The sequence below is a fragment of the Pseudonocardia alni genome (genome assembly GCF_002813375.1).
GTDB lineage: Bacteria > Actinomycetota > Actinomycetes > Mycobacteriales > Pseudonocardiaceae > Pseudonocardia > Pseudonocardia alni.
Genome location: NZ_PHUJ01000003.1, coordinates 3821867 through 3936543, shown reverse-complemented (window position 1 = coordinate 3936543; position 114677 = coordinate 3821867). Strand labels below are relative to the sequence as shown.

At 73.9% G+C, this 114677-nt stretch carries 107 protein-coding genes and 3 tRNA genes (2 of these 110 running past the window's edge); 56 read left to right on the top strand and 54 right to left on the bottom strand.

Going from position 1 to position 114677, the window contains the following annotated elements:
• The 5 genes from ATL51_RS19490 to ATL51_RS19470 all read left to right on the top strand — a co-directional run.
• Positions 1 to 233, top strand: partial view of an ArsR/SmtB family transcription factor gene (locus ATL51_RS19490; protein WP_100879479.1) — the 3' portion only. It extends 94 nt beyond the left edge of the window; 233 of the gene's 327 nt are visible here — the last part of the coding sequence; the start codon falls outside the window, past its left edge; the stop codon is at positions 231 to 233.
• Complete coding sequence (locus ATL51_RS19485; RefSeq protein ID WP_100879478.1) at positions 230 to 733, top strand: SRPBCC family protein; 504 nt, start codon at positions 230 to 232, stop codon at positions 731 to 733. The genes ATL51_RS19490 and ATL51_RS19485 overlap by 4 nt, the downstream gene beginning before the upstream one ends.
• 42 nt (positions 734 to 775) lie before the next feature.
• Complete coding sequence (locus tag ATL51_RS19480) at positions 776 to 1723, top strand: DMT family transporter (protein WP_301549096.1); 948 nt, start codon at positions 776 to 778, stop codon at positions 1721 to 1723.
• Between the two features lie 237 nt (positions 1724 to 1960).
• Positions 1961 to 2203 (top strand): hypothetical protein, encoded by a 243-nt coding sequence (locus ATL51_RS19475; protein WP_100879476.1) that lies wholly within the window; start codon positions 1961 to 1963, stop codon positions 2201 to 2203.
• 99 nt (positions 2204 to 2302) lie between these two features.
• A complete protein-coding gene (locus tag ATL51_RS19470) occupies positions 2303 to 2986 on the top strand; it encodes a TetR/AcrR family transcriptional regulator (protein WP_301549095.1) in 684 nt (227 codons plus the stop codon).
• Between the two features lie 37 nt (positions 2987 to 3023).
• Here ATL51_RS19470 and ATL51_RS19465 read toward each other — a convergent pair whose 3' ends face one another.
• From ATL51_RS19465 to ATL51_RS19450, 4 genes are all read right to left on the bottom strand, one after another.
• On the bottom strand, positions 3024 to 3740 hold the full coding sequence (locus ATL51_RS19465; RefSeq protein ID WP_100879474.1) for a hypothetical protein: 717 nt from the start codon (positions 3738 to 3740) through the stop codon (positions 3024 to 3026).
• Positions 3737 to 4597, bottom strand: a complete 861-nt coding sequence (locus ATL51_RS19460; protein WP_157818444.1) for an ATP-binding cassette domain-containing protein — start codon at positions 4595 to 4597, stop codon at positions 3737 to 3739. The genes ATL51_RS19465 and ATL51_RS19460 overlap by 4 nt, the downstream gene beginning before the upstream one ends.
• A 166-nt stretch (positions 4598 to 4763) precedes the next feature.
• Entirely contained in the window at positions 4764 to 5396 is a 633-nt protein-coding gene (locus tag ATL51_RS19455) for a DedA family protein (RefSeq protein WP_253068314.1), read from the bottom strand.
• A 52-nt stretch (positions 5397 to 5448) separates the two neighbouring features.
• Positions 5449 to 5742 (bottom strand): Dabb family protein, encoded by a 294-nt coding sequence (locus tag ATL51_RS19450; protein WP_100879472.1) that lies wholly within the window; start codon positions 5740 to 5742, stop codon positions 5449 to 5451.
• A 62-nt stretch (positions 5743 to 5804) separates the two neighbouring features.
• Here ATL51_RS19450 and ATL51_RS19445 point away from each other — a divergent pair, with 62 nt between their 5' ends.
• On the top strand, positions 5805 to 6164 hold the full coding sequence (locus ATL51_RS19445) for a DUF1330 domain-containing protein (RefSeq protein ID WP_100879471.1): 360 nt from the start codon (positions 5805 to 5807) through the stop codon (positions 6162 to 6164).
• A gap of 64 nt (positions 6165 to 6228) precedes the next feature.
• On the opposite strand, the gene ATL51_RS19440 is transcribed toward ATL51_RS19445, so the two are convergent.
• The gene (locus ATL51_RS19440) at positions 6229 to 8406 is read right to left on the bottom strand and encodes a 3-hydroxyacyl-CoA dehydrogenase NAD-binding domain-containing protein (protein ID WP_073577844.1); all 2178 of its coding nucleotides are present in this window, start codon (positions 8404 to 8406) and stop codon (positions 6229 to 6231) included.
• A gap of 23 nt (positions 8407 to 8429) precedes the next feature.
• The gene (locus ATL51_RS19435) at positions 8430 to 9650 is read right to left on the bottom strand and encodes an acetyl-CoA C-acetyltransferase (RefSeq protein ID WP_208623035.1); all 1221 of its coding nucleotides are present in this window, start codon (positions 9648 to 9650) and stop codon (positions 8430 to 8432) included.
• Positions 9651 to 9829: 179 nt separating this feature from the next.
• Here ATL51_RS19435 and ATL51_RS19430 point away from each other — a divergent pair, with 179 nt between their 5' ends.
• Positions 9830 to 10618: a MerR family transcriptional regulator gene (locus ATL51_RS19430; RefSeq protein WP_237454223.1), complete on the top strand. Its 789-nt coding sequence runs from the start codon at positions 9830 to 9832 to the stop codon at positions 10616 to 10618.
• 30 nt (positions 10619 to 10648) lie between these two features.
• On the top strand, positions 10649 to 11086 hold the full coding sequence (locus tag ATL51_RS19425; protein ID WP_073577845.1) for an acyl-CoA thioesterase: 438 nt from the start codon (positions 10649 to 10651) through the stop codon (positions 11084 to 11086).
• A 39-nt stretch (positions 11087 to 11125) separates the two neighbouring features.
• Here ATL51_RS19425 and ATL51_RS19420 read toward each other — a convergent pair whose 3' ends face one another.
• Entirely contained in the window at positions 11126 to 12301 is a 1176-nt protein-coding gene (locus tag ATL51_RS19420; protein ID WP_100879470.1) for a fumarylacetoacetate hydrolase family protein, read from the bottom strand.
• A gap of 149 nt (positions 12302 to 12450) precedes the next feature.
• Between ATL51_RS19420 and ATL51_RS19415 the strand changes: the two genes are divergently transcribed.
• From ATL51_RS19415 to ATL51_RS19400, 4 genes are all read left to right on the top strand, one after another.
• Positions 12451 to 13017, top strand: a complete 567-nt coding sequence (locus ATL51_RS19415; protein ID WP_073577847.1) for a hypothetical protein — start codon at positions 12451 to 12453, stop codon at positions 13015 to 13017.
• 161 nt (positions 13018 to 13178) lie between these two features.
• Positions 13179 to 14267: an S-(hydroxymethyl)mycothiol dehydrogenase gene (locus ATL51_RS19410; protein WP_100879469.1), complete on the top strand. Its 1089-nt coding sequence runs from the start codon at positions 13179 to 13181 to the stop codon at positions 14265 to 14267.
• Positions 14267 to 14893, top strand: a complete 627-nt coding sequence (locus tag ATL51_RS19405; protein ID WP_208623034.1) for an MBL fold metallo-hydrolase — start codon at positions 14267 to 14269, stop codon at positions 14891 to 14893. Before ATL51_RS19410 ends, ATL51_RS19405 begins: the two co-directional genes overlap by 1 nt.
• Before the next feature lie 175 nt (positions 14894 to 15068).
• Positions 15069 to 16214, top strand: coding sequence for an MFS transporter (locus ATL51_RS19400; RefSeq protein WP_100879467.1), 1146 nt, complete (start codon positions 15069 to 15071; stop codon positions 16212 to 16214).
• Between the two features lie 102 nt (positions 16215 to 16316).
• On the opposite strand, the gene ATL51_RS19395 is transcribed toward ATL51_RS19400, so the two are convergent.
• The 7 genes from ATL51_RS19395 to ATL51_RS19365 form a co-directional block, all read right to left on the bottom strand.
• Positions 16317 to 17330: an ABC transporter substrate-binding protein gene (locus ATL51_RS19395; protein ID WP_100879466.1), complete on the bottom strand. Its 1014-nt coding sequence runs from the start codon at positions 17328 to 17330 to the stop codon at positions 16317 to 16319.
• 64 nt (positions 17331 to 17394) lie between these two features.
• Positions 17395 to 18543 carry an amidohydrolase family protein gene (locus tag ATL51_RS19390; protein WP_167410023.1) on the bottom strand — a complete coding sequence of 383 codons (1149 nt, stop codon included), beginning with the start codon at positions 18541 to 18543 and terminating at the stop codon, positions 17395 to 17397.
• A gap of 93 nt (positions 18544 to 18636) precedes the next feature.
• Positions 18637 to 20325, bottom strand: coding sequence for a chaperonin GroEL (gene groL, locus ATL51_RS19385; protein WP_100879464.1), 1689 nt, complete (start codon positions 20323 to 20325; stop codon positions 18637 to 18639).
• Positions 20326 to 20505: 180 nt separating this feature from the next.
• The gene (gene mimD / locus ATL51_RS19380) at positions 20506 to 20862 is read right to left on the bottom strand and encodes a propane 2-monooxygenase effector subunit MimD (protein WP_350589363.1); all 357 of its coding nucleotides are present in this window, start codon (positions 20860 to 20862) and stop codon (positions 20506 to 20508) included.
• Positions 20859 to 22067, bottom strand: coding sequence for a ferritin family protein (locus ATL51_RS19375; protein ID WP_073577854.1), 1209 nt, complete (start codon positions 22065 to 22067; stop codon positions 20859 to 20861). Before ATL51_RS19375 ends, mimD begins: the two co-directional genes overlap by 4 nt.
• On the bottom strand, positions 22064 to 23119 hold the full coding sequence (locus ATL51_RS19370) for an FAD-binding oxidoreductase (RefSeq protein WP_073577855.1): 1056 nt from the start codon (positions 23117 to 23119) through the stop codon (positions 22064 to 22066). Before ATL51_RS19370 ends, ATL51_RS19375 begins: the two co-directional genes overlap by 4 nt.
• A 206-nt stretch (positions 23120 to 23325) precedes the next feature.
• Complete coding sequence (locus tag ATL51_RS19365; RefSeq protein WP_167410085.1) at positions 23326 to 24963, bottom strand: ferritin family protein; 1638 nt, start codon at positions 24961 to 24963, stop codon at positions 23326 to 23328.
• 344 nt (positions 24964 to 25307) lie between these two features.
• On the opposite strand from ATL51_RS19365, the gene ATL51_RS19360 reads away from it, so the two are divergent.
• From ATL51_RS19360 to ATL51_RS19345, 4 genes are read left to right on the top strand one after another with little or no spacing between them, the layout of a single operon-like run.
• Positions 25308 to 27227, top strand: a complete 1920-nt coding sequence (locus tag ATL51_RS19360; RefSeq protein WP_301549094.1) for a sigma-54-dependent Fis family transcriptional regulator — start codon at positions 25308 to 25310, stop codon at positions 27225 to 27227.
• Positions 27228 to 27237: 10 nt separating this feature from the next.
• Positions 27238 to 27486 carry a hypothetical protein gene (locus tag ATL51_RS19355; RefSeq protein ID WP_100879462.1) on the top strand — a complete coding sequence of 83 codons (249 nt, stop codon included), beginning with the start codon at positions 27238 to 27240 and terminating at the stop codon, positions 27484 to 27486.
• A 48-nt stretch (positions 27487 to 27534) separates the two neighbouring features.
• On the top strand, positions 27535 to 27762 hold the full coding sequence (locus ATL51_RS19350; RefSeq protein ID WP_100879461.1) for a hypothetical protein: 228 nt from the start codon (positions 27535 to 27537) through the stop codon (positions 27760 to 27762).
• A gap of 30 nt (positions 27763 to 27792) precedes the next feature.
• Positions 27793 to 28893: a gamma-glutamylcyclotransferase family protein gene (locus ATL51_RS19345; protein WP_100879460.1), complete on the top strand. Its 1101-nt coding sequence runs from the start codon at positions 27793 to 27795 to the stop codon at positions 28891 to 28893.
• Between the two features lie 52 nt (positions 28894 to 28945).
• On the opposite strand, the gene ATL51_RS19340 is transcribed toward ATL51_RS19345, so the two are convergent.
• The gene (locus tag ATL51_RS19340; RefSeq protein ID WP_301549093.1) at positions 28946 to 30271 is read right to left on the bottom strand and encodes an MFS transporter; all 1326 of its coding nucleotides are present in this window, start codon (positions 30269 to 30271) and stop codon (positions 28946 to 28948) included.
• Positions 30272 to 30498: 227 nt separating this feature from the next.
• On the opposite strand from ATL51_RS19340, the gene ATL51_RS19335 reads away from it, so the two are divergent.
• Both ATL51_RS19335 and ATL51_RS19330 read left to right on the top strand, forming a co-directional pair.
• A complete protein-coding gene (locus ATL51_RS19335) occupies positions 30499 to 31410 on the top strand; it encodes an ABC transporter ATP-binding protein (RefSeq protein WP_100880813.1) in 912 nt (303 codons plus the stop codon).
• On the top strand, positions 31407 to 32579 hold the full coding sequence (locus ATL51_RS19330) for an ABC transporter permease (protein ID WP_100879458.1): 1173 nt from the start codon (positions 31407 to 31409) through the stop codon (positions 32577 to 32579). Before ATL51_RS19335 ends, ATL51_RS19330 begins: the two co-directional genes overlap by 4 nt.
• Here the strand turns inward: ATL51_RS19330 and ATL51_RS19325 are convergent.
• The 4 genes from ATL51_RS19325 to pdxH form a co-directional block, all read right to left on the bottom strand.
• The gene (locus ATL51_RS19325) at positions 32560 to 33951 is read right to left on the bottom strand and encodes a cryptochrome/photolyase family protein (RefSeq protein ID WP_100879457.1); all 1392 of its coding nucleotides are present in this window, start codon (positions 33949 to 33951) and stop codon (positions 32560 to 32562) included. The genes ATL51_RS19330 and ATL51_RS19325 overlap by 20 nt on opposite strands.
• 221 nt (positions 33952 to 34172) lie before the next feature.
• Positions 34173 to 35483, bottom strand: coding sequence for a citrate synthase (locus tag ATL51_RS19320; protein ID WP_100879456.1), 1311 nt, complete (start codon positions 35481 to 35483; stop codon positions 34173 to 34175).
• Between the two features lie 89 nt (positions 35484 to 35572).
• Complete coding sequence (locus tag ATL51_RS19315; protein WP_301549092.1) at positions 35573 to 36967, bottom strand: MFS transporter; 1395 nt, start codon at positions 36965 to 36967, stop codon at positions 35573 to 35575.
• A gap of 50 nt (positions 36968 to 37017) precedes the next feature.
• Positions 37018 to 37671, bottom strand: coding sequence for a pyridoxamine 5'-phosphate oxidase (pdxH, locus tag ATL51_RS19310; RefSeq protein ID WP_073577864.1), 654 nt, complete (start codon positions 37669 to 37671; stop codon positions 37018 to 37020).
• Between the two features lie 200 nt (positions 37672 to 37871).
• Here pdxH and ATL51_RS19305 point away from each other — a divergent pair, with 200 nt between their 5' ends.
• Positions 37872 to 39011: a citrate synthase 2 gene (locus ATL51_RS19305; RefSeq protein WP_100879455.1), complete on the top strand. Its 1140-nt coding sequence runs from the start codon at positions 37872 to 37874 to the stop codon at positions 39009 to 39011.
• A 46-nt stretch (positions 39012 to 39057) separates the two neighbouring features.
• Here ATL51_RS19305 and ATL51_RS19300 read toward each other — a convergent pair whose 3' ends face one another.
• A complete protein-coding gene (locus tag ATL51_RS19300; protein ID WP_167410021.1) occupies positions 39058 to 40365 on the bottom strand; it encodes an MFS transporter in 1308 nt (435 codons plus the stop codon).
• A gap of 70 nt (positions 40366 to 40435) precedes the next feature.
• Between ATL51_RS19300 and ATL51_RS19295 the strand changes: the two genes are divergently transcribed.
• The 3 genes from ATL51_RS19295 (at position 40436) to sepH (ending at position 45473) form a co-directional block, all read left to right on the top strand.
• Positions 40436 to 41395 carry a GlxA family transcriptional regulator gene (locus tag ATL51_RS19295; protein WP_100879453.1) on the top strand — a complete coding sequence of 320 codons (960 nt, stop codon included), beginning with the start codon at positions 40436 to 40438 and terminating at the stop codon, positions 41393 to 41395.
• A gap of 63 nt (positions 41396 to 41458) precedes the next feature.
• Entirely contained in the window at positions 41459 to 42592 is a 1134-nt protein-coding gene (gene serC / locus ATL51_RS19290; protein ID WP_100879452.1) for a phosphoserine transaminase, read from the top strand.
• A gap of 1027 nt (positions 42593 to 43619) precedes the next feature.
• Positions 43620 to 45473 carry a septation protein SepH gene (gene sepH / locus ATL51_RS29100; RefSeq protein ID WP_208623033.1) on the top strand — a complete coding sequence of 618 codons (1854 nt, stop codon included), beginning with the start codon at positions 43620 to 43622 and terminating at the stop codon, positions 45471 to 45473.
• 87 nt (positions 45474 to 45560) lie between these two features.
• Here sepH and ATL51_RS19275 read toward each other — a convergent pair whose 3' ends face one another.
• On the bottom strand, positions 45561 to 46370 hold the full coding sequence (locus tag ATL51_RS19275; RefSeq protein ID WP_073577870.1) for a TrmH family RNA methyltransferase: 810 nt from the start codon (positions 46368 to 46370) through the stop codon (positions 45561 to 45563).
• Positions 46371 to 46538: 168 nt separating this feature from the next.
• Here ATL51_RS19275 and ATL51_RS19270 point away from each other — a divergent pair, with 168 nt between their 5' ends.
• The 7 genes from ATL51_RS19270 (at position 46539) to ATL51_RS19240 (ending at position 54322) form a co-directional block, all read left to right on the top strand.
• Positions 46539 to 48026, top strand: coding sequence for a glutamate--cysteine ligase family protein (locus tag ATL51_RS19270; RefSeq protein ID WP_073577871.1), 1488 nt, complete (start codon positions 46539 to 46541; stop codon positions 48024 to 48026).
• Positions 48027 to 48170: 144 nt separating this feature from the next.
• Positions 48171 to 49334 carry a hypothetical protein gene (locus ATL51_RS19265; protein ID WP_100879449.1) on the top strand — a complete coding sequence of 388 codons (1164 nt, stop codon included), beginning with the start codon at positions 48171 to 48173 and terminating at the stop codon, positions 49332 to 49334.
• Positions 49331 to 49846, top strand: coding sequence for a hypothetical protein (locus ATL51_RS19260; protein ID WP_100879448.1), 516 nt, complete (start codon positions 49331 to 49333; stop codon positions 49844 to 49846). Before ATL51_RS19265 ends, ATL51_RS19260 begins: the two co-directional genes overlap by 4 nt.
• A gap of 3 nt (positions 49847 to 49849) precedes the next feature.
• Positions 49850 to 50989, top strand: a complete 1140-nt coding sequence (locus tag ATL51_RS19255; protein ID WP_100879447.1) for a lysozyme family protein — start codon at positions 49850 to 49852, stop codon at positions 50987 to 50989.
• A gap of 4 nt (positions 50990 to 50993) precedes the next feature.
• The gene (locus ATL51_RS19250) at positions 50994 to 51560 is read left to right on the top strand and encodes a hypothetical protein (protein ID WP_100879446.1); all 567 of its coding nucleotides are present in this window, start codon (positions 50994 to 50996) and stop codon (positions 51558 to 51560) included.
• Positions 51561 to 51584: 24 nt separating this feature from the next.
• Positions 51585 to 53222 carry a glycoside hydrolase family 16 protein gene (locus ATL51_RS19245; protein ID WP_100879445.1) on the top strand — a complete coding sequence of 546 codons (1638 nt, stop codon included), beginning with the start codon at positions 51585 to 51587 and terminating at the stop codon, positions 53220 to 53222.
• A 185-nt stretch (positions 53223 to 53407) separates the two neighbouring features.
• Positions 53408 to 54322 (top strand): glycoside hydrolase family 16 protein, encoded by a 915-nt coding sequence (locus ATL51_RS19240; protein ID WP_100879444.1) that lies wholly within the window; start codon positions 53408 to 53410, stop codon positions 54320 to 54322.
• 160 nt (positions 54323 to 54482) lie between these two features.
• Here ATL51_RS19240 and ATL51_RS19235 read toward each other — a convergent pair whose 3' ends face one another.
• The gene (locus tag ATL51_RS19235) at positions 54483 to 55916 is read right to left on the bottom strand and encodes an NCS2 family permease (RefSeq protein ID WP_100879443.1); all 1434 of its coding nucleotides are present in this window, start codon (positions 55914 to 55916) and stop codon (positions 54483 to 54485) included.
• Positions 55917 to 55981: 65 nt separating this feature from the next.
• Between ATL51_RS19235 and ATL51_RS19230 the strand changes: the two genes are divergently transcribed.
• A complete protein-coding gene (locus ATL51_RS19230; RefSeq protein WP_100879442.1) occupies positions 55982 to 56290 on the top strand; it encodes a DUF2530 domain-containing protein in 309 nt (102 codons plus the stop codon).
• A gap of 17 nt (positions 56291 to 56307) precedes the next feature.
• Complete coding sequence (locus tag ATL51_RS19225) at positions 56308 to 57045, top strand: SDR family NAD(P)-dependent oxidoreductase (RefSeq protein ID WP_100879441.1); 738 nt, start codon at positions 56308 to 56310, stop codon at positions 57043 to 57045.
• Here the strand turns inward: ATL51_RS19225 and ATL51_RS19220 are convergent.
• The 3 genes from ATL51_RS19220 to ATL51_RS19210 all read right to left on the bottom strand — a co-directional run bounded on the left by ATL51_RS19220 (position 57042) and on the right by ATL51_RS19210 (position 59558).
• Positions 57042 to 57221 (bottom strand): hypothetical protein, encoded by a 180-nt coding sequence (locus ATL51_RS19220; RefSeq protein WP_100879440.1) that lies wholly within the window; start codon positions 57219 to 57221, stop codon positions 57042 to 57044. The two genes, ATL51_RS19225 and ATL51_RS19220, sit on opposite strands and share 4 nt — an antisense overlap.
• Positions 57222 to 57237: 16 nt before the next feature.
• Positions 57238 to 58410: a L,D-transpeptidase gene (locus ATL51_RS19215; RefSeq protein ID WP_100879439.1), complete on the bottom strand. Its 1173-nt coding sequence runs from the start codon at positions 58408 to 58410 to the stop codon at positions 57238 to 57240.
• Between the two features lie 131 nt (positions 58411 to 58541).
• Positions 58542 to 59558 carry a UDP-N-acetylmuramate dehydrogenase gene (locus tag ATL51_RS19210; protein WP_392567405.1) on the bottom strand — a complete coding sequence of 339 codons (1017 nt, stop codon included), beginning with the start codon at positions 59556 to 59558 and terminating at the stop codon, positions 58542 to 58544.
• A 56-nt stretch (positions 59559 to 59614) separates the two neighbouring features.
• Here ATL51_RS19210 and ATL51_RS19205 point away from each other — a divergent pair, with 56 nt between their 5' ends.
• From ATL51_RS19205 to ATL51_RS19195, 3 genes are all read left to right on the top strand, one after another.
• Positions 59615 to 60112, top strand: coding sequence for a DUF2505 domain-containing protein (locus tag ATL51_RS19205; protein ID WP_073577882.1), 498 nt, complete (start codon positions 59615 to 59617; stop codon positions 60110 to 60112).
• On the top strand, positions 60112 to 60984 hold the full coding sequence (gene purU, locus ATL51_RS19200; RefSeq protein ID WP_073577883.1) for a formyltetrahydrofolate deformylase: 873 nt from the start codon (positions 60112 to 60114) through the stop codon (positions 60982 to 60984). Before ATL51_RS19205 ends, purU begins: the two co-directional genes overlap by 1 nt.
• 195 nt (positions 60985 to 61179) lie before the next feature.
• The gene (locus ATL51_RS19195) at positions 61180 to 61965 is read left to right on the top strand and encodes a hypothetical protein (RefSeq protein ID WP_100879437.1); all 786 of its coding nucleotides are present in this window, start codon (positions 61180 to 61182) and stop codon (positions 61963 to 61965) included.
• A gap of 306 nt (positions 61966 to 62271) precedes the next feature.
• Here the strand turns inward: ATL51_RS19195 and lon are convergent, their stop codons facing one another.
• The gene (gene lon / locus ATL51_RS19190) at positions 62272 to 64614 is read right to left on the bottom strand and encodes an endopeptidase La (protein ID WP_208623032.1); all 2343 of its coding nucleotides are present in this window, start codon (positions 64612 to 64614) and stop codon (positions 62272 to 62274) included.
• Between the two features lie 123 nt (positions 64615 to 64737).
• Between lon and ATL51_RS28365 the strand changes: the two genes are divergently transcribed.
• A complete protein-coding gene (locus tag ATL51_RS28365; RefSeq protein ID WP_157818442.1) occupies positions 64738 to 65340 on the top strand; it encodes a hypothetical protein in 603 nt (200 codons plus the stop codon).
• Here ATL51_RS28365 and ATL51_RS19180 read toward each other — a convergent pair.
• The 5 genes from ATL51_RS19180 to ATL51_RS19160 form a co-directional block, all read right to left on the bottom strand.
• A complete protein-coding gene (locus ATL51_RS19180) occupies positions 65294 to 65548 on the bottom strand; it encodes a DUF2516 family protein (protein WP_062404096.1) in 255 nt (84 codons plus the stop codon). The genes ATL51_RS28365 and ATL51_RS19180 overlap by 47 nt on opposite strands.
• 207 nt (positions 65549 to 65755) lie before the next feature.
• Positions 65756 to 66484, bottom strand: coding sequence for a hypothetical protein (locus ATL51_RS19175; RefSeq protein ID WP_157818441.1), 729 nt, complete (start codon positions 66482 to 66484; stop codon positions 65756 to 65758).
• A 5-nt stretch (positions 66485 to 66489) separates the two neighbouring features.
• A complete protein-coding gene (locus tag ATL51_RS19170; protein ID WP_062399838.1) occupies positions 66490 to 66954 on the bottom strand; it encodes a helix-turn-helix domain-containing protein in 465 nt (154 codons plus the stop codon).
• Between the two features lie 159 nt (positions 66955 to 67113).
• A complete protein-coding gene (locus ATL51_RS19165; RefSeq protein WP_100879434.1) occupies positions 67114 to 68457 on the bottom strand; it encodes a DUF445 domain-containing protein in 1344 nt (447 codons plus the stop codon).
• A gap of 281 nt (positions 68458 to 68738) precedes the next feature.
• Positions 68739 to 69329, bottom strand: coding sequence for a bifunctional DNA primase/polymerase (locus ATL51_RS19160; RefSeq protein ID WP_392567404.1), 591 nt, complete (start codon positions 69327 to 69329; stop codon positions 68739 to 68741).
• A gap of 255 nt (positions 69330 to 69584) precedes the next feature.
• Here ATL51_RS19160 and ATL51_RS19155 point away from each other — a divergent pair, with 255 nt between their 5' ends.
• Positions 69585 to 70385, top strand: coding sequence for a TspO/MBR family protein (locus ATL51_RS19155; RefSeq protein ID WP_100879432.1), 801 nt, complete (start codon positions 69585 to 69587; stop codon positions 70383 to 70385).
• A 77-nt stretch (positions 70386 to 70462) separates the two neighbouring features.
• On the opposite strand, the gene ATL51_RS19150 is transcribed toward ATL51_RS19155, so the two are convergent.
• Positions 70463 to 70666 carry a cold-shock protein gene (locus tag ATL51_RS19150; RefSeq protein WP_020627638.1) on the bottom strand — a complete coding sequence of 68 codons (204 nt, stop codon included), beginning with the start codon at positions 70664 to 70666 and terminating at the stop codon, positions 70463 to 70465.
• A 605-nt stretch (positions 70667 to 71271) separates the two neighbouring features.
• Between ATL51_RS19150 and ATL51_RS29525 the strand changes: the two genes are divergently transcribed.
• On the top strand, positions 71272 to 72312 hold the full coding sequence (locus ATL51_RS29525; protein ID WP_301549091.1) for a hypothetical protein: 1041 nt from the start codon (positions 71272 to 71274) through the stop codon (positions 72310 to 72312).
• A gap of 62 nt (positions 72313 to 72374) precedes the next feature.
• On the opposite strand, the gene mftR is transcribed toward ATL51_RS29525, so the two are convergent.
• Complete coding sequence (gene mftR / locus ATL51_RS19140; protein ID WP_100879430.1) at positions 72375 to 73013, bottom strand: mycofactocin system transcriptional regulator; 639 nt, start codon at positions 73011 to 73013, stop codon at positions 72375 to 72377.
• A 236-nt stretch (positions 73014 to 73249) separates the two neighbouring features.
• On the opposite strand from mftR, the gene ATL51_RS19135 reads away from it, so the two are divergent.
• A complete protein-coding gene (locus ATL51_RS19135; protein WP_100879429.1) occupies positions 73250 to 74290 on the top strand; it encodes a sigma-70 family RNA polymerase sigma factor in 1041 nt (346 codons plus the stop codon).
• On the top strand, positions 74269 to 75000 hold the full coding sequence (locus tag ATL51_RS19130) for a phosphotransferase enzyme family protein (protein WP_100879428.1): 732 nt from the start codon (positions 74269 to 74271) through the stop codon (positions 74998 to 75000). The genes ATL51_RS19135 and ATL51_RS19130 overlap by 22 nt, the downstream gene beginning before the upstream one ends.
• A 7-nt stretch (positions 75001 to 75007) precedes the next feature.
• Here the strand turns inward: ATL51_RS19130 and ATL51_RS19125 are convergent, their stop codons facing one another.
• Entirely contained in the window at positions 75008 to 75658 is a 651-nt protein-coding gene (locus ATL51_RS19125) for an FMN-dependent NADH-azoreductase (RefSeq protein ID WP_073577889.1), read from the bottom strand.
• 91 nt (positions 75659 to 75749) lie between these two features.
• Here ATL51_RS19125 and ATL51_RS19120 point away from each other — a divergent pair, with 91 nt between their 5' ends.
• The 3 genes from ATL51_RS19120 (at position 75750) to ATL51_RS19110 (ending at position 77487) form a co-directional block, all read left to right on the top strand.
• Positions 75750 to 76232, top strand: a complete 483-nt coding sequence (locus ATL51_RS19120; protein ID WP_073577942.1) for a MarR family winged helix-turn-helix transcriptional regulator — start codon at positions 75750 to 75752, stop codon at positions 76230 to 76232.
• Positions 76233 to 76294: 62 nt separating this feature from the next.
• On the top strand, positions 76295 to 76846 hold the full coding sequence (locus ATL51_RS19115) for an ATP-dependent Clp protease proteolytic subunit (RefSeq protein WP_100879427.1): 552 nt from the start codon (positions 76295 to 76297) through the stop codon (positions 76844 to 76846).
• Positions 76847 to 76860: 14 nt separating this feature from the next.
• Complete coding sequence (locus tag ATL51_RS19110) at positions 76861 to 77487, top strand: MerR family transcriptional regulator (RefSeq protein WP_100879426.1); 627 nt, start codon at positions 76861 to 76863, stop codon at positions 77485 to 77487.
• On the opposite strand, the gene ATL51_RS19105 is transcribed toward ATL51_RS19110, so the two are convergent.
• Positions 77469 to 78410: an endonuclease/exonuclease/phosphatase family protein gene (locus tag ATL51_RS19105; RefSeq protein ID WP_157818438.1), complete on the bottom strand. Its 942-nt coding sequence runs from the start codon at positions 78408 to 78410 to the stop codon at positions 77469 to 77471. The two genes, ATL51_RS19110 and ATL51_RS19105, sit on opposite strands and share 19 nt — an antisense overlap.
• 194 nt (positions 78411 to 78604) lie before the next feature.
• On the opposite strand from ATL51_RS19105, the gene ATL51_RS19100 reads away from it, so the two are divergent.
• A complete protein-coding gene (locus ATL51_RS19100; protein ID WP_157818437.1) occupies positions 78605 to 79045 on the top strand; it encodes a hypothetical protein in 441 nt (146 codons plus the stop codon).
• Here ATL51_RS19100 and ATL51_RS19095 read toward each other — a convergent pair.
• The 6 genes from ATL51_RS19095 to ATL51_RS19070 all read right to left on the bottom strand — a co-directional run bounded on the left by ATL51_RS19095 (position 79029) and on the right by ATL51_RS19070 (position 82173).
• Entirely contained in the window at positions 79029 to 79871 is an 843-nt protein-coding gene (locus ATL51_RS19095) for an MBL fold metallo-hydrolase (protein WP_322789699.1), read from the bottom strand. The two genes, ATL51_RS19100 and ATL51_RS19095, sit on opposite strands and share 17 nt — an antisense overlap.
• Positions 79872 to 80056: 185 nt before the next feature.
• A tRNA-Phe gene (locus ATL51_RS19090) sits at positions 80057 to 80130 on the bottom strand.
• 36 nt (positions 80131 to 80166) lie between these two features.
• Positions 80167 to 80240: transfer RNA gene (locus tag ATL51_RS19085), tRNA-Asp, on the bottom strand.
• A 40-nt stretch (positions 80241 to 80280) separates the two neighbouring features.
• Positions 80281 to 80353, bottom strand: a tRNA-Glu gene (locus ATL51_RS19080).
• 120 nt (positions 80354 to 80473) lie between these two features.
• Entirely contained in the window at positions 80474 to 80692 is a 219-nt protein-coding gene (locus ATL51_RS19075; protein WP_062399816.1) for a hypothetical protein, read from the bottom strand.
• A 185-nt stretch (positions 80693 to 80877) separates the two neighbouring features.
• Positions 80878 to 82173, bottom strand: coding sequence for a GDSL-type esterase/lipase family protein (locus ATL51_RS19070; protein ID WP_100879422.1), 1296 nt, complete (start codon positions 82171 to 82173; stop codon positions 80878 to 80880).
• A gap of 256 nt (positions 82174 to 82429) precedes the next feature.
• Here ATL51_RS19070 and ATL51_RS19065 point away from each other — a divergent pair, with 256 nt between their 5' ends.
• The 7 genes from ATL51_RS19065 to ATL51_RS19035 all read left to right on the top strand — a co-directional run bounded on the left by ATL51_RS19065 (position 82430) and on the right by ATL51_RS19035 (position 89821).
• A complete protein-coding gene (locus ATL51_RS19065; protein ID WP_100879421.1) occupies positions 82430 to 84319 on the top strand; it encodes a propionyl-CoA synthetase in 1890 nt (629 codons plus the stop codon).
• Positions 84320 to 84467: 148 nt separating this feature from the next.
• The gene (locus ATL51_RS19060; RefSeq protein ID WP_100879420.1) at positions 84468 to 84725 is read left to right on the top strand and encodes a hypothetical protein; all 258 of its coding nucleotides are present in this window, start codon (positions 84468 to 84470) and stop codon (positions 84723 to 84725) included.
• A gap of 95 nt (positions 84726 to 84820) precedes the next feature.
• A complete protein-coding gene (locus ATL51_RS19055; protein ID WP_062399810.1) occupies positions 84821 to 85012 on the top strand; it encodes a ferredoxin in 192 nt (63 codons plus the stop codon).
• 110 nt (positions 85013 to 85122) lie between these two features.
• Positions 85123 to 86748 carry a long-chain-fatty-acid--CoA ligase gene (locus tag ATL51_RS19050; RefSeq protein ID WP_100879419.1) on the top strand — a complete coding sequence of 542 codons (1626 nt, stop codon included), beginning with the start codon at positions 85123 to 85125 and terminating at the stop codon, positions 86746 to 86748.
• Positions 86749 to 86773: 25 nt separating this feature from the next.
• Positions 86774 to 87991: an MFS transporter gene (locus ATL51_RS19045; protein WP_301549090.1), complete on the top strand. Its 1218-nt coding sequence runs from the start codon at positions 86774 to 86776 to the stop codon at positions 87989 to 87991.
• Between the two features lie 43 nt (positions 87992 to 88034).
• A complete protein-coding gene (locus ATL51_RS19040; protein WP_073577899.1) occupies positions 88035 to 89006 on the top strand; it encodes an ATP-binding cassette domain-containing protein in 972 nt (323 codons plus the stop codon).
• A complete protein-coding gene (locus tag ATL51_RS19035; protein WP_392567376.1) occupies positions 89003 to 89821 on the top strand; it encodes an ABC transporter permease in 819 nt (272 codons plus the stop codon). The genes ATL51_RS19040 and ATL51_RS19035 overlap by 4 nt, the downstream gene beginning before the upstream one ends.
• A gap of 323 nt (positions 89822 to 90144) precedes the next feature.
• Here the strand turns inward: ATL51_RS19035 and ATL51_RS19030 are convergent, their stop codons facing one another.
• The 3 genes from ATL51_RS19030 to ATL51_RS19020 all read right to left on the bottom strand — a co-directional run bounded on the left by ATL51_RS19030 (position 90145) and on the right by ATL51_RS19020 (position 92888).
• Entirely contained in the window at positions 90145 to 91185 is a 1041-nt protein-coding gene (locus ATL51_RS19030; protein WP_100879417.1) for an MmpS family transport accessory protein, read from the bottom strand.
• A gap of 105 nt (positions 91186 to 91290) precedes the next feature.
• Positions 91291 to 92130, bottom strand: coding sequence for a DUF72 domain-containing protein (locus tag ATL51_RS19025; protein WP_301549089.1), 840 nt, complete (start codon positions 92128 to 92130; stop codon positions 91291 to 91293).
• Positions 92127 to 92888, bottom strand: coding sequence for an alpha/beta fold hydrolase (locus ATL51_RS19020; protein WP_301549088.1), 762 nt, complete (start codon positions 92886 to 92888; stop codon positions 92127 to 92129). Before ATL51_RS19020 ends, ATL51_RS19025 begins: the two co-directional genes overlap by 4 nt.
• A gap of 135 nt (positions 92889 to 93023) precedes the next feature.
• Here ATL51_RS19020 and ATL51_RS19015 point away from each other — a divergent pair, with 135 nt between their 5' ends.
• A complete protein-coding gene (locus tag ATL51_RS19015; protein ID WP_073577902.1) occupies positions 93024 to 93854 on the top strand; it encodes a serine hydrolase domain-containing protein in 831 nt (276 codons plus the stop codon).
• Between the two features lie 7 nt (positions 93855 to 93861).
• On the opposite strand, the gene ATL51_RS19010 is transcribed toward ATL51_RS19015, so the two are convergent.
• From ATL51_RS19010 to ATL51_RS18995, 4 genes are read right to left on the bottom strand one after another with little or no spacing between them, the layout of a single operon-like run.
• A complete protein-coding gene (locus ATL51_RS19010) occupies positions 93862 to 94110 on the bottom strand; it encodes a hypothetical protein (RefSeq protein ID WP_100879414.1) in 249 nt (82 codons plus the stop codon).
• Complete coding sequence (locus ATL51_RS19005) at positions 94107 to 94331, bottom strand: non-oxidative hydroxyarylic acid decarboxylases subunit D (RefSeq protein WP_100879413.1); 225 nt, start codon at positions 94329 to 94331, stop codon at positions 94107 to 94109. Before ATL51_RS19005 ends, ATL51_RS19010 begins: the two co-directional genes overlap by 4 nt.
• Positions 94331 to 95764 carry a non-oxidative hydroxyarylic acid decarboxylases subunit C gene (locus ATL51_RS19000; protein ID WP_100879412.1) on the bottom strand — a complete coding sequence of 478 codons (1434 nt, stop codon included), beginning with the start codon at positions 95762 to 95764 and terminating at the stop codon, positions 94331 to 94333. The genes ATL51_RS19005 and ATL51_RS19000 overlap by 1 nt, the downstream gene beginning before the upstream one ends.
• Complete coding sequence (locus ATL51_RS18995; protein WP_073577906.1) at positions 95764 to 96345, bottom strand: UbiX family flavin prenyltransferase; 582 nt, start codon at positions 96343 to 96345, stop codon at positions 95764 to 95766. The genes ATL51_RS19000 and ATL51_RS18995 overlap by 1 nt, the downstream gene beginning before the upstream one ends.
• 59 nt (positions 96346 to 96404) lie before the next feature.
• On the opposite strand from ATL51_RS18995, the gene ATL51_RS18990 reads away from it, so the two are divergent.
• The 4 genes from ATL51_RS18990 (at position 96405) to ATL51_RS18975 (ending at position 103299) form a co-directional block, all read left to right on the top strand.
• Positions 96405 to 96860, top strand: a complete 456-nt coding sequence (locus tag ATL51_RS18990) for a MarR family winged helix-turn-helix transcriptional regulator (RefSeq protein WP_100879411.1) — start codon at positions 96405 to 96407, stop codon at positions 96858 to 96860.
• A gap of 279 nt (positions 96861 to 97139) precedes the next feature.
• On the top strand, positions 97140 to 101600 hold the full coding sequence (hrpA, locus tag ATL51_RS18985; protein ID WP_167410019.1) for an ATP-dependent RNA helicase HrpA: 4461 nt from the start codon (positions 97140 to 97142) through the stop codon (positions 101598 to 101600).
• A 36-nt stretch (positions 101601 to 101636) separates the two neighbouring features.
• Complete coding sequence (locus tag ATL51_RS18980) at positions 101637 to 102026, top strand: VOC family protein (RefSeq protein ID WP_073577908.1); 390 nt, start codon at positions 101637 to 101639, stop codon at positions 102024 to 102026.
• A gap of 70 nt (positions 102027 to 102096) precedes the next feature.
• On the top strand, positions 102097 to 103299 hold the full coding sequence (locus tag ATL51_RS18975; protein WP_100879410.1) for an acyl-CoA dehydrogenase family protein: 1203 nt from the start codon (positions 102097 to 102099) through the stop codon (positions 103297 to 103299).
• A gap of 15 nt (positions 103300 to 103314) precedes the next feature.
• On the opposite strand, the gene ATL51_RS18970 is transcribed toward ATL51_RS18975, so the two are convergent.
• Positions 103315 to 104550 carry an oxygenase MpaB family protein gene (locus ATL51_RS18970; RefSeq protein WP_100879409.1) on the bottom strand — a complete coding sequence of 412 codons (1236 nt, stop codon included), beginning with the start codon at positions 104548 to 104550 and terminating at the stop codon, positions 103315 to 103317.
• Between the two features lie 56 nt (positions 104551 to 104606).
• On the opposite strand from ATL51_RS18970, the gene ATL51_RS18965 reads away from it, so the two are divergent.
• Complete coding sequence (locus ATL51_RS18965) at positions 104607 to 105263, top strand: TetR/AcrR family transcriptional regulator (RefSeq protein ID WP_208623031.1); 657 nt, start codon at positions 104607 to 104609, stop codon at positions 105261 to 105263.
• On the opposite strand, the gene ATL51_RS18960 is transcribed toward ATL51_RS18965, so the two are convergent.
• From ATL51_RS18960 to ATL51_RS18940, 5 genes are all read right to left on the bottom strand, one after another.
• Positions 105209 to 105643, bottom strand: a complete 435-nt coding sequence (locus tag ATL51_RS18960) for a rhodanese-like domain-containing protein (protein ID WP_100879408.1) — start codon at positions 105641 to 105643, stop codon at positions 105209 to 105211. The two genes, ATL51_RS18965 and ATL51_RS18960, sit on opposite strands and share 55 nt — an antisense overlap.
• Positions 105640 to 106203: a cysteine dioxygenase gene (locus ATL51_RS18955; protein WP_301549087.1), complete on the bottom strand. Its 564-nt coding sequence runs from the start codon at positions 106201 to 106203 to the stop codon at positions 105640 to 105642. The genes ATL51_RS18960 and ATL51_RS18955 overlap by 4 nt, the downstream gene beginning before the upstream one ends.
• Positions 106204 to 106417: 214 nt before the next feature.
• A complete protein-coding gene (locus tag ATL51_RS18950; RefSeq protein WP_100879407.1) occupies positions 106418 to 112015 on the bottom strand; it encodes a SpoIIE family protein phosphatase in 5598 nt (1865 codons plus the stop codon).
• 75 nt (positions 112016 to 112090) lie between these two features.
• Positions 112091 to 112951 (bottom strand): alpha/beta hydrolase, encoded by an 861-nt coding sequence (locus tag ATL51_RS18945; RefSeq protein WP_100879406.1) that lies wholly within the window; start codon positions 112949 to 112951, stop codon positions 112091 to 112093.
• Positions 112948 to 114677 carry the 3' portion of a carboxypeptidase regulatory-like domain-containing protein gene (locus tag ATL51_RS18940; RefSeq protein ID WP_157818436.1) on the bottom strand. 574 nt of this gene lie beyond the right edge of the window, so the window shows 1730 of its 2304 coding nt (coding positions 575-2304); its start codon lies beyond the right edge, outside the window — the gene reads right to left on this strand; it ends in the stop codon at positions 112948 to 112950. Before ATL51_RS18940 ends, ATL51_RS18945 begins: the two co-directional genes overlap by 4 nt.

Sequence of the window (114677 nt, the reverse complement as noted above, 5' to 3'; positions counted from 1 at the left end):
TCGTCCGCGCCGAGTTCGGGATATCGCAGCCGGCCGTCTCCCGACACCTGCGCGTGCTGCGGGACAACGGGTTCGCCACCGTCCGGGCGGAGGGGACCCGGAGGCTCTACGCGGTCGACCCATCCGGGCCTGCCGCGGCCGAGCAGTGGCTGGCCGGGCTGCGCGGCTTGTGGACGCAGCGGCTCGACGCGCTCGGCACCGAACTGGCCCGTGGATCGAGGAGGAACCCGTGACCGATACCGGAAGCCGTGCCGGGGAGGTGGTCCGCGGCACCGACGGGCGTGCCGTGCTGCGGTTCCGCCGCGTCCACGACGAACCCGTCGCCGACGTCTGGTCGGCGGTCACCGACCCGGACCGCTGCGCGCGGTGGTTCGGGCGGTGGAGCGGCGACGGGCGGCCCGGCGGCACCGTCGAGCTCGTCCTGACCAGCGACGAGGACGGCGGCGGCGCCCCGTCCACCGTGCTCGTCCGGGACTGCGAGCCCCCGCACCGGCTGGTCGTCGACATCCGGGAGGGTGACGGCGAGCCGTGGGAGCTGTCGGTGACGCTCACCCCGGACGGCGGAGGCACCGTGCTCGTGTTCGAGCAGGTGCTGCCCGACGGGTTCTCCCCGGCCGACGCCGGCCCGGGCTGGCACTGGTACCTCGACCGGCTCGCCGCGGTCCTGGCCGGGGCGCCGATGCCGGACTGGGAGGCGTCCCTCGCGGCGACGGCACCGTACTACCGGGGCTGAATTCGGTGCAGGCCGAAACGTCGGGCGCCTAGCGTCGTCGCCGTGACGGGAACAGGGATGCGGATCGCCGCGGCGGCCGGGGTGACCGTGCTGGCGTGGGCGTCGGCGTTCGTGGCGATCCGGGCCGTGGGGCCGGCGTTCGGCGCCGGTGCGCTCGCGCTCGGACGACTGGCGGTCGGCGGGGCCGCGCTCACGCTCGCCGTGCTGGCATCGCGGTCCTGGGTGCGGCCGACCGCGCGGGAGTGGCTGCTGATGGTGGTGTGCGGGGTGAGCTGGTTCGCCGTGTACAACGTCGCGCTGAACGCGGCCGAGGAACGCCTCGACGCCGGGACCGCGGCGATGCTGGTGAACGTCGGACCGATCCTCATCGCGCTCTCCGCCGGCGTCGTGCTGCGGGAGGGCTTCCCGCGCCCGCTGCTGGCGGGCGCCGGGATCGGGTTCGCGGGGGCCGTGCTGATCGGGTTCGCCACCTCGGGCGACGGCCCGGCCGGCGCCGGGGGCCCGGTGGGCGCGCTGCTGTGCCTGCTGGCCGCCGCGACCTGGACGATCGGGGTGCTCGCCCAGAAACCCGTGCTCCGGCGCCTGCCCGCGGTGCAGGTCACCCAGGTCGCCTGCGTGGTCGGAGCGGTCGTCACGCTGCCGTGGGCCGGCGACCTGGTCGACGGTCTCGGCACGGTGTCCGGGCCGGAGATCGCCGGGATGGTCTACCTCGGGCTCGTCCCGACGGCGCTCGCGTTCGGGACCTGGGCGTACGCGCTGTCGCGGACCGACGCGGGACAGCTCGGCGTCACCACCTACCTCGTCCCGACGCTGGTGGTGCTCATGGCGTGGCCGGTACTCGGGGAGCTGCCGCCGCCGCTGGCGCTGCTCGGCGGCGTGCTCGCGCTGACGGGGGTGGCGCTGTCCCGCTACCGGGGGCGGCCGGCGCGGGAGAGCCGGGTCGCGGCGGGCGGGGTGCCGGGGTCCGGCGGGGACCGGGGCCCGCGGTGACCGGCGGTCCCGGCACGGACGGCGTCCGCGGCTCGGGGGGGCCCGATCGACCCGGCCGCCCTCGCCGCCCGGGCAGCCCCGACGCTGCGGGCCTCGCGCGCCGCAGCCAGGCTCGCCTCCGCCCGGACCTGCTACGACCACCTTGCGGGCGCCCTGGGTGTCGCGCTCTTCGACGGGCTCGTCGCCGACGACCTGCTCGCGACGGGGGACGGTCTCGCCCTCACCCCCGCCTGCCGGTTGTGGTTCGCCGGGCTCGCCGGGCCGGACGCGCTCGCCCGCCGCGGCCGCCCGGTGGTGCGGGCGTGCCTGGACTGGACCGAGCGCCGCCACCACCTCGCGGGCACGGCGGGTGCGGTGCTGTGCCGGGCCCTGTTCGACCGCGGCTGGGTCGAGCGCGGCCGCGACCGGCGGTCCGTGCGCCTCACGGCGTCCGGTCGTACCGCCCTGCCGGCGCTGGTCGGGGTGGCGCTGCCGGACTGACGGTCGCGGAGACCCACCGCGGCGACGGCCAAGAACGAGATCACCGCTCGTGGATCAGCACAGCGCTCGGGGAACAGACCGATGCTCTACCGTGGCCACGTGAACGCCTCCCGCACCGCCCGCGAGCGGGCCCGCGCCGAGCTCGTCGCCGAGATCACCGCGGCGGCCCGGCGGCAGCTGGCCGAGACCGGCGCGGCCGCGCTGTCCATGCGCGCGGTGTCCCGAGAGATCGGGATGGTGTCCTCGGCGCTGCACCGCTACTTCCCCACCCGCGACGACCTGCTCACCGCCCTGATCGTGCAGAGCTACGACGGGCTCGCCGACGCCCTCGCCGCGGCCGACCCCGGCACCGGCCCGGCGGAGCACTGGCGGGGCATCGCGCAGGCCCTGCGCGGCTGGGCGCTGGCCCATCCGCACGAGTACGCGTTGATCTACGGCTCCCCCGTACCGGGCTACCGTGCGCCGACCGGCACCGTCCCCGTCGCGGCCCGGGTCCTGGAACCGCTCGCCCGCGCGCTCACCGCCGCGCACGCCGCGGGCACGCTCCCCGCGGCGACCGACCCGGATCCCGCACTCGCCGGCGACGCCGTCCGCATCCGGGCCACGCTGGGTCTCCCGGACCTGCCCGACGGGGCCGTGCTCGCCGCCCTCACCGCCTGGACCGGGCTGTTCGGGCACCTGTCCTTCGAGCTGTTCGGCCAGTTCGAGAACGCAGTCGACGCCCGCGACGCCCTGTTCGCGGGCACCGTCGAACGCCTCGGTCAGGTCGCGGGCCTGATCTGAGAACGGGCCCGGGGCGGTGCCGGGTCGAGCAGCGGGGTCAGCGGCGCAGACGGCCGACGTGCCGGCCGAGACGTGCACCCAGCTCGCGCAGCCCGCCCCCCTGCTCGACCCGGACCACCAGTGCCGTCGCCGCCACCGCCACCAGCAGCGCGACGACCAGGTCGCCGAACGGGCCCACCCCGAGCCGCCCGCTCCCCAGGGCCGCGGCCGCGGTCCCGACCGGCGGCAGCCACGACTGCGTGCCCGTGACCACGAGCACGACCAGCGCACCGATCAGCGCGACACCCTCGTTGCGGACCACCGGCCGGGAGAACACCGAGCCCACCGCGGCGCCGGTGATCCCGCAGGCCAGGTGCGCGAGCAGCCCGTCGAGCAGGCTCCCGGTCGTCGCCGTGCCCCAGGCCGCGACCACGCCCCACACCACGGCGAGCAGCCCGAGCAGCGCCACGCCCGCCGTGGCGGCGATCAGCACGCCGGCCGCGACCGGCCAGGGGCCGCCCGCGGCGGACAGGGTGACGGTGCGGGCGTCGTCGTCCTCGGACTCGGCCAGCGCGTGCGCCAGCCAGGCCCCGACCGGGTAGAGCAGCAGCGCGCTGGCCGCCCACGGCGCGGGCAGCGGGCCGGGCGCGCCGCCGAACAGCACGGCGAGAGCGCCGGCGTAGAGCACCAGCGGCGCGACGAAGCGTTCGGTGCGGCCGACGTCCTCGCCCAGCAGCATCGCCACGGCGAACGCCGCGCGCACCCGCCGCCTCACCGGCCGCCCTCCCGGGGAGCCGGGCGGACCGGCCGCACCGAGCGGACCGCGCAGCCCGCGGCGAGCGCGGCCGCCAGCCAGGCGTCGCTCTCGGGGGCGGGGACCCGCACGGTGAACCGGCCCGGCGCCGCACCCTCGACACGGGCGGGCGGCAGCACCCGTTCCAGCAGCGGGCGGGGGTCTCCCGCACAGGCCATGTCCAGGCGCATCATCGCCCCGGGCGGCGGCGCGGTCGGCAACGGCACGGAGTCCGGGTCGGAGGCGGTCGCGATCCGGCCCTCGCGCAGCCGGTGGAGGCGGGCGCCGGGCAGACCGGCCGCGGTACCGGTGTGGTCGGTCAGCAGGGTCGGGGCGGCGCGGGCGGTGAGCAGCCGGGTCAGGGCGTCCGCGGCGTCGTCGTCGAGACCGTTCCAGGGTTCGTCGAGCACGAGCACGCCGGGCTCGCAGGCCAGCGCCTGCACCAGCCCGACCTTGCGGGCGTTGCCGGTGGACAGGTCGGCCATCGGCCCGTCGTCGTCGCCGTCGTACCCGAGCTCGGTCAGCAGCACCTCGGCGCGGTCGGCGGCGTCGTCGACGTCGACGCCGCGCACCCGGGCGATGTGGTCGAGCCAGCGTCGCGGGGTCAGCTTGCGGGCGGCCGGGAACCGGTCGGGCAGGTAGCCGACGACCTCGGGGACGTCCTCGACCTCGCCCGCGGTCGGGGCGAGTGCACCGGCGGCGATCCGCAGCAGCGTGGACTTGCCCGCCCCGTTGCCTCCCCGCACGACGGTCGGCACGGCAGGGTCGACGTCGAGGTCGGCACCGCGCAGGGCGACCGCCCCCGACGGGTGGGTGTGGTGGATCCCGACCAGGCGCACCCGACCACCTCCACCGCTCGTCACCGCCCGTGCGTGACGATCAGGTTCGCACAGCGGCGCGGGCCCGAGGCCCGGCGGTGGCCCGGCGGTACGGCCCGTGGCGGGACCGGTACGCAGGGCTGTCGTGATCACCCGTCCGGCGCAGCCGGACGTCGGCTCGGCGCGTTCAGCCGGTCCCGGTCGACACCCCGGCGTCGCGGTGGCGGCGCTGCCGGAGCTTCCGCACGACCAGCCATACGATCGCCGCCGCGCCGAGCACGGCGACGACCTTGCTGATCGGGGACATGTAGACCTCGATGACCTCCCAGCGCTCGCCGAGCACGAACCCGAGGTAGACGAACAGCGCGTTCCACACACCACTGCCGAGCGCGGACAGCGCGGTGAACCGCAGCAGCGGCATCCGGGCGATCCCGGCCGGGATCGAGATCAGGCTGCGCACGATCGGGATGCAGCGCCCACCGAGGACGAACCAGTTCCCCCACCGCTCGAACAGCGCGAGCCCCTTCTCCAGGTCCTTCTGGCTGGAGACGACGAACCAGCGACGACCGCAGAGCCGGTGCACCCGCTCGTACCCGAGCCAGTGGCCCAGCGCGTAGAGGACCAGCGCCCCGGCGACGGCTCCCATCGTGGCCGCCGCCCAGACCGCGACCGGGTCCATCGCGCCGGTCGAGGCGCGGAAGCCACCCAGCGGGAGGATCACCTCCGACGGGATCGGTGGGACCACGTTCTCCAGGAAGATCAGCAACCCGATGCCGGCGGCACCGAGCCGGTCCACGATGTCGAACACCCACTGCGTCACGCACACCATGGTGCCCGAGGATCAGGTCATCCGGTTGGTCCGCTTCGACCGGTCAGGAGAGGCGGAACTGGATCCGCTCGATCGACGAGCAGAGCGGGGCGAACAGCTCGCGGCGGATCCGGTTGTGCTCGTCGTCGGCGTCGTAGACGTGGTAGGACTCCTCGTCGGGCAGGTCGAGGGTGAGCACGACGTGCGCGTTGCCCTCACGCAGCCCCAGGTCCGGGCCGGCCTTCAGGTCGAGGTCGAGGCCCTCGATGCGCAGGTCGCGCAGCGCCTGGAGGCCCTTCTCGATCTCGGCCGGGTCCACGCCGTCCTTCAGCCGGCCGACCACCACGTTGCGGATCATGTCCCGGGCTCCTTCCGTCGTCGTCGGGTTCCGCCCCCGGAGATCGACCCTAGACTCGGCCGATGGCAGTGAACCCGTCCGGCGCGGACATGAAGGCCTTCCTCGCCGAGGACCCCGACCAGCCGATCGTGATGCTGAACCTGCTGCGCTTCGCCGAGGGCGGCGAGGCCCGCTACGACGACTACGTCTCCCACTTCCGGGCCACCGCCGCCCGGTTCGGCGCCGAGGTCGTCTACTTCGGGCGCGGGCTGGCACCGGTCGTCGCCGAGCCGGGCCAGGAGTGGGACGCGGTGCTCCTGGTGTCCTACCCGAGCCGGCGGGCCTTCTCCGAGATGGTCCGCGACCCCGGCTACCAGGAGGGGACCCACATCCGGACCGAGGCACTGGTCGAGGCGACGCTGCAGCCCACCGTGCCCCGCTGAGCGGGCCCGGAACGCACGGACCCCCGCCGGCAGAGGCGCCGGCGGGGGTCGGTGACGGGCGGGATCAGGCGGCCGCGGTGGCCGACTCCCCCTTCGCCGCGCGGTCACGCAGCGACTGCGGGACCTCGAAGCGCTCGCCGTACTTCGCCTTCAGCTCGTCGGCGCGGGCCACGAAGCCGGCCGGGCCACCGGGGTAGCCCTCGATGTACTGCAGCACGCCGCCGGTCCAGGCCGGGAAGCCGATACCGAAGATCGAGCCGATGTTGGCGTCGGCGACGGTGGTCAGCACGCCCTCGTCGACGCACTTCACGGTCTCGATCGACTCGATGATGAGCATCCGCTCGGACAGCTCGTGCAGGTCGACGTCGTGGTTCGTCGCGCCGAAGTGCTCGCGCAGACCGGGCCAGAGTCCGGTGCGCTTGCCGTCGGCGTAGTCGTAGAACCCGGCGCCGGTGCTCTTGCCCTTGCGGTCGAACTCGTCGACCAGCCGGTCGATCACCGGGTCGGACGGGTGCGGGGTCCAGGTGCCGCCGGCGGCCTCGACGCCCTTCTTCGTCTCCTCGCGGATCTTGCGCGGCAGCGTGAGGGTCAGCTCGTCCATCAGCTGCAGCACCGGGGCCGGGTAACCGGCCTGCGACGACGCCTGCTCGATCGTCTGCGGGTCGATGCCCTCGGCGATCATCGCGACGCCCTCGTTGATGAAGGTGCCGATCACGCGGCTGGTGAAGAAGCCGCGGGAGTCGTTGACGACGATCGGGGTCTTCCTGATCCCCAGCGTCAGGTCGAACGCCTTGGCCAGGGCCTCGTCGTTCGTGCGCTCACCCTTGATGATCTCGACCAGCGGCATCTTGTCGACCGGCGAGAAGAAGTGCAGACCGATGAAGTCGTCCGGGCGGTCGACGCCCTTGGCCAGCTCGGTGATGGGCAGCGTCGAGGTGTTCGAGCACAGGAGCGCGTCGGAGTTGATGTACTTCGCGGCCTCGCGGAACACCTCCTGCTTCAGCTCGACGGACTCGAAGACGGCCTCGATGACGACGTCGCAGCCGGCGAGGTCGGCGTAGTCGTCGGTCGGCAGGATGCGGCCGAGCAGCGCGTCGCCCTTCTCCTGCGTGGTCTTCCCGCGCTTGACGCCCTTCTCGACGAGACCCTGCGAGTAGGCCTTGCCCTTCTCGGCGGCCTCCTTCGAGACGTCCTTGAGGACGACGTCCCAGCCGGCGAGGGAGCAGACGTAGGCGATGCCCGCGCCCATCATCCCGGCGCCGAGCACGGCGACCTTGGTCGGCTGCCACTTCGCGGGGCCGTCCGGGCGGGACTTGCCGCCGTTGATGGCGTTGAGGTCGAAGAAGAACGCCTTGGTCATGTTCTTCGAGACCTGGCCGGTCACGAGCTCCGCGAAGTAGCGGCCCTCGATCCTCTGCGCGGTCTCGAAGTCGACCTGGCTGCCCTCGACGGCAGCCGCGAGGATGTTGCGCGGGGCCGGCATCGGCGCACCCTTGAGCTGCTTGCGCAGGTTCGCCGGGAACGCCGGGAGGATCGAGGCCAACGAGGGGCTCGACGGCGTGCCACCCGGGATCCGGTACTTCGGCTGGTCCCAGGGCTGAGTGGTGTGCTCGGGGTTGGCGAGCACCCACGCGCGGGCCTTGTCGAAGGCCTCCTCGCGGGTGGCCACGAGCTCGTCGATCAGGCCCAGCTCCAGCGCCTTGGCCGGCTTGTGCCGCTGGCCCTGCGCGAGGACGTTCATGAAGCCGTTCGCGATGCCCAGCATGCGGGTGACGCGGGTGACGCCACCGCCACCGGGCAGCAGGCCCAGGCTCACCTCGGGCAGGCCGTAGACGACGCCCTTCGCGTCGACGCCGACCCGGTGGTGGGTCGCCAGCGCGATCTCCAGGCCACCGCCCAGGGCGGTGCCGACGAGCGCGGACGCGACCGGGCGGCCGAAGGTCTCCAGCTTGCGCAGCTGGGCCTTGACCTCGGTCACCAGCTCGAAGATCTTCTCGGCGTCGTCGGGACCGGCCGCGCTGAGCTGCTCGAGGTTCCCGCCGGCGAAGAAGGTCTTCTTGGCCGAGGTGACGACGACACCGACGATGTCGTCCTTGTGCTTCTCCAGGTCGTCGACGACCTCCCGCATGGCCTCGCGGTAGGCGTCGTTCATGGTGTTGGCGCTGCTGGCCGGGTCGTCGAGGGTGACGACGGCGATGCCGTCGCCGTCGGTCTCCCAGCGGACGGCCTTCTGCTCACTCACTGCTTGTTCAGTCCTTCCGGGATTCAGACGCGCTCGACGATGGTGGCGATGCCCATGCCGCCGCCCACGCACAGCGTGGCCAGGCCGCGGCGCAGGTCACGGCGCTCCAGCTCGTCGACGAGGGTGCCGAGGATCATCGCGCCGGTGGCCCCCAGCGGGTGGCCCATCGCGATGGCCCCACCGTTGACGTTGGTGATCTCGTGCGAGATGTCCATGTCGCGCATGAAGCGCAGGGCCACGGCCGCGAACGCCTCGTTGATCTCGAAGAGGTCGATGTCGCCGACCGACAGCCCGGCCTTGGCCAGCGCCTTGCGCGCGGCGGGCGCCGGACCGGTCAGCATGATCGTCGGGTCGGCGCCGGACAGCGCGGTGGCGACGATGCGCGCACGCGGGGTCAGGCCGTTGGCCTTCCCGGCGGCCTCGGTGCCGATGAGGGTGAGCGCCGCACCGTCGACGATGCCGGAGCTGTTGCCCGCGTGGTGGACGTGGTCGATCTTCTCGACCCAGTGGTACTTCTGCAGCGCCACGGCGTCGAACCCGCCGTCGCGGCCCATCATCTCGAACGACGGCTTGAGCCCGCCCAGCGCCTCCACGGTCGCGCCGGCGCGGATGTGCTCGTCGCGGTCGAGGATCGTCAGGCCGTTGCGGTCCTTCACCGGGATGATCGAGTTCGCGAAGCGACCGTCGGCCCACGCCTTCGCGGCCCGGGTCTGCGACTCCACGGCGAAGGTGTCGACGTCGGTGCGGCTGTAGCCCTCGAGCGTCGCGATGAGGTCGGCGCCGATGCCCTGCGGCACGAAGCCGGTCTCATAGGCGGTGTCGGGGTCCATCGCCCAGGCGCCGCCGTCCGAGCCCATCGGGACACGGCTCATGCCCTCGACGCCACCGGCGAGGACGAGCTCCTCCATGCCGGAGCGGACCTTCTGGGTCGCGGTGTTCACGGCCTCCAGGCCGGACGCGCAGAAGCGGTTGAGCTGCACACCGGCGACGGTGTCGGGCAGGCCCGCGGCGATGGCGGCGGTCTTGGCGATGTCGCCGCCCTGGTCGCCGACGGGCGAGACGACGCCGAGCACCAGGTCGTCGATCGTGTTCGTGTCGAGCTGCGGGTTGCGCTCGCGGACCGCGTCGATCAGCCCGGTCACCAGGGAGATCGGCTTGACCTCGTGCAGCGAACCGGAGGCCTTGCCCCGTCCGCGCGGTGTACGGATCGCGTCGTAGATGTAGGCCTCGGGAATCTCGCTCATCCGAACCTCTCGTGGGGTGGTCGGCACGGGGGCGGTACAGGCGGCACTGCCCCTACTTACTGGTAGCTTTTGTTACAGCAGCACTGTCACATGGGTCAAGACGGACCGGGGTCCATGTGACACGGATGATGTCACACCAGCACTGTCATATCGAGCGGCCGACCCGTAACCTGCTCGCCATGTCCGCCGCCATCGACGGCTCCGCGATGAGCCCGACCCCCGACGACGGGGATCTCCTCACCGTCGACCAGCTCGCCGAGCGGACCGGGATGTCGGTGCGCACCATCCGCTTCTACGCGAGCAAGGGACTCATCCCCGCGCCCCGGCTGCGCGGCCGCACGGGTCTCTACGACGCCGCGCACCGCGCCCGGCTGGAGCTGATCGGCGAGCTCACCGGGCTGGGCTTCACCCTCGCCGCGATCGAACGGCAGCTGGAACGGGTACCGCTGGAGACCGCGCCGGAGGAGCTGGCCCTGCAGCGCGCGCTGCTCACGCCCTGGCTGCCCGAGGTCGACGAGGAGCTGGACCGGGCCGGGCTCGACCGGCGCGCGGGTCGCCGTCTGTCCGACGACGACGTCACCACCCTCGAACGGCTCGGCGCGCTGACCCGGCTGCCCGGCGACGGCCCGGCGACCGTCCGGCTGCACGGCGCGGTCGCGCTCGGCTCCGCGCTGGAGGCTCTGGACTCCGGCCTGCCCCCCGAGCTGTGGAAGCGTTCGCACGACCTCATCGAGCGGCACACCGCCGCGCTCGCCGAGGACCTGATGACGCTGTTCCAGGACGAGGTCCTGCAGCCCTACCGGGACCGCGGCCGCCCCGCCGACGAGCGGCGACGGCTCGCCGCCGCCTTCTCCCGGCTCAAGCCGATCACCCTGCAGGGCGTCGTCGCAGCGTTCGGGCGGGCGGTCAACCGGGCCATCCGGGAGCGCGTCGACTCCTCCGGGGGCTCCGACCGGCACGAGGGGTGAGCCCGGCCGGGTGAGTCGTAACATCGGCCCATGGCGAGCTTCGAGTTCCCGGTCCGGGTGCGCTACCACGAGGTCGACGCCCAGGGGGTCGTCTTCAACGCCTGGTACCTGGCCTGGTTCGACGAGGCGATGACCGAGTTCCTCGAGTCCCGCGGCCTCACCTACCGGGCGATGCTCGACGCCGGTTACGACGTCCAGCTCGTCCACACCGAGCTCGACTGGCGGGCCGGGGTCGGGTGGGGCGAGGACGTCGTCGTCGCGGTGTCGACGGCGCGGATCGGCCGGACCAGCTTCGCGCTCGACTTCCAGGTCCGCGCCCTCGACGACGCGGGCGAGCGCATCGTCACCTGCGACTGCCGCACCGTCTACGTGGTCATCGCCGTCGACGGCAGCGGCAAGCAGGAGGTGCCGGCGCTGATCCTGAACGCGCTCGGCGACCCCGAGCCGCTGATGCCGCTGCGCCCCTGAGCACCCCCGGCCGAGGGTCTCCCCCGCCGGCTGCGGCGGTCAGGCGCCGCGGATCCGGCCGCGGACCTCGCCGAGGGCGACCCGGCCGCCGTCGCGGGCGGGCGCGGTCGCGGTCATCACGACCTCGTCGCCGTCCTCCAGCCAGGTGCGTGTGGCGCCGCCGGCGAGCACGACAGGGTCGCGGCCGTTCCAGGACAGCTCCAGCATCGAGCCGAAACCGCTGCGCTCCGGGCCGGAGACGGTGCCCGAACCGAGCAGGTCGCCGGCGCGCAGTCCGGCGCCGCCCGAGGTGAGGTGGGCCACCATCTGTTCCGGGGACCAGTACAGGTCCCTCGTGGGCGGGGACGCGACCAGCTCGCCGTTGACGTGCACGGCGAGGTCGAGGTCCAGGCCCAGCGCGGGCTCGCCCGGGGTGAGGTAGGGCAGCGGCGCGGGGTCGTGCGCGGGCAGCGGGACCCGGGCCGCGGACAGCTCGTCGAGCGGTGTCACCCACGCCGAGATCGACGTCGCGAAGGACTTGCCCAGGTGCGGGCCGAGCGGGCGGGACTCGAAGAACTGGATGTCGCGGGCGGACCAGTCGTTGAGCAGCACGACGCCGAGGACGTGGTCGGCGGCGTCGTCGATTCCGACCGGCCCCGGGACCGGCCCGCCGAGGACGAAGCCGAGCTCGGCCTCGAAGTCGAGCTCGGCGCAGGGACCGAAGTCCTCGGGCCCGCGCTGCCCCGACGGGCGCGCGACCGGGGTGCCGGTGACCCGGACCGTGCCGGAACGGCCGTGGTACCCGACCGGCATCCGCCGCCAGTTCGGGGTGAGCGGGTCCTGGGCGTCCGGGCGGAAGATCAGTCCGGCGTTCCGTGCGTGCTGCTCGCAGGCGTAGAAGTCGACGTAGTCGGCGACGGCGAACGGCAGCACCGGGACCAGTCCCTCGTCGGGCAGGCGGTATGCGGCGGCCCGCTCGTGGTCCTCGCGCCAGCCGCGCAGCCACTGGACGACCTCGCGCCAGGCCGGGGCACCGGCGTCGAGCAGCCGGGTCAGGTCGGGCGCGGCCAGCAGGTCCGGGTACGGGCCGCGCTGTGCAGTGGCCAGCGAGCCGACGTCGAGCAGGCCACCGTCGGGCAGCGGACAGGCGATGCGCGAGCTCCCGGGGCGTCCCTTCCCGGCGACGGCGCCGAGCGCGAGGGCGGGGACGGTCGTCGGCGGCGGCGCAGTCGTCACGGTCCCCGACCGTAGGCGATCCGGCGACGGCGTGGGTGGGAACTCGCCACGGTTGTCACGCGTTCGACCGGTGTGCCCGTTCCGTCCGGATCGGACACGTACCGACACACCACCGGGAACTCACCCGGAACGCAGGAGGACACCCGCAGATGGGTCTGCTCGACAAGCTCAAGGAACGCCTCACCGGAGGCGCGCAGGCACAGCCGCAGCAGGGCTTCGGGGGCGCGCCCCACCAGGGCTCCGGCCGGGCGCAGCAGCAGGATCCCGACCAGCAGGCGATCGAGCGCTACCGCTACATGCTCCGCACCGCCCCGCCGGAGCAGGTGGAGCAGGCGCACGCGGAGGCCTTCGCGAAACTCACCCCCGAGCAGCGGCAGGCGGTGCTGAACGACGTCGGCGCGCAGGTCCCCGAGGCCGAGCGGGCGCGGTCGGCCGACCCGCAGGAGCTGGCGCGGATGGCGACCCGCGCCGAGATGCGCAACCCCGGCACGATGGAGCGCTCGCTCGGCGGCGGCCGTGGTCCGGGCATGGGCGGGATGATCGCCGGGTCGCTGCTCGCCGGTGTCGCGGGCGCGTTCATCGGCACGGCGATCGCCGGCGCGATGTTCGACGACGCCGGTGATGGTGACGACGTGGCCGCGGCCGAGGAGCCCCCGGCCGAGGACCCCGGCTTCGACGACGGCGGCATGGACATGGGTGGTGACTTCGACTTCTGAGCTCCGCCGCCCCGGTCCGCGTCCCGCGGACCGGGGCCTTTCGGCACAACACCTGTTGCGGGGCCGGAGCCGACCTGGCACCGTCCGGGCACCCATGCCAGAGTCGCCATCCGGGCATCCGTCCCGAGCGGACGGCGTCGAGGACGAGTGGAGTACGAGCAATGGCACAGCAGGTACGCGGAGTCGTGGCCCGCGCCAAGGGTGAACCGGTCACCGTCGAGACGATCAACGTGCCCGATCCCGGTCCCGGTGAGGCCGTGGTGAAGATCCAGGCCTGCGGGGTCTGCCACACCGACCTGCACTACAAGCTCGGCGGCATCAACGACGAGTTCCCCTTCCTGCTCGGCCACGAGGCCGCCGGGATCGTCGAGTCCGTCGGCGAGGGCGTCACCGACGTCGCACCCGGCGACTACGTCGTCCTCAACTGGCGCGCCGTCTGCGGCCAGTGCCGGGCCTGCAAGAAGGGCAAGCCCCAGTACTGCTTCGACACCCACAACGCCACCCAGAAGATGACCCTCGAGGACGGCACCGAGCTGTCCCCCGCCCTCGGGATCGGCGCGTTCATCGAGAAGACCCTCGTCCACTCCGGACAGTGCACCAAGGTCAACCCCGACGCCCCCGCCAAGGTCGCGGGCCTGCTCGGCTGCGGCGTCATGGCCGGGCTGGGTGCCGCGGTCAACACCGGCCAGATCGGCCGCGGCGACTCCATCGCCGTCATCGGCTGCGGCGGCGTCGGTGACGCCGCCATCGCCGGGGCGAAGCTCGCCGGTGCAACGACGATCATCGCCGTCGACACCGACCCGCGGAAGCTGAAGTGGGCCGAGGAGTTCGGCGCGACCCACACCGTCAACGCCAAGGAGACCGACCCGGTCGAGTACATCCAGAGCGTGACCGACGGCAACGGCGCCGACGTCGTCATCGAGGCCGTCGGGCGCCCCGAGACCTACAAGCAGGCCTTCTACGCCCGCGACCTCGCCGGCACCGTGGTCCTGGTCGGCGTCCCCACCCCCGACCTCAACGCCCCCGAGATCCCGCTGATCGACTACTTCGGCCGCGGCGGCGCCCTCAAGTCCTCCTGGTACGGCGACTGCCTGCCCAGCCGCGACTTCCCGACCTACGTCGACCTGTTCCTGCAGGGACGCTTCCCGCTCGACAAGTTCGTCACCGAGGAGATCGGGATCGACGGCGTCGAGCAGGCCTTCGACAAGATGCACGCCGGTGAGGTCCTCCGCTCGGTGGTGATCCTCTGATGGCCCCGATCGACCACGTCGTCACCTCCGGCACCTTCAACCTCGACGGTGGCTCCTTCGACGTCGACAACAACGTGTGGATCGTCGGCGACGACCGCGAGGTCATCGTCATCGACGCCGCCCACGACGCCGACGCCATCGCCGCCGCCGTCGGCGACCGGCGCGTCAAGGCCGTCGTGTGCACCCACGCCCACGACGACCACGTCAACCAGGCGCCCGCCCTCGCCGACCGCTTCGGCGCGCCGATCCTGCTCAACCCCGCCGAGATGGTCCTGTGGGACATGACCTGGCCCGACCGCAAGCCCGACCAGGAGCTGTCCGACGGGCAGGTCCTGACCGCGGGCGGAATCGACCTGACCGTCCTGCAGACCCCCGGCCACTCGCCCGGCTCGTCCTGCCTCTACGCCCCCGAGCTCGGCATCGTCTTCACCGGCGACACCCTGTTCCAGGGCGGACCCGGCGCCACCGGACGGTCCTACTCCAGCTTCGACACGATCATCGAGTCGATCCGGACCACCCTGCTGCCCCTGCCCGCCGACACCCGGGTCCGCACCGGACACGGCGACTCCACCCGCATCGGCGACGAGGCACCCCACCTCGAGGAATGGATCCGCAACGGATCCTGAGCCCCGCCATCGTGCACGCCGCGGCCCGGCCCCTCACCCCGAGAGGCCGGGCCGCGGCCGTTCCCGCGCCGAGATGCACCTCAGCGGGCCGGGGAGATCCACAACTCCCGCTCAGCTGCATCTCGGCGACCGGGCCGGGCCGGGCCGGGACCGGTGCGGTCTGACACGGTGGGGCGTGCCCCGCTCGCTGTCGTCGCTCCCGTTCCGCCTGCTCCTCGCCGCGACCGCGCTGGCGTTCGGCGGGTACGCCCTGCTCCTGCCGGTCGTGCCGCTGTGGGTGTCCCGGGGCGGCTCCGGTGAGTTCGGCGCGGGGCTGAGCACCGGCGTGCTGATGGCGGCCACCGTGGCCACCCAGCTCCTGGTGCCCGCGATGCTGCGCCGGGTCGGCCACCGTCCGGTGCTGGTCGTGGGGTCGCTGCTGCTCGGCCTCCCGACGCCGTTGCTCGCGCTGACCGCCGACCTCGGGCCCGTGCTGGCGATCTCCACGGTCCGCGGGATCGGGTTCGGGCTGGCGACGGTCGCCGGGAGCGCGCTCGTCGCGGAGCTGGTCGAGCCCTCCGCACACGGTCGCGCGTCGGCGCGCTACGGCTACGCCGTCGGCCTGCCCCAGCTGTTGTTCCTGCCGGCAGGTGTCGCGGTCGTCGACGCGCTGGGGTTCACCGGGGTGTTCCTGCTGGCGGGGATCACCCCGGTCGCCGGAGCCCTGGTGGTGGCCTTCGTGCGGGGCCCCCGGCGGGCCCCGGCACCCCGCCGCGACGATGTCGTCCCACACCCCCGCGAGACCCGCAGGCGGCTCCCCGCCGCGCCGGTCGTGGCAATGCTGGGCTGCTCCACCGCGCAGGGCGGCGTGATCACCTTCGCCCCGCTCGTCGCCCCCGGGGCGACGGTCGCGGTGCCTGCCGCGCTGTTCGCCACCGCACTCGGCGCGCTGCTCGGCCGCGGCGTCGCGGGCACCCTCACCGACCGCAGCGGACGTCCCGGGACACTGCTCCCGGTCGGGACGGCGTGCGCCACGGTCGGGCTGCTCGGGGTGCTCGCCGCGCCGTACGCGTCGGTCCTGCTGGTGGTGGGGGCGGCCGTCGTCGGCGCCGGGTTCGGGCTGGTGCAGAACGACGCGATGGTCGCCCTGTTCGCCGCCGCCGGGCCGCTGCACTACGGCGCGGCCAGCGCCGCCTGGAACATCGCCTACGACGCCGGGACGGGCCTGGGGGCGACCGGGCTCGGCGCGATCGCCGAGCCTTTCGGGTTCGCCGCCGCCTTCGGCACGACGGCCGCGGTGCTGCTCCTGCTCACCCCGGCCGTCCGGCGTCGTCGTGCCTGACCACCGCGACGGCAACCCCGGAGCGGCGGTCGGGGTGAGCAGGAGCAGCGCGTGGCAGGGCGGGGCCCGGGGGTCGGGGCGCCCCTCCCCGACGGCGGCGGCTCAGGTCTTCGGAATCGCCCGCTGCAGCTGGGGGACGACCGCGTCGAGCACGGACGGGAGGCTGAGCACGGTCTGCCAGGCGAAGGCCAGCTCGGTGGCCCCCTCCAGGAACACGGTGCGCCCGTCGCGCATCGCGGGCAACCGCGACAGCAGCGGGTCCCCGACGACCGTCGCCTTCCCGCCGGGGGTGAACGACAGCTGATCCCAGACGATGAGGTCGTGGTCGAGCTCGCTCGCCTGCTCGAAGCTGAACTCGGTGTAGAACTTGCCTGCGGCCAGCTGGTCGATCCGGGGCGGCACCGTGAACCCCAGCTGGGTGAAGAACCGTGAGCGGGGGTCCTGCGAGGAGAACACGCTGATCTTGTCCGCGCTGCGGCTCGCGACGACGACCGAGCGCCCCTTCCACTGCGGGTCGGCGTCGCGGGCGGCGACGAACCTGGCCTCCAGATCGGTGATCAGCTTCTCGGCCTCGGCCTCCTTGCCCAGCGCCCGTCCGGTCTCGCGGGTGTACTCCTGCCACGGTGCGCCGTAGTCGTCGAACCCCCGGGGCGGTCCGACGGTCGGCGCGACGGCACTCACCACCGGATAGCTCTGGGCGTCGAGGTCGGAGTAGAGGCCGATCACCAGGTCGGGGCGCTGTGCTGCGATCTTCTCCGGCTCGACGGAGGACATGTTCAGCACCGCCGGTGCCGCGCCCACTGCCTGCGCGGCCGCCTGGGCCCACGGCTGCACGACGACCTCCTCGTCGCCGTACCAGTAGCGGGCCGCCACCGGCGCCACCCCGAGCGCGAGGATCGCGTCGTGGTCGGTGTAGCCCACGGACACCACCCGCTGCGGGGCCTGCGGGATCGTCGCCGCACCGAGCTTGCCCTCGATCGTCACCGGGAATCCGGCACTCCCCGTCGCGGCACCGGTGCCGGTCTCCGACCTGCCGCCCCCGCCACACCCGGCCAGTACGGCGCCACCGGCCGCAGCCAGCGTCGTGAGAAGCATCTGCCGTCGGTTGAGTCCCATGTCCGTTCCCTTCGCTCGTCCGGCGGAAGGATAGGACACGTTCTGAGGGTTGCCTCTCCTGCATTCAGGTGGGGCTCAACACTCCTCGGCGGCGGGGACGGACGGTGGCGCAGGCCAGGTCGAACCCGTGGACCCGTGCCGCGGTGCCGCCGAGCAGGGCGGCGCGGACGTCGTCGTCGAGCTCGGGGAACCGTCCGCGCAGCTCGTCGGGGTAGCGGAAGGTCATGAGGTCGCGGATCAGGCGCGCCGGGCGCACCAGCGGGTAGCCGCTGCCGAACATCAGCCGGTCCGGGCCGTAGGCGGCCAGCAGCTCGCCGAGCGCCTCGGCGGCGGTCACCCGGTGCCGGCGCAACGCGATCAGCAGGTCGGTGAGCAGCACGTAGACGTTGGGCAGGCGGGCCAACCGGACCAGCGACGCGGTCGGGGCGCAGGCGGCGCCGACCACGAACCGGATCTTGGGCAGGGCCGTGGCCAGCGCGGCGACGTCGGTGACGTCGACGGCACCGGCCGGCAGCGGCCCGGCGCTGCGCACCCGGACCGGGAGTGCGGACCCCGCGCGGACCGGCTCGGCCCACTCCGGCCACCGGGGCCGCGGAACGGCGTCGCCCTCGGCGACGACGCCCGCGTGCGCCCACTCCGGTGCCGCGCGCGACGGTCGCGCGGTCGGCGCGATCCCGATGTGGACCACCCCGGCGCCGGCCTGCTCGGCCCGGATCAGGGTGCGGCGCAGCCACGGCGCCCGCAGCGACAGCGCGGTCTCCGGACGACGGGCGGGCAGCACGGTCAGCGCGCGCAGACCGTCGCGGCCGACCCGGGCCCCGATGCCGCGGGCGCGGGCCCGGTCGGCGGGGTCGAGCTCCCCCGCCAGCACGAGCCGCCCGGGGTGCTCGGCGGCGAGCTCGGCGTGCCAGGCCGGTGCGGCGAACCCCAGCACGAACAGGTCCTCGAAACCGGCCGGGACGAGCACCGCGCGGTCCACCGCGGAGAGCACGTGCGCGGCCAGTGCCTGCGGCGTGACCAGCTCGAACGCGTCCGCGGACAGCGGGCGCGGCGACGGGTCGACCATCCGGTGGCGGTGCAGCAGGTCGGCGACGAACTGCTCCCCCGCCGGGCCCGCCTGGTTGTGCGGCCGGCCGTCCCAGCCGTGCACCTGGGCGTCGACGACTGCCGGGAGACCACCACGCCCCTGGGGCGCACCGCAGCACCGGTCCACGACGACCACCTCTCCACTGTCGCGGAGCGGCCCGGCACGCGCAGCGCGTGCCGGGCCGCTCCCCACTGTTCCTGTGACCGGACGGGCCGGTACCTACCCGACCGACGGGCCGAGCCCCATCGACTGGGGCGTGCTCGAGTCCGGGCTGGGCTGCGGGATGCCCTCGTCGAGCTGGCCGAACTCGGTCATGAGCGCCTTGTTCCAGGGCGTGACCTCCTCGGCCACCAGCGAGTTGGTGGTGAGGATCAGCCCGGCGACCGAGGCGCCGTTCTGCAGGGCGGAGCGCACGACCCGCAGCGGGTCGATGATGCCCATCTCGACCATGTCCCCGAAGCGGCCCTCCAGGGCGTCGAAGCCCTCGTCGACGCCCATGGTCGTGACCTGCTTGACCACCTCGTCGCCGTCGTAGCCGGCGTTGGAGGCGATGAGGTGCACGGGCTCGGTGAGCGCGTGCCGGACGATCTCGACGCCGATCCGGTAGTCCCCGGTCACGTCCAGCTCGTCGAGAGCGGGCTCGGCGTGCAGCAGTGCCGCGCCGCCACCGGCGACGATGCCCTCGGCCACCGCGGCCCGGGTCGCCTGCAGCGAGTCGTCCACACGGTGCCGGATCTCGCGGGCCTCGGCGTTGGTCGGTGCCCCGACCGAGATGATCGCGGCCTTCCCGGACAGCCGGGCGATGCGGTCGGAGAAGAAGTCCTCGTCGGTGCCGATCGTCGCGCGGGCCAGCTCGGCGCGCAGTTGCGACAGCCGGTACTCCAGCTTCTGCTTGTCCCCGCCGCCGCCGATGATCGTGGTGCCCTCGCTGGTGACCTGCACCTGCACGGCGCGCCCCAGGTGCTCGACGTCGATCTGCTCGAGCGAGAACGAGGAGCTCTTGGAGTGCACCTGCCCGCCGCAGAGCGCGGCCATGTCCTCCAGCAGGTGGATGCGCTTCTCGCCGAAGCCCGGCGCCTTGATCGCGACGGCCTGGAAGTGCCCGTTGACGTGGTTGTGGACCAGCATCTGCAGGGCGGTGCCCTCGACGGTCTCCGCGACGATGACGAGCGGGCGCCGGTCGTTGCGCATGATCCGGTCCAGCACCGGCATGATCTGCTGGACGTCCTTGATCTTGTGCGCGGTGAAGAGGATGTAGGGGTCGTCGACGATCGCCTCGAGCGTGCCGGGGTTGGTCACCATGTACGGCGAGACGTACCCGTTGTCGAACTCGAAGTCCTCGACGAAGTCCACCGAGACGCCCGGCAGCGGGGTGTCGTCGACGGTGACGACGCCGTCGTCGCCCACGGTGTGCAGCGCCTTCGCGACGACGCGGCCGATCGTGTAGTCGTCGTTGGCCGAGATGGACGCGACGCGGGCGTAGTCCTCCTCGGTGCTGACCGGGTGCGACACCGTCTGCAGACGGTCGACGAGCGCGTTGACCGCGATGTCGATGCCCCGCTTGACCAGCACCGGGTTGCCGCCGCGCTCGATGGCGCTCATGCCCTCGCGGACGATGGCCTGGGCGATGACGGTCGCGGTGGTGGTCCCGTCGCCGACCGTGTCGTTGGTCTTGACCGCCGCTTCCTTGACCAGCTGGGCGCCCATGTTCTCGAAGGGGTCGCGCAGGTGGATCTCGCGGGCGATCGTGACGCCGTCGTTCGTGACCTCGGGCGAGCCCGTGATCTTCTCCAGGATGACGTTGCGGCCCTTGGGGCCGAGCGTGCTCTTGACGGCTTCGGCCAGCTGGTCGACGCCGGCCTGCAGCAGATGACGGCCCTCGGCGCCGAAGCGGAGTTCCTTGGCCATGGTGGGTCCTCCCGGAGAAAGAGTCGGTCCAGGTGCGCGGGTGTGGATCAACGTGCGCAGCCGTGTCGCCGTGCGGGCGCGCTGCGCGGGTGGAGCGCACCGCCCGGGCCGTCGCCGGCCGTGGTGGGCCGGGGACGGGTCGTCGTCCCGGGCGGTGCGATCCGGGTGAGGAGCGGGTCCTTACACCGGCTTCAGGTCGAAGTCGATGTACTCGGCGGCGTCCTCGGGATTGGCGAACATGATCGTCTTGTCGTCCAGGTGGACCATCCGCCCGTAGTGGGTGGACATGTTCTCCTCGAACTGGGCGGCATCGAACCAGCCCTCCTCCTGGCCGGCCTCCTCGTCCATCGCGACGTAGTCCAGCTCGAACTTGCCCGTGCCGTCGACGCGGATCATCGAGGGCAGGTGCTGCACGGTCACGTTGTCCTGACGGTCCAGAACGGTCGCGATGACCGCGCCGATCTGGTTGTTCATCAGCGTGAAGCCACACATGTTCGACGCGGTGCTGTCCTGCTTGAACGGGCTGGTGCTGGTCACTGCTTCAGCTCCTCGGGGACGTCGAGGCCGAGATCGCTGCAGATCCCGGCGAACCGGTTCTTGGCGCGGTCGAGGGAGTCCTCGAACGTGGGGGGCTTCGAGTCCGACTGGGACCACATCGGCTGCATGGTCCGGGCGGCCTCCAGCGCCTGCGGGACGTAGGTCCGCAGCCAGCCGCCCATCAGCGAGCGGTTGTGCTCGGCGAACTCGCGGTCCTGGGTGAGCGGCGCGAAACAGGCGATCGACCAGCGCAGGTCGCGCTGGGCGTAGTCGTACTCGCCGGCACCCATGACCGTCGGGGTCACGTAGTCGCCGTTGGTGGCGGCGGACTGCATGACCAGGTTCGAGCGGAACAGCTCACCGACCAGCGGCTCGAAGACGCAGTTGGCCGCGAAGATGGCCTCGCCCCAGTCGTCCTGGACCGCGGTGAGGGCCTCGGTGAACTTGCGGGCGCCCTGCCACTCCGGCGCGTTGTCCCACGCGTCGAGGTGGGCTGCGCCGTCGAACCCGTCGATCTCCTCCGACAGCGTCAGGTTGTAGAGCGCCAGGTCCTGGGCGAAGCGGATCTTACGGGTGGAGTTCGCCGCGAGCGCCGTGTTGTGCATGTTGGTCGGCGCGGACCGCTCGTTGGACGCGAAGACGTAGAGGCCGAGGATGTGCTCGATGTGCATCCAGGCGCCGACGTTGCGCTCGACGAACCGGATCCAGTTCGAGTTCCACAGCTCGAACGCCTTCGCGTTGCGGGCGTTCTCGATGTTCTGGGTGAGCTGCCGGACGACGTTCGCGTTGTACCGGTAGAGGCTCTGCTCCCACTCCTCGTTCGGGTCGCGGAACTCGTGCCAGCCGTGGGCCGGCCAGTTCTTCACGTGCATGCCGCCGGTGCCGATGCCGCGCTGCGGCTCGGGCTCGTCGACGCCCCAGGCCTTCAGCTTGGTCCAGTGCAGCGGGTAGCCGCCCTCGCCGTTGGCGAAGCCGTAGATCCAGCCCTGCGCGAGGTAGTGCCGCGGGTCCGGCTGGACCTCGACGGTGGTGTCCTCGTACAGCGTCTGCTTCCGCTTGGCCGGGGTGTAGTAGTTGTAGTGGCGTGCGCTCGAGCTCGAGTCCGGGAACTCCCGCGCTCCGGCCTCCGCGTCGGTGAAGACGGGCTTGGGAACGCTGCGCTGCGAACCGGACGACGTGTCCTGTGTGGTGGGGGACTGAGTCATTGCTGTCCGTCCTCGCCTTCTTGCTCACCGGTCGTGGTGAACTTGTCGTAGAAGATGTTGGTCTCACTCACACCCAGCTGGGTCAGCGTCGCGATCGCCGCGTCGACCATCGGCGGGGGACCGCAGACGTAGGCATCCGCTCCCTTCAGATCGGATTCGTTGCGCCTGACCACCTCGGTGATCAGACCGGTCTCGCCGGCCCAGTCCCCGCCGTCGCCGTCGGACAGGGCGGGGACGTACCGGAAGCCGTTGAGCTGGGGCGCCAGTTCGGCGATCTCCTTCTCGAAGCAGAGATCGGCCGCGGTGCGCGCGCCGTAGTAGAAGGTGGCCCGTCGTTCGACGCCGCCATCGGCCATCGCCCGCAGCAGGCCCAGTACCGGCGCCATGCCGGCGCCACCGCCGACGAAGACGATCGGCGAGCTGCGGTTCTGACGGAGGGTGAAGGTGCCGAAGGGCGCCTCGACATCGAGCCGGTCACCGGGAGCGGCCTTCTCGTCGAGCCAGGTCCCGAACAACCCACCCGGGTAGACCTTGATGACGAACTCGTAGGTGCCGTCCCGGTTGGGGGTGTTGGCCATGGAGAACGAACGGCTCTCCTCGGTCCCGGGGCAGACGAGGTCCATGTACTGCCCGGGGAAGAACTTGATCTCCGACGGCTCGACCAGCTTGACGGTCAGATGCCGCATGTCGTGGGTGACGGCCTCGACCGACACGACCTCGACCACGCCCTTGGTGAGGGGCAGGCCGGACCGGATGATCTCCTCGTCGTAGTTGGTCAGTTCGATGACCAGGTCCTCGTAGGCATGCGCCCGGCACAGGAGGGTGTGGCCCTCCTCCTTCTCGTAGTCCGGGAGCGCGAAGGTCGAGTAGCTGTCGTACTCGATGTCCTCGCCCTCGAGCACGAAGGACTTGCAGGCCGAGCACTGGCCCTCCTTGCAACCGTGCATGAGCTGGACGCCCTGCTCGGCCGCGGCGCGGAGGATGTTCTGGTCCTCGTCGACCTCGATCTCGATGCCGACGGGCTCGAACCGCACGACGTGTTTGTCGCCCACGAGCGCAGACCACCTCTCTTGGCGTGACGAATGGCGTGAGAAAAAAGACCAATCGGACAGACGTGGGCAGGCGTCGCCCCGGGCCCCGCCCGGCGGACGGGAGTCCCGGGGTGACCCGGCCGGGGAAGACGACCCCCCGGCCGGGCCGCGGGGAGAGGGACCCGTCATGGCATGACGGGGACCCCCTCCCCTCGCCTGACCCGCGCTCAGGCGTCGGTGGGCGCGGGCCGGCCTCCCGGCCCCTGGCGGTTGTAGTCCGCCACGAACGCCTCGCGCTCGGCGTCGCTCATCTCGTTGAGGATGACGTTGGGGCTGGCCAGGTGCGGCATGCGCCGCATGTGGTCCAGCGTCCACATCTTCTTCGGGTCGAGATCGAGGTGCGGCTGAGCGGTCAGCGTCTTGCCGTCGTCACGGACGAAGCCCATGTCCTGGACGACGTCGGCCCAGTTCCAGCCGTGGTAGAGCGTCTCCCACTCGCGGTGACCCACGAGCTTGCCCATGTTCGGGGTCTCGCGACCCTGGTACACGGGCCGGAAGGCCTCGGCGTCGGTCCAGCGGCAGACCTCGTGGCAGTACGTGCGCCACTGGCCGTCCACCTTGTCGACGACCATGTCCTCACGCACCAGACACGGGACCATGCAGGTCCAGCAGCGGTGCGGGTACACGTAGTCGACGTCCTCGGCCACGATGGCGTGGTGACCGTTCGGCTTGGCGAGGCGGTTGTAGTTCTCCCACCACTTGCCGTACCGGTCGTACCAGCCCGGGTACTTGTACTCGAACCACTCGAAGTCGGTGTCGGTCATGCCGTCGATGCGCCAGTAGTTGGCGCACCAGCCGGTGGCGAAGAACTGCGCGACCTCGTGGACGTAGCCCTTGTTCCAGATCTGGTTCCAGGACTCCTCGACCAGGTCGTGCGGGATCACCAGGCCGTACTTCTCGAGCGGCAGCAGGTAGCTGCGGTAGTAGTCGTCGTAGATCCAGCGGCGCCACATCTCCGCGTAGGACTCGCGGTCCTTGCGGCGGTCCTTCGTGCCGTACTCGATGAAGGTACCGATGGCGGCGTCGACGACGCGGTGGTTGTTCCACCACGCGTAGCGCAGGTCGCGCTCGAGCAGCTGGCGGTTGTCCTCGTCCGACAGCGCCATCAGGAGCGTGGCGTAGCCGTTGGAGATGTGCCGCGACTCGTCGGACTGCACCGAGTGGAACACCGTCGGCAGCAGGTAGTCGCCGTTGGCGGCCGCCTCCGCCGGCATCGCCACGAACAGGGTGTTCGTGAACGCGGTCTCCGCGACGATGGTCAGGTAGATCGACGCGGCGGTGATGGCGTCACCGGTGATGAACCCCTCCGCGAACTGGCGGCCGATGGTGCCGCAGTAGTCCGACTGGAAGTTCCGCAGCGAGTTGTTGAAGCCCGCCGGGTCGATGTAGTTGTTCATGTACAGGCGCTTGAGGTTCTGCTGGATCGTGCTGTGCCGAACCTCGTCGATCATCTGGATCGCCTGGCCGTTGTGCAGCTCCGGGTTCGGCACCACGTGGAACAGCATCGGCATCGAGCGCGCCGCCGAGATCTCCGGCAACGGGATGATCGACAGGAAGAGCTTCTGCCACTCCAGCCAGCGCTCCTGCACCTGCCGGAACATGTTGCCGCGGATGGCACCGTCCTGGGCGCCGTAGACGCGGTGGTCCTTCTCCTCCTCCATCGGGAAGTACGAGCGCAGGACCTGCTTGAGCGGGTCCTTCTTCGCCGCCTTCTTGAAGGTGTAGTCGGTTCCGTACTTCATGTACGGCTCGTGGTACTGCGGCTCCCAGGAAAGCTCCTGGATCTTCTGGTGAGCCTTCGCCAAACTCTGCCGACTCACGTCGTCTCCTCACGGTGGTGGGTTGTGGTCGGATCAGCGGGCGAGCGCGGGTAGCCCGATGTCGTGGTCGTGCACGGAGCTCGGACGACCCGGTGACGTGGGTGGATGCCGCGGCGCCGGTGCCGTCTGTCTTCCGTGCTGCGAATCACACATGGTCCGGCAGGCATTCGAGGTCTCAATATGAGACTCTTCCGCCCCACTACCTGTGGTGATCTTGCTCTCACGGCGCGTACCGTCGCCGTGACCACGGGATCCGGGCAGGTCACCGCTGTCGTACGCGGGTCCTCGGTGGTCGTGTCCCGAGCTCGACACAGGCGAGGAGGCCGTGTGTGAGACCCCTGCCCGACGGCGCGCAGGGCGCCACCCGGGCGGGCCGGCCGACGCCGCGCCCGCGACACGGACATGACTCCCCCGTCACCGGCTCGGCGCCCACACCCGCCACCAGGACCAGCACCAGCGCCGCGGCCGAACGCATCGCGGCGGCCCGCGACGCGTTCCTGCACCACGAGCAGATGCGTGAGGACTCGGTCCGCCCGCCGATCCTGGCGTCCTGGATCCGGTCGCGGGACAGCGACGTCGCGCCCGACTCCATCGACCTGCCCGAGATCGGCCGCGAGACCGACAGCCCGCTGGTGCGGGCGGCCACGCCGATCGTCTCCGAGCTGTGCGACCAGTTCGCCACCGAGCCGGTCAGCCTCATCCTCTGCGACGGCGACGGTGTCGTCCTCGACCGCCGGACCGGTGACTCCGCGCTGCGTCAGCACCTGGACCGGGTGTGGCTCGTCCCCGGTTTCTCCTACGCCGAGCAGCACGTCGGCACCAACGGCATCGGCACCGCGCTGGAGGGCAGGCGCCCGACCGAGGTGTTCGGGCACGAGCACTTCGTCGAGCACCTGGAGGACCTGGCCTGTGCCGGCGCCCCGATCCGGCACCCGGTGACCGGCAAGATCCTCGGCGTCGTCGACCTGACCTGCTGGCGGAGCGAGGCCAACGCGCTGATGGTCGCCACCGCCGCGACGACGGCCCGCCGCATCGAGGAGGCGCTGCTCGCCGCGTCCGGGCGGCACGAGCTGACGCTGCTGCACGACTACCTGACCGCGGTCCAGCGCGGGGGCGACTCCGCGGTGCTCGCCGTCGGCGACGACCTCGTGATGATGAACGACCGCGCCCGCGAGCTCATCGCACCCGGTGACCAGGTCCCGCTGCTCGCCGGGGCGACCGACGCGCTGCGGGCCGGACGCAACCGCCAGCTCGTCGTCGACCTGCCGAGCGGGGCGACCGCGCGCGTGCAGTGCCGGCCGAGCTGGAACGAGGCGGGCTCGGCGGGCGGCATCCTGCAGGTGAGCCTGACCCACCGCGACACCGTCGGCCGCGGCTCCGCGACCCCGACGATCACCACCGCGCTGCCGACCGCCGTCGGCTCGGGGGCGCTGTGGACCAAGTGCGCCCAGGCGGTGGACCGGCACTTCCGCACCAACGAGTGGCTGGTGCTGCAGGGCGAGCACGGCTCCGGCCGGACCACGCTGGCCCGCGCCACTCACCACCTCCACTCCCCCGCCGGGCACGTGCGTGTGCTCGACGCCGGCGACGTGGGCCCGCGATGGCTCTCCGAGGTGTCCGACGAGCTCGACGGCGGCGGCGGGACGCTGGTGCTGCGCGAGGTCGACCGGCTCCCCCCGGCCGCCGCGGCGGCGCTCGCCGACGTGCTCGAGCCGCACCGCGAGTCGACCGACCCGGAGCGGGCCTGGGTCGTCGCGACCCGCGGCAGCTCCCGGACGACCGACTCACCCGAGCTCGCGTCGCTGCTGGACTGCTTCCCGCGCACCATCGAGGTCCCGCCGCTGCGCCACCACGTGGAGGACGTCGCCGAGCTGGTGCCGTACCTGCTCGCCCGGCTGACGCGCGGCGCCGACCTGACCTGTGCGCCGGAGGCCCTGCGGGTGCTGATGCGGCACCGGTGGCCGGGCAACGTCGAGCAGCTCTACCAGGTGCTGCGCAAGGTCGTGAGCCGTCGCCGGACCGGGGTGATCCGGCTGGAGGACCTGCCGCCGGAGACGCGGGTGCTGGCCCGGCGGGTGCTGACCCCGCTGGAGTCGATCGAGTGCGACGCCATCGTCGACGCCCTGCTCGACGCCGACGGCAACAAGGCCGAGGCCGCGCGCCGGCTCGGGATGAGCCGGGCCACGATCTACCGCAAGATCCGCGGCTACGGCATCGCGACGCCGGAGGGGGCGGGGATGTCCCGGTAGCCTGCGCGGCGTGGGTCGCCGCAGCCGGATCGTCCGCGCGTTCTCCTTCCCGGAGGGCAAGCCGCCCCCGCTGCTGGTGATGATCCTGCTGAGCAGCTCGATGGCCGGGGTGTTCGTCATCGCGATGCTGCTGCCGGACCCGGCGCCGCTGTGGCTGCGGGTGGTCATGTCCGCGCTCGCGGTGCTGGGACTGATGCTGCTGACCGCGGCGCTGCTGCGCCGGGCGGCGACGCAGGGCAGGCGCCGACACGAGGGGTGACGGCCCGTACGGACTGCGACGCCCCCGGACGGCCCCTACCGTCGGACCATGGCCCTGCTCCGACGGTTGTTCCTGATCCCCGACGGCGTCCCGGCCCCGCTGCGCGGCGCCGTCGCCGCGCTGATCGTGCTGGTCGCCGTGCTCTGGCCCCTCATGCTGCTGCCCGCCGGCACCTCGACGGCGGTGCTCGTCGTGGTGTCCGTGCTGTCGGTCCTGGCGCTGTTCGCCCTGGCGGCGGCGCTGCTGCGACGGCGCTACCCGGGCGCGCACCGCTGAGCCCCGGTCGTTGATCTACGGTCCGTGCCCATGACGGGAACGGACATCGCTGCACCGTGGCCGGACTCGGCGTTCCCCGCCGACCCCTACCCGGGCGCCCGGCCGCCGTGCTCGTTCCTGCACACCGACGGCCGCACCCACCCGCTGACGGCCGACCCGTCGGCGCCCTCGGGATGGCGGGCCGGCGGCCGCTGCCTCGACGACGTGCTCACCGGCCTGGGCGCACCGCGGCTGGCCGGGCGGGTGCCGCTGCTGGCCTACGGCTCGAACGCCTGCCCGTCGAAGATCACCTGGATGCGCGACGCGCGCGGGCTGGGCGGGCCGGTGGTCGTGCTGCGGGTGCGCACCGCGGGCCTGGCGGCGGTGTGGGCGGCCGGTCGCCGCGTCGTCGACGACCAGCGTCCGGCCACCCTGGCCGCCCTCGACGGTGCGGTGGAGGAGCACACCGTGTGGCTGGCCGCACCGGAGCAGTTCGCCGCGCTCGACACCGTCGAGGGCCGCGACGCCGACCCGCCCCGCTACCGGCTCGCCCGGGTCGCGACCGGGCGCGTGACCCTCCTCGACGGCGTCGGGGTGCTGGACCGGCCGTGGGCCTACGTCGCACCGCAGACCCCGACCGGGGACGACCGCACCGACCGCCGGCCGCTCGTGCTCGACGGCGCCCCGGTGACCTGCACCGCCCTCGACCAGGCCGGGGCCGCCGCGCAGGCCGGGACGCCCGGCCCGGACGGGCTCGACGCCGACACCGCCGAGGGGGTGCCCGTGCCGGAACATTGGCCTTCCCGGGTGTTCGTCTACGGCTCGCTGATGCCGGGTCAGCGCGCGTTCGGGCTGCTGCGCGCGCACGCCTCGGCGACGCTGCCGCAGCCGGCGGTGCTGCCGGTCGGCGGGATCGCCGACACCGGGCACGACTACCCGGCCCTCACCCTCGACACCGGCGACGGCGTGCCCGGCTGGGTCGTCGAGCTGGCCGACCCGGTGTCCGCGCTGGCGATCCTGGACGCCTACGAGGGGCCGGAGTACGCCCGTATCCGGGTGGTCGTCGAGGACGGCACCGTCTGCTGGGCCTGGGTGTGGGCGGCGGCGCGGGTCGGGCACGTGCCGCTGGCCCGGGGGTGGGCGGGGCGCTGAACGCGGACCGGGCCCGTCCCCGGTGGGGACGGGCCCGGTCGGGCGGTACGCGTCAGGAGCCGGTCTTCGCGGCCTGGCGTGCGCGGTGCTCGGCGAGCCCCGGGACGTCCCGGCCGGCGATCGACACACCCTTCGTCTCGATGACGAAGTAGAGCGCGATCATGCCGACCACGCAGGCGCCCATCATGTAGTAGGCCGGGAACAGGACGTCGCCCGTGCCTTCGATGGCCGCCTCGTTGATCAGCGGCGCGGTGCCGCCGAACGCCGCCGTCGCCACGTTGTAGGAGATCGCCATGCCGGCGAACCGGACGTGGGTCGGGAACATCGCCGGGAACGTCGCGGAGATCGTCCCGAGCTGCAGCAGGTAGATCAGGCCGAGCACGGTGAACCCGAGGATCGCCAGCGGCAGGCTCTGCGCCATCAGCATGTACATCGGGATCGCCAGCACGAAGATGCCGACCAGTGAGATCCACCAGCACGGTTTGCGGCCGATGCGGTCCGACAGCGCACCGGCGAACGGGATCAGCAGCATCATCACGACCTGGCCGATCACGGCGACGGTGTCGGCACTCGCCGAGTCCATCGACAGCGTCGTCTGCAGGTAGGTCGGCATGTAGGTCAGCAGGGTGTAGTTGATGACGTTCAGCGCGATGACCAGTCCGAACAGCGCCAGGATCGGCTGCCAGTAGCGTACGAGGAGGTCCTTGAGCGCTCCGGTCGCGGCGGACTCGGACTCGCCGGCGGCCTCCAGGTCCCGGAACACCGGGGTGTCCTCGAGCTTGGTCCGGATGTAGAGACCGATCATGGCCAGCGGCAGGGCGATCATGAACGGGATGCGCCAGCCGTAGTCGAGCATGGCCTGCTCGCCGATCGCGGTCTCCAGGCCGAAGACGACCAGCACCGCGAGCGTGAAGCCGGCCAGGGTGCCGAACTCCAGGAAGCTGCCCCAGAAGCCGCGCTTGCGGTCCGGCGCGTACTCCGCCATGAACGTGGCGGCGCCGCCGTACTCACCGCCGGTGGAGAAGCCCTGGATGATCCGCAGCAGGAACAGGAGCGCCGGGGCGGCCCAGCCGATCGTCTCGTACGACGGGATGACGCCGATCAGGAACGTCGCGACACCCATCAGGATGATCGTCATCGACAGGACCTTCTGCCTGCCGATGCGGTCACCGAGCGGACCCCACACGAAGCCGCCGAGCGGCCGCAGGACGAACGAGATCGCGAACCCGAGCAGGGTCCCGAGATATCCCAGCTCACCCGGGAAGAACGCGTTCGTCAGTTCGACCGTCAGGTAGGCGTAGATGCCGTAGTCGAACCATTCCGTGGCGTTTCCGATCGCCGACGCGGCGACCGCCCTCCGCAGGACGGAGGGCTCCACTTCGTCCTGATCACCCTGCTGACCAGCGTCTGCCGGAGTCGATGACATTCGATAATCCCCCCACTGTCGAAATGCCGGACCGCAAGCGGAGCCGCATTTCGTTACGCGATCGACATGGTGAGCGTCTTTGCGGTGTGCGGAGCTTACAGAGCGAAAAGGGGGGCTGCCACCCACGGGTGGAGATCGATCCCCGGCCCTTCGCGACGGCCCCGTGTAGCGTCGCGACCGTGCTGGCGATCGACGGCCTGGCCAAGCGGTTCGGCCCCGCCGTCGCGCTGGACGGGGTGAGCTTCACCGTCGCCCCGGGCGAGGTGTTCGGCTTCGTCGGCGGGAACGGCGCGGGCAAGACGACGACGATGCGGATCGTGCTCGGCGTCCTCGACGCCGACGCCGGCGCGGTCACCTGGAAGGGCGACCCGCTCGGTCCCGCGGACCGGCGCCGGATCGGCTACCTGCCCGAGGAGCGCGGTCTGTATCCACGGATGCGGGTCGCCGAGCAGCTCGTCTACCTGGCCCGGCTGCACGGGCTGTCCCGGTCGGCCGCGCTCGCCGCCACCGAGACCTGGACCGACCGGGTCGGGCTCGCCGACCGCCGCGGCGACGAGGTGCAGAAGCTGTCGCTGGGGAACCAGCAGCGGGTGCAGCTGTGCGCCGCGCTGGTGCACGACCCCGACCTGCTGGTCCTCGACGAACCGTTCTCCGGGCTGGACCCGGCGGCCGTCGACACCCTGGGGGCGGTGCTGCGCGAGCGTGCCGCGGCCGGGGTGCCCGTGGTCTTCTCCTCCCACCAGCTGGAGCTGGTGGAGCGGCTGTGCGACCGGGTCGGGATCATCTCGGCGGGCCGGATGGCCGCGGTCGGGACGGTCGACGGACTGCGGGCCGGGGCCGCCGACCGTTACGACGTGACGGGCCCGCCGCCCGGCTGGGCCGATACCGTCGCCGGGGTACGGGTCGTCGGCACCGAGGGCGACCGCACCCGCGTCGAGCTGGCGCCGGGCACCGACGACCAGGCGCTGCTCGCCGCGGCGCTCGCCGCCGGACCGGTACACGCGTTCGGTCCGTACCGGCCGCCGCTGACCGAGCTGTACCGCGACGCCGTGCGCGACCGCGCCGTCCCGTCGACCGACGGTGCCCGATGAGGACGGTGCTGCTCGTCGCGCGGCGGGAGATCACCACCCAGCTGCGGTCGCGGACGTTCGTCGTCGGGATCCTGCTGATGCTGCTGGTGTTCGGCGGCTACGGCGCGGTGATCGTGTTCGCCGGGTCGCAGAACTCGTCGTCGTCGCTGGTGCTCGACGGGCCGGCCCGCGAGCTGCGCGGCGAGCTGCAGGGCACCGCGGACCGGCTGGGCACCGCGCTGCGGCTGACCGAGGCCGGGAACCGGGCCACCGCCGAGTCGATGGTCCGCACCGGCGAGGCCGACGCGATGCTCACCGGGGCACCGGGGACCTACCAGCTCGTGGGCCTCGACGACGTCGCGCCGGGGCTGCGGTCGCTGGTCGCCGACGTCGTCGAGCAGCAGGCCGTGCGCGAGTCGCTGCTCGCCGCCGGCGCCGACCCGGAGCGGGTCAGCACGCTGTCCGGGGTGGGCGTGCGCACCCTCGAACCGGTCGACACCGAGCTGGGCCAGCGGGTGGGGACCGCGTTCGTCGTGACGTTCCTGCTGTTCTTCTCGGTCACCGCCTACGGCGCGGCGGTCGCGCAGGGGGTGGTCGAGGAGAAGTCCGGACGCGTGGTGGAGCTGCTGCTCGCGACGATCCCGGCCCGGCAGCTGCTCGCCGGGAAGGTGCTCGGCCTCGGTCTGGTCGGGCTGCTGCAACTGCTGATCCTCGGCGCGGTGGGCGCGGCCGTCGCGGTGGGCACGGGCGCGCTGGCCGTCCCGGCGCTGCTGCTGCCGACGCTGGTGTCGGCGCTGGCCTGGTACCTGGTCGGGTTCTTCCTGTTCGCGACGCTCTACGCGGCGGCGGGGGCGCTCGTGTCCCGCCAGGAGGAACTCCAGTCGGTGACCGCGCCGATCGCCGTCGTGCTGCTCGTGCCGTTCCTGCTCGCCGTCGCCGTGCTGCCCGTGGGCCCGCGCAACCCCGTCACCACGGTCCTGTCGTTCGTGCCGTACCTGTCGCAGACACTGATGCCGGCCCGGACCGCGCTGGGCGTCACCGAGTGGTGGGAGCCGGTGCTCGCCTACGCGCTCGCGCTGCTCGCGCTGGCCGGGATGGTGGTGCTGTCGGCCCGCGTCTACCGCAACTCGGTGCTGCGCACCGGGGCCCGGGTCCGCTGGCGGGACGCCCTCAGGACCGGGCGGCCTTGACCTGGTCGTAGCGGGCGAGCGCATCCTGACGCTCGGCCTTGTGGTCGACCATCGGCTCCGGATACCCCTCCGGGATGCCGCCCTTCAGCTTCCACGGCTGGTGCACGGCCTTGCCCTCGACGTCGGCGAGCTCGGGCACCCAGCGGCGCACGTAGTCGCCGTCGGGGTCGAACCGCTCGCCCTGGGTGATCGGGTTGAAGATGCGGAAGTACGGCGAGGCGTCCGTCCCCGACCCGGCCGTCCACTGCCAGCCGTGCTGGTTGGAGGCCAGGTCGCCGTCGACGAGCAGCGCCATGAAGTGCCGCGCGCCGCGCCACCACGGGATGTGCAGGTCCTTGACCAGGAACGACGCGACGATCATCCGCACCCGGTTGTGCATCCACGCCTCGCCGCGCAGCTGGCGCATCCCGGCGTCGACGATCGGGTAGCCGGTGCGGCCCTCGCACCAGCGCTCGAAGTCGGCGTCGGCCGCCTTCCCGGTGCGCAGCGGCAGATGGTCGAAACCCTTGTCGTAGTTCTCGCGCGCCGAGTCCGGGCGCCGGTGGAGCACGTCGGCGTAGAACTCGCGCCAGGCGATCTCGGTGCGGTAGGCCTTGACCGAGTCGCCCCGGTGCTGCGCGAGGTCGGCGAGCAGCGTGCGCGGGTGCACGCAGCCGTACTTGAGGTACGGCGACATCCCCGAGGTGCCCTTATTCGCCGGCAGGTCGCGGTCGGACTCGTAGTCCAGGACACCCTCGTCGAGGAAGTCGCGCCAGCGCGCCAGCCCGGCGGACTCCCCCGGCTCGGGCAGCTCGGCCTCGACCGGCTCGTCGCCGGGGACCTTCACCGCGCGCGGACCGCCGTCCTTGTCCGAGGGGTCCATCCAGGTGCACGTCGACGCGTCGGTGCCCGCCGGGGGGCGCCAGCCGTGGTCGGCCCACGCGCGGCTGAACGGGGTGAACACCTTGAACGGCCCGCCGCCGCCCTTCTCCACCCGGCCCGGCGCGACGGCGTACGGCGAACCGGTGCGGACGAGCTCGACGCCGTCGTCGGACAACGCCTTCTCGACGTTCTCGTCACGTTCGCGGCCGTAGGGGCCGTAGTCCGCGGCGACGTGCACGGTCTGCGCGCCGACGGCCCGCGCGACCCGCGGGACGACGTCGTCCGGGTCGCCCCTCACCACGAGCAGCTTCCCGCCGAGGGCCTCGTCGAGCTCGCGCAGGCAGCCGTAGAGGAAGTTCGCCCGCGCGGCACCCGAGGGCTTCAGCAGTACCGGGTCCAGCACGAACAGCGCGAGCGCACGGTCGGCGGCGTCGGCCGCGGCAAGGAACGTGGGCTGGTCGGCGACCCGGAGGTCGCGCCGGAACCAGACGACGGCAGTGCTGGGCGCCATGCCGGTCGACGCTAGCGGCGCCGCCGCCGGCCCGCCCGCCGAGCCGCCGCGTTCCTCCGGTATGCCCCCAGGGGAACTCTCGTGGCTTAGAGCGCTACGAGGGTTCCCCTGGGGGCGCCGGGGCGGCAGTACGCGAGGCGGGGCGGCGGCTCCCCGGAACGAGCGAGCGGGCCGGTCGTGGGACCGGCCCGCTCGGGAGGTGAGGCGGTGGGGCTACGCGGTCAGCGCTGGCCGACCGGGACGTAGAGGCGCTCCGCGGAACCGGTGTAGAGCTGGCGCGGACGCCCGATCTTGTTCTGCGGGTCGTTCATCATCTCGCGCCAGTGCGCGATCCAGCCCGGGAGCCGGCCGAGCGCGAAGAGCACGGTGAACATCTTCACCGGGAAGCCCATCGCCCGGTAGATGACGCCGGTGTAGAAGTCGACGTTCGGGTAGAGCTTGCGCTCGACGAAGTAGTCGTCGGCCAGCGCCTTCTCCTCGAGCGTCATGGCGATGTCGAGCAGCGGGTCGTTGACGCCGAGCTTCTTGAGGATCGTCTCGGCCTGCTCCTTGACGATCTTCGCGCGCGGGTCGTAGTTCTTGTAGACCCGGTGCCCGAAGCCCATCAGCTTCGCGCCCTGCTCCTTGTTCTTGACCCGGTTCACGAAGTCGTCGACGTTGCCGCCCTCGACGTCCTTGATGCGGGTCAGCATCTCCAGGACCGCCTGGTTGGCGCCGCCGTGCAGCGGGCCGAACAGCGCGTTGACGCCGGCGGAGATGGAGGCGAACAGGTTCGCCTGGCTGGAGCCGACCAGCCGCACCGTCGACGTGGAGCAGTTCTGCTCGTGGTCGGCGTGCAGGATCAGCAGCGTGTCGAGAGCGCGGACCATGTCCGGGTCCAGCTCGTAGGGCTCGGCAGGGAACCCGAACGTCATCCGCAGGAAGTTCTCGACGAGGCCGAGGGAGTTGTCCGGGTACAGGAACGGCTGCCCGACGGACTTCTTGTACGCGTAGGCGGCGATCGTGAAGACCTTCGCCATGAGCCGCACGGTGGAGAGCTCGACGGCCTCCTCGTCGTGCGGGTCCAGCGAGTCCTGGTAGAAGGTCGACAGCGCGCTGACCGCCGACGACAGCACCGGCATCGGGTGCGCGTCCCGCGGGAAGCCCTCGAAGAAGCGCTTGAGGTCCTCGTGCAGCAGGGTGTGCCGGCTGATCCGGTTGGTGAAGGCGTCGAGCTGCTGCTGGCTCGGCAGCTCGCCGTAGATCAGCAGGTAGCTGACCTCGAGGAACGTGGAGTTCCCGGCCAGCTGGTCGATCGGGTAACCGCGGTAGCGGAGGATGCCGGCGTCACCGTCGATGTAGGTGATCGCGGACGAGCAGGCAGCGGTGCTGGTGAAGCCCGGGTCGAAGGTGACCAGGCCGGTCTTGCCGAGCAGCTTGCTGACGTCGACGGCCTGCGACCCCTCCGTCGGGGTGTGCACCGCGGTCTCGAACTCGCCGCCCGAGTACCGGAGTACGGCGGTGTCGGACTTGGCGGCGGTCTCGTCGGACATGTGGAGGTTCCCTCTCACAGCGGGGATCAATCGGGTCTCGGGCACACGCTAGCCCGCCGGGGCGATTACGCAGAACGCGGCGACGATTCTCACCCTCCGTCGCGGGGTGCCCGATATCGGAGGAACTCCGGGAAGCGCCACACGCACAGCAGCACGCCCACGATCACGGCGAGGCCGCCGAGCGTCGCGGTGGGGCCGGGCCCGACGAGCGAGGCCACCGACCCGTGCCACATGTCGGCGAGCCGGGGCCCGCCCGCGACGACGACGATGAACACGCCCTGCATCCGGCCGCGCATCTCGTCGGTGGCGACGGTCTGCAGCATCGACGACCGGTAGACCGAGCTGACCAGGTCCCCGGCACCGGCGACGGCGAGCGCGAGCACCGCGAGGAACAGCGAGCCGGTGAGCCCGAACACGAGCACGCCGCCGCCCCAGACGCACACCGCGACGACGACCGCGACGCCCTGGCGCTGCACCTTCTGCAGCCAGCCCGAGAGCACGCCGCCGGCGACCATCCCGATCGGGATCGCGGCGTACAGCAGGCCCTGCTGGATGCCGCCGTCGGCCGACCCGCCGAAGGTGTCCACCGCCATCTGCGGGAACAGCACCCGGGGCATGCCCAGACCCATCGCGATCACGTCGACCAGGAACGAGACGAGCAGGATGCGCTGCGTCCCGACGTAGCGGAAGCCGTCGACGACCGAGCGCAGCCCCACCTTCGGGCGGGCGCCGTCGAGCCGTTGCGCAGAGCTGGGCAGCGCGGGCAGCCGCCAGGTCGCCCACAGCGTCGCCAGCAGGAAGATCGCATCGATCAGGTAGAGCGTCGACAACCCGATGAACGGGATCAGCACCCCGGCCAGCAGCGGCCCGAGCACCGCGCCGACCTGCACGACGGTCATGTTCAGCGCGTTCGCCGCGGGCAGCTGCTCGGCGGGCAGCAGCCGCGGGATGACCGCGCTGCGGGTGGGCTGGTTCATCGCGAGCATCGCCGACTGGAACGCGAACAGCACCAGCACGACCCACACGTTCCCGGCGCCGCTGGCCGAGACCACCCACAGCGCCAGCGAGCTCAGCGCGATGCCGGAGCCCGTGAACAGCAGCATGACCCGGCGGTCGACGGCGTCGGCGATCGCGCCGCCCCAGAGCCCGAACACCACGAGCGGGACCAGCCCGAACAGGCCGGTCAGGCCCACGTAGGCCGACGACCCGGTCAGCTGGAAGACCTGGATCGGCACGGCGACGACCGACAGCTGGGCGCCGATCACCGTGACGATCCCGGCGGTCCACAGCCGCCGGTACGCGGGCGTGCGCAGCGGGGTGGTGTCGGCGAAGGTCGACCGCAGCAGGCCGGTGACCCGACCGGCGCGGGTCCGGGTGGTCGGGCCGTCGCCCGTTGCGGACGGGACCGGCCGGGTCGGGGAGTCCCGTTCCGCGCCGGGCACGGGCTCGGTCGGCCCGTCCCCCGGATCGTTGCGACTGCTCACGACGTCAAGGTGTACACGGGCCCCCCGACGGTGCGCCTCCGGGTTCCCTCCTAGGGGGCGAGCCTGCGGACCGACCAGGCGTCGTCGCGGCCGGCCTCGAAACGCAGCCGGTCGTGCATCCGGTCGGCGCGGCCCTGCCAGAACTCGACCTGCCACGGCACGATCCGCCAGCCGCCCCAGTGCGGGGGCCGCGGGATCTCCTCGACGCCGTCGAAGCGGCGGGTGACCCCGGCGAGCGCCTGGTCGAGGACGGTCCGCCCGGCGACGATCGTCGACTGCGCCGACGCCCACGCCCCCAGCTGCGACCCGCGCGGGCGCAGCGCCCAGTAGGCGTCGGACTGGGCGTCCGAGCAGCGCTCCACCCGGCCGGAGAGCTGCACCTGCCGCGCCAGGTCGTACCAGGGGAAGGTCACCGAGGCGACGCGCGTGCGGTTCAGGTCGTGGCTCTTGGCCGAGGTGTAGTTCGTGTAGAAGACAATCCCGCCGGCGTCGAGGCCCTTGCACAGGACCGTGCGCGACGACGGCAGCCCGTCCGGGTCCGAGGTCGCCAGCACCATCGCGTTCGGCTCGGTCAGTCCGGCTTCACGGGCCTGCTCCAGCCACGCGGTGAGCTGTTCGTGCCAGGTCGGGGCCAGGTCGTCGACGTCGAGCGGGCGGCTCGAGTAGTCCGTCCGCATCCTCTCGAGCGCGGGCGCGTCGGTCATCGGTTCCCCTTCCGGCCAGGTGCGTGCGTCTCGCACGGTAAGCGCGCCGGAGCCGCGTGTGCACCCGCCGATCGGAGTGGTCGCGACCGGTGTTCACGGACGGGAGCCCGGTTCGTGATCGACGCCACCGGTCGGTCGCGTTGCCCTGCTGACCCGTTCGGAGCAGGGTGACGGCGACGATCCGAGCCGAAGGAGACCCGGTGACCGAGACGACCGCGCACGAGGTGCCCCCGCCACCGCCCGGCTTCACGTCCGGGCTGGAGGGCCACGTCGCGTTCCGCACCGAGATCGCCGAACCCGACAAGGACGGCGGCTCGCTGCGCTACCGCGGCGTCGACCTCGAGGACCTCGCCGGCACCGTGACCTTCGGCGACGTCTGGGCCCTGCTGGTCGACGGCCGGTTCGGCCAGAGCCTGCCGCCCGCCGAGCCGTTCCCGATCCCGGTGCACACCGGGGACGTCCGGGTCGACGTGCAGGCGGCGCTGGCCATGCTCGCCCCGTACTGGGGCTACCGCCCGCTGCTCGACATCGACGACACGGAGGCCCGCGACAACCTGGCCCGCGCCTCGGTGATGGCGCTGTCCTACGTCGCCCAGTCCGCCCGCGGCATCGGTGTGCCCGCGGTGCCGCAGTCGCGCATCGACGAGTGCTCCACCATCACCGAGCGCTTCATGACCCGCTGGCGCGGCGAGCCCGACCCGCGCCACGTCGCCGCCGTCGACGCCTACTGGGTGTCCGCCGCCGAGCACGGCATGAACGCCTCGACCTTCACCGCCCGGGTGATCGCCTCCACCGGAGCCGACGCCGCCGCGTCGCTGTCCGGCGCGATCGGCGCCATGTCCGGCCCGCTGCACGGCGGCGCCCCGGCCCGGGTGCTCCCGATGATCGACGAGGTGGAGCGCACGGGCGACGCCGAGGCGCTGGTGAAGGGCCTGCTGGACCGCAAGGAGAAGCTCATGGGCTTCGGGCACCGGGTCTACCGGGCCGAGGACCCGCGGGCCCGCGTGCTGCGCCGCACCTGCCAGGAGCTGAACGCCCCGCGCTACGAGGTGGCCGCCGAGCTGGAGCGCACGGCGCTGGCGATCCTGCGCGAGCGGCGCCCGGACCGTCCGATCGAGACGAACGTCGAGTTCTGGGCGGCGGTGATCCTCGACTTCGCCGAGGTCCCGCCGCACATGATGCCCGCGATGTTCACCTCGGCCCGGACCGCGGGCTGGTCGGCGCACGTGATGGAGCAGAAGCGCGAGGGCAAGCTCGTGCGTCCGAGCGCGCAGTACATCGGCCCGGGCCCGCGCCGTCCGCAGGAGGTCGAGGGCTGGGACTCGGTCTCCGCCCGCTGACCGCGCCCTCGGTGTGCCCCCAGGGGAACTCTCGTGGCGTAGAGCGCTACGAGGGTTCCCCTGGGAGCGGCCCGACGGGCAGCGGCGCGGGGACCCGCCGGCGCCGGATCGCCAGCGACAGCCCGGCCGCGACGACACAGAGGACGGCGCCGCCGTACCAGGCCGCGTCGTAGCTGCCCAGCGCGTCCCGGACCAGCCCCGCGACGAGGGCGGCGAACGCCGCCCCGATCTGGTGCGAGGCGAAGATCCAGCCGAACACCACCGCCGAGCGGGCGCCGAACGCCTCGCGGGCCAGCGCCATCGTCGGTGGGACGGTCGCGACCCAGTCCAGGCCGTAGAACACGACGAACGCGAGCATGCTCGCGTTCAGGTCGGTCCCGAACAGCGGCGGGAGCAGGAACAGCGACAGCCCACGCAGCGCGTAGTAGGCGCCCAGCAGGAGCCGCGGGTCGACCCGGTCGGTCAGCCAGCCGGAGAGGATCGTCCCGAGCAGGTCGAAGATGCCGACCAGCGCGAGCAGGGAGGCAGCCGTCGTCGCGGGCATGCCGTGGTCGTGCGCGGCCGGGACGAAGTGGGACTGGACCAGCCCGGCCGTCGTCGCGCCGCAGATGAAGAACCCGCCGACGAGCAGCCAGAACGTACCGGTGCGCGAGGCGTCGGCCAGGGCCCGCAGCGCCAGCCGCGCGGCACCCGTGCGCTGCGGCGGGACGACGTCGGCCTCGGTGCCGCCGTAGGGCAGGACCCCGGCGTCGGCGGGGCGGTCCTTCAGGAACAGCAGCACGACCGGCACCACGGCCAGGGCCGCGCCCGCGGTGATCAGCGCCGCGGGCCGCCACCCGCCCGACTCGACGACGGCCGCGACGAGCGGCAGGAACACCAGCTGCCCGGTGGCGGTGGCGGCGGTGAGAACGCCGGAGACGAGGCCGCGACGGGCGACGAACCAGCGGTTCACGACGGTCGCGACCAGCGCCATCGCCATCGACCCGGTACCCAGCCCGACGACGACGCCCCACAGCAGCACCAGCTGCCAGACCGCCGTCATGAACACGGTCGTGCCCGCGCCGACCGCCACCATGACCAGCGCGGTCGCGACCACGCGGCGCACGCCGAAGCGCTCCATCAGCGCCGCCGCGAACGGCGCGGTCACCCCGAACAGGGCGAGGTTCACCGCGAGCGCGAAGGAGATGGACCCGATGCCCCAGCCGAACTCGGCGTGCAGGGGCTCGACCAGCACCCCGGGTGTGGACCGGAAACCGGCCGCACCGAGCAGCGCGAGGAACGTCGCGGCCGCGGCCCACCAGGCCGGGTGCACCCGGCGTCGTTGCGTGGCCGATGTCGTCGGCGCCGTCGTCATGGGCTCATGGTGCGGGGTCCCTGCGTCGCGCAACAGTGGCCGTCGAGACGATGTGTGCAAGAATTCGGCCATGCACCGGGTGGGGGTCCTCACCGTCGACGGGGTGATCGCGTTCGAGCTGGCGATCCCCGAGCGGATCCTGGGCACCACGACCACCCCCGACGGCACCCCCCTCTACGACGTGCGCGTCGCCTCGGTCGACGGCGGCCCGGTCCGCACGAGCGCCGGCTACCGGGTGCTGCCCGAGCACGGGCTCGACGCCCTGGAGCGCGCCGGGACGCTGGTCGTCCCGGCGATCCGGGGCTCCGGCGTCGGCGACGAGGCGACGCTCGCGGTGGTGCGCCGGGCCGTGGCGCGCGGGGCGCGCGTCGTCGGGATCTGCACCGGCGCCTTCACCCTCGCCGCCGCCGGGGTGCTCGACGGCCGTCGCGCCACCACACACTGGGCCCACGCCGGGCGCATGCGACGGATGTTCCCGCAGGTCGAGGTGGATCCGGACGTGCTGTTCGTCGACGACGGCGACATCCTCACCTCGGCGGGCGTCGCCGCGGGCATCGACCTCTGCCTGCACCTGGTGCGCCGCGACCACGGTGCCGGGACCGCCGCGGCGACGGCCCGGCGCAACGTCGTCGCGCCGTGGCGGGAGGGCGGGCAGGCGCAGTTCGTGGAGTCCCACGTCCCCGACCCCGGCGGCGGCCCCGACACCCGCGCCGTGCGCGAGTGGGCGTTGCAGCACCTCGACCGGCCGCTCGCGGTCGAGGAGCTGGCGGAACGGGCGTCCATGAGCGCGCGGACCTTCACCCGCCGCTTCCGCGCCGAGACCGGCACCAGCCCGGGGCGCTGGCTGTCCGCGCGTCGCCTCGACCTCGTGCGACGCCTGCTGGAGACCACCGACCTCCCCGTCGAGCAGGTCGCGGCCCGCTCCGGCTTCGGCACCACCGCCGCGCTGCGTCAGCGGCTGCACGCCGACATCGGGATGGCCCCGCTCGCCTACCGGCGCTCGCACCGCGCCCCCGCCGTCACCCGATGACGCCGGAGGGTGGCACGCAGCACTCGTCGCACGTCACGCCGGTCCGGCTGCGACACTGGTGGGGTGACCTCCCCTGCCGATCTGAAGATCCCCGGCGATCTCCTTCCGCAGGACGGCCGCTTCGGATGCGGTCCGTCCAAGGTGCGCCCCGAGCAGCTGTCCGCCCTCGCCGCGACCGGTGACTCCCTGATGGGCACCTCGCACCGGCAGAAGCCGGTGAAGGAGCTCGTCGGACGGGTGCGGTCCGGGCTGGCCGAGCTGTTCTCATTGCCGGACGGCTACGAGGTCGTCCTCGGCAACGGCGGCTCCACCGCCTTCTGGGACGCGGCCGCGTTCGGCCTGGTCCGTGAGCGCTCGCTGCACCTGACCTACGGCGAGTTCTCCCAGAAGTTCGCCGACACCACCACCGGCGCGCCGTTCCTGGCCGACCCGGTGATCGTCAAGGCCGACCCGGGCAGCGCGCCGGAGCCGGTGAGCGACCCGTCGGTCGACGTCATCGCGTGGGCGCACAACGAGACCTCGACCGGCGTCGCGGTGCCCGTCAACCGGCCCGCGGGCACCACCGACGACCAGCTCGTACTGATCGACGCCACCTCGGGCGCCGGCGGGCTGCCGGTCGACATCACCCAGTCCGACGTCTACTACTTCGCCCCGCAGAAGGGCTTCGCCTCCGACGGCGGCCTGTTCCTCGCGATCATGAGCCCGAAGGCCCTGGAGCGGGTCGCCGAGCTGGCCGCGTCGGACCGCTGGATCCCGCCGTTCCTGTCGCTGGCCACCGCCGTCGACAACTCCGGTAAGGACCAGACCTACAACACGCCGTCGCTGGCGACCCTGTTCCTGCTCGAGGACCAGGTCCGCTGGATGAACGCGCTGGGCGGGCTCGACGGTTGCGTCGCACGCACCCGCGACTCCTCCGACCGGCTCTACACCTGGGCCGACAAGAGCAGCTTCGCGTCGCCGTTCGTCACCGACCCGGCGCACCGCAGCCTGGTGGTCGGCACGATCGACTTCGACGACGCCGTCGACGCCACCGCGGTGGCGAAGGCGCTGCGCGCGAACGGGATCGTGGACACCGAGCCGTACCGGAAGCTGGGCCGCAACCAGCTGCGGATCGGGATGTTCCCGGCCGTGGAGCCGTCGGACGTCTCGGCGCTGACCGCGTGCGTCGACTGGGTCGTGGAGCGGCTGGGTTCCTGACCATGTCCCGGGAGGGCATCCCCTCCCGGGTGAACGAGGACCGTCCACCGAGGTGGGTCGACCGGCTGCGGTCGGCCCACCCGGCGGTGGTCCTCGCCGTGGCGGTCGTGTTCGTCGGCACCCCGACCGTCCTGACCGCCGTCACCAGGGTGCTGCTCCCGGACACGCCCCGGCCGCCCGCGGCCGCTCTCCCGCTCCTCGCCGTCGCGCCCGGTGACGCGAATCCGGCCTCGAGCGGATCACCGTGCTCTTCGCCATGGTCCGCGGCATCGCTCTCGCCTGCTCGGTTCGGGCCGCCGCGTCGTTCGTGGCGGCCGAGGGTCTTCTCCACGTACTCGTGCTCCTGACGTCCGCGGTCGGACCGGCCACCCTCGCCACCCGGATGGTCCGGCCCAGCGCCGCCGTCGAGCCGTTGTCCGAGCCGACCACGGTCCGAGCGGGCGGGGGACCACCCGCGCCGGTGGCGAATGTCCGCGCCGGCAGGGGCTACGGGCGGCGGGCAGCGGGCGCCGATGTGCGCATCGGTCGGTGATCCACATGGCGCGCGCAGTTCCGTCGTTCGCGCGCGTCCGGACGCGCGCGGGCCGCGGATCACCGCGCGGACTGCGGATGACCGGGCGGGCGGTCACCGCGACGGGAGCGCGCCCGCAGGTACCTCGCGTCCACCCTCCACGACGGCCCCGGCGCCGTTCCCCGTCCTGACACCGCGCCGGGGGAGATACGTCCCGGCCGTCCTGTTCCGCATCGGGGGTGGCCACGGCACCGCGCACGCCGGGTTGCGTCGCGGCGCGGCGTCGTTGCGTGATCGATAGCAACTCGTTGTAGTCACACGCGTATCAATCGCCCCAATTACCTCGTGAGTCACGACCTGTGCGACGCTGCGCACGGTGAGTGAGAACGGCTCGGCGGTCCCCCGGGCGAGTAGGTGTTGTCGACCAGGCAGAACTCGCCCGGCGCGCCTCACCCGGCACGGACCCCTCGCCCTCTACCGTCACCCGGACGGGGACGACAGCAGGAGGTCAGGTCGATGCGCGCGTTGCGGGTCGTGGGGGTGACCGGGGACGGCTCGGTCGTCCTCGAGGACCCGGGGCGTCGCGAGCGCTACACGGTGCCGGCCGACGAGCAGCTGCGGGCCGCGGCACGGGGTGACGTGACCCGGCTCGGCCAGATCGCGATCGAGTTGGAGAGCCAGTTGCGCCCACGGGAGATCCAGGCCCGAATCCGGGGTGGCGCGTCGGTCGACGAGGTCGCAGCCGCGGCCGGCGTCCCGACCCAGAAGATCGAACGCTTCGCCTATCCCGTCCTGCTCGAACGGTCGCGGACCGCCGAGCTGGCCCAGGGTGCCCACCCGCAGCGCACCGACGGACCCGACTCGCGCACGCTCGGTGAGACCGTCGCGCACACCTTCGGCCTGCGCGGACAGGACTACGGCGGAGCCGGCTGGGACTCCTGGAAGGGCGAGGACGGCAAGTGGGTCGTCGTCCTGACGTGGCAGACCGGCCGCTCGGACAACGCCGCGCACTGGGCGTTCCAGCCCGGCGCGCACGGCGGCACCGTCGTCGCGCTGGACGAGCACGCCTCCGACCTCGTCGAGGGTCTGCCCGCACGCCCGCTGCGTCCGCTCGGCGCGGTGGTCGACATGGCCCGCGACGAGGACCACACCCCCCAGGCCCCGACGCCCGCCGCTCCGGCGCGCGCCGTCGCGGCCGCCGGTGGGCAGCAGCCCGAGGCCTGGGCCGGGCGCGGGATCGCGCCCGAGCAGCGTCGGGCGAGCCCCCCGCCGCCCCGGACACGCGTCGAGACGCCCGGTCGCACCGTGGGCGCCCGCCCGGACGACACCCGGGCCCCGGCCGCCGCGGCGCCCGTGGTCCCCCAGCGCGCCGAGCAGGTCGAGGACGCCGGCTCCTCCGCTGCGGCCGACTCCACGCAGGCCGACTCCACGCAGGCCGACTCCACGCAGGCCGACTCCACGCAGGCCGAATCCACGGACACCGACGGCACGGTTGCCTCGACCGCCACTGCGGACGCTCCCGGCGCCGACACGGCCGCGGCGGTCGGCACGGGTACGACCGGCGCAGCCCCGAGCGGCTCCGCCTCGACCGGTACCCCGCCGAACGGTGCCTCCTCGAACGGCGTCTCCTCGAAGGGCTCGGCCCCGGCCGCCGCGGCACCGGTCGGTGCGGGCCCGACCGGCCGGGAGTCGACGGCCTCGGACACCGCGGCGGACCCGGCCACCCCGCCGCCGGCAGGCACCGGCTCCACCGCCCCCCACGGGGCTGGCACGGACGCAGGGGCCTCGGCCGTCCCGGCCCCGGGCGCCACGGACGCGGGCGTCACGACCGCGTCCGGTGCGGAGACGTCCGCCACCGACTCCGGGTCCGGGTCCACGGGCGACGCGACGAGCCCGGCCGCGTCGTCGGCGACGACCTCGTCGGACGCAGCCACGGCCGCCTCCGCGTCGGACGCCGCCGCACCGACCACCACGAACCCGACCCCGGGCTCGACCACGGCGGCCCCGGTGCAGGACGGCGGGACCGCCGCGTCGACCACCCCGGCGCCGACCACCGCGGCGTCCGCGGGCACCACCGCGGGCTCCACGAGCACCTCCGCCGACCACGGCGAGGCCTCCCCGACCGCGTCGGGCGACGCCCCCGGCGAGGGGGCCGACGCACCCACCGGGGCTGCCGCGGCCACCACCGGGGCACCGGGCACGTCGTCGTCGGACGGCTCGGACCAGGAGACGGACCCCGCTCCGGCACAGGACACCGAGAGCGCGGCGCCGCGTCGCCCGTCCACCGCGGGATCGCGGCGGACGAAGAAGGGCAAGCCGGTCATGCCGTCGTGGGACGAGGTCCTGCTCGGCGTCCGCGGCCAGCGCTGACACGTTCCCGCAGGGGTTCCGTCCTCCCGCACCGGATCCGGTCCCGTGTGGGAGCACGGGTCCGGTGTGGGACCGCACCGCCCGCGGTCAGCCCCCGCCGGTGACGGCGTGGAAGGCGACGGCGGCGGCCGTTGCGACGTTGAGCGAGTCCACGCCGCTCGCCATCGGGATCCGGACCCGGCGGTCGGCGGCGGCCAGTGCCTCGTCGGTGAGACCGGGACCCTCCGCACCCAGCAGCAGGGCGACCTTCCGGCCGCACAGGCCCGCCGAGGCGAGGGGCTCGGCGTCGGCGGAGGGAGTGAGGGCGGCGACGGTGAACCCCGCCTCCCGCAGCCGGTCCACCGAGGCGGGCCACGCGCCGTCGAGGGTCGTGAACGGGACCCTGAGCACGTGCCCCATCGAGACGCGGACGCTGCGCCGGTACAGCGGGTCCGAGCAGCCGGGGCCGAGCAGGATCGCGTCGACGCCGAGGGCGGCGGCGTTGCGGAACAACGACCCCAGGTTCTCGTGGTCCCCCACCCCCTCGCAGACGGCCAGCGTGCGGGCGCGGGCCAGGACGTCGTCGAGGGACGGCGCGGGAGCCCGGTCGGCGACGGCGAGCACCCCCCGGTTCAGGTGGAACCCGACCGCCCGGGCCATGGTGTCGGCGTCGGTCGCGTAGGCCGGGACGTCGACGCCGGCGAGATCGTCGGAGAGCTCGTCGAGGCGACGCGGGACCCCCAGCAGGGAGCGCACCGGATACGGCGAGTCGAGCAGCCGGCGCACGACGACGACACCCTCCGCGATCACCAGCCCACGCCCACCGGGCCGATCGGGGCGCCGATCGGCGGTCGTGAGGTCGCGGTAGTCGTCGATTCGGGGGTCGTCGGAGTGCTCGACCGTGGTGAGTATGGCCACGACGCCCGATCGTCCCACGTCACGGACCGTTCGCCGCGCCTGGTCGCCCGGTCAGCCGGTACCGCCCGGTCCGGCGATATGACACGGTGTAGTGCCGCCTCCTCCGACAACGGTCCTCCGCCGTGTGAGTGAGAAGGCGCTCCCCGTTCGATGGAGGTCGGTTCGCGCATGGGTCAGGTGGTCGACCGGACGACGTTCAGCCGGCGCGACCGCCAGCGGTACCGGATCAAGGTGCAGCGCTGTCTGGACACTCTCGGTGACCTGCTCAGCAGCTACCCGTTCTCCGACACGGAGCCGATGACCGGCGTCGAGATCGAGTTCAACCTGGTGGATCCGGAGCTGGCGCCGTCGCTCAACGGGAGCGACGTGCTGGACACGATCAACTCGGGCGAGTGGCAGACCGAGCTCGGCCGCTGGAACCTCGAGCTGAACCTGCCGCCCCGGCCGCTGCCCGGCGACCAGTGGCGCCAGCTGGAGCACGAGCTGCTCGACCTGCTCGCGGGCGCCGGGGCGAAGGCCGGTGACCTGCGCACCCAGCTCGTCATGATCGGGATCCTGCCGACGCTCGACCCGGGGCACATGACCGCCGAGGCGATCTCCCCCGAGGACCGCTACGAGGCGCTCAACGACCAGATGCTCAACGCCCGGGGCGAGCCGATCCGGATCGACATCGCCGGCTGCTCGCCGGAGGAGCGGGTCAACGCCGACTTCGACACGATCATTCCCGAGGCGGCCTGCACGTCGATGCAGCTGCACCTGCAGGTGTCCCCCGCCAACTTCGGGCGCTACTGGAACGCCGCGCAGTGCCTGGCCGGTGTCCAGCTGGGGCTCGGGTCGAACTCGCCGTTCCTGCTCGGGTCACAGCTGTGGTCGGAGACCCGGATCCCGCTGTTCGAGCAGTCCTGCGACGTCCGGACCCCCGAGTTCCACAACCAGGGGGTACGTCCGCGGGTCTGGTTCGGTGAGCGCTGGATCGACTCGGTACTGGACCTGTTCTCCGAGAACGCCCGCTACTTCCCCGCGCTGATGCCGCTGACGTCCGATGTGGACCCGGCGACGCAGATGCGCGACAAGGGCTTTCCGGACCTGCCCGAGCTGACCCTGCACAACGGCACGATCTGGCGCTGGAACCGGCCGATCTACGACAGTACCGGCGACACCCCGCACGTCCGACTCGAGAACCGGGTGCTCCCCGCGGGGCCGACGACCGTCGACATGGTCGCCAACGCGCTGTTCTTCTACGGCCTGCTGCGCACCCTGGTCGAGGCCGACCAGCAGCTGTGGCGGTCGGTGTCGTTCGAAGCGGCGCGGGAGAACTTCCAGACCGCGGCCAAGCACGGCATGCACGCTCCCCTGTACTGGCCCGGCACCGGCTGGGTGCTCCCCGACGAGCTCGCCCTGCGCAAGCTGCTCCCCCTGGCCCACGAGGGTCTCGCCCGCTGGGGCGTCTCCGGCGCGGTCTGCGACCGGTACCTGACGGTGCTGGAGCGGCGCTGCGTCACGCGTCAGACCGGGTCGTCGTGGCAGATCGACACCGTCGCCGCGCTGGAGGCGCGGGGCGCGGACCGGATGAGCGCGCTGCGCGGCATGCTCGAGCGCTACCTGGCGCACTCGACCGCCAACCAGCCCGTCCACACCTGGGAGATCCCCGGCTGATCGGCTTCGCCATCGCGAAGCATTCTCCGCGACCGGGCCCGCTCACCGCCCGCACGTTCCTACCGTCCCTCTCCGCACACCCGCCCCGGGTGCGCGTACGGGACGGAGGGACATGTCCATCCAGCACCACCCCGACCGGCGTCGATGACCCGGGCGACGACGATGTCCCCGTTCCGGCTGTTCGGCCGCACCGCCCGCGACGAGCGCCCCCTCGACGGCGGCCCCGACCCCTGGCTCGACGACCCGGCGCCCGACCCGGCTCCGCGGCCCGCCGCGCCCCGGGCCCGGGAGGCCGCCCCGGCTCCGTCGTCCCGTGGGACGCCCGTGGCTCCGGTGGCGGAGGGCCCCGCGACCGCGGCGGCGCGGCCGGCGGTCTGGACGCCGCGGCGGCCGCCACAGGAACCGGTCGCGGAGCCGGAGCCGGTCACCGATCCCTTCGGCTTCCCGCCGGTGCCGCCGGCCGGGCCGCCCCCTGCCGCCGACCCGGCCCCCGCCACCGCCCCCGTCTCCGACGAGGTCGCCGCGGCCTGGGCGGCGTGGGCGCCTGCCGCGACGACGCGGGCCGACGGCACCCACGGCGGCGCGGATACCGGTGTGCCGCCGGCCGTGTCCGACACCGCGGCCGCTGCGTCCGGTCCGGCACCCGCTGACCCGGACCCGTCCGGCTCCGCAGCGCCGTCCGGACGGGCGACACCCGCTGTGCCCTCCGGCCCGGCGTCCTCCGGATCGGCGCCCACCACACAGGCGCCGTCCGGCCCGGCTCTGTCCGATCACGGTCCGGCCGCCCGCTCGTCCGGAGCGCCGGTCGGGCCCCCCTCGCCGATCGTCGACCCCGCCGAGGCGTCCGCACTGGCCGGGGCCTTCGCCGCGGACCTGCTGTCCTGGGACGAGGACGACGTCGCCCGCCGCGGCCGCGCCCTCTCCGCCTACCTGCCCACGACCGCGGCCGACGGGCTGCTCGGTTGGACCGGGACCGGACGCCAGCGGGCCGACCTCGTGCTGCCGGGCCGCGTCAGCACCGACGGCGACCGCGCCGTCGTCGACGTCCGGGTGCGGGTCGTGCCCTACCGCCGCGTCGACGCCCGCGGGGCGGCCGCGCCGGAACCCGAACCCGACGACCCGATCGGGGCACCCGCCGGTGCCCCGGCCCCGGCCGCCCGCGGCTGGCGCGGGCTGGCCGCGCGATGGGTCCGGCTGGAGGTGGGCGTGGTCCTCACCGGCGACGGGCTCGTCGTCGACGCGGGGCCCGAGGCCGAGCCGCCCCGGCGACCGTCGCCGGTCGACCTCGCCCGGGGCGGTGCGCGGTGAGCGGGCGGGTCCCGGTCGTCGGGGGTCTGGCCGGCGGGGTCGGGACGACGACCGTCGCCCGGGCCCTGCACGGCCGTGACCTGGGGCGGGTGTACGGGCCGGACCTGCTGCCCGACGTCGTCGTCACCCGGGACACCGTGGCCGGGCTGGCCGCCGCCGCCCTCGTCGCCCCGGCACCCGGGCCGGGCGCGCCGGTCCTGGTCCTGCACCCCGGCACCGCCGACCCCGACGGCATCGACGCCGACGCCGCAGGTCCCGGCTGGGCGGCCGTCGTCGCGCTGCCCGCGGTGCCGGGCTGGGCCCGCTCGGCCGACCCGTGGTCGGATGCGGCCGGGGTGCTCACCCGGCCCGGGCCCTCGGCCGCGGTCCGCCGCTACGCCGACGCGATCGGCCGGATCGTCACCGCGCTGACGACGTCCGGCCGGCTCGACCGGCCGCTCACCCCGGCCGGCGTCGGTGGGCTGCGACCCCTGCGCGGGGTGCTGGCGGTCCCGACCGGGCCGGTCCGGTGAGCCGTGCGAGCGCTGCTGATCGTGCCGGTCGTCGTCGCACTCCTGCTGGGGGCGGCGGGGCAGGTCCTGGCCGCACCGGCCGCGGAACCGGTCACCTCGGGCGTCGACGCGGCTCGCGTGCCGGAGGCGGCGCGGCCGTACCTCGACCTGGTCACGGAGCTGACCTCGCAGGGCTGCCCGGAGCTGCCACCGGCCTGGGTGGTCGCCCAGGTGCAGGCGGAGTCGGGCTGGGATCCGGAGCTGCGTACCGGCACCGCCGCCGGGCTGCTGCAGGTCTCGGAACGGACCTGGGTCGCGGCCGGGGGCGCGCCGTGGCCGGACGCGGCGCTGACCGAGCCGGAGGGGCACCTGCGCGTCGTCGTGCCGTGGCTCTGCTCGACGCTGCGCGCCGCCGCCGGGTACCTGGCGACGACCCCGAAGGACGTGCCGGTGCTCGACGCGATGCTGGTCTGCCACATCGCGGGGTGCAGCCGGGTCACCGGCTCGGCGTCAGGGGTCCCGACGGGCGGGGAGGCGGACTGCTCGCAGGCGTGCGCGTCGGCGATCCGGCGCTACCTCGACGCGGTGCACGGCTTCGTCGCGGACTACTCCGGCACGACGGCCGTCGACGACCGCGAGTCGTCCCCGCCACCGCCGCAGAAGGCCGCCCCGGCGAAGGCACCGGCGGCGAAGGACGCCGCGTCGGCACCGGCACCCGCCTGGACCGGCGGCGCGACGGGCTGCCACGAACCCGATCCGGTGCGCTCCGGCGGCTGCCTGACCGGCGCGACGAAGCACGGTCTCGACGCGGTCCGGGCGGTCTTCGGCCCGACCATCGAGACGGTCGGCTGCTGGGACGAGCACCTGCAGAACCCGCGGTCGGACCATCCGAAGGGCAGGGCCTGCGACGTGTTCACCGGGAAGGCCGGGGCGTTCGCGAAGGGCGCCGACCTCGACGAGGGCTGGGCGATCGCGCGCTGGCTGGAACGCAACGCGGCCCCGCTGAAGGTCGAGTACCTGATCTGGCAGGGCCGCTACTGGGACCCCTCGGTGCGCACCGACGGCTCCGGCTGGGGCCGTCGCTACACCGGCGGCGGGGTCTACGACACCTCCGACGCGACCGGCGGCCACTACGACCATGTCCACATCAGCTTCGCGGAGTGACCCCGTGCGACGTCCCCTGCCGCTGCTCGTGCTCGCCGCGGTCCTCGCGGTGCCCCTGGCCCTGCTGGTGCCGGCGCTGCTGCCCGGACCGCCGTCGCAGGCCGTGCTGACCTCGGCCGACCGGGACGCCCTCGGTGATCCCGGTCCCGTCCGCGGAGCGGAGCCACCCGTGCCGGCGACGCGGCCGTCGTCGCCCGGGGCGGTGGCACGCGCCTACCTCGTCGCCGCGCACGGCATCCGGGCCGGCACGGCCGCGGGCACCACCCTCGACGGCGCCCCGTACGCACTGCCCGGCAGCCCGGCCGCCGCCGGAGCGCCCGTCGTCGACCCGCCGCCGCCCGGCGCGGGACGGACCGCCGAGGTCGAGGACCTCGACGAGGGCGCCACCGACTGGGCCCGCGGGCGCACCGCGCTCGTCGCGACCGTCCGCACGACGACGGCCGGGCCCGGCGCGGCCCCCGAGGTCCGGCGCTGGCGCACCCGCGTGGTCCTGCAGTTCGACGCGGCAGGCCACTGGCTGGTCACCGCCGATACCCCCATCACCACCGACACCCCCGACGTGGACGACTGACGTGACCGAACCTTGGAGTGGGCGATGACCGCCGACGAGCTCGAGCAGCTGCTCACGTCCCTGCTGGCCAAGGGGGTCACGGTCGTCCTCCTGGCGCTGGGCCCTGCCGGGGAGCTGGTGGGGGTGGAACCCGGGGGGTCCGCGACGCCGTCGGTGAGCTCCGGGCAGGACGCCGCCGGTGCGCCGCGTCCGGACCTGGAGCTGGGGGCCGACGGCGAGGTGTGCGTCGGGTCGGGCGGGTCCTCCGGGGCCGGGGCCGGGACGGGCTCCGGCGGGTCCGGATCGGGCGCCGACTCCGGATCGGGCTCCGACAGCTCGGGCGGCGGGGATCGCGAGCGCGGGCCCGGGGCCGACGGGTCCGGGGCCGACGGGTCCGCCGCCGGGTCCGGGTCCACCGGGGCCGGCGGCGACCCGGCCGGCGGGTCGGAGGACGGTCGCGACGGCGGGTCCGGCGGCTCCGACAGCTCCGACGGGTCGGGCGACTCCGACGACCGGCGCCGAGCCGGCGGGTCGGACGACTCCGGGAGCAGCGGCGGATCGGACGACGGCGGCTCCGGGGGAAGCAGCTCCGGGAACGGCGGCTCCGAGGGCACCGGGTCCGGCGGCAGCGGCTCCGGCGGCAGCGGCTCCGAAGGCTCCGGTTCGGACGACAGCAGCCCCGGCGACAGCGACGCGGGCAGCGACGCGGGCAGCAGCGGCTCGGGCAGCGGCGGCTCGGGCAGCGGCGGCACCGCCTCCGGCGCCCCCGACGAGTCCGGTGCCACCGCCTACGGCACCAGCGACGACGCCGCCGCGGGCCTCCTCACCGGCGGCACCGACGGCCGGACCACCCCCGCCCCCTGCCCCACCGGCTCGGGTGACGCGGCCGATCCCGCGCCCGCCACCGGGAGCACCCCGGAGGCGGGCGGTGCGACCACCGGCGGTGCGACAGCGGCCGAGGGCACCACCGCGGCGGCGAAGCTGGGCTGGGGCCGGCCGGTCCGCGCCGACGAGTTCGACAACGGCACGGACGGCTGGAGCATCTACGACGGCGCCGGGCACGCGGGCAACGGCCGTCGCACCCCGGACGCGGCCGCGGTGGCCGACGGCGTCCTGACGATCACCGGCGACAGCCGGGGCAACACCGCGGGCATGGCGTGGAAGGAGGGCTCCCAGCAGTACGGACGCTGGGAGGGGCGGGTGCGCGCGCCGGTCGGGGACCCGTCGTACAACGCCCTGCTGCTGCTCTGGCCCACCGCGGAGAACTGGCCCGAGGGCGGCGAGCTCGACTTCATGGAGATGATGGACCCCGAGCGGCAGAAGACCAACGCGTTCTTCCACTACGGCGCGGACAACTCCCAGGTCGAGGGCTCGGTCGAGATCGACGCGACGCAGTGGCACAACTGGGCCCTGGAGTGGACGCCGGACCGGATCACCGCCTACGTCGACGGCGAGAAGTGGTTCGAGACCACCGAGCAGAAGGTGCAGCCGCCGGGGCCGATGCACCTGTGCATCCAGCTCGACTGGTTCCCCAAGGGCGGGTCGGGGGAGGAGACGCAGATGCAGGTCGACTGGGTCCGCCAGTACACCCTCGACAGCGGCGCCGCCGGCGCAGCGAACGGTGGAGCAGCGGACGGCGGCAGCGCCACCGGCAGCGGGGGGACCACGGGCTCGACCGGCTGAGCCCGGCCATGATCACCGGTTGTGGAGTACGGAGGTACGCGAAGCGCACCCTGCGCTCCACAACCGTCGATCATGGAGCCCCCGACCGGCCCCGCCGCGGGAGGTGGCCCGGACTTCTCAGCTCCCCCACAGCCGTCCCCTCCTAGGCTGCCGCCGACCCACCGTCGACGAGTGAGGAGGGGGTCGTGCCGGAACAGACGGAGCAGGAGCCCGAGCACGATCCCGAGGCACCGTCGCGACGCCGCTGGCCCGCCGTCGTCGGCATCGTGGCGGGTCTGGCCGTGCTGGCCGGTGTCGTCACCGTGGCCACCGACCCGTCGCTGCTCACCGGCTCGTCGACCCCGACGCCCGCACCGTCGGCCCCGGCGACGCCGCCGGGCGGGATGCACGACCAGGAACGCCCGACCGAGGTCGGCGAGCTCGACCCCGCGTCACGCTCGGACACCGAGGCGGCGGTGCGCAACGGCTGGCGTCTCACCGACCACGACGAGTTCGACGGCGCCGCGCTCGACCGCACGCGCTGGAGCCCGTACACCGGGGAGACCACCGGCGGCAACGGTCGGCACCTCGCGGAGAACATCTCCGTGCGCAACGGTGAGCTCGTCCTGACCAGCCGGGGGCGCACGTCCGCCGGTCTGGCCTGGCGTGGCGGCCAGCAGTACGGCCGCTGGGAGATCCGGGCGAAGACCAACCCCGCCGTCGGCTACGGCGACGTGGCGCTGCTCTGGCCGGACGCCGAGGACTGGCCCGAGGGCGGCGAGCTCAACTTCATGGAGATCCCGAAGCCGCAGCGCGACGAGACGCACACGATCGTCCACTACGGAGAGGACAACAGCCAGGTCGGCAAGACCGTCCGCGGCGACTTCACGCAGTGGCACACCTACGCCGTCGAGTGGCTGCCCGACCGGGTCGTGTTCTACATCGACGGCGCCGAGGTCTTCCGCACCACCGATCCGGAGCAGATCCCGCCGCGGTCGATGCACCTGGCGATGCAGCAGGACATCGGCCCCTACGGCGACGACTGGATCCCGGCGCCGGACGCGACCACGCCGGACTCGCTCGACTTCCAGGTCGACTGGGTCCGCATCTACGCGCCCTGACCCGCTCGGCGGCGGATCGGGTGTGACTGGGGAAAGAAGGAGGCCCCGGACCCTGTGGGGTCCGGGGCCTTCTCCTGTCCCGAACTGACGCGCCGCTCCCACCACGAAGCGACGAGATTGAGGTTAGCCTAACCTTCGTCGCGGGCGCAAGGGCGGGTTCTCAGCCGAGCAGTTCCCGCAACGGTCCCACGCCGAAGTACCCCACGAACAGCACCGCCACGACCCACATCAGCGGGTGGACCTGCCGCGCGCGACCGGTGGCCGCGGCGAGCGCGACGTAGCTGATGAAACCGGCGCCGATGCCGTTCGCGATCGAGTAGGTGAACGGCATGACCGTGATCGTCAGGAACACCGGGATCGCGGTGCGCAGGTCGTCGAGCGAGACCGAGGTGATCTGGCGGAACATCAGCGCGCCGACGACGACCAGTGCCGGGGCCGCGGCCTCCACCGGGACGATCGCGTACAGCGGCGTGAAGAACATCGCCAGCAGGAACAGGACACCGGTCAGCACGTTGGCCAGACCGGTCCGTGCGCCCTCGGCGATGCCGGCCGCGGACTCCACGAAGATCGTGTTCGACGACGCCGACCCCACACCACCGGCGACCGCGCCCGCGCCCTCGACGACCAGCGCCTTCCCGACGTCCGGGAGCTTGTCGTCGGAGTCGGTCAGGCCCGCCTGGCGGCCGAGGCCGGTGAGCGTGCCCATCGCGTCGAAGAAGTTCGCCAGCACCAGGGTGAAGATCAGCAGGACGACGGTGATGATGTCGAGCCGGGTGAACGCCCCGAGCGAGACCTGCCCGACCAGCGACAGGTCCGGCAGCCCGACGATCCGGTCCGGGATGGCGGGCACGGCCAGCGACCAGCCGCCGGGGTTGGTCGGGCCGCCCGGGCCGACCCGGACGATCGCCTCGACGACGATCGCGATGATCGTGTTCACCACGACGCCGATGAGGATGCCCGCACGGACACCGCGGGCGACGAGCACCCCGACGATGATCAGTCCGACGACGAAGACGAACGTCGGCCAGGAGGCGATGGAGCCGCCGGTGCCCAGTCCGACCGGGACCGTGGTGTTGGCCGCGTCGGGCAGCCGGCGCACGAAGCCGGAGTCGACCAGGCCGATCAGCGCGATGAACGCGCCGATGCCGACCGCGATCGCCGTCTTGAGCTCGGTGGGGACGGCGTTGAACACCGCCGTCCGGAAGCCGGTCAGGGCGAGGATCACGATGATCACGCCGTTGATGACGACCAGGCCCATCGCCGCGGGCCAGGTCATCAGCGGCGCGATGGTCACCGCCAGCAGGGTGTTGATCCCCAGGCCGGTGGCGATCGCGAACGGGTAGTTCGCGACGACGCCGAAGATGATGGTCATCACGCCCGCGACCAGGGCGGTCACCGCGGCGACCTGCGCGACCGGGAGGATCCCGCCCAGCGCGTCGGCCTTGGCCGACGGGTCGCCCGGCGTGACGCTGCCCAGGATCAGCGGGTTCAGGACGATGATGTAGGCCATCGCCATGAACGTGACGAGACCCCCGCGCAGCTCGCGGGAGACGGTGGAGCCGCGCTCGGACACGCGGAACAGGCGCTCGATCACGGCGACACCCTAGACGCGGTGCAACGCTGCGGGTTCCGTACGTGCACCGTTTAGGCTACGGCCCCGTGACGGCCCACGACAGCGAGCGCGCGAGCGACCCCCCGCCCCCGCCGCCGTTGCCGGCGCGCTTCTACGAGTCCCCGCCGGTGATCCTCGGCGGGATGCTGCTGTGGGCGGTCGGCGCGGGCGTCGCCGCCGCGTTCGTGATGGTCACCGGATCCGGGTTCGATCCCGCGAGCGGCGCCGGCGCCTGGTTCTGGACCTGCATCGCCGGGGTCGGGGTGGGCCTGTTCGGCGCCGCGGTGTTCTCGGCGCAGCGGGCCGCCGCCCGGCGCGGGGACCGGTCGGCGCAGCGCGGCGTCGAGCCGAGGTAGGTCATAGGCTCGCCGGCATGACCGCGAACGACCGTCCGACCGCCGTCGTCACCGGTGCTTCCTCCGGGATCGGCGCCGCCACCGCCCGTGCCCTCGGCGCCGCGGGCTTCCACGTGGTGCTGGGAGCCCGCCGGGTGGAACGCTGCGAGGAGATCGCGCAGGAGATCGACGGCACCGCGCTGCCCCTCGACGTCACCGACCGGGAGTCCGTGCGCGCCTTCGCCGACGCCGTGCCCGAGGCGAAGCTGCTGGTCAACAACGCCGGCGGCGCGAAGGGCCTGGAGCCCGTCGCCGACGCCGACGAGGACGACTGGCGCTGGATGTGGGAGACCAACGTCGCCGGCACGCTGCGTCTGACGCAGGCGTTCCTGCCGAAGCTGCGGGCGTCGGGCGACGGGCACATCGTCACGGTGACCTCGATCGCCGCGCTGGACTTCTACGACAACGGCGCCGGCTACACCGGTGCCAAGCACGCCCAGGCGATGCTGCACCGCACCCTGCGCGGGGAGCTGCTCGGCGAGCCGATCCGGATCACCGAGATCTGCCCCGGCATGGTGGAGACCGAGTTCTCCGAGGTGCGGCTGGGTGACGCCGAGAAGGCGGCGAAGGTCTACGAGGGCCTGACCCCGCTGACCGCCGACGACGTCGCCGACACGATCGTCTTCGCCGCGACCCGGCCGTCGCACGTCAACCTGGACCAGATCGTGCTCAAGCCGCGCGACCAGGCGTCGGGCACGCGGCGGCACCGGCGCTAGAGGGTCTCCTCCGACCGGCGGTTCTGGTCGGCGTCGTCACCGGGGCGCTCGCTCCGGGCGGCGCCGGCGATCCGCTCCTCGGACTCGCGCAGGATCTGCTCGGCACCGGGCTCGGTGCCCTCCTCCTCCGGGAGCGGGGTGGCACGGCTGGCGGCGCGGTCGTCGGGAACGCTCATGGCGGGCGGGTACCCGCTAGGACAGCGCCGACAACCCCTTCCACTTCTCCCAGGACAGCGTCCAGTCCCACAGGTCGCCGTCGCGGGCGGAGAGCTGCACGGGGGTGCCGGTGACCTCGACCGGGTCGCCGTAGAGCACGGTGTCGTAGTACGCCTTGGCGTTCTCGATCGACAGGTTCACGCAGCCGTGGGTGACGTTCGCGGCCCCCTGCGCGGCGGCCGACACCGGGTTGGCGTGGATGAACTCGCCGTTGTTGCTCATCCGGACGGCCCACTTCTCGACGACGTCGTAGCCGTACTGCTGCGAGACCATCCGCTTGTCGGTGAACTTCTCGGTGACGACGTGGATGCCCGAGCGCGTGTTGCGGTTCGGGTCGTCGGCCAGGCCGTAGGACGCCGGGTAGTCCGCGATCTGCTTGCCGTTGCGGATCACGATCATCCGGAACGATCGGGCGTCGGCCTCGACGATCTGGGCGCGGCCGATCGCGAACGACGTGGTCAGGTCCTCGGCGCCGTAGCTGCCGCCGCCGTAGTCGACGCCCTTGAGCGGCGCGTCCACGGTCACCTTCGTGCCCGACGGCCAGTACTCCTTCGGCCGCCAGTGCACGCGCGAGCCGCCGTTCTCGTCGGGCAGCCAGCCCCACGCGCCCTCGACCTCCTTCGAGGTCGTGACCTTCAGGACCTTCTCGATCGCGGCGCGGTCCTCGACGTGCCGGTCGAACTGGATCTCGATCGGCGCGGCGATGCCGACGGTGCGGTCGTCGCCGATGTTCAGGGTGCCGCGCACGGTGTGGGCGGGTTCCAGCGTCGCGACGGTGCCCTGCACGGGGGTCGCCGTGCCGTCCGGGGCGACGGCGCGCCCGTGCCAGGTGTAGGTGGTCGCGAAATCCAGATCACCGCTGCTGGTCCAGGTGGTGTGGTCCGGGGACAGCGCGCCGTCGACGGCGTCGCCGTCCGGGCCGGTCAGCGACACCCCGTCCAGCGTGCCGCCCGCCGCGCGGACCGAGACCGGCTGTGCCGGGTTCGCCGACGACGCCGAGGCGGCCGGCTGGTAGCTCACCTGTGGTCCGGCCGGGGCCGGGGCGGCCTGCGGCACCGCCGGGCCCTGCGGCGGGGCCGCGAGGGCCACCGCCCCGACGACGCCCAGCGCGCCGATCAGCGCCACCACGACGATCAGAACCCGTCGCAACCGTTCCCCCGCGTACTCGATCTCCTGCGTTGTGCACCGACGGTACGCCGGGACCGGTACGCGTGATCAGCAGGAGGACGGTGCTCCCCCGTGCGGCGCAACGCGAACCGGACGCTCGGACACAGAGGGTGTCAGACGGCGCAGTTCACCAGCACCGGCTCGGGACGCAGGGTGACGCCGAACCGCTCGGCGACGCCGCCCTGCACCTCACGGGCCAGGGCCAGCAGGTCGGCCGTCGTCCCCCCGCCGCGGTGGGTGAGGGCCAGGACGTGCCGCGTCGACAGCGACACCCGGCCGCCGGGGCCGGCGTGCCCGCGGCCGAACCCGGCGTTCTGGATCAGCCCGGCGGCGCTCAGCTTGACCCGGCCCTCTCCCGCGGGCCACGCGGCCAGGCCGTCGACCTGCGGCGCCCGGTCCGTGGGCAGGATCGGGTTGGTGAAGAACGAGCCGGCCGACCAGGTGTCGTGGTCCTCGGCGTCGAGGACCATGCCCTTGCCACGGCGCAGCCCGAGCACCGCCTCACGGACGGCGGCCGGATCGGTCCGCGTCTCCGGGTCGACGCCGAGGGTGCGGGCGAGCTCGCCGTAGCGGATCGGGGCGGAGCGGCCGTCGGCGTGCAGCGCGAAGCGCACCCGCAGGACGATCGCGTCGTCGCTGCCCTTGAGGACGCTCGTGCGGTAGGCGAGCCCCAGTTCGGAGGCGGGCACGTGCTCGCGGACGGTGCCGGTGCGCCGGTCGTAGAGGTCGACGTCGACGAGCAGGTCGGCGACCTCGACGCCGTAGGCGCCCACGTTCTGCACCGGGGTCGCGCCGGTCCGCCCGGGGATACCGGACAGGCACTCCAGCCCGCCGAGCCCGTCGGCGACGGTCGCGGCGACGACGTCGTCCCAGTCCTCACCGGCCTCGACGGTCAGCAGCACCCGGTCGCCGTCGCGCTCGTGGCCGATCCCGCGCCCCGCCAGCAGCACGGCGGTCCCGTCGAACCCGGCGTCGGCGACGACGAGGTTCGACCCGCCGCCCACCAGCAGGACCCGTTCCCCGGCCCGGTCGGCCGCGGCGACGGCGTCGACCACCTCGGCCGCGCCCTCGGCGCGCACGATGCGGGAGGCCGGTCCGCCGAGGCGCAGTGTGGTGTGCGCACTGAGCATCGGGTCGACCGTTGTCGGAGCGGGGGAACTCACGACCGCAACGGTAGCCTTCGCCCATGCCGCGCTCGATCGACTACCGCGCAACGTCCGCGCATCCGGCCTCGAAGGTCTACGCGGCGATGGTCGACCGCGATCTCCTGGAGGAGCAGCTGCGTCACATCGGCGGCCCCGGGGCCGGGGTGACCGCCTACGAGACCACCGCCGACGGCGTCCGCTACACACTGCGGCACGGGATCCCGGGCGAGCACCTGCCGTCGATCGTGTCGTCGTTCGTACCCGGCGGGGACCTGCAGATCGACCGCAGCGAGCAGTGGCGGGCCGGCAGCGAGGGCGTCTACGACGGCACCGGCTCCGTGAAGGTCATCGGCACCCCCGCCACCGCGCGGTCGGTGATGCGGATCGCCGACGTCGACGGCGGCAGCGAGGTCCGGATCCGGGCCGAGGTCACGGTCAAGGTCCCGCTGGTGGGTGCGAAGATCGAGCAGGCGGTCGCCGGGCAGATCGAGCAGCTGCTCGCCGCCGAGACCCAGTTCACCCTCTCCCGGATCTCCTGATGTCCCACTACGTGATCACCTTGTCCTGCCCGGACCGCACCGGCATCGTCGCGCGGATCAGCACGTTCCTCGCCGACCTCGGCGCCTCGATCACCGAGGCCGCGTACCACGCCGACGTCGAGGCCGGGGTGTTCTGCACCCGCCAGGTCGTCGACGCCGCGTCGGTCCCCTTCGACGTCGACGAGCTCCGCGCCCGGTTCGCCCCGGTCGCCGCCGAGCTGGGTGGTGAGCACCGCATCTCCGACACCGGCGTCCGCAAGCGCGCCGTGCTGCTGGTGACCCGCGACCAGCACTGCCTGCACGACATCCTCGGCCGGGTGTGGGCGGGCGAGCTGCCGGTGGAGATCACCCGCGTGATCGGCAACCACACGTCGCTGGAGCCGGTCGTCGCCGCGCACGGGGTGCCGTTCCACCACGTACCGTTCCCCGCGCCCGGCGACCCGGCCCGCGAGCAGGGCAAGGTCACCGCGTTCGAGGAGATCCGCAAGCTCGTCGACGACGACTCCCCCGACGCGATCGTCCTCGCCCGCTTCATGCAGGTCCTGCCCGCGCACCTGTGCGAGGCCTGGGCCGGGCGGGCGATCAACATCCACCACAGCTTCCTGCCGTCCTTCGCCGGGGCGCGGCCCTACCACCAGGCCCACCGGCGCGGGGTCAAGCTGATCGGCGCGACCTGCCACTACGCGACCGCCGACCTCGACGCGGGCCCGATCATCGAGCAGGACGTCGCCCGCGTCGACCACGGGGACACCGCGACCGACATGGTGCGACGGGGACGCGACATCGAGCGCCTGGTGCTGGCCCGGGGGCTGCGGTGGCACCTGGAGGACCGGGTGCTGATCCAGGGCAACCGGACCGTCGTCTTCCGCTGAGCCCGCAGCCCTGCCGCCCGGCCCGGCCCGGCCCGGCCCGCGCGCAGCAGAATGTCGCCGAGATGCATCTCAGCGGGAATTGTGGATCTCCGTGGCCCGCTGAGCTGCATCTCGGTGTACGTCCTTCGTTCGCGATGGCGACGGAGTCCGGCCGATCCGGTCCGACGGCCGGGGCAGCCGGCGCACGATCAGCACGTGACGATCCCCGGATGGCCCGAGGTGTTCCGCGGGACCGCGGCCGTGGCGGCGGGTCTCGTCACCCCCGACCTCCTGCGCGGGCCCCGCTACCGCCGGCTGCTCCCGGACACCTACGCGCCGGCCGACCTGCGCCCCGACCTACGGCTCCGCTCGCTCGCGGCGCACTGCTGGGCCGGGCCGGACGCCGTGCTCAGCGGGTACTCGGCCGCCGAGCTGCTCGGCGCGTCGTGCGCCCCGTGGGCTGCACCGGCCGAGGTGACCGTCGGCGCGGCGCACCCCGGAGCCCGCTCCCGTGAGGGTGTGCTCGTCCGTCGCGACGTCCTGCACCCGGACGAGGTGACCGAGGTCCGCGGCGTACGGGTCACCACGCGTGTCCGCACCGCGTTCGACCTGGCGCGGCGTCTGTCACCGACCGAGGGTGTCGTCGCCGTCGACGCGCTGTCCCGCGGATCGTTCGCCCCGGACGTGCTGCTGAACCTCGCGGTCCGGCACGCCCACGCCCGGGGTGTCCGGCGGGTCGTCGACGCGTCGGTGTGGGCCGACCCGCGCGCCGGCTCCCCGCCCGAGACCCGGCTCCGGCTGGTCCTCGTCCGGGGTGGCCTCCCGCGGCCGGTGCCCCGGCACCCGGTCCTCGACGACGTCCGGCGCACGGCGCTGTGGCTGGACCTGGCCTACCCGGACCACCACCTCGGCGTCGAGTACGACGGCGGCGGCCACTTCGCGACGCCCGAGGCGGCCCGCGCCGACGCACAACGGCACACCCGGCTCGTCGCGGCGGGGTGACGGGTGCTGCGCTACACCGCCCCGGACATGCACCGACGGCCCGACGAGATCGTCGCCGAGGTGGGCCGGGCCCTCGACCGCACACGCCGAGATGCAGCTCAGCGGGCCGTGGAGATCGACAGTTCCCGCTGAGCTGCATCTCGGCGAACTTCCCGTAGGAACAGCTGCGCGAGGAGGGGCGCTCGCGACGCGCGGAGCGGGGCGTACCGGCGGGGCGAGCGCGGGGCGAGCACACGACGGCGCCCGCCCCGCGTGCTGCGGAACGGGCGCCGGATCGTACGGCTCACGCCGTGGGTCGGACGGAGATCAGGCCGCGGACTGCTCGGCCGTCGCCGCGTCGTGGGCGGGCTCCAGGGCGATCGCCAGGACCTCGGAGACGTCGGCGACCGGGTGCACCCGCAGCTCCTCGCGGACCGCGGCCGGGACGTCGTCCAGGTCCGGCTCGTTGCGCTTCGGGATGATCACGTCGGTCAGCCCGGCCCGGTGCGCGGCGAGCAGCTTCTGCTTCACCCCGCCGATGGGCAGGACCTTGCCCTGCAGCGTCACCTCGCCGGTCATGCCGACCGAGCTCCGGACGGGACGCCCGGAGGCCAGCGACGCCAGCGCCGTCGTCATCGTGACGCCGGCGGACGGGCCGTCCTTCGGGACCGCACCGGCCGGGACGTGCACGTGCAGCTTGCGCGACGCGAGGTCACCGGCCAGCCCGCGCGAGCGCAGGTAGGACAGTGCGATCGAGACGGACTCGGTCATCACCTCGCCCAGCTGCCCGGTGATCTGCAGGCCCGGCTCGCCGTCCATCGAGGTGGCCTCGATGAACAACACGTCACCACCGGCACCGGTCACCGCCAGCCCGGTCGCGACGCCCGGCACCGAGGTCCGCTCGGCGGACTCCGGCGTGAACCGCGGACGGCCGAGGTAGGTGACGAGCGCGTCGGCGTCGACGTGCACCGGGCGCTCGGTCTCCGACGCGTCCAGCTGGACGGCCACCTTCCGCAGCACCTTCGCCAGGCCCCGCTCCAGCTGCCGGACCCCGGCCTCCCGGGTGTACTCGGCGGCGATCATCGACAGCGCGACGTCGGTGAACTCGACGTCGCCGTCGTCGAGACCGGCCTTGGCGACCTGGCGCGGCAGCAGGTGGTCACGGGCGATCGCGACCTTCTCCGGCTCGGTGTAGCCGTCGAGCGTCACGATCTCCATGCGGTCGGCCAGCGGGCCGGGGATCGCGGAGCCGTCGTTCGCCGTCGCCAGGAACAGGACGTTCGACAGGTCGAGGTCGACCTCCAGGTAGTGGTCGCGGAACGTGTGGTTCTGCGCCGGGTCGAGGACCTCCAGCAGCGCCGCGGTCGGGTCACCGCGGAAATCGCTGCCGACCTTGTCGATCTCGTCGAGCAGCACGACGGGGTTCATCGAGCCGGCCTCGCGGATGGCGCGGACGATCCGGCCGGGCAGCGCGCCGACGTAGGTGCGCCGGTGACCGCGGATCTCCGCCTCATCCCGGACGCCGCCGAGCGCGACGCGGACGAAGTTCCGGCCGAGCGCGCGGGCGACCGACTCCCCCAACGACGTCTTGCCGACACCGGGCGGGCCGACCAGCGAGAGCACCGCGCCCGAGCCGCGGCCGCCGACGGTGTCGAGGCCCTTGCGCTCGCGGCGGGCGCGCACGGCGAGGAACTCGACGAGGCGCTCCTTCACGTCGTCGAGACCGGCGTGGTCGGCGTCGAGGATGCGACGGGCCTCCACGAGGTCCGACGAGTCGGTGGTCGCGGTGCTCCACGGGATGTCGAGGACGGTGTCGAGCCAGGTCCGAATCCAGCCGGACTCCGGGCTCTGGTCCGAGGAGCGTTCCAGCTTGCCGACCTCGGTCAGCGCGGCCTTGCGGACCTCGTCGGGCAGGTCGGCGGCCTCCACGCGGGCGCGGTAGTCGTCGGAGCCCTCCGGGTCGTCCTCACCGAGCTCCTTGCGGATCGCGGCGAGCTGCTGGCGGAGCAGGAACTCGCGCTGCTGCTTCTCCATGCCCTCGCGGACGTCGTTCGAGATCTTCTCGGTGACCTCCTGCTCGGCGACGTGCTCCTTGGTCCAGCCCAGGAGCTTCTCCAGCCGGGCATCGAGGTCGATCTCGGCGAGCAGCTCGGCCTTGTGCGCGACGTCCAGCCACGACGCCCACCCGGCGAGGTCGGCGAGCGCGCCCGGGTCGTCGGTCTGCTGCACGGAGTCGATGACCTGCCAGGCCCCCCGCTGCTGCAGGATGCCGATCACCAGAGCCTTGTACTCGCGGGCGAGCTCGTGGGTGCGGCCGGTGGGCTCGCCGGAGTCGACCGGCTCGGCCTCGACCCAGAGCGCCGCGCCGGGGCCGGAGACCCCCGACCCGATACGGGCGCGCCGCTCACCCCGCACGACGGCGGCCCGGTCCCCGTTGGGGAGCCTGCCGATCTGCTCGAGCACGGCGACGACGCCGATGGCGCCGTAGCGGCCGTCGATGCGGGGCACGACGAGCACCCGTCTCCCGTCGTCGCGGTCCTGGGCCGCGGCGGTGGCCGCGTCCACCGCGGCACGGGTGTCGGAGTCGTCGAGACGGACGGGGACGACCATGCCGGGCAGGACCACGGCGTCGTCGAGGGGCAGGACCGGGAGCGTCAGCACGTCACTCATGTCCTGCCCAACCACGCGGAGGGTCCTCCGCTTCCCGGAGTTGAGTCGTGTCCGCTCAGGGCGAACGCGGACACCGGAGCACGTGACGGCGACCGTGGGCACACCGAGTACCGCGGGGCACCGGTGCGTGACCGGGGGGCGCTCGGGACCGCGGGTGCGGAGCTGTTCATGCAGGTCTCGCAGCTGCGCGGACTCCCCCTGTGCGCAGCGGTCCTGGCGCTGCTCGCGGCGGCGCGGCTCGCCCGCGGGACCCGCCCGGTCCCGGTGACGACCGCGGTCACCGAGTGGGGCGTGTCCTTCGTGCTGCTCGGCGTCGGGCTGGTCTGCGCGGTCGCCGGGCCGGACGCCGGCTACCGCTTCCGCTACGACCGCCTCGAGCTCGCCGTACGGTCCAGCAGCCAGTTCCTGCTGCTGCCCGGGGGCTGGACCTCGACCGACGGGTCCGCCGGCTTCCCGGCCCGCGCCCCGCTCCTGACGACGACGGCGTCGGCCCCGGCGCCCCCCGGGCGACAGCCGGAGCGGCCGGTCGGCGGGGCGGCGTCGGCCAGGTCCGGGTCGATCTCGGCGACGGCGACCCGGCCCGCGTCGAGGCCCGCCAGCGCAGCGACGACGGGCTCCGCGAGCAGGTCGGGCCGGTCCAGCGCCGGGACGGCCGCGAGCGTCCCGAGGACCGGGTGGTTCACCAGCGCGGTCCGCCGCCCTGGACCTCCATCACCGCGGGCTTGACGTCGACCAGGTAGACCAGCGTCGCGACGGTGGCGGCCAGCCAGAACATGGCACCGCCGAACATCGGGCCGTTCGTGATGATCAGGAGCAGCAGCGCGACGCCGGTGATGCCCAGCCATGCGTTCTTGGTGAGCTTGCCCGCCGCGGTGAAGGCGTCCGCACGTTGCATCAGTGCGTGCCCGAACGAGAACCCGCCGACCACGACCATGATCCATTTGATCACGAAGATGATCAGTTCATCGGGGGCTCCTGGCAGTGACAGCACTCGGCCAGGGTACGGACAACCCGGGCGCCGGTCACGTCCGGCGCCGGATCCGGGCAGGACGATCCGCATCCGCACACGACGACGCCCCCGGCCGATCGGGATCGGCCGGGGGCGCGGGTCGTGCTCACCGGGCGCGGGGCCCGGAGGGTGTCACTTCTTGGCCGACGCCGTCGAGGTGCCGCGGCGGGTGGTCGGCTTGCGGGCCGGGACCTTCGCGCCGGTGGCGGTCTTCGGGTCGGTCTTGGCGGCGGTACGACGCGCGGTCGACCGGGTGGTGGAGGCGACCTCGTCGCCGGCCTCCTCGATCGCCTCGGCGGCCTCCTTCGAGACCTCGGTGACGACCTCGGCGGCCTCGCTCGCGGCGGTCTGGGCCCGGCGGGCGACCTTCTCGCCGACCGAGCGGGTCTGCGTGGTGACCGCGCCCAGGGTCTTGACGGCGGCGTCGTGGGTCTCGTCCACGAACTCGTCGACGCGGGTGTCGAACTTCTCGGTCAGGCCCTCGACGGTGGCGATGGCCTGCTTGACCTGCGGCTGCTTGCGGATCCGGCCCCAGGCCTTCTCACCGCGCTGGGCGAACCCGACGTAGACGCCCTCGACCTCGGAGCGGAACTCCTCGACCTGCTTGCGGATGTTGTCCGAGGACAGCTTGCCGCGGAGCTCCTTGAGCTCGTCGGGGAGCTCCTGGACGCGGGTCTGCACCTCCTCGGCGCGCTTGGTGGCGGTGGAGCGGGCGTCGGTGACGGCCTTGCTCATGGTGGTGACGGCGAAGTCGCCGGCGCCGAGCACGGCGAGCAGCGGGGTGCGGACGACCTCGGCCTGCTCGGCGGTCTGCTCACGCAGCTTCTGCACGTCGGCGCTGGTGGGGAGGTTCACGGCCATGGTGATCACTTCCTCGTATCGGTGGGGGTGTCGGTGGTGCCGGCAGAGAGGCCGTTCTCCCTGCGAAAGGACTCGTAGACATCGAGCAGCACACGTTTCTGCCGCTCGTTGAGAGTCGGATCGGTGAGCACCGCGTCGGTCACCTGACCGGCGGGCCGCTCCTCGAGGATCCCGGCGCGGACGTACAGCGCCTCGGCGGAGATCCGCAGCCCCTTGGCGATCTGCTGCAGTATCTCGGCGGACGGCTTGCGCAGTCCGCGCTCGACCTGGCTGAGATACGGGTTGCTGACGCCCGCGGTGCGGGCCAGCTGCCGCATGGAGACCTGGGCGGCCTCGCGCTGGGCGCGGATGTAGGACCCGATGTCTTCCACCGCGTGCCCCACGGTCTGACCGACGCTCTCGACGGCCTGCGCGACGCGCTCGACGGGTTCGACGGACTCACGCTCTCCGTGCTTGCGCTCGGTGGCCATCCGTCTCACCTCCGCCTCGATCCGTTCCTCACTGACGGAACCGACCCTACGCGGCACCGCTAGCTCCTGCAAGCACAGTGCTAGCGCTGGTCACGTGGCGTGCGCCACGTCGGTGACGGCCCGGTGACAGTGCGATGTCATCCGGGGACACCCGACCGATCACCCGATGACGAGCTCCCCCACGGCGTGGATGACCAGGCCGGCGAGCGCCCCCACGACGGTGCCGTTGATCCGGATCCACTGCAGGTCCCGGCCCACCTGGAGCTCGATCTTGCGCGAGGTCTCCTCCGCGTCCCAGCGGGCGACGGTCTCGGTGATCAGGGTGGTGATCTGGTGCCGGTAGTGCCGCACGACGTACGACGCGGCGTCCGCCAGCCAACCGTCGAGCTTCGCGCGCAGCTCGGCGTCGCGGCCCAGCCTCCGCCCGAAGGCCATGAGGCCGTCGCGCACTCGCAGGCGCAGCTCGTTCGACGGGTCGTCGGCGGCGTCGAGGACCATGGACTTCACGACCGTCCAGGCGCGGCCGATGAAGTGCTGCACCTCCGGGTGCTCGACGACCTGGCGCTTGACCTGCTCGGCGCGCTCCATCGTCGTCTCGTCGTGCTGCAGGTCGCGGGCGAACTCGGCGAGGTAGCGGTCCACGGCGTGCCGCAGCGGGTGCTCGGGGTCGGTCTTGACCGCCCAGGCGTACCCGCGGATCTCGGCGAACAACTTGTCGGCCACGAGGTCGTCGACGAAGCGCGGCGTCCAGGACGGCGCGCGGTCGTGCACCACCCGCAGGACCATCTCCTGGTTGTCGGCGACCCAGTCGTAGGCGCGGTCGCAGACGAGGTCGACCAGCCTGCGGTGGGCGCCGTCGGCCAGGACGCCCTCCAGCGCCTTGCCCATCGGCGGACCGACCGGAATCTCCATCAGCTTGCGGACCGCGACGGTCTCGATGACGTTCTGCACGTCCTCGTCGCGCAGCACGGTCACGAGGGCCCGCGCGGCGGTGACCAGCTCGGTGGTGATCCGGTCGGCGTTCTGCTGCTCGGCGATCCACCGCCCGACCGACTCGCTGACCCCGATCCGCTCGAGTTTGTCGCGGACGACGGACTCGGACAGGAAGTTCTCCCCGACGAAGTCGCCGAGGCTGTCACCGATCATGTCCTTCTTGCGCGGAATGATCGCGGTGTGCGGGATCGGGATCCGCAACGGGTGCCGGAACAGCGCGGTCACCGCGAACCAGTCGGCGAGCGCACCGACCATGCCGGCCTCGGCGGCGGCCCGGACATAGTCCGCCCCGGGGAGACCGCGGACGACCTCGAAGTACTTCGCGACGAAGAACACGACCGTCGCGCCGAGGAGGAACCCGGTGGCGACGGCCTTCATGCGCCGCAGGTCGCGCCGCTTCTGCTCGTCACCGGGGCCGAAGCCGCCGAGGGGGACGTCGGGAACGGACCCGATGGTGCGGTCCCGCTGCGGGACGGGGGTCGGGCGCTCCGGCGCGCGGGAGGTCTGCACACACCCATAGTGCCCGGGGACACCGACAACGGGCGCCGGGGGCGCGCGGTACGGGTCCCCGGCCGGGTCCGGGGGATGTCCCGCCGGACCCGGCCGTGGCCGGTGGAGCGGCTGCGCGGCGAGGGAGAAGTGCCCCCTCGGGCGCCGCTTCCGGGGCGCACCGCCCGGCCGCTCCCGGCGTCCCGCGGAGACCTGCGGAGACGACATCGGGACGGATTCGGGCGGGCGGTACGCGGTCGCGCGGGCCGGATCCTCGGTTCCGTCCGGGCCGCGCGGGAGGGTCAGCGCCGCAGGGCGCTCGGGACGCCGGGCTGCTCGGCCCGCGCCTCCTGCTCGTCGGGCAGGGACTGCTCACTGCCGCGACGGCGCACCGCGTCGCAGACCGCTTCGACGACGACCGCGGCCTCGGGCACCCGGTAGCCGACCCGCGCCGGGGCCACGCGCCACTGCACCCAGCCCTCGGGACGCTCGGTCGGCGGGGCGACGACGCCGATGCCGTCGGTGTGCAGCACGACGTCGGTGTGCAGGCTCAGCTCGGCCGGGAGCGCGTGCCGCGGGCTCATCGGGAACCACCAGGTGCCCTCGGGCGTCGCGGCGACCGGCACGACCTCGCCGGCCTCACGCAGCGTCCGGCAGACCTGCCGACCGATGGCCGCCGGGACCTCGACCACGTCGAGCACGTCGCCCGTCGCGAGCATGACCTCCGCGCCCGGCCCCGGCACGAGCGGCCAACCGTGGTCGGCGTACTCGCGAGCAGCCGCTCGCAGCTCCGCGCCGTAGACGGCTCGGTAGCTGTCCCACCAGGACATGGAGGTCACTTCCTTCCGCTTGTGCGACAACCCCTGTGGTGCCGCTTTCCCTGTGAAGTACACCACCAGGATCGGGCTCCCCGCACGAGTTCGCGAGGGGTGCGCGGCGAGGGTGCGCAGCGGCGAGACGAGCGGGGAACGCCTACCGCACGGCGTCGCGGCCACCGGTGAACGGCGGGTGACCGGGCGCAGCGGACCGACGACCGGTGGCAACCCCGCCGCCGTCCGGCGCAACGCCGGTCGTCGTACCGCTCGACATGCCTCGTGCGTCGATTGTCTTTATCATCGAGATGGTTGGGACGATCGGAAGGACTGGACATGGCGTCGACGACGGCGAGGGCGGGCCGCACGGCAGGCCCGGCCACCGGGATGGACTTGGCACGCACCTGGGCGGTGCTCGCCGCGGCGGTACTGCAGGCGGTGGCGGGCTCGCTCGGCGGCAGCGGGACGTTCGGGGAGTCGCAGCGGGTGCTCAGCGACCGCTACCCCTCACTGGTCACCCCGGCGACGGTGGCGTTCTCCGTGTGGGGCCTCATCTACCTGGCCCTGCTCGTGTACGCGGTGTACCAGTCGCTGCCCGGGCAGCGGTCGCGCCCGGTGCACCGGGCGACCGGCTGGCTGTTCGTGGCGACGGCGGCGCTCAACGCGGGCTGGATCGTCGTGTTCTCCCAGGAGCTCCTGGGCACCGCGCAGCTGCTGATCGTGGCACTGCTGGTGACCCTGGCCGTGGTGCTGCACCGGCTCGCCGCGTTCCCCGCCGAGGGAGTGGCCGACCGGGCACTCCTGCACGGCCCGCTGGCCTTCTACACGGGCTGGGTGTCACTCGCGACCGTCGCCGGGTTCTCGGTGACGCTGACCTACTGGGGCGCGCCGCTCGGCCCGGTGACGGCCGCGGCACTCCTCGGTGCCGGCGTGCTGGCCGCGGGCGTCGCGGCCCGGCGGACGACGGCGGCGCTGCCCTACGCGGCGACGGCCGCCTGGGCGCTGGTCTGGGTCGCGGTGGAGTCCGCGGCGGCCGGGACGGTGCCGGTGACCGTGGTCGCGGCGCTCGGCGTCGGGGCGGTGGTCGTCGCGGCGGCACTGCGGGCGCGGGAGGGGCTGCGGCCGGCCTTCGGCTGACCCCGGGAACGACGACGGCGCCGGTCCCCGAGGGGAGCCGGCGCCGTCGCGGTGCGCGGGTCGTGCCCGCGCAGAAGTCAGATCACGCGGACCGAGTCGGCCTGCGGGCCCTTCTTGCCCTGGCTGGCCTGGAAGTCGACGCGCTGGTTCTCCTCCAGCGTGCGGAATCCGTTCGACTCGATGGCGGAGTAGTGGACGAAGACGTCCGGTCCCTCGTCGTCGGTGGCGATGAAGCCGAAGCCCTTCTCGGCGTTGAACCACTTGACGGTGCCCTGCGGCATAGCGTGTGTCCTTCTCAGATGGAGCGGTTCCGGCCCTCACAGCAAGAGCCGGAGGTCGCGTGGACACCGCCGTGGCACCTCAGCACCGATCGACGACGCCCACCGTCACAACTTCACACGGACGCTTCGTGGCGATCGGAGAAGAACGACTGCAACCGACGCGGACGCTACCACGGCTCTCCGGCACGTCGACCGTCCTCACTCGACGCCCCCGCACGGGCCCGTTCCGCGGCGCCGACCGCCCGTCGAGCTCCTCCTGCGCGATCACGGAATGTGAGATCCGGGCCGTCGATCGGCAACGGGCGGTCATCACCGTCCCGAACGAGTGAGCGCGGGACGAGTTCCACGCCGTCGGGTGAGCGCCGGGCGCACGTCCTCCCCGGTTCGGGTGGCGACGACGGTCCGGGCCCGCCCGGCGGCCCCGCACAGCCCCGGACGGGGTCGCCCGTTCCGGGTGCGTTGCGGTGCGATCCGCTCACAGCGTGACCGGTGGGGCCTCTGTGACTCGTGTGGCCACGATCGGGTCACTGGTGGACGACGCCCGGTGACCGCAAGCTCAGCGCCGTCCGTCACCCCGTGCAGCAGCACAGCGAACTGGAGAGACCGTGCGAACCCGAGTCACCACTTCCGTCGCCCTGACCCTCATGATCGGCACCCTGGGTGTGTACGGCGCCGGCGTGGCCGGCGCGGCCGAGCCCGTTCGTGCCTCCACCCCGGTCGCCCCGGCCGCGACCGTCGCCCACGCGCCCGCCGCGGTGTCCGACGGCCCGCTGGACCGGTTGTTCGACACGCTCTTCGGGAACGGCGCGGCGACCGCCCCGGCGACGCCCGCCGACACCGCCGTCCCCGTCCAGGACGTGCCGACCCCGGGCGTCCCCGCGGCTCCGGGCGCCCCGGTCGTCCCGGCAGCTCCGGCCGTCCCCGGCGCGCCGGCCGCGCCGCAGGTCCCCGCCGCGCCGGCTGTTCCGGGTGCGCCGGCGGCCCCGGCCGCGCCCGCCGTTCCGGCTGCGCCCGCCGCTCCGGCCGTGCCCGCGGCCCCCGCCGCTCCCGCGGTGCCGGCCACCCCCGCCGTCCCGGGCACGCCCACCGCTCCGGAGGCCCCGGCCGTCCCGGGCGTTCCGGCCGCTCCGGTGGCGCAGGTCGCCCCCGCGGCGCCGGCCGCCTCGGCGACCCCGGCCGTCGCCGTCACCTCGGACACCGCGGGCCGGCAGGCCCCCGAGCCCCCGGCCGTCCCGGGCGCTCCCGGTGTTCCGCAGCCGCCGGCCGCCCCGCAGGCCCCGGCGGCCCCCCAGACCCCGGCCCTCCCCCAGGCGCCGGCGGTACCCGCCGTCCCGGGTGCGCCCACCGCTCCGGAGGCCCCGGCCGTCCCGGGCGCGCCCACCGCTCCGGAGGCCCCGGCCGTCCCGGGCGCTCCGGCCGTCCCGGGTGCCCCCGCCGCTCCGGGTGTCCCCGCCGCTCCGGGTGTCCCGGCCGCTCCCGCCGTGCCCGCGGCCCCGGCAGCACCGGGCGCCCCGGCCGTCGCCACCACCCCGGACGGCACCGCCGCTCCGCAGGCCCCGGCCGACGCCCGGACCCAGGACGCGCCGGAGCGCACCGCCCCGACCCGCCCCAGCCTGTGGGAGCGACTCTTCGGCACCACCCGCTGACCTGCGACGCAGGCACCGCCACGCGACGGCGTCCCGCACCCGGGGCGCCGTCGCGGCGCGTCTCAGGGGAGCTCGGTCGCCCAGCCCCGCTGCAGCGCCCGCAGCACCTCGTCGAGCAGGTCGGCGAGCTCGGCGCCGTCGTCGGCCAGCCAACGCTCGTAGGCCGCGATGCACACGCCCAGGCAGGCGTGCCCGACGCTCTGCGGGACGAGCTCCGAGGAGTCCTCGCCACGACGCTCGGCCACGTAGTCGGCCACGACCTCCCGCCAGGAGGCGTAGCGCAGCGTCGAGTGCGCCTGCAGCGCCGGGGTCCGAAGGATCAGCCGCAGCCGGCGCCTGTGCCAGGGCTGCTCGTCCGGCTCGACGTGGTTGAACTCCAGCACCGCCCGCCGGACCCCCTCCAGCGTCGGCAGGTCCGACGGCTGGGCCGCGAGCACCGCGCGCATCCGCACCAGCTGCTCGTCGAAGGCGCCCCAGGCGATGTCGTTCTTGGAGGCGAAGTACCGGAAGAACGTGCGACGCCCGATCCCCGCGGCGTGCGCGACGTCGTCGACGGTCGTGTGCTCGAACCCCTGGTCGCTGAACATCTCCAGCGCGATGTGCTCGATCTCCGAGCGGGAGGTGACCGGGCGACGACCGGCGCGGCGCGCCCCGCCCCCGCCGGCACTTCCGGTCCCGTCGTTCTCGGTCACCGCTGACATCGTCGCCCCGCCGTGCTCCCCGACTCCTCCGTCGTGCCTGCGACCGGCGGACCGGGAGGGTCGAGCGGAACGCCGTCGGCCCCGATCATCCCACGTCGCGGTCGGCCCGTCGGCGCACGTCGCCCCTGTTCGGGCGGCCGTTCGTCGCGTGGGCTCTCCACTTTGTCGGTGTGGCGCGGCACACTCGCGGCCAGACGGACCGGGACCCACCCGGACGGGTACGTCGAGGGGGAACCATGAGCGCACCCGCACGGGCCGCCGACACCACCGTGGACGAGCGGCCACCCGAGGAGCGCCTCGAGGACCACCGGCGCGAGCTGACCGGCTACTGCTACCGGATGCTCGGCTCGGCGTTCGAGGCCGAGGACGCGGTGCAGGACACGATGGTCCGGGCCTGGAGGGGCGTCGCGAAGTTCGACGGCCGCTCCTCGCTGCGGTCCTGGCTGTACCGCATCGCCACCAACGTCTGCATCGACGCGTTGAACGGGCGCAAGCGCCGCGCCGTCCCGATGGACATCGGAGGCCCCGGCGCACCGGTCGCCGAGTCGCTGCGCGAGCCGCTGCCCGACGCCGAGTGGCTCGAACCGATGCCCGACTCCCGGGTGTCGACACCGGCCGGGGACCCGGCGGACAAGGCCGTCGCGAAGGAGACGATCCGGCTCGCGTTCATCGCGGCGCTGCAGCACCTGCCGGCCCGCCAGCGCGCCGTGCTGATCCTGCGCGAGGTCCTGTGCTGGAAGGCCGCCGAGGTCGCCGAGCTGCTGGACACCTCGGTCGCCTCGGTCAACAGCGCCCTGCAGCGCGCCCGCGCCACCCTGGGCGAACAGGGCATCTCCGAGGCGGCGCCGCAGACCTCCCCGGCGATGGACCCGGCGCAGACCGCGCTGCTGATGCGCTACATGGCAGCGTTCGAGGCCTTCGACATGGAGGCGCTGACGGCGCTGCTCCACGAGGACGTCGAGCAGAACATGCCTCCGCTGGAGCTCTGGTTCCGCGGCCGGGACGACGTCATCGCCTGGATGGCGACCGGCCCCGGGCAGGGCTGCCGCGGGTCGCGGGTGGCTCCGGTGGAGATCAACGGGACGGTCGGCTTCGCCCAGTGGAAGCCGTCCGGGCCGAACGGCGAGTTCGAGGCCTGGGGCATCACGGCCCTGCGGATCGAGGACGGGGTCGTCACCGGGCTGAGCATCTTCCTCAACACCGAGCTGTTCGGCTACTTCGGGCTGCCGCTGAAGCTGGCCGACCGGCCGGAGCTGTGGGAACCGAAGGCCGGCTGACGCCGCCCGGGCTCGTCGCCTGGCCGGGGCTGCGCATCACGGCCCGGCTCGGCGGCGGGCACCGCGGCGCGGTCTGGGCGGCGACGGACGGGAGCCGACGGCTGGTGGTCCACCGGAGTGGGCGGACGCCCGCGGCGCTGGACTGGGAGCTCGACCTGACCGGCGAGCTGCGGGCCCACGGTTTCCGCGTACCCGACGTCGTCCCGACCGGTGACGGACGGCGGCGGTGCGGGGCGGTCGTCGTCCGGACCTGGCTCGACGGCGACCCACCCGGGCCGGGCGACGAGGCGGCCATCGCCGCCGAGCTGCGCCGGCTGCACGCCCTCACCTCGGGGCGGAGCCAGCGGCCGGGGTTCGTGGGCACGACCGAGCTGCTCGCGGGCGCCGACCGCGGTGGGGACGTGGACCTGACCGCGATGCCGTCCGATGTCGTCGCGGAGTGCCGGGCCGCGTGGGCCGTGGTGGACGGTCCGGTCGCCGTCGTCCACGGCGACCCCGGCCCGGGCAACATCCGGGTCCTGGACGGACGTCCGGGCCTGCTCGACTGGGACGAGTGCCGGGTGGACCGGACGGTGCTCGACCTCGACGGTGGTCCCGGGGCGGCACGCGAGGTCCGCCGCGCCGTCGACGCGTGGGAGGTCGCGGTCTGCTGGACCGTCGAACCCGGCTACGCCCGGGAGCGGCTCGCCGCGCTGCGCGCCGCCCCCTGACCGGGCCTCACGCCGCCGGCGTCACCGCGGCGACCCGCTCCCCCGCCGTCCGGGCGTCGACGCGGGCGCGCTCGCGCTTCTCCGCGGCCAGCGGGCGCAGCTCGCTCATCGCGGGCACCACGTCGGCCAGGGTCAGCTCCGTCTCCACGACGGTCACGTCGGCACCCCACACGTCACGCAGGATGCGGGTGATCCAGCCGGAGCCGTGGTCCCACCCCTCGCGCGGGGTGCCCGGCCCGTAGCCGCCTCCCCGGGAGACCACGAGCACGACCGGACGGCCGGCGAGGGGCGTGCTCCCCGGCGCGAACCGGGGGTCGGTGATCAGTGCGTCGACCCAGGTCTTCAGGTGCGCGGCGATGCCGAAGTTGTAGAGCGGCGATCCGACGACGACGGCGTCCGCGGCCAGCACCTCGTCGGCCAACTCCGCGATGCGCGCGAGGGCCCCGCGCTGCTCCGGGGTGCGGTCGGCCTCGGCCACGTATCCGGCCGCGACCGCGGTGGTCCACAGATCGGCGGGCAGCGGGGCGGTGCCCAGGTCACGGCGGACGACCTCGGCGCCCGGTCGCGCGTCGAGGTAGGCGCGCTCGACCTCGTCGGCGATCTCGCGGCTGACGGAGCCCTCGGTGCGGATGCTCGCGTCGAGTCGGAACAGGGACACGGTGACCTCCCGGTCGATCTGGAGTGAAGATGTTCTGTTGAACAGAGTATCTGCACGGGAGAAGACCTTGGCAAGCACGTATCCTGTGACGATGTCCGGTCCGTCCGCCCCGCAGAGCGTCGAGTGCGACCTGGCGTGGGCGTTGACCCGGGTGGCGCGCGACCACGCCACGGCGGTGCAGTGCGTCGTCGGCACGCTGCCCGGCGGTCAGCGCGGTTTCCAGGTGCTCGCCGCCGCGGCCGGGGACGATCCGCCCACCCAGCTCGCGCTCGCCCGCAAGCTCGGCGTGGACCGCACCGTGATGACCTACCTGCTGGACAAGGTCCAGGAGGCGGGACTGATCGAGCGGCGGCCCGACCCGAACGACCGGCGGGCCCGCCGGATCGTGCTCACCACGGCCGGCCGGGCGCTGCTCTGCGAGACCGAGACCCGGCTGCGCGCCGCCGAGGCCCACATCCTGGCGCCGCTCTCCCCGGACGAGCAGGGCGCGCTCCGGACGCTGCTGCGCCGGGTCGCGACCGCGGGCACCGACCCGACCTCCGCCGAGGGCGAACCCCGTCCGCCGTCGGCGTAACCGCAGGTCAGGTGGCCCACCCCGGCCCTAGTGTCGGGCGGCACCCGAGGAGCGGAGATCCGATGCCCGCCCTGTCCACCCCGTCCGACCCCGCCGACCGCCTGCTCGGCGAGCGGATCGTGCTGCTCGCCCGCGAGCTCGACGACGACGTCGCCGCCGAGACCTGCGCGCGCCTGCTGCTGCTGGCCGCGGAGGACGCGCGCCGCGACATCACCCTGCACGTCCTGGCGCCCGGCGGCTCCCCGGTCGCCGCGATGGCGGTGCACGACACGATCCGCACGCTCGGCGTCGACGTCGCGACCGTCGCCGTGGGATCACTCGCGGGCCCGGTGCCGTTCCTCGTCGCGTCGGGGACGCCGGGCAAGCGGCTCGCTCGCGCGCACGCCGCGTTCCTGCCCACCGCGGACGGGCCGGTCCGCGGCTCGCACCCCGGCGACGTGCGGGTCCGGGCCGACCACCTCGCCGGACGCCGCCGCGAGATCGAGTCGCTGACCGCGGCGTACTGCGGCGCCCCGCTGCCCGGCGACGCCCGGGACCGCTGGCTGTCGGCGGCGGAGGCGGTGACGTTCGGCATCGTCGACGGGCTGTCGGAACCCCCGGGCCGAAACGGATAGCTAGAGTCTCCGATGTGCGAGTCTCGGATCTGTCCCGGTCGTCCGGTGTCCCCGTCGCGACGATCAAGTACTACCTGCGCGAGGGCCTGCTGCCCCGCGGCGAGACGACGTCACCGAACCAGGCCCGCTACGACGACGCGCACGTCCGCCGGCTGCGCCTGATCCGGGCGCTCGTCGAGGTCGGCGGGCTGCCGATCGCGACCGTCCGCGAGGTGCTGTCGGCCGTCGACGACCCCGCGGTCGGCCTGCACGACATGCTCGGTCGGACGGTCTACGCGATCACCGGCGACGTCGGCGCGTCCGGCTCGCTCGACGAGGCGGAGGCCGACCTGGCCGGAGCCATGGCCCACGTGGGCTGGCAGGTCGAGAAGGACGCGCCCGCGCTGGCCGGGGCCCGGTCGGTGCTGGCCCGGATGCACGAGCTGGGCTGGGGCCCCGGCGAGGAGACCCTGCGGGCGTGGGCCGAGGCCGCCGACCGCGCCGCGGAGGGCGACCTGGCCGCGATCGGACGGACCACCGACCGCGAGGAAGCCGCGGAGACCGCATTGGTCGGCACCGTCCTCGGCGACGCCCTGCTCGCGGCCCTGCGCCGGATCGCCCAGGAGAGCCGCTCCGCGCAGCGCTACCGCGCCGGACCCTGAGTCCCGGGCAGCCGCACCGTCACCAGCACCGCGCGGTGGTCGCTGCCCGGGGTCTCGAGGACGACGTGGCGGCGGGTCACCGACCCGCGGGGCACGAGCACGTGGTCGATGCGGATCCCGGCCCAGCGCGGCAGCGACGACGGGAAGGTCCCCACGAGCCCCCGCCCGGTGCCGTCGGTGGCGTCGACGCAGTCGCCGGACGCGTCGCGCAGCCGCCGGTGGTCGACGACGGCGTTGAGGTCCCCGGCCACGACCGGCGCCGGTCGGGTGCGGGTCCACTCCCCGATCAGCGCGAGCTCACCGGTCCACAGCTCGGTCCACCGCGGGTTCGTCGGCGCGGAGGTGTGCACCGCGTACAGCGTCCGGGCACCGAGCAGCCCACCGGTGACCTCCAGGTACGGCAGCCGCATCCCCTGCCCGGGCCGGACGTCGACCTCCCCGGCCCGCGGCGCGACCAGTACCACCGTGCCGCGCTGGTCCGGGACGCCGGGCGGGACCGAGGACCAGCCGCGGTAGCCGCCGAGCAGGGGCAGGAGCCGGTCGAGGTAGGCGACGCCCGCCTCGGGCAGCACGACGACGTCCGGCCGCTCCCGGGTCACCGTCGCGGCGAGCGCGCCGGTGTCGGCCCGCCCCAGCAGCACGTTCGCGACGAGCACGGTCAGCTCGGGCCCTTCCGGCAGCGGGCCGTCCGGGCGCGGCAGCACCCGTCGCAGCGCGGGAGCGGCGGCCGCGGCGCCGGCCAGGCCCACCGCCGTCGCGGTGCGGCGCAGCCCGGTGAGCCGCAGGAGACCAGCGACCCCCAGTCCTGCGACGCCGAGGTGCGGGCGCAGTGCGGTCAGACCGACCAGGGCGGAGCGCCGGTCGGTCCGCCACCGTCGCGGCAACACGGTGACGGCGGTACGCAGGGCTCGGTCGACGATCACGGACACGGGTGGACAACGGACGCGGGCCGCGCACGGTTCCACGGGAGCTATATGGACAGTTCAGCTATCCGATAATTGCAGTATCCACGTGCGGAACATCCTCGCGTGGCACCGTCCGTCTCGACCCCGCCCGCACGGTCGCGATCCGCGCCGGGGCGGTGCTCGCGCTGGCCGGGATGGCGCCGGGCTTCCTGATGACGTCACCGACTCCGGACCAACTCGCCGACTTCCGCGGGATCGCCGGGGCGCACACCGTCGGCGTCCCCGACGGCGGCCCGGGCCTGCCGCTGGTCGGATGGAGCACGCTGGGCGGTGACCTGCGCGTCCCGCACTTCGTCGGGACGCACGCGCTGCAGCTGTTGCCACTGCTACTGCTACTGCTCGTGTTCGAGCTGGCCGCAGGGCGGGTGGCCCGGCCGGCCGACCCACGGGTGCGTCGCGACCTGATGACGACGGCCGCCGCCGGCTACACCGGCCTGCTCGCCCTGCTGACCTGGCAGGCCCTGCGCGGACAGCCGCTCGTCGCCCCGGACGCGCTCACCGTCGCCGCGGCCGGGGCGCTGACGGTCCTGGTGGTGGCCGGTGCCGTCGTCGTGCTGCGGGAGCGGCGACCGGTGCTCACGCCAGGCAGGTGAGCGGGCGCCCGCCGTTGTACTCGACCATCTCGGCGAGCGCGGCGATGGTGTCGATCGGGGCGCCACGCTCGGCGCCGTCGAGCTCGGCGTCGGCGCGGTGCAGGTTCCCGACGATGCGCTCGGCGTCCGGCCAGTCGGCGAACCGCCCGAGGTCGGTGTCGCGGGCGGCCTCCAGCGGGCGGACACCGGCGTCGCGGGCGCGTTCGGCCAGGTCGATGACGAACCGCAGATAGTCCAGCGTGTCCCGGACCGGCCCGTCACCCCGGAACACCGGCCCGTGGCCGGGCACCGTCGTCGCGGCCCCGAGCGGGAGCACCACCTGCTCCAGGACGTCGATCGCGCCGGTCACCGAACCCATCAGCAGGAACGGCGTGCCGCCGTGGAAGACCAGGTCACCGCAGTAGAGGACCGACCGGTCGGGCACGTGCACGAGGACGTCGTTGGTGGTGTGGGCGGGCCTCCCGACGTGGAGGACCTCGGCCCGCAGGTCCCCCAGGTGCAGCGCGACGCGGTCGGTGAAGGTGAGGAACGGCGGGTCCAGCGGGAGCGAGCCCCAGTCGCCGTGGTCCCAGAACGGCAGGTCCCGGGGCGGGCCGAAGGCGATCATCTCCGCGCGTGCCCGCTCGTGTGCGACGACCGTCGCGCCGGGGAACAGGGCGTTGCCCCAGGTGTGGTCGCCGTGGTGGTGGGTGTTGACCAGCGTGCGGACCGGCCGGTCGGTGACCTCGCCGATCGCGGCCGCGAAGGCCCGGGTCCGGCGCTCGGTGGAACAGGAGTCGACGGCGACGGCCCCCTGCGGCCCGACGAGCAGTCCCGCATTGTTGATCCACCAGGTGCCGTCCGGCTGGACGTAGGCGTAGAGCCCGTCGGAGATCTCCTCCAGCCGGGGCGGGCCGGGGACGGTGATGTCGTGCGGGTGGGAGCTTATCGGCCGATCGTGACCGAACCGACCCCGAAACGCACGAGAGCCGGTCGGTGGCTACCGACCGGCTCTGCGGGGGATCAGGACTGTGGCCAGGGGCGGGGTCGAACCGCCGACCTTCCGCTTTTCAGGCGGACGCTCGTACCAACTGAGCTACCTGGCCCCGGCCTCCGGTGAACCGGAGATCCAGAGAGTGGAGCGACCCAGACGGGACTCGAACCCGCGACCTTCGCCGTGACAGGGCGACGCGCTAACCAACTGCGCCACTGGGCCTTGCTCTCGCGAGACGCATCGTATCCGATGCCTCTCGCGGTACCCCCAACGGGATTCGAACCCGCGCTGCCGCCTTGAAAGGGCGGAGTCCTAGGCCGCTAGACGATGGGGGCTGGGACCAGGCCCGAGGGCCTCGACCTTCCCTCAACGGCTGTCCGTTGGGAGTGAGGAAACCTTACGACACCGCTCCGAGGGGCCCTGCAACCACCCCCCGGTTCCGGCGTCGCCGCAGGTCAGCGAGCCACGGGTGGCGGCTGTTCCGGGTTGCCGGAGATCAGCCCCAGCATGTCGAGCAGCTCGCGCAGATCCTCGGAGTCGTCCGAGTTCCGGGCGACGACGAGCCGGGCGCGCTGCACCTGGTCGTCGGAGACCTTGAAGGCGTCGGCCGCGTTCCGCGGCGCCGGAATGGAACTGGTGTCGTCGTCGATGCCGCGCTTCGCGCCGATGGTCACGAGGCCTCCCCGTAGGCCGCCAGGACCTGCTCCGGGCCCGTCCGTGGGACGCGCCGCGTGCCGGTGTCCTTCGGTACCGCCACGTGCTGTGGCCGTGACCAAGACGTTACCCATCGTGCGGGGACCCCGCACGCCCCTTCCCGGGTGACGGCCGGTCACCCAGCGCTGTGCGGGACGGGTGCGGCTCAGCGATCCGGCGAGACCCGGCAGGGGCTGCCGGACAGCTCCCCGACCGGCACGGATGCCGCCAGCGCCCGGTACCCGGCGGGCGACGGGTGGAGCCCGTCGCCGGAGTCCAGATCCGGACGGAGCCGGTGCGGGTCACCCGGGTCGCCCAGTGCGGCGGCCGCGTCGATCACCCCGTCGGCCCAGCGACGACCATCCGAACGGAGCCAGCCGTTCACCTCGTCCCGGGCCGCGACGGCCGTCGGGGTGGCGCGACCGCCGCTGGCCGACGGCGGAATGGTGGTGAGGAACACGCGCAGCCCCGCGGCGCGGGCCCGCTGGGCGAAGCCCTGCAGCCCGGCGACGAGGTCGCCGGCGGCCGCGCCGGCGGCGAGGTCGTTGGTGCCGACGAGCAGCACCACGTCGCGCACGCCGGGGACGGCGGCCACGTCGTCGTCCCAGCGGGTCGACGGCGCGTCACCGCCGGCCGGCGGGTCGTCCTGCAGCAGCTGGTTGCGCGACAGTCCCGCGTTCAGCACGGTCATCGGCCGGTCGCCGCCCGCCGCGGACAGCCGGGCGGCGAGCTGGTCGGGGAAGCGGTCGTCGCCGCCGGGGGTGGAGCCCACGCCGTCGACGAGGGAGTCCCCGATCACGAGGACGGCGCCGTCCGGGCGGGCCGCCAGGACCTCCAGACCGGTCAGCACCGGCCAGGACTGCAGGGTCGTGTCGAAGCCCGCCGCGTCCGGGGCCGCGGTGCGGTCCCCCGGCCCGGACAGCCACGCGGTGCGCATCGCGACCGGGTGCGAGCCGATCGTGCGCGGCACCTCGGCCAGGAACAGGCTCACCGTCAGCGGCACGCCCGCCGCGGCGGCGACCGGTGCGGGATCGGTCAGCACCTCGGCACCCGCCGGGATGTCGGCCACGGGGGCCCCGCCGACGGTCAGCGGGACCGGCCGGGTCACCGCGGCGCCCGGGCCGGTGGCGCCGACGGTCATCGCCGCGATCCGCAGCGGCCCGTCGCCGTGCCGGTTGGACAGCCGCAGCCGCAGCTCCTCCCCCGCCGCGCCGGGCCGCACCACCATCCGCAGCGTCCGGCCGGCGAGGCTGTCGCCGGGGACGGCCTGCTGCGCGGCGTGCCAGGCGGCCGTCCAGCCGGGGGTGCACGTCGTCGCCGCGGCCGCCGCCGGGACGACCGACGGGACCGGGGCACAGCCCGCGGCCACGAGCCCGGCGAGCAGCGTCCCGAGCACCGCCGCACCGGCGGCATCCCGCCTGCCACGCCACCGGACCGCACCGTCGTCGGGCCGCACCGGCACCGCCTCTCGTCCGTGGGCCCGCCCGCGGATCGGACGGGTCCCCCACGCGCTGTGTCGGGCCGTCACCCGATCACGTTACGGATCCGCCCGGTCACACTGCGACGATCGGCACATCGTCGTCGACGAACGGCCCGTCCCTCCGGAGCGGTCCGCCCACGAGAGGGCTGCGCACTGTCGGTGTCACCTCCTAGGGTCGTCGGCGACACGAGGGGCGGCCACCGTGGGCCGCCGGGATCGCCAGGGGAAGAGGACGACGGTGACCACCTACGAGGAGATCTTCCGTTCCAGTGTGGACGACCGTGAGGGCTTCTGGCTCCGCGCGGCCGACGGGATCGACTGGGACGTCGCCCCGACCCGCGCGCTCGACGAGTCGAACCCGCCGTTCTACCGCTGGTTCCCCGACGGCGAGCTGAACGTCGCGTACAACGCGCTCGACCGGCACGTCGACGCCGGGAACGGCGACCGCACGGCCCTGGTGTACGACTCGCCGGTCACCGGCTCGCGGCGCTCCTACACCTATGCGGAGCTGCGCGACGAGGTCGCGCTGTTCGCGGGCGTGCTGCGCGACCAGGGCGTCGGCCACGGCGACCGGGTCGTCGTCTACATGCCGATGGTCCCCGAGGCCGCGATCGCGATGCTCGCCTGCGCCCGCCTCGGCGCCGTGCACTCGGTGGTCTTCGGCGGGTTCGCCGCCAAGGAGCTCGCCGTCCGGATCGACGACGCCGGGCCCACGGTCGTCGTCTCGGCGTCCTGCGGCATCGAGGGCACGCGCGTCATCGAGTACAAGCCGCTGCTCGACCGGGCGATCGAGCTGTCGGACCGCAAGCCCACGTCCACGGTGATCCTGCAGCGCGAGCAGGCCACCGCGCAGCTGGGCCCGACCGACGTCGACTGGGCCGAGGCCGTCGCCCACGCCACGCCCGCCGACCCGGTCCCGGTGAAGGCCACCGACCCGCTCTACGTGCTCTACACCTCCGGCACCACCGGCAAGCCGAAGGGTGTGGTGCGCGACTCGGGCGGTTACGCCGTCGCCCTGGCCTGGTCGATGCCCAACATCTACGACGTCGGTCCCGGCGAGACGATCTTCACCGCGTCCGACGTCGGCTGGGTCGTCGGCCACTCCTACATCGTCTACGCGCCGCTGCTGGCCGGAGCGACGACCGTGCTCTACGAGGGCAAGCCCGTCGGCACGCCGGACGCCGGGCAGTTCTGGCGGGTCGTCCAGGAGAACGGGGTGAAGTCGGTCTTCACCGCGCCCACGGCGTTCCGGGCGATCAAGAAGGAGGACCCGGAGGGCACGTTCCTCGGGCAGTACGACGTGTCCTCCCTGAAGTACCTCTTCCTCGCCGGCGAGCGCCTCGACCCCGAGACCCACCGCTGGGCCTCGGATCTGCTCGGCATCCCCGTCATCGACCACTGGTGGCAGACCGAGACCGGCTGGCCGATCGCGGCCAACCCGGCGGGCATCGAGCTGCTGGAGATCAAGCCCGGCTCACCGACCCGTGCCATGCCCGGCTGGGACGTCCAGGTCCTCGACGAGCGGGGCCACCCGGCCGAGCCCGGTGTCGACGGCGCGATCGTGGCGAAGCTGCCGCTGCCGCCCGGTGCGTTCCCGACGCTGTGGAACGACGACGAGCGCTACGTCAGCTCCTACATGTCGGCGTTCGAGGGCTACTACCTCACCGGCGACGGCGGGCACCTCGACGCCGACGGCTACGTCTTCGTCATGGGCCGCACCGACGACGTCATCAACGTCGCGGGCCACCGTCTGTCCACCGGCGGGATGGAGGAGGTCCTGGCCTCGCACCCGGACGTCGCGGAGTGCGCGGTGATCGGCGTCGCGGACACCATGAAGGGGCAGGTCCCGCGCGGGTTCGTGGTGCTGAAGGCCGGTGTCGACAGCGACGCCGAGGGCTACGAGGACGGGCTGCGCGCCGAGCTCGTGCAGATGGTGCGTGACCAGATCGGCGCGGTCGCCTCCCTCAAGGACGTCGCGATCGTCCCGGCCCTGCCCAAGACCCGTTCCGGCAAGATCCTCCGCAAGACGATGCGCGGGATCGCCGACGGCGCCGAGGAGCCGGTGCCCTCCACCATCGACGACGCGTCGGTGCTGGACACGCTGCGTCCGGTGCTGCGCAGGGAGTGAGCGCCCTCCATCGGGTGGTCCGGATGCGCCCCGCTTGACCCGGATCACCCGATGGCGGTAACGGCGGACGGCCGCGACCCGATGGTGGGTCGACGGCCGCTGCCGCTCCCCGGCATCCCCCGCGCGGTCGTCGACGTGGAGGTGTGCCGTGGACCCGGCGCGACTGCGACTCGCGGCACTGGCCGCCCCGGTGGCGCTCGGCGCCCTGCTCGGCGTGGCCGCGGTGCTCGAACCCGACGAGGCGCGCCTGCCCTCGGTCGGCAGCATCCCGGTGACCACCCGGGCGACGACCGCGCTCCTCACCGGGGTGCCGCACACCACCCCGCCGCCGGCGCCCGCGCAGGCCCGCGCGAACCTCGCGCCGCAGCCGTTGCCGACCGCCGCCCAGACCCGCGACAGCCGCTGACCTGCAGCCTTCCCGAACGGGAAAGGGAAGCATAACCGCAGGTCAGGGAGCCCTCAGTCCTGCGGCGTCGTCCCGGCCGGGGCACCATGGGTGCCATGAAGGTCATCGTGGATTTCGACCGCTGCGAGAGCAACGCGGTCTGCATGGGTGTCGCGCCGGAGGTCTTCGAGGTGCGCGACGACGACTACCTCTACATCCTCGACGAGAACCCGGCCGAGTCGCTGCGGCCGAAGGTCGAGGAGGCGGCACGGAGCTGCCCCAAGGCCGCCATCACGATCGAGGGCTGAGCCCCGGCGGCCGGGGAGGCGCCGGGGGCTCGGCCGGCGCGGGTTGCCGGGTACTCCTCGCGGCGAGCAGGATCGCGGCGACGAGTGCACCGCCTGCGAAGGAGCCGACCGTGACACAGGGCACGACGACCGACGTCTGGACCACCCCGCTCACCCCGCTGGCCTTCCTGGGCCGCTCGGCCGAGGTGTTCGCGGAGTCCACGGCGATCGTCTACGGCGACCGCAGGCACACCTACGCCGAGTTCGCGGCGGAGGCGACCCGGGTGGCGAACGCCCTCGCCGCGTCGGGCGTCGAGCCCGGTGACCGGGTCGCCTACCTGCTGCCGAACATTCCGGAGATGCTCGTCGCGCACTTCGCGGTGCCGCTCGCGGGCGCGGTCCTGATCGCGATCAACACACGGCTGTCGACCGAGGAGGTCCGCTACATCCTGGACCACTCGGCGGCCACGGTGCTGGTCGTCGACGCCGTCCTGTACGAGACGGTCCGCCCGGTCGCCGACGAGCTGGCCACGGTCCGCGAGATCGTCACCGTCGTCGACCCGGCGGCGCCCGGCGACGGCGTCGGCTCCGGGACGAGCTACGCCGACCTGCTCGCCCGCGGCTCGGATGCCCCGCTGCCCTGGACCGTCGGCGACGAGCGCGGCACCATCACGATCAACTACACCTCGGGGACGACCGGCAACCCGAAGGGCGTCGAGTACCACCACCGCGGTGCCTACCTGAACTCCTTCGGCGAGATCGTCCACTCCGGGCACACCGCGGACAGCGTCTACCTGTGGACGCTGCCGATGTTCCACTGCAACGGCTGGTGCACCCCGTGGGCCGTGACCGCGATCGGCGGCACCCACGTCTGCCTGCGCGAGGTCCGCGGCGACCGGATCTGGCAGCTGATCGGCGAGCACGGCGTCACCCATCTCAACGGCGCCCCGACCGTCGTCACGACGATCATGAACGCGCCCGAGGCCGTCACCCTGGACTACCGGCTGACGATCACGACGGCCGGCGCGCCGCCGTCGCCGACGACCATCCTGCAGATGGAGCGGATGGGGTTCCGCATCGTGCACGTGTACGGCCTCACCGAGACCTACGGGCCGTACGCGGTGAATCAGTACCAGCACGCCTGGGACGACCTCGACGGCGAGGAACGCGCCCGGCTCCAGGCCCGCCAGGGGGTCGGCATGGTGTGCGCGGACCGGGTCCGGGTGGTCGACGAGCAGATGGCCGACGTCCCCCGGGACGGCGCCACGATGGGCGAGATCGTGATGCGCGGCAACAACGTCATGAAGGGCTACCACCGCGACGAGGAGAAGACCGCCGAGGCGTTCCGCGGCGGCTGGTTCCACTCCGGCGACCTGGGCGTCGTGCACCCCGACGGCTACGTCGAGCTGCGCGACCGCGCGAAGGACGTGGTCATCTCCGGCGGCGAGAACATCTCCACCGTCGAGGTCGAGCAGGCGATCGTCTCGCACGACGCGGTGCTGGAGGCCGCCGTCGTCGGGGTGCCGGACGAGAAGTGGGGCGAGGTCTGCAAGGCCTTCGCCGTGCTCAAGCCGGGCCGCTCCGCCGAGCCGCAGGAGCTGATCGACCACGTGAAGACGAGGATCGCCCGGTACAAGGCGCCCAAGTACGTCGAGCTGGTCGACGAGCTGCCCAAGACCTCCACCGGCAAGGTCCAGAAGTTCGAGCTGCGCGAGAAGGAGTGGGCCGGCCGCGGGGACTCACGCATCCAGGGTTGACGCATATCGGTTAGCGTTGCTGAACGTGAGCATCGCAACCGAATCGGGCACGACGGACACCACCGCGCCGTCCGCCTTCCGCGTCGCGACCGGCGCGGTGGTCGTGACGACGGCGTCGGTGCTCCCGGTGTTCCTCACCGGTGCCCTGTCGGTGCAGCTCTCGCGCGACCTGGCCTTCGACCCGTCCGGGCTGGGGCTGGTCGTCGCGCTGTACTTCGGGGTCAGCGCGCTGTGCTCGCTGCCGGTCGGCATGGTCGTCGAGCGGGTCGGATCACGGGTGACCAGCCGGATCGCCGTGGTCGGGGCGGCGGTGCTGATGGCGGCCCTGGCGCTGGGCGCGCGGTCCTACCTCGCGCTCGTCGTCCTGCTGCTCTGCGGCGCCTGGTGCAACGTGATGGGCCAGCTGTCGTCGAACCTGACGCTCGCGCGCTCGGTGCCCGCGCACCGGATGGGGCTGTCGTTCGGGGTGAAGCAGGCCGCGATCCCGGCGGCGACGCTGCTGGCCGGGCTGGCCGTCCCCGCGGTGGCGCTGACCGTGGGCTGGCGCTGGGCGTACGGGATCGGCGCGCTGCTGGCGCTGGGCGCACTGTTCGCGTGCCCGCGCACCGACGCCCGCCCGGCGGGTCGCACGGGGTCCGGCGACCGGGCGACGGCCGCGCTCGCGGTGATCGGCGCCGCCTCCGGGCTCGCGGCCGGGACCGCGACCGCGCTCGGCATCTTCCTGGTCGCCTCGGCGGTGGACCGCGGGATCGACCCCGGCCTGGCCGGGCTGATGCTGACCCTCGGCAGCGTGGTGGGGCTGTCGGTGCGGATGCTGCACGGGTGGCTGGCCGACATGCGCTCGGGCGGCCACGTCGCCGTCGTCGCGGCGAGTCTCGCCGCGGGCGCCGGCGGGTTCGGGCTGCTCGCCGTGCCCGGGACGCCCGCGCTGGTCGGCGGGGTGGTGCTGGCGTTCGGGCTGGGCTGGGCCTGGCCGGGGCTGCTGCAGTTCGCCGTGGTGCGGCTCAACCCGTCCGCACCGGCCGCGGCGACGTCGATCGTGCAGGTCGGTGTCTACGCCGGCGGTTTCGCCGGACCGATCGTCTTCGGCTCGCTCGCCACCCACGCGGGCTTCCCGGCCGCGTGGACGGTCAACGCCGGCGTGATGCTGGTGTCGGCGGCGTTGATGCTGGTCGGGCGCCGGATGCTGCTCGCCCACGCGCGCCGCCGGACCGAATCAGGACGCAGGCTGTCAGGGTCGTAGGGCACAGTGGCCCCCGCTCGCACCTTCTGAGGGGGACAACACGATGCCGGACGCGATCCGCGCCACGGGGCTGGTCAAGACCTACGGTTCGCTCCGCGCGCTCGACGGGGTCGACCTGTCGGTGCCGGAGGGGACGGTGCTCGGCCTGCTGGGCCCGAACGGCGCCGGGAAGACCACGGTCGTCCGGGTCCTGACCACACTGCTGACACCGGACGCGGGCGAGGCCACCGTGGCCGGCGTGGACGTGCTGGCCGACCCCGCCGCTGTGCGCAGCCGGATCGGCCTGTCCGGGCAGTACGCGGCGGTCGACGAGTACCTGACCGGCTTCGAGAACCTGGAGATGGTCGGGCGGCTCTACCACCTGGGGCGCCGCCGGGCCCGGGACCGGGCCCGTGAGCTGCTGGCCGACTTCGGCCTGACCGACGCCGCGGACCGTCCGGCCCGGACCTACTCCGGCGGGATGCGCCGCCGGCTCGACCTGGCCGGGGCGCTCGTCGCCGACCCGCCGGTGCTGCTGCTCGACGAGCCGACCACCGGGCTGGACCCGCGCAGCCGCAACGACCTGTGGGACGTGATCCGCGGGCTCGTGGCGCGCGGGACGACGCTGCTGCTCACCACCCAGTACCTGGAGGAGGCCGACGCGCTGGCCGACGAGATCGTGGTCATCGACCACGGCCGGGTCATCGCCCGCGGCACCGCGGACGAGCTCAAGTCGCAGGTCGGCGGGGAGCGCCTGGAGGTCACGACCAGCCTGGCCGACGACCTGGAGCCCACCGCCGCGCTGCTCGCACCGCTCGGCGTGGGTGAGGCCGTGCTGGACCGGCACCGCCGCTCCCTGACGATGCCGGTCAGCGGCGGGGTCGAGGTGCTGCGCGCCGCGCTGGACCGGCTCGCCGAGGCCGGCACCAAGGTCGACGACGCGGGGCTGCGCCGCCCGACGCTCGACGACGTCTTCCTCACCCTGACCGGGCGCCCCGCCGACGAGGCGGACCAGGCCGAGGAGCCGACCCCGTGAACGCCGCCGCCACCATGCTCGCCGACGCCTCCGTCGTCGCGAAGCGCAATCTGATCAAGATCAAGCGGGTCCCGGACCTGCTGGTCTTCACCACCCTGTCCCCGATCATGTTCGTGCTGCTGTTCGCCTACGTCTTCGGCGGCGCGATCGACCCGACCGGCGGCGGGGCCGGGTACCGCGAGTTCCTGATGGCCGGGATCTTTGCCCAGACCGTCATCTTCGGGGCCACGAACACCGGCGCCGGGCTCGCCGAGGACGTCAAGAAGGGCATCATCGAGCGATTCCGCTCGCTGCCGATGTCGTCGTCGGCGGTGCTGACCGGCCGGACCCTGTCCGACGTGGTGAACAACCTGATCGTGCTGGTCGTGATGTCGCTGACCGGGCTGCTGGTCGGCTGGCGCATCCACACCTCGGTCGGCGAGGCGCTCGCCGGGTTCGCGGTGCTGATCGTGTTCGCCTACGCGTTCTCCTGGGTGATGGCGTTCGTCGGGCTGCTGGTGCCGAGCCCGGAGGTCGTGAACAACGCGTCGTTCATCGTGATCTTCCCGGTGACGTTCCTGGCGAACACCTTCGTGCCGCTGAACTCGCTGCCCGGCCCGCTTCGGGTGTTCGCCGAGTGGAACCCGGTCTCGGCGGTCACGGCAGCCGCACGGACCCTGTTCGGCAACGACAGCGCGATCCCGGCCTCGGCGTCCGCCTCGGACGCCTGGCCGTTGCAGCACCCCGTGCTCTACGTGCTGATCTGGTCGGTCGTGATCGTCGCGGTGTTCGCGCCGCTGGCGAGCCGGCAGTACCGGCGGGCCGCGAGCCGCTGACCCCGCTGCCACCGGCCCCACTACGGCCCCCCTGCGGCGGATCGGTTCCGCCGCGGAGGGGGCTGTCGTGACCGTCGCCGGTCTGGTGCTGCTGCTGTCGGCCCCGTCGAAGCGGCGGCCGGCGTCGATCCAGCTGGGGCCGCCGCTGCTGGGCGTGCCGGCTCTCGCGGTGGGGCCGGCGGCCTGACCCCGGACGTGGGGAGGCCCTCCCCGGGCGTCCCCGGGGAGGGCCTCGTCGTCCGTCGGGACGCTCGTCGTGCGTGACCACTCCAGCGACTGCGCGGGCGCATCGCTGTGGAGCGTCCCGGCGTACGGGTGGTGGGTCAGCTGCCGTTGCAGCTCACGACCGCGTAGGGACCCGAGCTGGTCGAGGAGGTGACCTCCTCGCCGTTGCGCAGGATGCGGCAGGTGATCTCGCCGTTCCCACCGGACCCGGACTGCGCCATCAGCGACAGTGGCTGGAAGGTGAGGACGCCGGAGTCGAAGGTGACGTCCTTGGTCCACGGCAGCGAGGTCGCGTTGACCTGCTCCATCCCCATCGTGTCGTCCTTGACGTAGGTGATGTTCCCGGCGGTGCCGGACCCGGTGACCTCGTAGGTGATCACGTCGCCACCGGCGGCCGCGGGCGCCGCCGCGACGGCGTCGGACTCGGACGCGGACACGGCTGGGGCCGCGGTCGGCACGGTCGTCGGCAGACCCGACACCGCGGCGGCGAACACCGACGCGTAGAGGACGCAGACCACGAGCCCGATCGCCGAGAGCACGGTGCCCGCGATCGCGACCCCGCGGTTGTCCGCCCGGCCCCTGCTCGCCCGGACGACACCGAGCACACCGAACAGCAGGCCCAGCAGTACCAGCGGCCAGGCGATCATCCCGATGATCGGGATGAAGGAGAACAGCAGGCCCAGGATCCCGAGCACCAGCGCGGTGACGCCGAACCCGTTGCGCGGGGCGACAGCGGGGACGGCCGGGGCCGCGGTGCGCTGCTGCGGGACACCGCCGCGCCGGGCCGCACTCGGCCAGGGCTGAGCGCCGGTGGCGGCCGGGGCCTGCTGCTGCGGGCTGCGGGCCTGCTGCGGGACCCCGCCCGGGTTGGTGCGGCCGAAGGGCGGCCCGCCGAAGGGGACCTCGGGGTGGCCGTCGTAATAGGGGTTCGGGTTGCCGCCGGAGTGCTGCGGCCGGGGCTGGTGGTGCGGCGCCCAGCCCTGCGGCGCGGCACCGCGCGGGTCCTGCGCGTACTGCTGCTGGTGGCGTCCGGGGCCCTGGGGGCCCCGGTACTGCTGCGGGACACGGTGCGGGCCGGACTGCTGCTGCGGCGGGCCGGAGAGGTCCGGGGCGCCGTGGCGGTTCTGCGGAGTGGTCACGTCACGGCTGTCGCGGCGACGGCGGCCCGCGTATCAGCTGGCCCGCCCTTATCAACAAATGTGAGGACAGGTCCGTTCAGCCGTGCCGGTAGTCGGCCGAACAGGTCAGCCGAGGCGGTCGATCAGGGCCAGCGCGTCGGTCGGTGCGTGGACCTTCGCGTCGTTGTCGAAGTAGCAGACGACGTCGTGCCCGGCGTCGCGCCAGCCGCGGACGCGCTCCGCCCAGCCGTCGAGGGCCTCGGCGGTGTAGCCGCCGCTGTAGAGCTCCCCCTGGCCGTGCAGGCGCAGGTAGACGAGGTCGGCGGTCACCTCGTCGAACACCGGCCAGGTGCCCGCGGAGTCGGACAGCACCAGCGCGACCCCGTGCGCCCGCAGCAGCGCGGTGAACGCCGGGTCCCGGAACGACGGGTGCCGCGGCTCGACCGCGTGCCGCAGCGGGCGGTCGGCGTCGGTCTCGACCAGCGCCCGGCCGTCGAGCCGCTCGTCGTGCCCGGTCGCGGCCCGGGCGGCGGCCGTGGTGCTCGCCGGCAGCAGCTCCAGGAAGCGGGCCAGCCGGTCGGCGTCGAACCGCATCCGGGGCGGCAGCTGCCACAGCACCGGGCCCAGCGCCGGCCCCAGGCCGAGCACGCCGGAAGCGAGGAAGTTCGCGACCGGCACCGCGACGTCGCGCAGCTGCTTGAGGTGCGTCACGAACCGCGGGCCCTTCACCGCGAACACGAACCCGGCCGGGACCTGCTCGGCCCAGGCCCGGTAGTTCTCCGGGCGCTGCAGGGAGTAGAACGACCCGTTGATCTCGATCGAGGTGACCTGCCGGGACAGGTACTCCAGCTCGCGGCGCTGCACCAGTCCGGGCGGGTAGAACGTGCCGCGCCACGGCGGGTAGCGCCACCCCGACGTCCCCACCAGGGCCCGTCCGGGCCGGGTGGCGGATCCGGGGCGCGTCACGTGCCGCCGACCAGCCCGCGCAGCGCGGCCGCCCCGGCGACCGGGTGCGTGACGGGCCCGTCGTGGCCGCCGGGCAGCTCGACGAGCCCGCGGCCGAGCCGGGACGCGAGCACCTCGGCGCAGCGGTGCTCCCAGCGCCCGCGCGACTCGACCCCGCCGGTCGGGACTACCCGGACCCCGCTCGCGGTGATGTCGTCGGGGTCGATGCGGACGGCCCGTACCGCGGGGACGTCGTGGCGCAGGAACCGGCGCAGCGCGGGCTCCGGGTCCCCGGACGGCGGTTCCGGCCGGTAGCCGGGCTCGACGGGGTCGTCGCCCGAGGTCAGCGCGGCCATCAGCCGCAGCGCCCCGCCGAGGTCGTCGCGTGCGGCGAGCGCCTCGACCCGGTCCAGGGCCGCCTCGCGGTCGGCATCGCGGACGAGGCCGGGCAGCGGCGGCTCGTGCGCCACCAGCGTCGTGACCAGGTCCGGGTGGCGCACCGCGAGCAGCAGGCCGATCACCGCCCCGATGCTCACCCCCACGACGGCGGACGGTCCGGTGTCGGCCAGCAGCGCGGCGGCGTCGTCGGCGTGCGCGGTCAGCCCGACCGGGTCCGGCCCGGCCGGGCTGCGACCGACGCCGCGCCGGTCGTAGGTGCGGACCCGGTGGGTGACGGCGAGCTCGCCGACGAGCATCCGGGCCGCGCCGGCCTCGGCCACGCCGCCCTGGACCAGCAGCAGCGGCGGTCCCGATCCGGCCGTCTCGTGGTGCAGTGGCACGGTGCCCTCCCTCGCGGTGCGCGGCCGGATGCGGGACCCGGCGGACGGGGTACGGGCCCGATCATCGCCCGGGCGGCTGCGGTCCCGCCCGTTTGCCAGGATGGACGGCATGCGCACCCGACCGCACCTCCCGTCGTGACCGAGCTCGCCCCGGCGGTGCGCCGGGTCCTGGACTGGCCGGTCGACCACGTGGGCGCGGCCGTCGTCGCCGCCGACGGCACCGTGCTCGCCACCGCGGGCGCCACCGACCGCGAGTTCGGGCTGGCCTCGGTGACCAAGCTGCTCTCGGCCTACGCCGCCCTGGTCGCCGTGGAGGAGGGCGCCGTCGACTGGGACGACGCGGCCGGCCCCGAGGGCGCGACCGTGCGCCACCTGATCGCGCACACCTCGGGTCTGGCGTTCGACACCGACGACGTCCGTGCCGCCCCGGGTGAGCAGCGGATCTACTCGAACACCGGGTTCGCGGTGCTCGCCGGCGCCATCGCCGAGGCGACCGGCATCGGGTTCGCCGAGTACCTGCACGAGGCCGTCTGCGCCCCGCTCGGGATGACGCACACCCGGCTGGAGGGCTCGGCGGGCGCGGGCGCGGTGTCCACCGTCGACGACCTGGCCCGCTTCGCCGCCGAGCTGCAGGCCCCGCAGCTGCTGGACCCGCGCACCGTCGCCGAGGCGACGACCGTCGCCTACCCCGGGCTCGACGGCCTGCTCCCCGGCTACGGACGGCAGAAGCCGAACGACTGGGGCCTGGGCATGGAGATCCGCGACGGCAAGTCCCCGCACTGGACCGGGGAGCACTCGTCACCGCGGACCTTCGGCCACTTCGGGCAGTCCGGCACATTCCTGTGGGTCGACCCGGACGTGCGCGCCGCCGCCGTCGTGCTGACCGACCGCGACTTCGGGCCGTGGGCGGTCCAGGCGTGGACGCCGTGGACGGACGGGGTGCTCGCGGCGCTCGCGACCGGCTGAGGACCGGTCAGGGGCCGACCCGGTCGAAGCCCCAGGAGTGCGGCGGCCGGGCCAGCAGCTCGCCGGGCGGCTCGGGCAGCGTCGTCCCGGCCGGCACCCCGACCGCGATGACGACGACCCGCCCGCCGTCGGCGACGAACAGCTCGTGGCGCTCGGCGCCGGCCAGCGCGACGGCCGCCTGCTCGCGCACGTGGGCGAGGAGCTCGTCGCGCCGGCCGTCGGCGGCGCGGGCCTCCCACATCAGCGTCGGGGTCACGCCCGGCGCTCCGGGACGGTCGGCACGTCGACCGCGGCGGCCACGTCCTGCGCGGTGACCCGGAACCGGGCCGGGTAGTGCGCGGCGTCGCGGACGGCCGGCGGCTCGGTGTCGCGCCAGACGAACCCGCACGCGCCGCAGCGGTGCACGGTCCACACCCCGGGGACCGGGGAGGTCGCGAGCACGGCGGCGCCGTCGGTGGAGCAGCGGGGGCAGGTCATCAGCGGTTCTCCTTCCGGTCGCCGGCGACGAGCCGGCCGAGTCGCTCGACCCAGGCCGCGGTGTCGTCGGGCGGCACCACGCCCTGGGAGTAGTGCCCGCGGTCGTCCGGGGCGGTCGGGGTGGTGGCGTCGATGATCAGCTTGTGGGTGATCCCGGCCGGGTCGGACCCGGGGTCCAGCGGCAGCACCGGCATGTCGGGCAGGGTCACCAGGTCGTGCGCGGGGTGCATCTTGGTCGACAACGCCCACATGACCTGGGGCAGGTCGAACGGGTCCACGGTGTCGTCGACGCAGATCACGACCTTGCAGTAGCCGAGGCCGTGCGGGGTGGTCATGGTCCGCATCCCGACGGCCTTGGCGAAGCCCCCGTAGCGGTTGCGGACCGACACGATCGCGAGCAGCCCGTGGGTGTACATGGCGTTGACCGCGCGCACCTCGGGGAACTCGGCCTGCAGCTGCTTGAGCAGCGGGACGCAGGTGTTCGGCCCGATGAGGTAGTCGCACTCGGTCCACGGCATGCCGATGTAGAGGTGCTCGAAGTAGGGCGTGGTCCGGTAGGACACCCGGTCGATGCGGATCTGCGGCATCCGGCGGCCGCCCGAGTAGTGCCCGGTGAACTCGCCGAACGGGCCCTCGAAGTGCCGCTCGCGGCCCAGGACGACGCCCTCCAGCAGGATCTCGCAGCCCCACGGGACGTCGAGCCCGGTCTCCGGACCGGTGGCGATCGGGCAGGGCGAGCCGCGCAGGGCGCCCGCCATCTCGTACTCGCTGTCGGTGTAGGCGATCGGCATGCCCGCCACCAGCGGGATCGTCGGCTCGTTGCCGAGCGCGATCGCGACCGGCAGGTCCTCGCCACGCTCCTCGGCGCGGCGCAGCTGCAGCGCGATGTCGTGCTGCGGGACGGGCTGCAGACCGAGCGTGCGCGGCCCCTGGACCTCCATCCGGTAGATGCCCAGGTTCTGCTTGCCGAAGGACTCCGGGTCGTCGGGGTCGCGGCTGACGACGGCGGCCTTGTCGATGTAGAAGCCGCCGTCGCCGGCGTTGATGCGGAACAGCGGCAGCAGCGCGAACAGGTCGACCGCCTCCCCGGCGACGGTGTTCTCCGCGAACGGCGGGTCGGCGCGCCGCTCGACCGGGACCGGGAAGGCGTCCCAGCGACGGCCGAACTCCTCGACCTGCTCACGCACCGGGGTCTCCGGCGGCAGCCCGAGCGCGATCGCGTGGTTGGCCCAGGAGCCGTGCGCGTTGAGCACGATGTTCGGGTCGCGGAACCCGGCTACGTCGGTGAACAGCAGCGCGGGGGCGCGGTCGCCGAGCTTCGGGGCGGCGGCACCGGCGGCGCCGAGGTCGGGCTCGGCCTTCACCTCGTCGTCGATACGCAGGAGCTGGCCGTGCCGCTCGAGCTCGGCCAGGTAGTCGCGGAAGGTGTCCATCAGGCGCTCCTCCTCTGACGCGCGGACCCGCCGGTCCAGCGGCGGGCCCGCGGGGCGGGCAGGTCGAACTGGTCGCAGATGCGGGCGACGACGTGGTCCACGACGTCGTCCACCGCGGCCGGGTGGTTGTAGAAGGCGGGCATCGGCGGGACGATCCGCACCCCGGCGCGGCGCAGGGCCAGCATGTTCTCGAGGTGGATCTCCGACAGCGGGGTCTCCCGCGGCACGAGGACCAGCCTCCGGTCCTCCTTGATCGTGACGTCCGCGGCGCGGGCGACGAGCCCGTCGGCGATGCCGTGCCGGATCTGCGCGAGGGTCTTCATCGAGCAGGGGACGACGACCATCCCGTCCGTCCGGAACGAGCCGGAGGAGATCGACGCGGCCTGGTCCCCGAACGGGTGGGCGGTCCCGGCCAGCGCCTCGACCTCGGGCACCGTCCAGCCGGTCTCCTCGACGATCGTCGCCCGCGCCCACTTCGAGAGCACGAGGTGCGTGTCGACCTCGGCGTCGCGCAGCGCCTCCAGCAGGCGGATCCCGAGGATCGCGCCGGTCGCGCCGGTGATTCCCACGACGAGTCGCACCGGACCACCTCCCCGTTAGTTCGTATACTAACTGTTTGCATACGCACTATACTCGCGGCATGTCCGATCGCAACCCGGGTGCCGACGAGGCGGTCGTCCACCTGCTCCGCCGGGTCCTGCAGTCCCACACCGCGACCTGGCAGCAGCGCGTCCCGCAGCTGACCAAGCCGCAGTACGCGATGCTCGACGCACTGCGCCGCCGTCCCGGGATCGACCAGGTCACGCTCGGATCGCTCGCCGCGACCGACAAGGGCACCACCACCGAGCTGCTGCGCCGGATGGAGCGCCACGGCTGGCTGAGTCGCACCCGCTCCGAGACCGACCAGCGACGACGGCTGGTCCACCTCACCGACGAGGGGGAACGCCTGGCCGCCGGGGCCGCGACCGAGGCCCGTGCGCTGGCCGCCGAGTTCCTCGCCCCGCTCGACGACGCCGAGCGGGCCCGGTTGCGCGACCTGCTGGCCCGGCTCGCCGAGACGGGGTCCGACGCCGTTCCCGAGAGGGACGGGAACTGAGCCGGAAACCGTCGCGTGGGGCGGGAATGATCCGGGACCCCCGCCCGTTGGAACGACTGTCCGAGCCGGGCGAACCGAGTCCCCGGGCCGCAATAGATAACCGCCGCCGTGGAATTCCGTTCGGCTGGAGCCGCGGTGCGCCACTCGCCGCGAGGCGACCGGCGTCCGGTTCGGACCCCATACCGCCGATTCCCGAAACCCATTCGACGACGCCTGCGAGGCCGGTCACCATGGTCGGCGCACGCCCGGTCCCGGGCGAGCAGGCAGACTGAACGAACGATGTCCAGCGAACCCGTCCCGTCCTCGACCTCCGCGCAGCCGTCGTCGCACGACCGTCCGCGCCGCCCCCGCCGCCGTTCCGGTACCCGGGGCGACCACCGGCAGCCCGGCGGGACCTCCGGCACCCCGCAGGACACCGCCACCCAGCAGGACACCGTCATCCACCAGGACCAGACCCCATCGGACCTCGCCGCAGCGCAGGCCGCCCCCGGGACGGAGGGCGCCGCGCGCGGCGTCCCGGCCCGCGAGCAGCAGCGCCGCCGCACGTCGACGCAGCGCCGCCGCGGGCCGCGGGGCCGGCGCGCTGCCGTCACGGCGCCCGGCCCCGACCAGCCCGGCCGTCGCGGCCCCGACCGCGACGGCCCGGAGCAGGCGGGCTCCGCCCCGGACAGGAAGACCGACGCCGGCCGCCCGCGCCGTCGCGCCGCCGGCGACGGCCGCGACTCCGCCGAGCCGCCGCTCCCCCCGCTCGACGACGCCGAACTCACCGCCCTGCGCGAGCGCCTCGCCGCGCTCGGACCGACCGAGGGCGAGCGGCTGCGCGGCCGGCTGGACCGGGCCCGCGACGGGCGCGCCCAGCGGCGGGTCGCCGACGCCGTCGCGAAGGCCGAGCACCGCGTGGAACGCCGCCGCGCCGCGCTGCCGCGGATCTCCTACCCCGCGACACTGCCGGTCTCCGCGCGCCGCGAGGAGATCGCCGACGCGATCCGCGACAACCAGGTCGTGATCGTCGCCGGGGAGACCGGATCCGGGAAGACGACACAGCTGCCGAAGATCTGCCTCGAGCTGGGCCGCGGTGTGCACGGGATGATCGGTCACACCCAGCCGCGGCGGCTCGCCGCGCGCACCGTCGCCACCCGGATCGCCGAGGAGCTGGGCGTCGAGCTCGGCGGGGCGGTCGGCTGGAAGGTCCGGTTCACCGACGCCGTCGGCGACTCGACCATGGTCAAGCTGATGACCGACGGCATCCTGCTGGCCGAGCTGGCCGGCGACAAGGACCTGCTGGCCTACGACACGCTGATCATCGACGAGGCGCACGAGCGCAGCCTCAACATCGACTTCATCCTCGGGTACCTGACCCGGCTGCTCCCCCGCCGTCCGGACCTCAAGGTCGTCATCACCTCGGCGACGATCGACCCGGAGCGCTTCGCCCGGCACTTCGGCACGGCCACCGAGGGCAGCGACCCGACCCCGGCCCCGGCCCCGGCCCCGGCCCCGATCGTCGAGGTCTCGGGGCGCACGTTCCCGGTCGAGGTGCGCTACCGCCCCGTCGTCGACCCGGACGACCCGGACGCCGATCCCGACCGGCAGCTGGACGACGCGATCGGCGACGCCGTCGTCGAGCTCCAGCGCGAGGGACCGGGCGACGTACTGGTGTTCCTGCCCGGTGAGCGCGAGATCCGCGAGGCCACCGAGGCCCTGGAGCGGCGCAACCTGCGGAACACCGAGATCCTGCCGCTCTACGCCCGACTGTCGACGGCCGAGCAGCAGCGTGTCTGGGCGCCGCACGCGGGCAACCGGGTCGTGCTGGCCACCAACGTCGCCGAGACCTCGCTGACCGTGCCCGGCGTCCGCTACGTCGTGGACACCGGCACCGCGCGCATCTCGCGCTACTCGCGCCGCCTCAAGGTGCAGCGGCTGCCGATCGAGAAGATCTCCCAGGCCTCGGCGAACCAGCGCTCCGGTCGCTGCGGCCGCACCTCGGACGGCATCGCGATCCGGCTGTACGCCGAGGACGACTTCGACGCCCGCCCCGAGTTCACCGACCCGGAGATCCTGCGGACCAACCTGGCCTCGGTCGTGCTGCAGATGATCGCGCTGGACCTGGGCGAGATCTCGGAGTTCCCGTTCGTCGAGCCGCCGGACCGGCGCGCCGTCGCCGACGGTCTGGACCTGCTGCACGAGCTCGGCGCGCTGCGCCCGGACCGGCGCTCGCTGACCGCGGTCGGACAGTCGCTGGCGCGGCTGCCGGTGGACCCGCGGCTGGGCCGGATGCTCGTGGAGGCGCACCGCAACGGCTGTCTGCGCGAGGTGCTGGTCATCGCCGCCGCGCTGAGCGTGCAGGACCCGCGCGAGCGGCCCACCGAGCAGCGCCAGGCCGCCGACGACAAACACCGCCGCTTCGGTGAGGACGGCTCGGACTTCCTGGCCTACCTGCGGCTGTGGGACCACCTGAACGCCCGCCGCGACGAGCTGTCGGGCAGCCGGTTCCGCCGCGAGCTGCGTGAGGACTTCCTGCACTACCTGCGGGTGCGCGAGTGGTGGGACCTGCACGGCCAGCTCCGCCAGGCCGCCCGCAGCTCCGGCATGGATCTGAACGACCACGACCCCGAGTGGCCGCGGCACGCCGACCGGATCCACCAGTCCGTCCTCGCCGGTCTGCTGTCGCAGATCGGCATGCAGGACCCGCTCGCCGAGAAGGGCACCGGGAAGGGCGCCGGGAAGGGCGCCGGGAAGGGCGCCGGGAAGGAGCGGAAAGGCCCGAAGGACTACCTCGGTGCCCGCGGCGCGAAGTTCGCGATCTGGCCCGGCTCGGGCCTGGCGCGCAAGCCCCCGCGCTGGGTGATGGCCGCCGAACTCGTCGAGACGACGAGATTGTGGGCCCGGACCGTCGCACCGGTCCAGCCGGACTGGATCGAGCCCCTCGCCGGACATCTCGTCAAGAAGACATACTCGGAACCGCGCTGGTCACGTACGCGCGCGTCCGCCGTCGCGACCGAACGGGTCACCCTGCACGGGCTGCCGCTGGTGGCCGACCGCAGCGTCGCCTACGGCCGGATCGACGCCGAGGTGAGCCGCGACCTGTTCCTGCGGCACGCCCTCGTCGAGGGCGACTGGGAGACCCGGCACCGGTTCTTCCATGCCAACCGGGAGCTGCTCGAGGACGTCGAGGAGCTGGAGCACCGGGCGCGGCGCCGCGACCTGGTCGTCGACGAGGACACCCTGTTCGCCTTCTACGACGAGCGCGTCCCCGCCGACGTCGTCTCCGGCAAGCACTTCGACCGGTGGTGGAAGCAGGCCGCGAAGCGCGACCCGGAGCTGCTGACCTACACCGAGGAGATGCTCGCGACCGAGGCCGCGAAGCAGGTCGACCGCGCCCACTACCCCGACCACGTCGAGGCGGGCGGGCTGACGCTGCCGCTGTCCTACGCGTTCGAGCCCGGCCATCACGAGGACGGCGTGACCGTCGACGTGCCGGTGGCGGCACTGAACCAGGTCGACCCGACGCCGTTCACCTGGCAGGTGCCCGGGCTGCGCGAGGAGCTCGTCACCGCGCTGATCCGGACGCTGCCGCGGAACCTGCGGCGCAACTTCTCCCCCGCCCCGGACCACGCGAAGGCGGTGCTGGCCCGGCTGCGCGGCGAGACCGGCCGTCGCCCGCTGCTCGACGTCCTGGAGGACGAGCTCGGCCGGATGCGCGACGTGGAGATCCGGCGCGAGGACTGGGAGCTGGAGCGGCTGCCCGAGCACCTCACGGTGACCTTCCGGGTACTCGACGAGTCCGGTGCCGAGCTGGCCCGCGACACCGACCTGGACCGGCTGCGCCGCGCCCTCGCCCCGAAGGTGCGGGAGGAGCTGGCCGCCGCGGGCAGCGACGTCGAGGCGACCGGGCTGACGTCGTGGACGATCGGCGAGCTCCCCCGCGAGCTGCCGATCCGGCGTGGCGCGCACACGGTCACCGGCTACCCGGGCCTGCGCGACCGCGGCACGAGCGCCGACGTCCGGGTGTACGCGACGGCGCCCGAGCGCGACCCCGCCCACCACCGCGGGGCCCGGCGGCTCCTGCTCCTCAACACCACCCACCCGGGGAAGCAGGTGCAGCGCGGCCTGGACAACCGGGCGCGGCTGGCCCTGTCGCGCAACCCGCACGGCTCGCTCGACGCCCTGCTCGACGACTGCACCACCGCCGCGGCCGATCACCTGATGGCCCGGGGCGGCGGCGACCCGTTCGACGGGGCGCAGTACGCGCGACTCGCGGAGCTGCTGCGGATGCGGCTGCCGTCGACGACGTTGCAGGTCCTCGACGCCGTACGCGGCGTGCTGGAGGTCTGGCACCGGGTCGGCGCGGCGCTGGCGGACCTGCGCGGTCCCGCCACCCGCGACGGCGTCGCCGACGTGACGGCGGTCGTGGGCCGGCTGACCGCGCCGGGCTTCGTCACCGCCGCCGGGGCGACCCGGCTCGGCGACGTGAAGCGCTACCTGCAGGGTTGCGAGCTGCGGCTGGAGAAGCTGCGCGCCGACCCCGACCGCGACGCCCGGTGGACCGCCGAGATCGCGCCGGTCGAGGCGGAGTACCGCGGGCTGCTGGCCGCCCTGCCCGAGCACACGCCGCCGTCGCCCGCGCTGCGCGAGATCGGGTGGATGGTCGAGGAGCTGCGCATCTCGCTGTACGCGCACCCGATGAAGACCCGCCATCCGGTGTCGGTGCAGCGGATCGAGCGGGCGATCGACGCGCTCTGAGGCGTGACCGTCGGGGGTCGCAGGCACACTGCCGCCATGACCGATGCACCCGTTGCCAGGTTCGCACTGTTCGCGCTCGACTGCCCGGACCCGCTGGAGCTCGCCCGGTTCTACTCGGCGATCACCGGCTGGCCGGTCCAGGGGCCGACCGACACCGACCCCGACTGGGTCGAGCTCGACCCGGGCGGCGCGGGCGCGACCCTGGCGTTCCAGCAGATCTCCGAGGGGGAGTTCACCCCGCCGGAGTGGCCCGGGCAGGTGCGGCCCCAGCGCGGGCACGTCGACTTCGACGTGCCCGACCTGGACGCCGGGGAGGCCGCGGTGCTGGCGCTCGGCGCCACCCGGCACGAGGTCCAGCCCGCGCCGGACAGCTTCCGGGTCTTCCTCGACCCGATCGGGCACCCGTTCTGCCTGGTGCGGGCCTGAGTTCCGCCCGGCGGAACCCCGGTGATTCTGTGAGGATCAGGTCTCCGTCGACGGCGAGGGGCCCGCGATCATGACCGCACCGACCACTCCGTACACCGAGCTGGGCGAGGCCCTGGGCACCGACTTCTTCTCGGTGCGCGACCAGTTCACCGACGAGCAGTGGCAGCGCTTCGCCGACACCCGCACGTTCGTCGACGCCGAGGTCCTCCCCGGCATCAACGACTACTGGGAGCGCGCCGAGCTGCCCTGGCACCTGTTCCGGCGCCTCCCCGAGCTCGGGATCGTCGGCGAGGACATCCAGGGCTACGGGGCGGCCGGGATGAGCCCGCTCGCGCTCGGCCTCGTGCACATGGAGCTGCACCGCGGGGACGGCTCGCTCGGCACGTTCCTCGGGGTGCACGCGGGCCTGGCGATGAAGGCGATCGCGATGTGCGGCTCGGAGGAGCAGAAGCAACGCTGGCTGCCGTCGATGTCCACCATGGACAAGTTGGGAGCGTTCGCGCTGACCGAGCCGATGCACGGTTCGGACTCGGTCGCGCTGGAGACCACCGCGACCCGCGACGGCGACCACTGGGTGCTGCGCGGGTCGAAGCGCTGGATCGGCAACGGCAGCGTCGCGGACCTGGTGGTCGTGTGGGCGCGCGACACCGACTCCGGCGAGGTGCTCGGGTTCGTCGTCGAGACCCCGGCGGAGGGCTACGAGGCCACCGTCATCCCGGGCAAGGTGTCGCTGCGGGCACTCTGGCAGGCCGACATCGAGCTGGACGGGGTCCGGGTGCCGGAGGAGAACCGGCTGACCGAGGCGCGGACGTTCGCCGACTGCGCCGCGGTGCTGGCCACCACCCGGGGCACCTGCGCCTGGATGGCACTGGGCCACGCGACCGCCGGCTACGACGCCGCCCTGCGCTACGCGCTGGAGCGCGAGCAGTTCGGCAAGCCGCTGGCGAGCTTCCAGATCGTGCAGCAGCGGCTCGTCGCGATGCTCGCCGACCTGACCGGCATGCAGCTCTACTGCATGCAGTCCGCCCGGCTCGCCGAGGTGGGCAAGCTGTCGCCGACCGTCGCGGGGCTGGCGAAGATGCACAACACCCGGACCGCCCGCAAGATCCTCTCCGAGGCGCGGGACCTGCTCGGCGGCAACGGGATCCTGCTGGAGCACCACGTCGTGCGGCACTGGGCCGACATCGAGGCCATCCACACCTTCGAGGGCACCGAGACGATCCAGACCCTCATCGTGGGCCGGGACGTGACCGGGATCAGCGCGTTCACCTGATCCCGGCGGGCGGGGTCAGGCTGCCAGGTCGCGCGGGCCGGGCGTCTCGCGGCCGAAGCGACGGGCCAGGTCGGCCTCGACGCGGCGGTCCGAGCGGCGCTCCAGCCACCGCCGCCCCCGTGCGGTCCGCGCGACGAGCAGCGACTCGACCAGGTTGCGCAGCACCTGCGACGGCCACATCCACGCCGCGGTCACCGGAAGGTCCAGGTCGCGCAGGCCCTCGGCTCGCAGGAACACCCGCAGCAGCGACAGCAGCCGTCGTCGCTCCCAGGCGCCGCGGAACCGGTCGGCGGGGCCACCGGTCCGCTCGCTGCGCAGCCCCTCGACGAGCGCGCCCGCGAGCAGCGGGCCTGCCGGGGTGACGTCGCCCTGGGCCAGCACGACGTGGTGGTTGAACGCGTTCTGGGCGCGCTCGGTGTCGAACAGCCAGTCGTCGTCGACGCCCATCAGCCACCCGACGTAGCGCCACAGGTGCATGATCGCGTCGCCGTCGGCGCGTGGGACGTGGCGTCCGAGCAGGCGGCAGCCGAGGATCGCGGTGCTGTTGAACAGCCCGAGCGTGGCCGCGGCGTCGGCCTGGTTGATCGGCAGCCCGTGGCCGGCGACGTCGTAGCGGTCGCCCCGCTCGAACCGCTCCGCGACGAGGGCGTGCATGGCGCGCACGTGCAGCGTCGCCGCCCAGCCCGCACCGCCGGGCTCCATCCCGCCGGGACGGCTGACGGCGAACGCCCACGCCTGGGTCTCACCGAGGCGGCGCATCGCGCCGGCGCCGGTGAGCCCACCGGTGCGGACGAGCAGCTCGGTGGGGCCGCCGTAGCGGTAGCCGCCGATCAGCGAGAGTCCCAGCAGCACGTCGTCGCGGCTGCGGCCGAGCCTGCGGTAGGCGCGGGCGCCGCGCTCGAGCAGGTCCCGGTCGAGCCAGTCCGGGTCCGGGGTGACCGCGGCGAGGAAGTCCCGCAGTGCGGGCGGGGCGTCGGCCGGCGCGGCGCCCGCGGCCAGAGCGGTGTGCAACGCCCGCATGGTCACACGGCCGGTCCCGGCGCGGCCCGCCTCGTCGCGGTCGCGTCCCATCGCGCGGGCCAGCGCGGCGCCGGTCTCGTCGCGGGTGAACATCCGGCGGCCGATCTCGGCGAGCAGCGCGGGATCGAGGTCGCGGACCCCGGCGACCAGGCCGAGCGGACGGGCGATGCGCGCCGCACGCTCGGGCGCGCTGCGGAAGCGTCGCGGGGCGACGGGCGGCTCTGCCAGCATGGACCGATGCTGACACGAGCGGATGCTCGCCTTCAACGCGCGTTCCGGGGCGCCCGGTGAGCGGGCGCGGGGCCCGGCGGCGCGAGCCGCGCCAGGAGCGGTCCCGGGCGATGGTGGAGCGGATCGTCGCGGCGGGCCGGGACGTGCTGGTCACCCGTGGGTACGACGGCGCGTCGACGAACCGGATCGCGGCCGCCGCCGGGGTGTCGCCCGGGTCGTTCTACCAGTACTTCCCGGACAAGGACGCGGTGCTGACCGAGGTGCTGGATCGCTACCTCGACGCGATGGAGGCTCGCGTCTCGCGCGCGTTCCTCGACTCGGTCGCCGCGGCCGGGCCGGGGGCGGGCACCGCTCCGGCGGTGCGCGCGACCCTGGAGGCGCTGCTCGACACCTTCGGCGAGGAGCCGGACCTGCTACGGGTGATCGTCGAGCAGCTGCCGCGCTCCCCCGGCGGACGCCGGGCCGCGTTCGCCGGCCGGATCGACGACCTGGTCACCACGGTGCTGCTCACCCGCGGCGCCGGGGACACCGACGCGGCGCGGGCCGCGGCGTGGACGGTCGTGCGGACCGTCGAGCACCTGACCACCGGGTTCGTGCTGGAGCGGCCCGGGTTCGCGCGGGCGGTCGTCGTCGACGAGCTGACCGCGCTGGTCGCGGGCTACCTCGACGCGCGCCTGTCCGGCGGACGGGTGGCGTCGGACGGGCCGTCCTGACCGGTCTCGACCGGGAGCCCGGCCGCGGCCCAGGCGCGGAAGCCGCCGTCGAGGTCGGTGGCCCGGTGCAGCCCGATGTCCTGCAGCGACGCGGCGGCCAGGCTGGAGCTGTAGCCCTCCGAGCAGAACAGCACCCAGGCGACGTCGTGGTCGACGGCCTCGGGGACCCGGGCGTCGGAGGTCGGGTCGAGGCGCCACTCCAGGTGGTTGCGCTCGATCACCAGCGCGCCCGGGATCTGCCCCTCCTCGCGGCGCTGCCACCCCGGCCGGGTGTCGACCAGGTGCGCCCCGGCGGCGGCGAGCTCCGCGGCACGCCGCGGGTCGGGCCGGTCGAGCCGGGCGCGGGCGGCGGCGAGCAGATCGGCGACGGTGCGGCTCATCCGACACCCCGGCCGGGTTCGACGAGCTCGGTGCGGGTGCGGCGCAGCCGCTGGTGGCCGGTGGTGCCCGCGACGTCCTCGACGTCGTAGTAGGACATCGCCGACAGCGGCGGGGAGTAGGCGTGCACGCTCACCGCGGGGTCGTCGGCGGTGTTGGCGACATCGTGCACGTGGCCCAGCGGGAAGCCGGCGCCGCGGCCGTGACGCAGGGTCCGGGTGCGCAGCCCGGACGGCCCGCTCCAGCGGCGCTCGGTCAGCGATCCCGACACCACGGTGAGGGCACCGAGGGAGCCCGCGTGGTCGTGCAGCTCCGCGATCTGCTGCGTGACCCAGCTGATCAGCCAGACGTCGACGAAGCCGTCGCCGCGCAGCAGCCGGTACCAGCGGCGCTCCCGGTCGACGACGACCTCGTGCCGTCCGGAGCGCACCTCGGCGGCGATCTCACGGGTCAGCTCCTGCAGGTCCTCGAGGCCGTACGGGGTGGGCGCGGTGACGGGTCGTGCGTGCGGGACGCGCAGGCGGGCGGGGCGGGACGCGGGCAGGGAGGCAGGCGCGGACACGGTGGTGCTCCAAGGGACGATCGGGCGAGCGTGGTCGGGGGACTCAGCTCGGGCGACAGCCCTGGTCGAAGTGGTCGGCGCGACGGGTGCCCCACAGGGGTCCGAGGGTCGCTGCCTGACTCATGCCGGAGATGGCAACACAGCGGTGGGCACGGTTTCAACCCGCTGTCCGGCCCGCGGGAGGACCCCGGGCGTGTCCGGACAGGTCGGCGGGTCAGGCACCGTCGTCGTCGGACATGCCGATGACGGTGTCGAGCCCCGACAGCACCAGCGAGCGGCGGGCCTGGCTGCCCGCGGGCGCGACGAGGGTGAGCGCCGCGCCGTTCGTCCGCATCCGGCGCGCGACCTCCGACAGCAGGGCCATCCCGGCGCTGCTGACGAACGCCTCCCCCGGCAGGTTCAGGGTGATCGGCAGCCCGCGGTCGACGTGCTCCATCAGCGGGGCCCGGATCGCCGAGACCCCACCGAGGTCGAGGTCGCCGACGATCCCGATCCGCACACCGTGCGCGTCCGGGACGGCACGCAGCCGGGCCCGGACGGTGCCGTCGTCGCCGTCACCGGACGGGGTGTCGATCCGGTCGCGGTCCGGTTCGGGTTCCCCGGCGACGAACTCCACCGGCGGTCCCGCACCCGGGGTGCCCACCTCGACCGGGATCGCGGGCAGCAGGAACCGCACGGTGGTGCCGGAGTCCGACGGGTCGATGTGCACGTCCCCGGCGAGCTCGCGGATGAGCGCGATGCCGCGGCCGCGGTAGCCGGGATCGGGCGGCGGGGGCCGCCAGCGTCCGCCGTCGGTGACGCGCACCGCGACCGAGCCGTCCGCGGTCAGCGCCAGGTCGAGGTCGACCCCGGCGCGCCCGTCGGTGTCCTCGGGCAGGTAGGCGTGCTCGATGGAGTTGGTGGCGGCCTCGCCGACGGTCAGCTGCAGGTCGCTGACCGCGTCCGGGCCCATCCCGCACTGCGCGGCCCAGGCGGCCACCGCGCGACGCAGCGGGGCGAGCCGTTTCGGGTCGGCCTCGATCGCGATCCGCAGCGGCGGCGGCATGAGCCGCGCGACGACGACGACCGTGTCGTCGGGGATGACCGTCCCCTCGGACATGCGGTGCAGCAGCGTGTCCGCCATGTCGCGGGGCTGGGCGGCGGACAGCTCGTCGAACGCGGCGGACAGCCGGGCCAGGCCGTCGTCGATGACCTCGTTGCGGCGTTCGAACAGGCCGTCCGAGCAGAGCAGGATCGTCTCGCCGGGCTCCATCCGGTCCACGGCCTCGGGGAACGGGGGCCGCCCGGAGATCCCCAGCGGCACGCCGCGGCCCTCGGACAGGGTCCGCACCCCGTCCGGGCCCGCGACCAGCGGCGGCGGGTGGCCGGCGCTGGCGTAGCGCATCTCGCCGGTGCCGGTGTCGATCGTCGCGATGGCCACGGTGCTGGCCATCGCGCCGCGTACCCGCAGCGCGTACTGGTCGAGCTGCTCCAGCGCCCGCGCCGGGGGCTGGCCGTTGACCAGGTTCGACGCGACCGCGGACCGCAGCTGGCCCATCACCGCGGCCGCCGCCGGGCCGCGGCCGACGACGTCGCCGACGACGAGTGCCACCAGGTCGTCGCCGAGGTCCAGGACGTCGAACCAGTCGCCCCCGGCCTCGGTGCCCTGGGTGCCGGGGCGGTAGCGGGTGGCCAGCGACAGCCGTTCGATGTCGGGCAGGCGCTGGGGCAGCAGGCTGCGCTGCAGGGTGACCGCGACCTCGTGCTCGGCCTGGTGCAGCTGGGCGCGGACGATCGCCTGCGCGCACTGGTTGGCCAGGGTCAGCACGAAGCTGCGCTGCTCGGGGGTGAACACCGGTTCGGTCTCGAAACGCAGCCCGATGACGCCGATCGGGCGGGCCGCGACCATCAGCGGTACCGCGGTATGGACCGGGTAGCGCAGCACCTCGCCGTCGGCGGGCCCGCCGGCGTTCCAGATCGGCTCGCCACTGCTCACCGCGCGGCTCAGCGGGTGCGCGCGGCCGGGGGTGCGCATCGGCGGGCCGTCGGCGGGCCAGCCGGTCTCCCGGAGCAGCGAGAGCGCGCCGCCCTCGTCGACGACGAGCACCGCGACCGCGTCGGCCCCGATCGAGATCCGGCCGTGCTCGACGACGACCTCGGCGACCGACTCCAGGTCGGTGGCCCGGGCCAGCCCGGTCGCGACCGCGCCGAGGCGTTCGGCCAGCCGGCGGGCCTCGGTCTCGGCTTCCAGCATCGAAGCCCGGTCCAGCGCCTGTGCGGCGAGCTCGGCGACGGCGACGGCCGCCTCCTTGTCCGCGTCGGACAGCCGTCGCTCGGTCAGCATGGCGACGGCGAGGACCCCCAGCGAGCGCCCGCCGGCGACGAGCGGCAGGTAGCCGATGGTCTGGGCGTGGTCCGGTTCGATGCCGATGGCCGCGGGGTAGCGCGTCGCCCACTCGTGCGCGGTGGTGAACCACATCGGCTCGTGCCCGGACAGCACCTCGATGAACGCCAGCGGCGCGTCGACCCGGATCCGCGCGGCGCGCTGCCACATGTCGCGGTCCCACCCGTGGCCGGTGAGCGCCTGCAGCCACTCCCCGCGGATCTCCCAGAGCCCGGCGTGGTCGGCGTCGAGCAGGTCGACGATGTGGTCCGCGGCGATCGCGGCGACCTCGCCGGGGGTCGCCGCGGCCGACATCTTGGCGGTGGCGCGGTGCAGCAGGCCCAGGCGCTGGGCCGAGGCTCGTTCCTGCTCCAGCAGGCGGGCGTTGTCGACGGCCAGCCCGGCCCGGCGCCCGATCTCGGACAGGAGGTCCAGGTCGTCGTCGGTGTAGGGGTCGCCCGACTCGGTGCGGACGACGGTCAGCACGGCGCTGGTGCGTCCGCGGGCGGGCAGCGGCACGACCATCGCCGAGGTCATGCGCAGCCGGGTCCAGGCCCGGCGCTGGGTGGGCGCGAGCCGGCTCAGGACCTCGTCGAGGTGGGCGGCGTCGAGGATCTCGGGGCGGCCGTCGTCGTCGGCGGGGACCAGCGGGGCGAGCCGCCACAGCGAGGGCTCCAGCGCCGAGCGCTCCGCGGAGACGGCGAGGGTGCCGATGCCGGTGACCGCGTCGGCGTCGTGGACGACGGCGATGTCGGCGAGCCGGTCCTCGACGACGGCGCGGACGAGCTGGTCGGTGCGCCCGGTGCGGGTGATCTCCCGTTCCAGGGACTCGGCGACCTCGGAGTAGATACGGTGCCTGCGCTGCTCACGGTGCTGGACATCGATGTCGAGGCAGCCGCCGACGTAGCCCGCGGAGCGTTCGCCGTCGCGGACGGGGGCGCCGCGGTCGAGCACCCAGCGGTAGCGGCCCGCCCGGTCCAGCAGCCGGTACTCGACCTCGAACGGCGCGTGCGCGCGGGCGGCGGCGGAGGTCACCGAGCGGTAGCGCTCGCGGTCGTCAGGGTGGATGCGGCGGCGCCAGTCGTGGCCCAGCTCCTGCGCCGCGTCCTCGACGCCGGTGAAGTCCAGCCAGCCCCGGTTGACGAACAACCGGTGCCCGCCCGGGTCGTCGACCCAGATCAGCGCCGGGGTGGAGTCGGCCATGGCCCGGAACTGCAGCTCGGCGGCCCGGCGGACACGGCCGAGCTGCAGGTGGTTCGCGACCCGGGCGAGCAGCTCGCGGGCGGAGAACGGGCGGACCAGGTAGTCGTCGGCGCCGGCGGCGAAGCCCTCGACGGCGGCCTCCTCCCCGGCCCGCGACGACAGCAGCACGACCGGCACCCCGACCGTGCGGGGGTCCGACCGCAGCGCCCGCAGGAGCTCGATGCCGCCGTTGCCGGGCAGCGCCGCGTCGACGACGACCAGGTCCGGCGGGTCGGTGCGGGCGGACTCCAGTGCGGCCGCACCATCCGCGACGACCCGGACGGTCCAGCGTTCGACGAGCAGGTCGCGCAGGTAGCCGCGCATCTCGCGGTCGTCGTCGACGACGAGCACCCGGTCGCGGTGGTCGACCTCCAGCCCGTCGACGACCGACCCGTCCACCGAGCGGCCGCGGGCGAGGACCGGTGGGGCGCCCGCGGGCTCGGGGGCGTCGGGCAGCCAGCGCAGCGCCTCCGCCACGTAGGGCGCGGCGAGCTGCGGGGCGGTGCGGGACCCGACCCGGGCCCGGACGAGGCGTTCGGGGGGCAGGTGGGCGAAGCCCAGCGGCAGCCGCACGGTGAACGTGCTGCCCGCGCCGGGCTCGCTGGTCACCCCGATGGTGCCGCCGTGCAGACGGACCAGCTGGCGGATGAGCGGCAGGCCGAGGCCGCTGCCGTCGCCGCTGCGGCCGTGCCGCCGGGAGGGACGGTGGAAGCGGTCGAACACCGCGTCGAGCTCGCCGTCGACGATGCCGGCGCCGGTGTCGGAGACCCGCAGCACGACCTGCTCGCCGTCCTGGGCGAGGTCGACGGCGATCGTGCCCTGGCGGGTGTACTTGACCGCGTTGCTGAGCAGGTTGAGGACGACCTTCTCCCAGGCGTCGCGGTCCACCCAGACCGGCCGGACCTGCGGCGGGCAGGACACCGCCAGCTCCAGCCCGGCCCGCTCGACGACGGGCGCGAACGCGTCGACGAGCGCCGCGGTGGTCTTCCCGATCTCGGTCGGGGCGAACAGGCCGTCGTGCTTGCCGGTCTGCAGGGCGGAGACGTCCACCAGCCCGTCGACGAGCTTGAGCATCCGCTGCGCGTTGCGCTGCGCGAGCTCCACCTGGGCGCGGACGGCGGCGTCGTCGTGGTCGCGCAGCCGCTCCAGCGGTCCGAGGACGAGGGTCAGCGGGTCGCGGAACTCGTCGCCGAGGCCGGCGTAGTACTCGGCGCGGGCCTGCTCGATCAGCCCGGCGTCGTCGCGCCGGTCGCGCTCGCGGTCGCGGGCGAGCGCGGCGGTCAGCAGGCCGCCGACGGTGCCCGCGATCAGCCGCAGGAACGAGCGGTGGTCCTCGTCGAGCGGCAGCAACGGCGGCGCCCCGATGACGACGGCGATGCCGGCCGACCCGTCGGGGGTGCGCACCGTCGCCCGGACGACGTCGGTGACCGGGACGCCGTCATCGCCGTGGACCGCGACCGGGTCGACGGCGAGGAACTCGACATCGGTGGCGTGGTCGGGGTCGAGGTCGTCGGGGAGCCAGCCCGCGGGCGGCGCGTCGATGCGGACGGTGGCCAGCGGGCCGGGGTCGGCGCCGACCGTCGTCACCACGGCGCAGCCGACGTCGTCGGGCAGGTCGGTCAGGACCGTGGTGAGCCGTTCGACCGCGATGTCCAGCGTCGGTGCGTCCCGGGCCACCTCGCCGAGCGCGGCCAGGAGCGCCATCCGCCGGCCTCCGACGACCTGCGGGGTGGTCTCGGCCGTGAAGACGATCAGGCCGAAGACGCCGCCGTCGGGACCGCGGACCGGGGTGGCGGAGTAGGTCCACCATGTGACCTCCGGGGTGTCCCAGCGCCACAGCACGATCCGGTCGTCGCTGCGGTAGATGCCCTCGCGGTCCCCGGAGAGCAGCTCGTGGAGACGGCTCCCGAGATGCGCGGTGATCTCCGGCCAGCCCTCCCTCAGGGGCATGCCGAAGGACCCGGGGTGGCGCAGCCCGCAGTGCCCGGCGAACTCGTCGTTGTAGAACAGGACGAGCTCGGGTCCCCACCACGCGACGAGCGGCTGGCGGCTCTCCAGGATGAACCGGATGGTGTCCTCGAGCTCGCGGTCCCAGGTGTCGCGCACGCCGAGCGGGGTCGCCGACCAGTCGATCGTCGCCAGCAGGTCGCGGACGGGGACGTACTCGTCCTCCGTCCGCCGGTCGATCCGCTCCACCGTGCGCGCCACCCCTGTTCCGCCGTACCGGCCCCAGGATCGCACCACCGGGGCGGGTCCGGCGCGGTGAGGCGGGGATCGGTCGGGTCAGGTCACCGGGCGGGCCGCGTCGCGGTGCCGGTCGAGCCAGTCGCGCAGGTCCGCGAGCGGGGTCGCCCGGCCCGGTTCGTGATAGATCTCGTGCCAGAAGCCGTCGTACCAGAGCACGGTGGTGTCGGCGGACCCGGAGCGCTCGTCGAGCAACCGGGTGCCCGCCGGGTCGGTCAGCCGGTCCGCGGTCCCGTGCTGCACGAGCAGCGGGATCCGCAGCTCGGCGGCCCGGACGGGCAGCTCGGCCATCTGCCGGTAGATCTCCGCGCCGAGGGCCAGGGTGGGGCGGCCGTGGTGCACGAGCGGGTCGGCGTCGTAGTCGGCGACGACAGCCGGGTCCGAGCTGATCGCGGAGGTGTCGATCCCGACCGGGCGGACCGTCGGCAGGACCTTCGCGACGACCGACAGCAGCGGCACGAGCGCGGCCGGGACGGCGTCGGAGGCCAGCGCGGGCGCGGACAGGACGAGCCCGTCGAGGCGGTTCTGGTGGCGCAGCGCGTAGGCGAGCGCGATCTGGCCGCCGAGGCTGTGCCCGAGCAGGAACACCGGGACGCCGGGGTGGCGGGCGATCGTCTCGCGGCGGAACGTCTCGAAGTCGGTGAGCAGGTCGTCGTAGCGGCAGACGTGCACCCGGGTGCCGCCGGAGCGGCCGTGGCCGCGGTGGTCGAGGCCGTACACGGCCCAGCCGTCCGGGACCAGCGTGTCGACGACGGCGTCGTAGCGGCCGGAGTGCTCACCGATGCCGTGGCTGACCAGCAGGACGCCGCTCGGGTCGCCCTCGGGGAGGCGGCCCTGCCAGAACAGCTCGACACCGCCGACGCCGGGGAGCCGGCCGTGGACCTCCGTGGTGCCGGTCACGAGCCCGCCAGGTCCCGCCGCTCGTCGGCGCCGGGGACGAGGTCGACCTCCACGCCCGGGCCGTCGCCCGCGGCCAGCAGGTGGCGACCGGGTTCGAGGTCGGCGAGGCGGTAGGTCCCGTCCGCCGCGGCGGTCGTCGAGGCGACCGGTTCGCCGTCCTGCGAGAGCACGACGCCGGTGCCCGCGGGCGCCGAGCCGTGGACGGCGGCGGCAGCGGCCAGGCGCAGGGTGGTGTCGGCGGCGTCGTCGCCGACGGTGCAGGTGGCGACGCCGGGCAGGTATCCGTCGGCGCGGGCGACGACGACGAACGCCCCGGCGCCCGGCGCCGTGACGCGCGCCGTGCCGTCGGCGTCGGTGGTGGCGGAGCCGATCGGCCCGCCGGAGCGGTCGCGCAGCGCGACCTCGACGCCGGGCAGCGGGGCGTCGGTGGCGTCGACGACGCGGACCTCGATCTCCTGTGGTGCCGTGTCGGGCACGATCGCCGACGGCGCGGGCCCGGTCCGGAGCACGGACAGGGAGACGTCCTCGGCGCGGTCGGGGCGGGCGACGGTGGTCGGGCCGGCGTGCACGGGTGTCTCCTCGGCCTCCGGCGCGGTGGTGGACCGCTCCGGGGTGGTGGGGTCCGGGACGTCGTCCGTCGTGGCCTCGTCCGTCGTGGCCTCGTCCGTCGTGGCCTCGTCCGTCGTGGCGTCGTCGGTCGTCTCGGCTCCGGCCGCACCCCCGGTCGGGGCCTTGCGCTCGCCGGTGTCCGGCACGGAGGCGTCGGTGTCCCCGGCCGGACCTCGGACGTCGACGGGGTCGACCGCACCGGCGGTGCGGTCGGTGGTCACCGTGCCGCCGGAGCCCGTCGGAGAACCGGCGTCCCCGGTCCTGCCGGACCCGACGGTGTCCTCGGGAGAAGCGGTGTCCTCGGGGGAAGCGGTGTCCTCGTGGGGCCCGCTGTCGGCCCCGGACGTCCCGCGCAGCGGCGGGGCGAGGTGCCGCGGTCCGCTCCCGGGATGCGCCGACCGCAGGACCCGCGGGGCGGGACGGGGCGGCGGCTCGGGGTTGTCACCGGTCTCGCGGGCGGCTCGGGCGCCGGTGGCGGCGAGCCCGATCGACGGGATCCGGCTCACCGGCGGGGTGTCGCCGGCCGTCTCGGGGGCGCCGGCCTGCTCGGGGACGCGGCCCGCCCAGGTGTGCGGGGTCGAGATGCGGTCCCGGGCCTCGCGGAACTCCCGCTCGGTGTCCGGGTCGGCCGGGGCGCGGACCGACGTGCGCTCCGACGGCAGCGCCGTGACCCGCCGGACCAGGTCCGGGTCGAAGGGCGCGCGGGAGTGGGTCGTGGCGGCGGGCGGGGCCTCGTCGACCGACTCGTCCGCCTCCTCCCCGGCGGAGGCGGTGTCCCCGACGGACGCGGTGTCCCCGGCGGACGCGGTGTCCCCGGCGGACGCGGTGTCCCCGGCGGACGCGGTGTCCCCGGCGGACGCGACGTCCCCGGTGACGCCGGTGGACCCGGTGACGCCGGTCGAGGCGGCGGCGGGCGCCTCGGACGCGGTCGTCGACGCATCGCCCACGACCGCGGTCCCGGAGGTGGGCGTGCTGATGTCGGGCGCCGAGCTGTCCGGGCCGGTACCGGTGGCCGCGGTCGCCTCGTCGGCGGTACGGGCAGCGGGGTCCGCGACCGGCCGTCGTCGCACGAAGGGCGTCGGGGCCGGGGTCCGCCGGGCCGGTGCCGCCTCGACGG

Coding starts and splice junctions, on each gene's coding strand:
- ATL51_RS19295 (WP_100879453.1), top strand. CDS start 40,436: ATGCACCGGGTGGGGGTCCTCACCGTCGACGGGGTGATCGCGTTCGAG.
- hrpA (WP_167410019.1), top strand. CDS start 97,140: ATGTCCAGCGAACCCGTCCCGTCCTCGACCTCCGCGCAGCCGTCGTCG.
- lon (WP_208623032.1), bottom strand. CDS start 64,614: ATGAGTGACGTGCTGACGCTCCCGGTCCTGCCCCTCGACGACGCCGTG.
- ATL51_RS19425 (WP_073577845.1), top strand. CDS start 10,649: ATGGCGAGCTTCGAGTTCCCGGTCCGGGTGCGCTACCACGAGGTCGAC.
- ATL51_RS18975 (WP_100879410.1), top strand. CDS start 102,097: ATGACCGCACCGACCACTCCGTACACCGAGCTGGGCGAGGCCCTGGGC.
- ATL51_RS19245 (WP_100879445.1), top strand. CDS start 51,585: ATGACCGCCGACGAGCTCGAGCAGCTGCTCACGTCCCTGCTGGCCAAG.
- ATL51_RS19135 (WP_100879429.1), top strand. CDS start 73,250: ATGAGCGCACCCGCACGGGCCGCCGACACCACCGTGGACGAGCGGCCA.
- sepH (WP_208623033.1), top strand. CDS start 43,620: ATGCGCGCGTTGCGGGTCGTGGGGGTGACCGGGGACGGCTCGGTCGTC.
- ATL51_RS19395 (WP_100879466.1), bottom strand. CDS start 17,330: ATGGGACTCAACCGACGGCAGATGCTTCTCACGACGCTGGCTGCGGCC.
- ATL51_RS19265 (WP_100879449.1), top strand. CDS start 48,171: ATGACCCGGGCGACGACGATGTCCCCGTTCCGGCTGTTCGGCCGCACC.
- ATL51_RS19350 (WP_100879461.1), top strand. CDS start 27,535: ATGGCCCTGCTCCGACGGTTGTTCCTGATCCCCGACGGCGTCCCGGCC.
- ATL51_RS19120 (WP_073577942.1), top strand. CDS start 75,750: ATGTCCGGTCCGTCCGCCCCGCAGAGCGTCGAGTGCGACCTGGCGTGG.
- ATL51_RS19040 (WP_073577899.1), top strand. CDS start 88,035: ATGCCGGACGCGATCCGCGCCACGGGGCTGGTCAAGACCTACGGTTCG.
- ATL51_RS19330 (WP_100879458.1), top strand. CDS start 31,407: ATGAGGACGGTGCTGCTCGTCGCGCGGCGGGAGATCACCACCCAGCTG.
- ATL51_RS19325 (WP_100879457.1), bottom strand. CDS start 33,951: ATGGCGCCCAGCACTGCCGTCGTCTGGTTCCGGCGCGACCTCCGGGTC.
- ATL51_RS18970 (WP_100879409.1), bottom strand. CDS start 104,550: ATGCTGGCAGAGCCGCCCGTCGCCCCGCGACGCTTCCGCAGCGCGCCC.
- ATL51_RS19055 (WP_062399810.1), top strand. CDS start 84,821: ATGAAGGTCATCGTGGATTTCGACCGCTGCGAGAGCAACGCGGTCTGC.
- ATL51_RS19220 (WP_100879440.1), bottom strand. CDS start 57,221: ATGAGCGTTCCCGACGACCGCGCCGCCAGCCGTGCCACCCCGCTCCCG.
- ATL51_RS19005 (WP_100879413.1), bottom strand. CDS start 94,331: ATGACCTGCCCCCGCTGCTCCACCGACGGCGCCGCCGTGCTCGCGACC.
- ATL51_RS19450 (WP_100879472.1), bottom strand. CDS start 5,742: ATGATCCGCAACGTGGTGGTCGGCCGGCTGAAGGACGGCGTGGACCCG.
- ATL51_RS19205 (WP_073577882.1), top strand. CDS start 59,615: ATGCCGCGCTCGATCGACTACCGCGCAACGTCCGCGCATCCGGCCTCG.
- ATL51_RS19375 (WP_073577854.1), bottom strand. CDS start 22,067: ATGACTCAGTCCCCCACCACACAGGACACGTCGTCCGGTTCGCAGCGC.
- ATL51_RS19410 (WP_100879469.1), top strand. CDS start 13,179: ATGGCACAGCAGGTACGCGGAGTCGTGGCCCGCGCCAAGGGTGAACCG.
- ATL51_RS19270 (WP_073577871.1), top strand. CDS start 46,539: ATGGGTCAGGTGGTCGACCGGACGACGTTCAGCCGGCGCGACCGCCAG.
- purU (WP_073577883.1), top strand. CDS start 60,112: ATGTCCCACTACGTGATCACCTTGTCCTGCCCGGACCGCACCGGCATC.
- ATL51_RS19115 (WP_100879427.1), top strand. CDS start 76,295: ATGCCCGCCCTGTCCACCCCGTCCGACCCCGCCGACCGCCTGCTCGGC.
- ATL51_RS19300 (WP_167410021.1), bottom strand. CDS start 40,365: ATGACGACGGCGCCGACGACATCGGCCACGCAACGACGCCGGGTGCAC.
- ATL51_RS19210 (WP_392567405.1), bottom strand. CDS start 59,558: ATGCTCAGTGCGCACACCACACTGCGCCTCGGCGGACCGGCCTCCCGC.
- ATL51_RS19435 (WP_208623035.1), bottom strand. CDS start 9,650: ATGAGCGAGATTCCCGAGGCCTACATCTACGACGCGATCCGTACACCG.
- ATL51_RS18980 (WP_073577908.1), top strand. CDS start 101,637: ATGACCGATGCACCCGTTGCCAGGTTCGCACTGTTCGCGCTCGACTGC.
- ATL51_RS19430 (WP_237454223.1), top strand. CDS start 9,830: ATGTCCGCCGCCATCGACGGCTCCGCGATGAGCCCGACCCCCGACGAC.
- ATL51_RS19405 (WP_208623034.1), top strand. CDS start 14,267: ATGGCCCCGATCGACCACGTCGTCACCTCCGGCACCTTCAACCTCGAC.
- ATL51_RS19150 (WP_020627638.1), bottom strand. CDS start 70,666: ATGCCGCAGGGCACCGTCAAGTGGTTCAACGCCGAGAAGGGCTTCGGC.
- ATL51_RS19170 (WP_062399838.1), bottom strand. CDS start 66,954: ATGGCCACCGAGCGCAAGCACGGAGAGCGTGAGTCCGTCGAACCCGTC.
- groL (WP_100879464.1), bottom strand. CDS start 20,325: ATGGCCAAGGAACTCCGCTTCGGCGCCGAGGGCCGTCATCTGCTGCAG.
- ATL51_RS19225 (WP_100879441.1), top strand. CDS start 56,308: ATGACCGCGAACGACCGTCCGACCGCCGTCGTCACCGGTGCTTCCTCC.
- ATL51_RS19445 (WP_100879471.1), top strand. CDS start 5,805: ATGGCAGTGAACCCGTCCGGCGCGGACATGAAGGCCTTCCTCGCCGAG.
- mftR (WP_100879430.1), bottom strand. CDS start 73,013: ATGTCAGCGGTGACCGAGAACGACGGGACCGGAAGTGCCGGCGGGGGC.
- ATL51_RS19415 (WP_073577847.1), top strand. CDS start 12,451: ATGGGTCTGCTCGACAAGCTCAAGGAACGCCTCACCGGAGGCGCGCAG.
- ATL51_RS18960 (WP_100879408.1), bottom strand. CDS start 105,643: ATGAGCCGCACCGTCGCCGATCTGCTCGCCGCCGCCCGCGCCCGGCTC.
- ATL51_RS19320 (WP_100879456.1), bottom strand. CDS start 35,483: ATGTCCGACGAGACCGCCGCCAAGTCCGACACCGCCGTACTCCGGTAC.
- ATL51_RS18990 (WP_100879411.1), top strand. CDS start 96,405: ATGTCCGATCGCAACCCGGGTGCCGACGAGGCGGTCGTCCACCTGCTC.
- ATL51_RS19000 (WP_100879412.1), bottom strand. CDS start 95,764: ATGGACACCTTCCGCGACTACCTGGCCGAGCTCGAGCGGCACGGCCAG.
- ATL51_RS19155 (WP_100879432.1), top strand. CDS start 69,585: ATGGCGTCGACGACGGCGAGGGCGGGCCGCACGGCAGGCCCGGCCACC.
- pdxH (WP_073577864.1), bottom strand. CDS start 37,671: ATGACCGACGCGCCCGCGCTCGAGAGGATGCGGACGGACTACTCGAGC.
- ATL51_RS19345 (WP_100879460.1), top strand. CDS start 27,793: ATGACGGGAACGGACATCGCTGCACCGTGGCCGGACTCGGCGTTCCCC.
- ATL51_RS19180 (WP_062404096.1), bottom strand. CDS start 65,548: ATGGTCGTGGTCGGCGGGTTCTCGTTCGGGCACGCACTGATGCAACGT.
- ATL51_RS19100 (WP_157818437.1), top strand. CDS start 78,605: ATGACGTCACCGACTCCGGACCAACTCGCCGACTTCCGCGGGATCGCC.
- ATL51_RS19175 (WP_157818441.1), bottom strand. CDS start 66,484: ATGGCCGTGAACCTCCCCACCAGCGCCGACGTGCAGAAGCTGCGTGAG.